Source organism: Anaerobacillus sp. ABR4_321, assembly GCF_056158505.1.
Genome location: NZ_JBSWTK010000001.1, coordinates 2,936,385 through 3,051,436, shown reverse-complemented (window position 1 = coordinate 3,051,436; position 115,052 = coordinate 2,936,385). Strand labels below are relative to the sequence as shown.

Annotated in this window: 123 protein-coding genes and 1 pseudogene (2 of these 124 cut by a window edge); 92 read left to right on the top strand and 32 right to left on the bottom strand. The window is 41.1% G+C overall.

Annotated elements, in window-relative coordinates:
- Together ACXADT_RS15865 and ACXADT_RS15860 are read left to right on the top strand one after the other, a co-directional pair.
- Nucleotides 1-1,361, top strand: partial view of a PAS domain S-box protein gene (locus ACXADT_RS15865; RefSeq protein ID WP_474831858.1) — the 3' portion only. The gene continues 481 nt to the left of window position 1, outside the view; the window shows 1,361 of its 1,842 coding nt (coding positions 482-1,842); the start codon falls outside the window, past its left edge; it ends in the stop codon at nt 1,359-1,361.
- Between the two features lie 13 nt (nt 1,362-1,374).
- Entirely contained in the window at nt 1,375-1,755 is a 381-nt protein-coding gene (locus tag ACXADT_RS15860) for a VOC family protein (protein WP_474831857.1), read from the top strand.
- A gap of 66 nt (nt 1,756-1,821) precedes the next feature.
- Here ACXADT_RS15860 and ACXADT_RS15855 read toward each other — a convergent pair whose 3' ends face one another.
- Nucleotides 1,822-1,965: a hypothetical protein gene (locus tag ACXADT_RS15855; RefSeq protein ID WP_270181693.1), complete on the bottom strand. Its 144-nt coding sequence runs from the start codon at nt 1,963-1,965 to the stop codon at nt 1,822-1,824.
- Between the two features lie 138 nt (nt 1,966-2,103).
- On the opposite strand from ACXADT_RS15855, the gene ACXADT_RS15850 reads away from it, so the two are divergent.
- The 5 genes from ACXADT_RS15850 (at nt 2,104) to ACXADT_RS15830 (ending at nt 6,419) form a co-directional block, all read left to right on the top strand.
- Nucleotides 2,104-2,262 (top strand): hypothetical protein, encoded by a 159-nt coding sequence (locus ACXADT_RS15850; protein ID WP_270181694.1) that lies wholly within the window; start codon nt 2,104-2,106, stop codon nt 2,260-2,262.
- A 175-nt stretch (nt 2,263-2,437) separates the two neighbouring features.
- Nucleotides 2,438-3,484: a magnesium/cobalt transporter CorA gene (gene corA / locus ACXADT_RS15845; RefSeq protein WP_270181695.1), complete on the top strand. Its 1,047-nt coding sequence runs from the start codon at nt 2,438-2,440 to the stop codon at nt 3,482-3,484.
- A gap of 12 nt (nt 3,485-3,496) precedes the next feature.
- Complete coding sequence (locus ACXADT_RS15840; protein ID WP_474831855.1) at nt 3,497-4,228, top strand: SDR family NAD(P)-dependent oxidoreductase; 732 nt, start codon at nt 3,497-3,499, stop codon at nt 4,226-4,228.
- 106 nt (nt 4,229-4,334) lie between these two features.
- Entirely contained in the window at nt 4,335-4,796 is a 462-nt protein-coding gene (cbpB, locus tag ACXADT_RS15835; RefSeq protein ID WP_270181697.1) for a cyclic-di-AMP-binding protein CbpB, read from the top strand.
- Nucleotides 4,797-4,898: 102 nt separating this feature from the next.
- On the top strand, nt 4,899-6,419 hold the full coding sequence (locus tag ACXADT_RS15830; RefSeq protein WP_270181698.1) for an MDR family MFS transporter: 1,521 nt from the start codon (nt 4,899-4,901) through the stop codon (nt 6,417-6,419).
- Here the strand turns inward: ACXADT_RS15830 and ACXADT_RS15825 are convergent.
- Both ACXADT_RS15825 and ACXADT_RS15820 read right to left on the bottom strand, forming a co-directional pair.
- Nucleotides 6,414-6,788, bottom strand: coding sequence for a VOC family protein (locus ACXADT_RS15825; protein ID WP_474812270.1), 375 nt, complete (start codon nt 6,786-6,788; stop codon nt 6,414-6,416). The genes ACXADT_RS15830 and ACXADT_RS15825 overlap by 6 nt on opposite strands.
- Nucleotides 6,789-6,800: 12 nt before the next feature.
- Nucleotides 6,801-7,541, bottom strand: a complete 741-nt coding sequence (locus tag ACXADT_RS15820; RefSeq protein WP_474831853.1) for a sulfite exporter TauE/SafE family protein — start codon at nt 7,539-7,541, stop codon at nt 6,801-6,803.
- Nucleotides 7,542-7,698: 157 nt separating this feature from the next.
- Here ACXADT_RS15820 and ACXADT_RS15815 point away from each other — a divergent pair, with 157 nt between their 5' ends.
- The 3 genes from ACXADT_RS15815 to ACXADT_RS15805 all read left to right on the top strand — a co-directional run bounded on the left by ACXADT_RS15815 (nt 7,699) and on the right by ACXADT_RS15805 (nt 10,495).
- A complete protein-coding gene (locus ACXADT_RS15815; RefSeq protein WP_270181701.1) occupies nt 7,699-8,556 on the top strand; it encodes a LysR family transcriptional regulator in 858 nt (285 codons plus the stop codon).
- 97 nt (nt 8,557-8,653) lie between these two features.
- Nucleotides 8,654-9,373, top strand: coding sequence for a 2,3,4,5-tetrahydropyridine-2,6-dicarboxylate N-acetyltransferase (gene dapD / locus ACXADT_RS15810; protein WP_270181702.1), 720 nt, complete (start codon nt 8,654-8,656; stop codon nt 9,371-9,373).
- A gap of 6 nt (nt 9,374-9,379) precedes the next feature.
- Complete coding sequence (locus ACXADT_RS15805) at nt 9,380-10,495, top strand: N-acetyldiaminopimelate deacetylase (RefSeq protein ID WP_270181703.1); 1,116 nt, start codon at nt 9,380-9,382, stop codon at nt 10,493-10,495.
- 42 nt (nt 10,496-10,537) lie between these two features.
- Here ACXADT_RS15805 and ACXADT_RS15800 read toward each other — a convergent pair whose 3' ends face one another.
- On the bottom strand, nt 10,538-11,314 hold the full coding sequence (locus ACXADT_RS15800; RefSeq protein ID WP_474831851.1) for a sulfotransferase family 2 domain-containing protein: 777 nt from the start codon (nt 11,312-11,314) through the stop codon (nt 10,538-10,540).
- Between the two features lie 230 nt (nt 11,315-11,544).
- Here ACXADT_RS15800 and ACXADT_RS15795 point away from each other — a divergent pair, with 230 nt between their 5' ends.
- On the top strand, nt 11,545-11,790 hold the full coding sequence (locus ACXADT_RS15795; protein WP_270181705.1) for a YkuS family protein: 246 nt from the start codon (nt 11,545-11,547) through the stop codon (nt 11,788-11,790).
- A 35-nt stretch (nt 11,791-11,825) separates the two neighbouring features.
- Here the strand turns inward: ACXADT_RS15795 and ACXADT_RS15790 are convergent, their stop codons facing one another.
- Nucleotides 11,826-12,029, bottom strand: a complete 204-nt coding sequence (locus ACXADT_RS15790) for a ChaB family protein (protein WP_270181706.1) — start codon at nt 12,027-12,029, stop codon at nt 11,826-11,828.
- A 62-nt stretch (nt 12,030-12,091) separates the two neighbouring features.
- The gene (locus tag ACXADT_RS15785; protein WP_270181707.1) at nt 12,092-12,928 is read right to left on the bottom strand and encodes a mechanosensitive ion channel family protein; all 837 of its coding nucleotides are present in this window, start codon (nt 12,926-12,928) and stop codon (nt 12,092-12,094) included.
- A 285-nt stretch (nt 12,929-13,213) separates the two neighbouring features.
- On the opposite strand from ACXADT_RS15785, the gene ACXADT_RS15780 reads away from it, so the two are divergent.
- The 6 genes from ACXADT_RS15780 (at nt 13,214) to ACXADT_RS15755 (ending at nt 20,958) form a co-directional block, all read left to right on the top strand.
- The gene (locus ACXADT_RS15780) at nt 13,214-13,762 is read left to right on the top strand and encodes a peroxiredoxin (protein ID WP_270181708.1); all 549 of its coding nucleotides are present in this window, start codon (nt 13,214-13,216) and stop codon (nt 13,760-13,762) included.
- Between the two features lie 309 nt (nt 13,763-14,071).
- Nucleotides 14,072-15,826: an ABC transporter ATP-binding protein gene (locus tag ACXADT_RS15775; RefSeq protein ID WP_270181709.1), complete on the top strand. Its 1,755-nt coding sequence runs from the start codon at nt 14,072-14,074 to the stop codon at nt 15,824-15,826.
- Nucleotides 15,827-15,845: 19 nt separating this feature from the next.
- A complete protein-coding gene (locus ACXADT_RS15770) occupies nt 15,846-17,648 on the top strand; it encodes an ABC transporter ATP-binding protein (protein ID WP_474831849.1) in 1,803 nt (600 codons plus the stop codon).
- A gap of 182 nt (nt 17,649-17,830) precedes the next feature.
- Entirely contained in the window at nt 17,831-19,159 is a 1,329-nt protein-coding gene (locus tag ACXADT_RS15765) for a cytochrome ubiquinol oxidase subunit I (protein ID WP_270182051.1), read from the top strand.
- A gap of 12 nt (nt 19,160-19,171) precedes the next feature.
- Nucleotides 19,172-20,188 (top strand): cytochrome d ubiquinol oxidase subunit II, encoded by a 1,017-nt coding sequence (locus ACXADT_RS15760; protein ID WP_474831848.1) that lies wholly within the window; start codon nt 19,172-19,174, stop codon nt 20,186-20,188.
- Between the two features lie 104 nt (nt 20,189-20,292).
- On the top strand, nt 20,293-20,958 hold the full coding sequence (locus ACXADT_RS15755; RefSeq protein WP_224881665.1) for a potassium channel family protein: 666 nt from the start codon (nt 20,293-20,295) through the stop codon (nt 20,956-20,958).
- 452 nt (nt 20,959-21,410) lie between these two features.
- On the opposite strand, the gene rnjA is transcribed toward ACXADT_RS15755, so the two are convergent.
- Together rnjA and ACXADT_RS15745 are read right to left on the bottom strand one after the other, a co-directional pair.
- The gene (gene rnjA, locus ACXADT_RS15750; RefSeq protein ID WP_270181712.1) at nt 21,411-23,078 is read right to left on the bottom strand and encodes a ribonuclease J1; all 1,668 of its coding nucleotides are present in this window, start codon (nt 23,076-23,078) and stop codon (nt 21,411-21,413) included.
- 3 nt (nt 23,079-23,081) lie between these two features.
- A complete protein-coding gene (locus tag ACXADT_RS15745) occupies nt 23,082-23,291 on the bottom strand; it encodes a DNA-dependent RNA polymerase subunit epsilon (protein ID WP_270181713.1) in 210 nt (69 codons plus the stop codon).
- A gap of 366 nt (nt 23,292-23,657) precedes the next feature.
- On the opposite strand from ACXADT_RS15745, the gene ACXADT_RS15740 reads away from it, so the two are divergent.
- Both ACXADT_RS15740 and ACXADT_RS15735 read left to right on the top strand, forming a co-directional pair.
- The gene (locus ACXADT_RS15740; RefSeq protein WP_270181714.1) at nt 23,658-24,560 is read left to right on the top strand and encodes a DMT family transporter; all 903 of its coding nucleotides are present in this window, start codon (nt 23,658-23,660) and stop codon (nt 24,558-24,560) included.
- 20 nt (nt 24,561-24,580) lie between these two features.
- Nucleotides 24,581-25,354, top strand: coding sequence for a Cof-type HAD-IIB family hydrolase (locus ACXADT_RS15735; RefSeq protein WP_270182052.1), 774 nt, complete (start codon nt 24,581-24,583; stop codon nt 25,352-25,354).
- A gap of 46 nt (nt 25,355-25,400) precedes the next feature.
- Here ACXADT_RS15735 and def read toward each other — a convergent pair whose 3' ends face one another.
- The gene (gene def, locus ACXADT_RS15730; RefSeq protein ID WP_474831847.1) at nt 25,401-25,940 is read right to left on the bottom strand and encodes a peptide deformylase; all 540 of its coding nucleotides are present in this window, start codon (nt 25,938-25,940) and stop codon (nt 25,401-25,403) included.
- Between the two features lie 271 nt (nt 25,941-26,211).
- On the opposite strand from def, the gene ACXADT_RS15725 reads away from it, so the two are divergent.
- The 6 genes from ACXADT_RS15725 (at nt 26,212) to ACXADT_RS15700 (ending at nt 32,703) form a co-directional block, all read left to right on the top strand.
- Entirely contained in the window at nt 26,212-26,865 is a 654-nt protein-coding gene (locus tag ACXADT_RS15725; protein WP_270182053.1) for a YkyA family protein, read from the top strand.
- Between the two features lie 448 nt (nt 26,866-27,313).
- On the top strand, nt 27,314-28,396 hold the full coding sequence (gene pdhA / locus ACXADT_RS15720) for a pyruvate dehydrogenase (acetyl-transferring) E1 component subunit alpha (RefSeq protein WP_270181716.1): 1,083 nt from the start codon (nt 27,314-27,316) through the stop codon (nt 28,394-28,396).
- 3 nt (nt 28,397-28,399) lie between these two features.
- A complete protein-coding gene (locus ACXADT_RS15715; protein ID WP_270181717.1) occupies nt 28,400-29,377 on the top strand; it encodes an alpha-ketoacid dehydrogenase subunit beta in 978 nt (325 codons plus the stop codon).
- Nucleotides 29,378-29,477: 100 nt separating this feature from the next.
- Nucleotides 29,478-30,797: a dihydrolipoamide acetyltransferase family protein gene (locus ACXADT_RS15710; protein ID WP_270181718.1), complete on the top strand. Its 1,320-nt coding sequence runs from the start codon at nt 29,478-29,480 to the stop codon at nt 30,795-30,797.
- A gap of 4 nt (nt 30,798-30,801) precedes the next feature.
- Nucleotides 30,802-32,211, top strand: a complete 1,410-nt coding sequence (gene lpdA / locus ACXADT_RS15705) for a dihydrolipoyl dehydrogenase (RefSeq protein WP_270181719.1) — start codon at nt 30,802-30,804, stop codon at nt 32,209-32,211.
- A gap of 252 nt (nt 32,212-32,463) precedes the next feature.
- The gene (locus ACXADT_RS15700) at nt 32,464-32,703 is read left to right on the top strand and encodes a hypothetical protein (protein ID WP_270181720.1); all 240 of its coding nucleotides are present in this window, start codon (nt 32,464-32,466) and stop codon (nt 32,701-32,703) included.
- A gap of 128 nt (nt 32,704-32,831) precedes the next feature.
- Here ACXADT_RS15700 and ACXADT_RS15695 read toward each other — a convergent pair whose 3' ends face one another.
- Nucleotides 32,832-34,337: a glycine betaine uptake BCCT transporter gene (locus tag ACXADT_RS15695; protein WP_270181721.1), complete on the bottom strand. Its 1,506-nt coding sequence runs from the start codon at nt 34,335-34,337 to the stop codon at nt 32,832-32,834.
- 364 nt (nt 34,338-34,701) lie between these two features.
- On the opposite strand from ACXADT_RS15695, the gene ACXADT_RS15690 reads away from it, so the two are divergent.
- Nucleotides 34,702-35,562: a polysaccharide deacetylase family protein gene (locus ACXADT_RS15690; RefSeq protein ID WP_270181722.1), complete on the top strand. Its 861-nt coding sequence runs from the start codon at nt 34,702-34,704 to the stop codon at nt 35,560-35,562.
- Nucleotides 35,563-35,597: 35 nt separating this feature from the next.
- Here the strand turns inward: ACXADT_RS15690 and ACXADT_RS15685 are convergent, their stop codons facing one another.
- Nucleotides 35,598-35,972, bottom strand: coding sequence for a DUF1885 family protein (locus ACXADT_RS15685; RefSeq protein ID WP_270181723.1), 375 nt, complete (start codon nt 35,970-35,972; stop codon nt 35,598-35,600).
- A gap of 227 nt (nt 35,973-36,199) precedes the next feature.
- Between ACXADT_RS15685 and ACXADT_RS15680 the strand changes: the two genes are divergently transcribed.
- Nucleotides 36,200-36,313: a GapA-binding peptide SR1P gene (locus ACXADT_RS15680; protein ID WP_270181724.1), complete on the top strand. Its 114-nt coding sequence runs from the start codon at nt 36,200-36,202 to the stop codon at nt 36,311-36,313.
- Nucleotides 36,314-36,350: 37 nt separating this feature from the next.
- Here ACXADT_RS15680 and ACXADT_RS15675 read toward each other — a convergent pair whose 3' ends face one another.
- Nucleotides 36,351-37,826: an aminotransferase class I/II-fold pyridoxal phosphate-dependent enzyme gene (locus ACXADT_RS15675; RefSeq protein WP_474831845.1), complete on the bottom strand. Its 1,476-nt coding sequence runs from the start codon at nt 37,824-37,826 to the stop codon at nt 36,351-36,353.
- A 205-nt stretch (nt 37,827-38,031) separates the two neighbouring features.
- Here ACXADT_RS15675 and ACXADT_RS15670 point away from each other — a divergent pair, with 205 nt between their 5' ends.
- Together ACXADT_RS15670 and ACXADT_RS15665 are read left to right on the top strand one after the other, a co-directional pair.
- Nucleotides 38,032-39,009 carry an NAD(P)H-dependent flavin oxidoreductase gene (locus ACXADT_RS15670; protein WP_474831843.1) on the top strand — a complete coding sequence of 326 codons (978 nt, stop codon included), beginning with the start codon at nt 38,032-38,034 and terminating at the stop codon, nt 39,007-39,009.
- Complete coding sequence (locus ACXADT_RS15665) at nt 39,006-39,278, top strand: UPF0223 family protein (RefSeq protein ID WP_270181727.1); 273 nt, start codon at nt 39,006-39,008, stop codon at nt 39,276-39,278. The genes ACXADT_RS15670 and ACXADT_RS15665 overlap by 4 nt, the downstream gene beginning before the upstream one ends.
- Nucleotides 39,279-39,288: 10 nt before the next feature.
- Here the strand turns inward: ACXADT_RS15665 and ACXADT_RS15660 are convergent, their stop codons facing one another.
- Complete coding sequence (locus tag ACXADT_RS15660) at nt 39,289-39,930, bottom strand: YktB family protein (protein WP_270181728.1); 642 nt, start codon at nt 39,928-39,930, stop codon at nt 39,289-39,291.
- A gap of 266 nt (nt 39,931-40,196) precedes the next feature.
- On the opposite strand from ACXADT_RS15660, the gene ACXADT_RS15655 reads away from it, so the two are divergent.
- The 3 genes from ACXADT_RS15655 (at nt 40,197) to ACXADT_RS15645 (ending at nt 41,764) form a co-directional block, all read left to right on the top strand.
- Entirely contained in the window at nt 40,197-40,385 is a 189-nt protein-coding gene (locus ACXADT_RS15655) for a hypothetical protein (RefSeq protein WP_270181729.1), read from the top strand.
- A gap of 84 nt (nt 40,386-40,469) precedes the next feature.
- Entirely contained in the window at nt 40,470-41,309 is an 840-nt protein-coding gene (locus ACXADT_RS15650; protein WP_474812235.1) for an inositol monophosphatase family protein, read from the top strand.
- Complete coding sequence (locus tag ACXADT_RS15645) at nt 41,309-41,764, top strand: GNAT family N-acetyltransferase (RefSeq protein ID WP_474831841.1); 456 nt, start codon at nt 41,309-41,311, stop codon at nt 41,762-41,764. The genes ACXADT_RS15650 and ACXADT_RS15645 overlap by 1 nt, the downstream gene beginning before the upstream one ends.
- Nucleotides 41,765-41,908: 144 nt before the next feature.
- On the opposite strand, the gene ACXADT_RS15640 is transcribed toward ACXADT_RS15645, so the two are convergent.
- The gene (locus tag ACXADT_RS15640; RefSeq protein ID WP_270181732.1) at nt 41,909-42,082 is read right to left on the bottom strand and encodes a DUF5325 family protein; all 174 of its coding nucleotides are present in this window, start codon (nt 42,080-42,082) and stop codon (nt 41,909-41,911) included.
- Nucleotides 42,083-42,230: 148 nt separating this feature from the next.
- Between ACXADT_RS15640 and typA the strand changes: the two genes are divergently transcribed.
- The 3 genes from typA (at nt 42,231) to ACXADT_RS15625 (ending at nt 44,763) form a co-directional block, all read left to right on the top strand.
- Nucleotides 42,231-44,066, top strand: a complete 1,836-nt coding sequence (gene typA / locus ACXADT_RS15635; RefSeq protein WP_270181733.1) for a translational GTPase TypA — start codon at nt 42,231-42,233, stop codon at nt 44,064-44,066.
- Nucleotides 44,067-44,208: 142 nt separating this feature from the next.
- On the top strand, nt 44,209-44,466 hold the full coding sequence (locus tag ACXADT_RS15630; RefSeq protein ID WP_474814807.1) for a YlaH-like family protein: 258 nt from the start codon (nt 44,209-44,211) through the stop codon (nt 44,464-44,466).
- Between the two features lie 24 nt (nt 44,467-44,490).
- Nucleotides 44,491-44,763 carry a hypothetical protein gene (locus ACXADT_RS15625; RefSeq protein ID WP_474812228.1) on the top strand — a complete coding sequence of 91 codons (273 nt, stop codon included), beginning with the start codon at nt 44,491-44,493 and terminating at the stop codon, nt 44,761-44,763.
- Nucleotides 44,764-44,801: 38 nt separating this feature from the next.
- Here ACXADT_RS15625 and ACXADT_RS15620 read toward each other — a convergent pair whose 3' ends face one another.
- Nucleotides 44,802-45,239: a hypothetical protein gene (locus ACXADT_RS15620; RefSeq protein ID WP_474831840.1), complete on the bottom strand. Its 438-nt coding sequence runs from the start codon at nt 45,237-45,239 to the stop codon at nt 44,802-44,804.
- Nucleotides 45,229-45,429 carry a YlaI family protein gene (locus tag ACXADT_RS15615; protein ID WP_270181736.1) on the bottom strand — a complete coding sequence of 67 codons (201 nt, stop codon included), beginning with the start codon at nt 45,427-45,429 and terminating at the stop codon, nt 45,229-45,231. The genes ACXADT_RS15620 and ACXADT_RS15615 overlap by 11 nt, the downstream gene beginning before the upstream one ends.
- A 95-nt stretch (nt 45,430-45,524) precedes the next feature.
- Between ACXADT_RS15615 and ACXADT_RS15610 the strand changes: the two genes are divergently transcribed.
- The gene (locus ACXADT_RS15610) at nt 45,525-45,989 is read left to right on the top strand and encodes a pyridoxamine 5'-phosphate oxidase family protein (protein WP_270181737.1); all 465 of its coding nucleotides are present in this window, start codon (nt 45,525-45,527) and stop codon (nt 45,987-45,989) included.
- A 22-nt stretch (nt 45,990-46,011) separates the two neighbouring features.
- Here the strand turns inward: ACXADT_RS15610 and ACXADT_RS15605 are convergent, their stop codons facing one another.
- Entirely contained in the window at nt 46,012-46,593 is a 582-nt protein-coding gene (locus ACXADT_RS15605) for a YhcN/YlaJ family sporulation lipoprotein (RefSeq protein WP_474812222.1), read from the bottom strand.
- A 171-nt stretch (nt 46,594-46,764) separates the two neighbouring features.
- On the opposite strand from ACXADT_RS15605, the gene ACXADT_RS15600 reads away from it, so the two are divergent.
- The gene (locus ACXADT_RS15600; RefSeq protein ID WP_270181739.1) at nt 46,765-48,093 is read left to right on the top strand and encodes a PhoH family protein; all 1,329 of its coding nucleotides are present in this window, start codon (nt 46,765-46,767) and stop codon (nt 48,091-48,093) included.
- On the opposite strand, the gene ACXADT_RS15595 is transcribed toward ACXADT_RS15600, so the two are convergent.
- Nucleotides 48,090-48,584: a peptidyl-prolyl cis-trans isomerase gene (locus ACXADT_RS15595; RefSeq protein WP_474831838.1), complete on the bottom strand. Its 495-nt coding sequence runs from the start codon at nt 48,582-48,584 to the stop codon at nt 48,090-48,092. The two genes, ACXADT_RS15600 and ACXADT_RS15595, sit on opposite strands and share 4 nt — an antisense overlap.
- A 120-nt stretch (nt 48,585-48,704) precedes the next feature.
- Between ACXADT_RS15595 and glsA the strand changes: the two genes are divergently transcribed.
- Nucleotides 48,705-49,634 (top strand): glutaminase A, encoded by a 930-nt coding sequence (gene glsA / locus ACXADT_RS15590; RefSeq protein WP_270181741.1) that lies wholly within the window; start codon nt 48,705-48,707, stop codon nt 49,632-49,634.
- Nucleotides 49,635-49,733: 99 nt separating this feature from the next.
- The gene (locus ACXADT_RS15585) at nt 49,734-50,000 is read left to right on the top strand and encodes an Fpa/YlaN family protein (RefSeq protein ID WP_442865187.1); all 267 of its coding nucleotides are present in this window, start codon (nt 49,734-49,736) and stop codon (nt 49,998-50,000) included.
- Nucleotides 50,001-50,111: 111 nt separating this feature from the next.
- Here ACXADT_RS15585 and ACXADT_RS15580 read toward each other — a convergent pair whose 3' ends face one another.
- The gene (locus tag ACXADT_RS15580; protein ID WP_474831836.1) at nt 50,112-51,686 is read right to left on the bottom strand and encodes an IS1182 family transposase; all 1,575 of its coding nucleotides are present in this window, start codon (nt 51,684-51,686) and stop codon (nt 50,112-50,114) included.
- Nucleotides 51,687-51,933: 247 nt separating this feature from the next.
- Here ACXADT_RS15580 and ACXADT_RS15575 point away from each other — a divergent pair, with 247 nt between their 5' ends.
- The 3 genes from ACXADT_RS15575 to pyc all read left to right on the top strand — a co-directional run bounded on the left by ACXADT_RS15575 (nt 51,934) and on the right by pyc (nt 57,113).
- Nucleotides 51,934-52,368, top strand: coding sequence for a site-2 protease family protein (locus ACXADT_RS15575; protein WP_474812219.1), 435 nt, complete (start codon nt 51,934-51,936; stop codon nt 52,366-52,368).
- A 130-nt stretch (nt 52,369-52,498) separates the two neighbouring features.
- Nucleotides 52,499-53,653 (top strand): putative lipid II flippase FtsW, encoded by a 1,155-nt coding sequence (gene ftsW / locus ACXADT_RS15570; protein ID WP_270181743.1) that lies wholly within the window; start codon nt 52,499-52,501, stop codon nt 53,651-53,653.
- Nucleotides 53,654-53,675: 22 nt separating this feature from the next.
- Entirely contained in the window at nt 53,676-57,113 is a 3,438-nt protein-coding gene (gene pyc, locus ACXADT_RS15565; protein ID WP_270181744.1) for a pyruvate carboxylase, read from the top strand.
- Between the two features lie 55 nt (nt 57,114-57,168).
- On the opposite strand, the gene ACXADT_RS15560 is transcribed toward pyc, so the two are convergent.
- The 3 genes from ACXADT_RS15560 to ACXADT_RS15550 all read right to left on the bottom strand — a co-directional run bounded on the left by ACXADT_RS15560 (nt 57,169) and on the right by ACXADT_RS15550 (nt 59,338).
- A complete protein-coding gene (locus ACXADT_RS15560) occupies nt 57,169-58,032 on the bottom strand; it encodes an IS3 family transposase (protein WP_474831834.1) in 864 nt (287 codons plus the stop codon).
- A complete protein-coding gene (locus tag ACXADT_RS15555) occupies nt 58,029-58,349 on the bottom strand; it encodes a transposase (RefSeq protein ID WP_474831833.1) in 321 nt (106 codons plus the stop codon). Before ACXADT_RS15555 ends, ACXADT_RS15560 begins: the two co-directional genes overlap by 4 nt.
- 98 nt (nt 58,350-58,447) lie before the next feature.
- A complete protein-coding gene (locus ACXADT_RS15550) occupies nt 58,448-59,338 on the bottom strand; it encodes a COX15/CtaA family protein (RefSeq protein ID WP_270181745.1) in 891 nt (296 codons plus the stop codon).
- A 380-nt stretch (nt 59,339-59,718) separates the two neighbouring features.
- On the opposite strand from ACXADT_RS15550, the gene cyoE reads away from it, so the two are divergent.
- The 5 genes from cyoE (at nt 59,719) to ACXADT_RS15525 (ending at nt 64,620) form a co-directional block, all read left to right on the top strand.
- Nucleotides 59,719-60,660, top strand: a complete 942-nt coding sequence (cyoE, locus tag ACXADT_RS15545) for a heme o synthase (protein WP_270181746.1) — start codon at nt 59,719-59,721, stop codon at nt 60,658-60,660.
- Nucleotides 60,661-60,769: 109 nt separating this feature from the next.
- Nucleotides 60,770-61,795: a cytochrome c oxidase subunit II gene (gene coxB / locus ACXADT_RS15540; RefSeq protein WP_270181747.1), complete on the top strand. Its 1,026-nt coding sequence runs from the start codon at nt 60,770-60,772 to the stop codon at nt 61,793-61,795.
- A 26-nt stretch (nt 61,796-61,821) separates the two neighbouring features.
- On the top strand, nt 61,822-63,660 hold the full coding sequence (gene ctaD / locus ACXADT_RS15535) for a cytochrome c oxidase subunit I (RefSeq protein WP_270181748.1): 1,839 nt from the start codon (nt 61,822-61,824) through the stop codon (nt 63,658-63,660).
- Nucleotides 63,657-64,271, top strand: coding sequence for a cytochrome c oxidase subunit 3 (locus tag ACXADT_RS15530; protein ID WP_270181749.1), 615 nt, complete (start codon nt 63,657-63,659; stop codon nt 64,269-64,271). Before ctaD ends, ACXADT_RS15530 begins: the two co-directional genes overlap by 4 nt.
- A 4-nt stretch (nt 64,272-64,275) precedes the next feature.
- A complete protein-coding gene (locus ACXADT_RS15525) occupies nt 64,276-64,620 on the top strand; it encodes a cytochrome C oxidase subunit IV family protein (RefSeq protein ID WP_270181750.1) in 345 nt (114 codons plus the stop codon).
- A gap of 77 nt (nt 64,621-64,697) precedes the next feature.
- Here ACXADT_RS15525 and ytvI read toward each other — a convergent pair whose 3' ends face one another.
- On the bottom strand, nt 64,698-65,756 hold the full coding sequence (ytvI, locus tag ACXADT_RS15520) for a sporulation integral membrane protein YtvI (protein ID WP_270181751.1): 1,059 nt from the start codon (nt 65,754-65,756) through the stop codon (nt 64,698-64,700).
- A gap of 154 nt (nt 65,757-65,910) precedes the next feature.
- On the opposite strand from ytvI, the gene ACXADT_RS15515 reads away from it, so the two are divergent.
- The gene (locus ACXADT_RS15515) at nt 65,911-66,267 is read left to right on the top strand and encodes an Asp23/Gls24 family envelope stress response protein (RefSeq protein WP_474831831.1); all 357 of its coding nucleotides are present in this window, start codon (nt 65,911-65,913) and stop codon (nt 66,265-66,267) included.
- Nucleotides 66,268-66,328: 61 nt separating this feature from the next.
- On the opposite strand, the gene safA is transcribed toward ACXADT_RS15515, so the two are convergent.
- Entirely contained in the window at nt 66,329-66,964 is a 636-nt protein-coding gene (gene safA / locus ACXADT_RS15510; protein ID WP_270181753.1) for a SafA/ExsA family spore coat assembly protein, read from the bottom strand.
- Between the two features lie 221 nt (nt 66,965-67,185).
- Between safA and ACXADT_RS15505 the strand changes: the two are divergent.
- From ACXADT_RS15505 to ACXADT_RS15495, 3 genes and pseudogenes are all read left to right on the top strand, one after another.
- Nucleotides 67,186-67,527: pseudogene (locus tag ACXADT_RS15505) on the top strand (YugN family protein); the annotation flags it as partial.
- Nucleotides 67,510-67,905, top strand: coding sequence for a CBS domain-containing protein (locus ACXADT_RS15500; protein WP_474814805.1), 396 nt, complete (start codon nt 67,510-67,512; stop codon nt 67,903-67,905). The pseudogene ACXADT_RS15505 and the gene ACXADT_RS15500, both read left to right, overlap by 18 nt.
- A 115-nt stretch (nt 67,906-68,020) precedes the next feature.
- On the top strand, nt 68,021-69,085 hold the full coding sequence (locus ACXADT_RS15495) for a CAP domain-containing protein (protein ID WP_474831830.1): 1,065 nt from the start codon (nt 68,021-68,023) through the stop codon (nt 69,083-69,085).
- Here the strand turns inward: ACXADT_RS15495 and ACXADT_RS15490 are convergent.
- Nucleotides 69,072-69,572 (bottom strand): PaaI family thioesterase, encoded by a 501-nt coding sequence (locus ACXADT_RS15490; protein ID WP_474831828.1) that lies wholly within the window; start codon nt 69,570-69,572, stop codon nt 69,072-69,074. The two genes, ACXADT_RS15495 and ACXADT_RS15490, sit on opposite strands and share 14 nt — an antisense overlap.
- Nucleotides 69,573-69,712: 140 nt before the next feature.
- On the opposite strand from ACXADT_RS15490, the gene ylbD reads away from it, so the two are divergent.
- The 3 genes from ylbD (at nt 69,713) to ACXADT_RS15475 (ending at nt 70,823) form a co-directional block, all read left to right on the top strand.
- Nucleotides 69,713-70,114, top strand: a complete 402-nt coding sequence (gene ylbD / locus ACXADT_RS15485; RefSeq protein ID WP_474812211.1) for a spore coat protein YlbD — start codon at nt 69,713-69,715, stop codon at nt 70,112-70,114.
- A gap of 11 nt (nt 70,115-70,125) precedes the next feature.
- A complete protein-coding gene (locus ACXADT_RS15480) occupies nt 70,126-70,359 on the top strand; it encodes a YlbE-like family protein (RefSeq protein WP_270181757.1) in 234 nt (77 codons plus the stop codon).
- A gap of 68 nt (nt 70,360-70,427) precedes the next feature.
- A complete protein-coding gene (locus ACXADT_RS15475; protein WP_270181758.1) occupies nt 70,428-70,823 on the top strand; it encodes a hypothetical protein in 396 nt (131 codons plus the stop codon).
- A gap of 24 nt (nt 70,824-70,847) precedes the next feature.
- On the opposite strand, the gene ACXADT_RS15470 is transcribed toward ACXADT_RS15475, so the two are convergent.
- The gene (locus ACXADT_RS15470) at nt 70,848-71,651 is read right to left on the bottom strand and encodes an ATP-grasp domain-containing protein (RefSeq protein WP_474831827.1); all 804 of its coding nucleotides are present in this window, start codon (nt 71,649-71,651) and stop codon (nt 70,848-70,850) included.
- 164 nt (nt 71,652-71,815) lie between these two features.
- Here ACXADT_RS15470 and ACXADT_RS15465 point away from each other — a divergent pair, with 164 nt between their 5' ends.
- Complete coding sequence (locus tag ACXADT_RS15465; protein WP_474812207.1) at nt 71,816-72,259, top strand: YlbF/YmcA family competence regulator; 444 nt, start codon at nt 71,816-71,818, stop codon at nt 72,257-72,259.
- A 22-nt stretch (nt 72,260-72,281) separates the two neighbouring features.
- Here ACXADT_RS15465 and ACXADT_RS15460 read toward each other — a convergent pair whose 3' ends face one another.
- The gene (locus tag ACXADT_RS15460) at nt 72,282-72,602 is read right to left on the bottom strand and encodes a hypothetical protein (RefSeq protein WP_270181761.1); all 321 of its coding nucleotides are present in this window, start codon (nt 72,600-72,602) and stop codon (nt 72,282-72,284) included.
- Between the two features lie 123 nt (nt 72,603-72,725).
- Between ACXADT_RS15460 and ACXADT_RS15455 the strand changes: the two genes are divergently transcribed.
- Nucleotides 72,726-73,001 (top strand): YlbG family protein, encoded by a 276-nt coding sequence (locus tag ACXADT_RS15455; RefSeq protein ID WP_224881816.1) that lies wholly within the window; start codon nt 72,726-72,728, stop codon nt 72,999-73,001.
- A gap of 102 nt (nt 73,002-73,103) precedes the next feature.
- A complete protein-coding gene (locus ACXADT_RS15450) occupies nt 73,104-74,333 on the top strand; it encodes an MFS transporter (RefSeq protein WP_474812203.1) in 1,230 nt (409 codons plus the stop codon).
- Nucleotides 74,334-74,813: 480 nt separating this feature from the next.
- Here the strand turns inward: ACXADT_RS15450 and ACXADT_RS15445 are convergent, their stop codons facing one another.
- The gene (locus tag ACXADT_RS15445; RefSeq protein WP_270181763.1) at nt 74,814-75,200 is read right to left on the bottom strand and encodes a DUF7147 family protein; all 387 of its coding nucleotides are present in this window, start codon (nt 75,198-75,200) and stop codon (nt 74,814-74,816) included.
- Nucleotides 75,201-75,311: 111 nt separating this feature from the next.
- Here ACXADT_RS15445 and ACXADT_RS15440 point away from each other — a divergent pair, with 111 nt between their 5' ends.
- From ACXADT_RS15440 to coaD, 3 genes are all read left to right on the top strand, one after another.
- On the top strand, nt 75,312-75,632 hold the full coding sequence (locus tag ACXADT_RS15440) for a hypothetical protein (protein ID WP_270181764.1): 321 nt from the start codon (nt 75,312-75,314) through the stop codon (nt 75,630-75,632).
- 246 nt (nt 75,633-75,878) lie between these two features.
- A complete protein-coding gene (gene rsmD / locus ACXADT_RS15435; protein WP_474812201.1) occupies nt 75,879-76,466 on the top strand; it encodes a 16S rRNA (guanine(966)-N(2))-methyltransferase RsmD in 588 nt (195 codons plus the stop codon).
- Nucleotides 76,467-76,468: 2 nt separating this feature from the next.
- Nucleotides 76,469-76,963, top strand: coding sequence for a pantetheine-phosphate adenylyltransferase (gene coaD / locus ACXADT_RS15430; RefSeq protein ID WP_270181766.1), 495 nt, complete (start codon nt 76,469-76,471; stop codon nt 76,961-76,963).
- 28 nt (nt 76,964-76,991) lie between these two features.
- Here coaD and ylbJ read toward each other — a convergent pair whose 3' ends face one another.
- Nucleotides 76,992-78,209: a sporulation integral membrane protein YlbJ gene (ylbJ, locus tag ACXADT_RS15425; protein WP_474831825.1), complete on the bottom strand. Its 1,218-nt coding sequence runs from the start codon at nt 78,207-78,209 to the stop codon at nt 76,992-76,994.
- Between the two features lie 142 nt (nt 78,210-78,351).
- Here ylbJ and ACXADT_RS15420 point away from each other — a divergent pair, with 142 nt between their 5' ends.
- Entirely contained in the window at nt 78,352-79,140 is a 789-nt protein-coding gene (locus tag ACXADT_RS15420) for a patatin-like phospholipase family protein (RefSeq protein WP_270182056.1), read from the top strand.
- On the top strand, nt 79,137-80,165 hold the full coding sequence (locus ACXADT_RS15415) for a SepM family pheromone-processing serine protease (RefSeq protein WP_270181768.1): 1,029 nt from the start codon (nt 79,137-79,139) through the stop codon (nt 80,163-80,165). Before ACXADT_RS15420 ends, ACXADT_RS15415 begins: the two co-directional genes overlap by 4 nt.
- 75 nt (nt 80,166-80,240) lie before the next feature.
- On the opposite strand, the gene ACXADT_RS15410 is transcribed toward ACXADT_RS15415, so the two are convergent.
- Nucleotides 80,241-81,455: a nucleotidyltransferase gene (locus tag ACXADT_RS15410; protein WP_474831823.1), complete on the bottom strand. Its 1,215-nt coding sequence runs from the start codon at nt 81,453-81,455 to the stop codon at nt 80,241-80,243.
- Between the two features lie 186 nt (nt 81,456-81,641).
- Between ACXADT_RS15410 and ACXADT_RS15405 the strand changes: the two genes are divergently transcribed.
- From ACXADT_RS15405 to ACXADT_RS15390, 4 genes are all read left to right on the top strand, one after another.
- Nucleotides 81,642-82,175 carry a YceD family protein gene (locus ACXADT_RS15405; RefSeq protein ID WP_270181770.1) on the top strand — a complete coding sequence of 178 codons (534 nt, stop codon included), beginning with the start codon at nt 81,642-81,644 and terminating at the stop codon, nt 82,173-82,175.
- Between the two features lie 49 nt (nt 82,176-82,224).
- Nucleotides 82,225-82,398 carry a 50S ribosomal protein L32 gene (rpmF, locus tag ACXADT_RS15400; RefSeq protein ID WP_048309912.1) on the top strand — a complete coding sequence of 58 codons (174 nt, stop codon included), beginning with the start codon at nt 82,225-82,227 and terminating at the stop codon, nt 82,396-82,398.
- A gap of 78 nt (nt 82,399-82,476) precedes the next feature.
- Complete coding sequence (locus tag ACXADT_RS15395) at nt 82,477-83,235, top strand: enoyl-CoA hydratase/isomerase family protein (RefSeq protein WP_474831821.1); 759 nt, start codon at nt 82,477-82,479, stop codon at nt 83,233-83,235.
- Nucleotides 83,236-83,336: 101 nt separating this feature from the next.
- Complete coding sequence (locus tag ACXADT_RS15390; RefSeq protein WP_474812191.1) at nt 83,337-83,912, top strand: RsfA family transcriptional regulator; 576 nt, start codon at nt 83,337-83,339, stop codon at nt 83,910-83,912.
- Nucleotides 83,913-83,942: 30 nt separating this feature from the next.
- On the opposite strand, the gene ACXADT_RS15385 is transcribed toward ACXADT_RS15390, so the two are convergent.
- The gene (locus ACXADT_RS15385; RefSeq protein WP_270182057.1) at nt 83,943-84,419 is read right to left on the bottom strand and encodes an N-acetyltransferase; all 477 of its coding nucleotides are present in this window, start codon (nt 84,417-84,419) and stop codon (nt 83,943-83,945) included.
- A 219-nt stretch (nt 84,420-84,638) separates the two neighbouring features.
- Between ACXADT_RS15385 and ACXADT_RS15380 the strand changes: the two genes are divergently transcribed.
- Genes ACXADT_RS15380 through ACXADT_RS15370 form a run of 3 tightly spaced genes read left to right on the top strand, consistent with a single transcriptional unit; the run spans nt 84,639 to nt 87,798 of the window.
- Complete coding sequence (locus tag ACXADT_RS15380; protein WP_474812188.1) at nt 84,639-85,979, top strand: acetyl-CoA carboxylase biotin carboxylase subunit; 1,341 nt, start codon at nt 84,639-84,641, stop codon at nt 85,977-85,979.
- A 23-nt stretch (nt 85,980-86,002) separates the two neighbouring features.
- A complete protein-coding gene (locus ACXADT_RS15375; RefSeq protein WP_474812186.1) occupies nt 86,003-86,215 on the top strand; it encodes a biotin/lipoyl-binding carrier protein in 213 nt (70 codons plus the stop codon).
- Between the two features lie 50 nt (nt 86,216-86,265).
- Nucleotides 86,266-87,798 carry an acyl-CoA carboxylase subunit beta gene (locus ACXADT_RS15370; RefSeq protein WP_474831820.1) on the top strand — a complete coding sequence of 511 codons (1,533 nt, stop codon included), beginning with the start codon at nt 86,266-86,268 and terminating at the stop codon, nt 87,796-87,798.
- An 85-nt stretch (nt 87,799-87,883) separates the two neighbouring features.
- Here the strand turns inward: ACXADT_RS15370 and ACXADT_RS15365 are convergent, their stop codons facing one another.
- Nucleotides 87,884-88,390, bottom strand: coding sequence for a hypothetical protein (locus ACXADT_RS15365; RefSeq protein WP_474831819.1), 507 nt, complete (start codon nt 88,388-88,390; stop codon nt 87,884-87,886).
- A gap of 178 nt (nt 88,391-88,568) precedes the next feature.
- Here ACXADT_RS15365 and ACXADT_RS15360 point away from each other — a divergent pair, with 178 nt between their 5' ends.
- The 23 genes from ACXADT_RS15360 to ACXADT_RS15250 all read left to right on the top strand — a co-directional run.
- Nucleotides 88,569-89,459, top strand: coding sequence for a 2-dehydropantoate 2-reductase (locus tag ACXADT_RS15360; protein WP_474831817.1), 891 nt, complete (start codon nt 88,569-88,571; stop codon nt 89,457-89,459).
- A complete protein-coding gene (locus ACXADT_RS15355; protein ID WP_474831816.1) occupies nt 89,459-89,842 on the top strand; it encodes a DUF3397 domain-containing protein in 384 nt (127 codons plus the stop codon). The genes ACXADT_RS15360 and ACXADT_RS15355 overlap by 1 nt, the downstream gene beginning before the upstream one ends.
- A 103-nt stretch (nt 89,843-89,945) precedes the next feature.
- Nucleotides 89,946-91,565 carry a bacillithiol biosynthesis cysteine-adding enzyme BshC gene (gene bshC / locus ACXADT_RS15350; RefSeq protein ID WP_474831814.1) on the top strand — a complete coding sequence of 540 codons (1,620 nt, stop codon included), beginning with the start codon at nt 89,946-89,948 and terminating at the stop codon, nt 91,563-91,565.
- Nucleotides 91,566-91,705: 140 nt separating this feature from the next.
- On the top strand, nt 91,706-92,137 hold the full coding sequence (gene mraZ, locus ACXADT_RS15345) for a division/cell wall cluster transcriptional repressor MraZ (RefSeq protein ID WP_474831812.1): 432 nt from the start codon (nt 91,706-91,708) through the stop codon (nt 92,135-92,137).
- Nucleotides 92,138-92,171: 34 nt separating this feature from the next.
- Nucleotides 92,172-93,101, top strand: a complete 930-nt coding sequence (rsmH, locus tag ACXADT_RS15340; protein ID WP_474831811.1) for a 16S rRNA (cytosine(1402)-N(4))-methyltransferase RsmH — start codon at nt 92,172-92,174, stop codon at nt 93,099-93,101.
- Nucleotides 93,102-93,170: 69 nt separating this feature from the next.
- On the top strand, nt 93,171-93,539 hold the full coding sequence (ftsL, locus tag ACXADT_RS15335) for a cell division protein FtsL (protein WP_270181782.1): 369 nt from the start codon (nt 93,171-93,173) through the stop codon (nt 93,537-93,539).
- Between the two features lie 20 nt (nt 93,540-93,559).
- Nucleotides 93,560-95,761: a penicillin-binding protein gene (locus tag ACXADT_RS15330; protein WP_474831810.1), complete on the top strand. Its 2,202-nt coding sequence runs from the start codon at nt 93,560-93,562 to the stop codon at nt 95,759-95,761.
- A 62-nt stretch (nt 95,762-95,823) separates the two neighbouring features.
- Nucleotides 95,824-97,743: a stage V sporulation protein D gene (locus ACXADT_RS15325; RefSeq protein ID WP_270181784.1), complete on the top strand. Its 1,920-nt coding sequence runs from the start codon at nt 95,824-95,826 to the stop codon at nt 97,741-97,743.
- A gap of 94 nt (nt 97,744-97,837) precedes the next feature.
- Nucleotides 97,838-99,301: a UDP-N-acetylmuramoyl-L-alanyl-D-glutamate--2,6-diaminopimelate ligase gene (locus ACXADT_RS15320; protein ID WP_270181785.1), complete on the top strand. Its 1,464-nt coding sequence runs from the start codon at nt 97,838-97,840 to the stop codon at nt 99,299-99,301.
- Nucleotides 99,298-100,650, top strand: coding sequence for a UDP-N-acetylmuramoyl-tripeptide--D-alanyl-D-alanine ligase (locus ACXADT_RS15315; protein WP_474812171.1), 1,353 nt, complete (start codon nt 99,298-99,300; stop codon nt 100,648-100,650). The genes ACXADT_RS15320 and ACXADT_RS15315 overlap by 4 nt, the downstream gene beginning before the upstream one ends.
- A 20-nt stretch (nt 100,651-100,670) precedes the next feature.
- Nucleotides 100,671-101,645, top strand: a complete 975-nt coding sequence (mraY, locus tag ACXADT_RS15310) for a phospho-N-acetylmuramoyl-pentapeptide-transferase (protein ID WP_474831809.1) — start codon at nt 100,671-100,673, stop codon at nt 101,643-101,645.
- Complete coding sequence (murD, locus tag ACXADT_RS15305) at nt 101,645-102,985, top strand: UDP-N-acetylmuramoyl-L-alanine--D-glutamate ligase (RefSeq protein WP_474812169.1); 1,341 nt, start codon at nt 101,645-101,647, stop codon at nt 102,983-102,985. The genes mraY and murD overlap by 1 nt, the downstream gene beginning before the upstream one ends.
- 63 nt (nt 102,986-103,048) lie before the next feature.
- On the top strand, nt 103,049-104,149 hold the full coding sequence (gene spoVE / locus ACXADT_RS15300; protein WP_270181789.1) for a stage V sporulation protein E: 1,101 nt from the start codon (nt 103,049-103,051) through the stop codon (nt 104,147-104,149).
- 421 nt (nt 104,150-104,570) lie between these two features.
- A complete protein-coding gene (locus ACXADT_RS15295) occupies nt 104,571-105,344 on the top strand; it encodes a cell division protein FtsQ/DivIB (RefSeq protein WP_270181790.1) in 774 nt (257 codons plus the stop codon).
- Between the two features lie 465 nt (nt 105,345-105,809).
- Nucleotides 105,810-107,087 (top strand): cell division protein FtsA, encoded by a 1,278-nt coding sequence (ftsA, locus tag ACXADT_RS15290; RefSeq protein ID WP_270181791.1) that lies wholly within the window; start codon nt 105,810-105,812, stop codon nt 107,085-107,087.
- A gap of 29 nt (nt 107,088-107,116) precedes the next feature.
- Nucleotides 107,117-108,259, top strand: a complete 1,143-nt coding sequence (ftsZ, locus tag ACXADT_RS15285) for a cell division protein FtsZ (protein ID WP_270181792.1) — start codon at nt 107,117-107,119, stop codon at nt 108,257-108,259.
- A 692-nt stretch (nt 108,260-108,951) separates the two neighbouring features.
- Nucleotides 108,952-110,244 (top strand): homoserine dehydrogenase, encoded by a 1,293-nt coding sequence (locus tag ACXADT_RS15280; protein ID WP_270182058.1) that lies wholly within the window; start codon nt 108,952-108,954, stop codon nt 110,242-110,244.
- Nucleotides 110,244-111,302, top strand: a complete 1,059-nt coding sequence (thrC, locus tag ACXADT_RS15275) for a threonine synthase (RefSeq protein ID WP_270181793.1) — start codon at nt 110,244-110,246, stop codon at nt 111,300-111,302. The genes ACXADT_RS15280 and thrC overlap by 1 nt, the downstream gene beginning before the upstream one ends.
- Nucleotides 111,299-112,201, top strand: coding sequence for a homoserine kinase (gene thrB / locus ACXADT_RS15270; protein ID WP_474831807.1), 903 nt, complete (start codon nt 111,299-111,301; stop codon nt 112,199-112,201). Before thrC ends, thrB begins: the two co-directional genes overlap by 4 nt.
- A 164-nt stretch (nt 112,202-112,365) precedes the next feature.
- Entirely contained in the window at nt 112,366-113,280 is a 915-nt protein-coding gene (spoIIGA, locus tag ACXADT_RS15265) for a sigma-E processing peptidase SpoIIGA (RefSeq protein WP_474831806.1), read from the top strand.
- A 35-nt stretch (nt 113,281-113,315) separates the two neighbouring features.
- Nucleotides 113,316-114,035: an RNA polymerase sporulation sigma factor SigE gene (gene sigE, locus ACXADT_RS15260; RefSeq protein ID WP_270181796.1), complete on the top strand. Its 720-nt coding sequence runs from the start codon at nt 113,316-113,318 to the stop codon at nt 114,033-114,035.
- Between the two features lie 83 nt (nt 114,036-114,118).
- On the top strand, nt 114,119-114,898 hold the full coding sequence (gene sigG, locus ACXADT_RS15255; protein ID WP_270181797.1) for an RNA polymerase sporulation sigma factor SigG: 780 nt from the start codon (nt 114,119-114,121) through the stop codon (nt 114,896-114,898).
- A 71-nt stretch (nt 114,899-114,969) separates the two neighbouring features.
- Nucleotides 114,970-115,052, top strand: the beginning of a protein-coding gene (locus ACXADT_RS15250) for a YlmC/YmxH family sporulation protein (protein WP_224881928.1). Its footprint extends 187 nt past the window's final position; 83 of the gene's 270 nt are visible here — the first part of the coding sequence; the start codon lies at nt 114,970-114,972; the stop codon falls past the right edge of the window.

Here is a 115,052-nt window from a genome sequence, read left to right as displayed (position 1 = left end):
CCCTCGATGGCATCTTGATTTGGAATAAAGATCGCATGATCGTTGATGCGAACCCTGCTGCATGCAAGATGTTTAACTTAACGTCTGAAACAATCAGGAAGTACAATATTTTCGATTTCCTAGAAGGTAAAAGCGTATCTACAGGAAAATTGTTTCAACAGGAGCTTGAAGAAAAGGGAGAAATTCGTGCGGAGTTAGAATTTACGATAGCTGGTGGAGAAAAAAAGTTTTTGGAGTTCACCTCAAAGAAAAGTATTCATGGTGACCTTTACATGACTATCTATAGAGATATTACTGAAACGAAAGCAATGATTGTGGAGATTAAGGAAAGTGAAGAACGCTTCCGCAGGCTGTTTGAAGGGGCGATGGACGGCATGGCGATCATCCATCATGGTGGATTGATTAAAGATGTGAATCGCGCTTTTGTAGAAATGGCCAACTTTGAAAAAGATGATGTGGTTGGTTCTCACTATGACGATATAAGAGGTGACTGTGATATTACGTGGGACTATCATGCTGCTAATGGGCGGAATGGCGAAGGCAAGCGATGGAACCCCGTAACAGAAAGTGTCCATACTTATAGCTTCACAGTGAGTTACAATATCTATCCGAACCACCACCTCGTTATCGTGCGCGATGTAACAAAGATTAAACGATCAGAAGAAATTGCGAAAAGGACAGAAACAAGCAATGTCTTGTCAGAACTTGCAGCAGGAGTCGCACATGAAATACGTAATCCCCTTTCGTCGATCAAAGCGTTTTTACAGCTACTTAAAGGGAACGATTCAGTGAATCAAGATCTTCTAAACGTAGTAGGAACTGAGATGAAAGAAGTAGAAGAGTTCGTCAATGAGTTCCTTCTATTATCTAAACGTGAATTGGTTTCATACGAAGAAGTAAATATGGTCGATCTGCTAGATAGCATCATCTCCAGCCTTTCAAATAAGGCAATGGAACATCATGTTGAAATCATCACGAGAACAAATACCAGTATATATTGTGTTTGTATCAAATCACATATAAGACAAGCCCTATACAATATTATTGAAAATGGAATCGAATCCATGGTGAATGGAGGAACATTATTAGTGACGCTCTCCATGGATCAAGACATCATGATTGAAGTTGCTGATGAAGGAACCGGAATTCCACATCAAATCATTCATAAGTTAGGTGAACCATACTATAACACTGCCGAAAAAGGCACGGGGCTAGGTTTGATGGTGAGTTACAAAGTAATAGAAGAGCACGGTGGATCGATCACGGTTACAAGTAAAGATAATATCGGAACTCGATTTGTTATCGGTTTGCCCTTAGACAGCAAACAAGCTCGACAAGAAATAGAAGAACGACGTCAGTAAAAGGAGAGAAACTATGATTGAAGCGGTAACGATTCATCATGTAAGCATTTCTGTTACGAACCTCGAGAAAGCTAACGAGTTTTATAAAGATATATTATGCCTAGAGGAGATTGATCGTCCTGATTTTGGTTTTAAAGGAGCATGGTATACGATAGGAGATCAACAGCTTCACTTAATTGAGTATCCATCTTCGAGTTCTCTCAGACATTCGAGTGAACTCGATTCAAAAGTAGGTCACTTTGCTCTACGGGTTAAAGACTATAGTGCTTGCGTAGAATGGTTGAAGAAGAAAAGTGTACCTTTTTATGAAAATCCTACGAGCAGAAGCGGATTCGCGCAGATTTTTGTTGCAGACCCTGATGGAAATTTAATCGAACTAAATACAGAGCAATAGAAAAAGAGCCCTAGGTTTGGGAGCGATAAGAAGCTACCAAACCTAGGGCTTATTTTTATTGATAAACTATTTTTTAAATTCGCTATGCTCTCGCTGAGGATTAGCTGCTTTTTGGGCTTCTTTTACTACTTTTTTCGCCTCTTCTGCTCGTCGTTGTTCTTCTTTAGCTTTTTCTTCGATCTGTTTAATTTGTTCATTTGAACGATCCAAAATGGAACTCCTCCTCTAAAAATACCTTTCTCGTACCATACCTTAGATTCCAAAAAGAATCAAGTAATTTACAGCCTTTTCTGACATTTCACATGATGGACAAGAATACATTGTGTTATAGGAGAGGAGGAGGATAACGTGTTTGAAACGATTCTTGGACTAGTTGCGATGTTTTTAGGTCTGGGGTTATTTATGGTGATTATTTGGAGAGGAATTAAGGTTGATTCTGCAAAACATGACATGGAGTTTTTATGGGAGGATTATAGAGAAATCATAAAAAAAGAAAAGGCACTGTAGTGACATAGATTATGTAAAAACGTAAAAGTGAAGATTGAGAACTACAAACTCGCAAATGCGGGTTTTTATTTTTGTGCAAAAGGCTAGTTGGTTTCTGTTATTCTTGTTTTGGGTACTTTAGTAAAGAAGTGAGGTGAAGACAGTGGGACTAAGGAGAAGGATCAAACGACCGCGTATGAGGAACAGAACACAAAAAAAAGGGATGCCACCAGGCTCACTTGTGTATGTAGGAGAGGAGCACCAGGAAGAAGTTACTGTTTCAGCGATCGAATTTGATGAACATGAAATAAATGAGCAGCATAACGTTTCGTTAGATGATCTTAAACCAAAAATTGATTCTGAAAAGATTACGTGGGTCAATGTAAATGGGGTACATAATGTAGAAATCATTGATAAAATCAGCAAGATGGTCGGACTCCATCCGTTAACAACAGAAGATATTCTCAACACGGAACACAGGCCAAAAATCGATTTCTTTGAAAACCACCTCCTTGCAATCGTAAAGATGCTAAATCTTGAACAAGATCAACTAGATATAGAGCAAGTTAGCTTTATATTATTGAAGAATACTGTGATCACATTTCAAGAAAAAAAGGGAGATCTCTTCGATCCCGTAAGACTAATGTTAAAAGAAAACAAAGGGAAAATAAGGAAATCGGGTGCTGACTTCTTATTTTATTCTTTGATGGACGTGATTTTCGATCAATATTTAATCATTATGGACGACATGGATGATCGAATCGCACATTTAGAAGGAAATATTATGGAGGACCCTGATAACCATTCGTTACAGGACATCAATGAATATAAAAATACAATTCTACAATTGAAGAAAACAGTGTGGCCTGTAAGAGAAGTTGTTAACAAACTGATAAACAGAAAAGTTCCTTACATCAGTGATTCGATTTCTTTTTATTTACAGGATATTCATGATCACATCGTTCAAGCAAATGATATGGTCGAAACATCCCGTGGACAGCTATATGGATTGTTAGATGTGTATTATTCCACGTTAAGCATGAAGATGAATGAGATCATGAAAGTGCTCACGATCGTGTCGACCATCTTCATTCCATTAACATTCATAGCTGGAATATATGGAATGAACTTTGCGCATATGCCTGAACTAAGTCTTTCTTGGGGTTATCCTGCAGTTTGGATCATCATGATCATCATTACGGGAATTATGGTGATGTATTTCAAAAAGAAAAATTGGTTTTAAGGAGCGTTATAAATGAAAGAAGTCGTCATTGTAACAGGAGCAGGGCATGGAATAGGACGTGGCGTTGCACTTCAGTATGCTAAAAAGGGAAGCATCGTCATTTTAGCTGATAAAGATGTTGAAGGGTGTGAAGAGACGTTAAGAATGATGGAGGGCAATGAAGGGGAAATTATTCGTACAGATGTAAGTGACCCTGCTTCCATCGAAGCTTTGATGAATCACGTCGATCACGTTTATGACAGGCTCGATGTATTGGTCAATAATGCAGGTGTCTCTGTTTTTAAACCGTTAGAGGAACTTGATGTGAGGGAATGGGATATGATTTTGGATACAAACCTTAGGAGTGTATTCCTCTGTTCTCAAGCTGCTTCACGAATCATGAAAAGAAACGAAAAAGCAGCGATTATCAACATCGCATCAACCAGAGCGTCTATGTCTGAACCTGGCAGTGAAGCATATGCTGCTAGTAAAGGAGGAATCGTTGCTCTGACGCATGCCCTGGCGATTTCTCTTGCGAAGCATCACATCACAGTAAATAGTATTAGTCCGGGCTGGATTGAAGTTTCAAATTATGAAGGGCTCAGAGACATCGATCATGATCAGCATCCATCTGGAAGGGTTGGAAAACCATCAGATGTTGCGAGAGCGTGCCTCTATTTATCGCATCCAGATAATGACTTTATAACAGGAGAAAACTTGGTGATCGATGGTGGGATGACTAGAAAAATGATCTATGAACATTAAAGCGTTTGCAGTTAACGGACAATCACGATTCATGTTACTATAAACAAAGACCCTTCATTATAGAAGAAGATTAACAGGGTGAATCATGCTTGAGGGGAAGTTATATATGGCTAAGCATATGGAATTGCCAAATTTGTACGAAACAGGAATACAAGATTTGATTATCTCGGCTGAGAAAGTGGCTCATGTTCAATTAACAAATCCATTGGAACACGCCATGCTCATCTTGATTAAGTCTGGTTATTCTTCCATACCTGTACTCGATACTCAGTTCAGGCTGAAAGGATTAATCAGTCAACCGCTTATTTTGGATTCAATTCTTGGAATTGAAAGAATTGAGTTTGAGAAGTTAAGCGACTATGTTGTAGAAGATGTTATGAATACTGACATTCCTTGTATCAATGAAAACGAAGGTTTTTTCAAAGGCTTAAAGCTTTCGATCGATCATCCCTTTTTATGTGTCGTGGATGATGAGAACATCTTTAAAGGCATCTTAACGCGTAGAGCACTTCTAAAGTTTGTTAACAGGTATCTTCATGAATCTTCATTTAAGCGATCTGAATCATAATAAACGTAAAACCCGGTATGAATATACCGGGCTTTTCTATTTTCAGCTCGAGAGATAACTTGTAAAATGTTAGTAAATGATGTAACTAGTGGGGATGTCTTTATGAAGAGTTTAACGGAGAAAGTTCTAACCAGTGTGAAAAAGAAAGAAACAAATCGTCCTCTCGTACTTTCAGCTATTGTGATCGGAATGTTCATGGCTGCAATAGAAGGAACGATCGTTTCAACAGCGATGCCAGGAATCGTTTCTGATCTTGGTGGCTTTTCTAAGTTTAGCTGGGTATTTTCATCATACTTACTTATGTCCGCCATTACGGTATTATTATTTGGAAAGTTATCAGATCTTTTCGGGCGAAAGCCAATCTACGCTTTCGGAGTCATCGTGTTTTTAATCGGTTCGATACTTTGTGGTTTTGCAGAGACGATGGAAGCACTCATTCTCTTTCGGTTGATTCAGGGAATCGGTGCAGGGGCTGTTCAGCCTATCGCACTTACAATCGTAGGTGACATGTACTCAATGGAAGAAAGAGCAAAGATACAAGGGTATTTAGCTAGTGTATGGGGAATTTCAGCCATTGCGGGACCTGCTCTCGGTGGGCTCTTCGTTACATATATCGATTGGTCATGGGTTTTTTGGATGAACATCCCACTTGGGATATTGTCTCTTATTGGGGTGCTAATGCTTCTACATGAAAATATCAGTAAAGAGAAGAAACCAGTGGATTATCCAGGAGCGCTCGTACTACTAGTTTCAGTTAGTGCTCTTATGGTCTTGCTCATTCAAGGTGGTACGTACTGGGAATGGACTTCTTTGCCAATACTCGGGCTGATCGTTTTGACAATGTTTGGAATAGGGTTGTTCTTTTTTATTGAAACTCGTGCAAAAGAACCAATCATGCCACTTGGAATTTGGAGAGACCCCTTAATTACCCTCGCAAACTCAGTAACATTCACAACGGGTATCATCTTGATCGGTGTCTCGAGCTTCTTGCCAACATTTGTGCAGGGGGTTATGGAGCGATCGCCTATTGTTGCGGGCTTCACACTCACGACGATGTCGATCGGATGGCCGATCGCATCTACGATAGCAGGTAAGCTCGTCATCAAGATCGGATTTCGTATTACATCAGTCTTAGGAGGCATTTCTCTTCTCATTGGCGCAACGATCTACATGATGATGACGCCAGAGCTCGGGCCACTTTTCGCCGGAACAGGTTCCTTTTTTATTGGGGTCGGAATGGGGTTAACATCGACAACCTTCATCGTTGCGATTCAAAGCTCAGTTGCCTGGAAGCAGCGTGGAATCGCAACAGCTTCTAACGTATTCATGCGAACACTTGGAAGCGCAGTAGGTGCAGCACTACTAGGAGGAATCTTGAATAGCCGCCTGAAGCACTATCTTGAAAGTCGTGATGTCGACCTTGATATCAATTCAGCTAATATGCTTCTTGATGAAGAAAAAAGGAATAATCTTGAGGCTGCTACGCTAGCAATCTTGCAAAACGGTTTGACGGTTTCTCTAAAATGGGTTTATTTCGGCATCGGCATACTAGCTCTTGTTAGTTTTGCGGTTGTGATCTTTATGCCAAAGCATTCGAACAAAAGAAATCCGTCTCGATCATGAGACGGATTTCGGTTGAATGAACTCGATTCTATTCTTAAAAGGATCGTAGAAAGTAAACCTATCGAAACCAGCGATTTGCGTTTCTTCCTTTATCTGAACATTAAAGTGTTGTAATCTAGCACGAGCTTCATCAATGTTTCCTACTTCAAAAGCAGGGTGTCGTTTACTTGGATGAACATCTTTTTCGACACCGATATGAATTTCGATGCCTGCACCCTTGAGCCAAAACCCACCGTTTTTCTTCAATGCCTCAGGTTTTTCGATCTCCACAAATCCAAGAACGTCTTTATAAAACATTCTTGCTTCATTCTCCATGCCTACAGGTATACAGATTTGTATGTGATGAACTCTTCGATAGTCGATATTCATATAAAACACTCCTTAAAATTGACTTGTGAATATGCTGTAGCAAACTTGGAAGATTAATAGGATCGTCATCGTTCTTAGAAGCCAGTCGATCTGTGAAAGCGACAGCTTATCGGCTATTCTTACTGAAATTTGAGCCCCAGTAATGGAACCGACGGCTAACGGTATGGCGATCGTCATATCTAGATGACCACTCAAGGAATAAACGATAACAGCGCCTGTACAGCTTAAAAATGTATTAAAACGTGTTAATCCGATTGAAAATAGATACGAAAGCCCGCACTGTCTAAATAAATGCATTTGAAGCGTCGCTTGTCCTGGACCAAATGATCCATCGTACCACCCGATAACTCCGACAAAGGGAAGCGCTCTTTTCGGGACTTGTTTTGACGTTGTACTAGACTGCTTTTTCTTCAAAAATGATAGCCCGAGTGCAGCTACGAGAAGAGAACCTGCGAATAGCTGGAGAGCCTCATCGGAGAGGGAAGAAGCGAACAAGCCACCAAGTATTCCTCCAATTAAAGCAATAGGACCTGTTTTTAATGCCTCTTTCATCGCTAGCTCTTTTCTTCTTAATAAAACGAAAAAGCTTGAAAATGAACTTAACATGTTAGAAAATTTGTTAGCAGAAATAATCGAATGAATCGGTAGCCCTAGTAAGATCATAGCGGGCAAGTTGATCAAGCCGCCGCTACCAGATAATGTTCCAATAAATGTTGCGATGAGTCCGATTCCAAATAACCATAGCCATTCCATAGTGAATCACCCTTTTTCGTTCATATTGGAATCTCCTTCCATAGTATATTATTGTTAGAGTGATAATGAAAATAGATAATAATGATGATAATACATAAGAAAAACTTATGATTACGATCATCAGAAATATGTAGACAAAACGTCGGAGAGTGATGAGATGAGTACAGAATACAAGGTTCTTTCGATTCTTGCTGAAGAGAAGAACATGCGGAGAGCCGCAGAGCGGCTATACGTTTCACAACCAGCACTAAGTCAGCGGCTCCAATCCATCGAAAAAGCCTGGGGTGTACCGATCTTCCTAAGATCTCAAAAAGGCTTGACGGTAACACCTGCAGGAGAGCGAATCATCGATTTTGCCAACGATACGCTCAGAAGAGAAGAAAAAGTATATGAAGCATTAACTTCGCTGAGTTCTGAAGTTCACGGAACGTTAAAACTAGCAGTCGCATCGATTATAGGACAGTACTGGCTTCCTTCTGTATTAAAGAGGTTCGTTGAGAATTATCCTAGTGTGAAGATTTCGCTCGTAACAGGGTGGAGCAGTGAGATTTTAAAATATTTATATGAAGATGATATTCATGTCGGAATCATTCGAGGCAAGCCAGACTGGAGAGGGAGAAGTCATTATCTCTTGTCTGATGAACTATATTTAGTCGACACTGCGATCCGTTCGATCGAAGAGCTTCAGCAAACTGAGAAACCGTTCATACAGTTTAAGAGTGATTCGACTTACTATCAAGAGATTCAGGAATGGTGGCAAACGCAATCGTTTGCTCCACCAAAGAAAACGATCGTTGTGGACCAAATCGAAACGTGCAAACAGATGGCGCTGAACGGCATCGGCTATGCGATCCTCCCATCGATCTCGATTACAGAAGATGTGAGTGAATATCATCGCATCCCTCTTTTAGATAAAGAAGGAAACGCGTTGAAACGAGATACGTGGTTATTAACGAATGATACCGCACTTCAATTAAAACAGGTGGAAAAGTTCATCGAACTCCTCGACGGATAGGAAATCATTAGACTTCACGAAAACAATCATGTACGATAAAATGAAAAGCATGCGGCAAAGCCGTGTAGCTATTTGGAATCAAGGAGGAAGAATAACCATGAAAATGATGGATGCAAACGAAATTATTAGCTTTATTCAAAACAGTGAGAAATCAACTCCTGTCAAAGTACATATTAAAGGGAACTTAGATGGTATCGACTTCGGTAGTAACACGAAGACGTTTATTACTGGCGATACTGGTGTGCTTTTCGGAGAATGGAAAGACATCAAAAACGTCCTTGAAAACGAAGCTTCTAACATCGAAGATTACGTTGTAGAAAACGATCGCAGAAACTCTGCGATTCCAATGCTTGACCTTAAAGGCATTCAAGCACGAATCGAGCCTGGCGCGATCATTCGTGATCAAGTTGAGATCGGAAACAACGCAGTTATCATGATGGGTGCTATGATCAACATCGGTTCTGTTGTTGGCGAAGGCACAATGATCGATATGAACGTTGTTCTTGGAGGACGCGCAACAGTTGGTAAGAATTGTCACATCGGTGCAGGCGCTGTTCTTGCAGGTGTCATTGAGCCACCTTCTGCAACACCAGTTATCATTGAAGATGATGTTGTCGTTGGAGCGAACGCTGTTGTCCTTGAAGGTGTAAAAGTTGGAAAAGGCGCAGTGATTGCAGCTGGATCGATCGTTACAGAAGACGTTCCTGAATACACGCTCGTTGGTGGTACTCCAGCACGAGTACTTAAAGAAATCGATGATCAAACTCGTTCTAAAACAGAGATCAAAAAAGAGCTTCGTCAGCTTAAAGCAGACTGATTTCACATGAATAGAAGAGCAGTAAGACGAGATCTGCATCGTATCCCTGAAATAGGATTTCAGGAATATAAGACACAGCAGTATCTGCTTCAGTTCATCGAACAGCTGCCTCAAGAGCATCTTGAAGTGAAAACTTGGAAAACAGGAATCTTAGTACTCGTAAAAGGAAGTAACCCGACTAAAACGGTCGGTTACCGTACTGACATAGACGGCCTTCCGATACAAGAGCAAACTGGGTACCTGTTTCAATCAGAGCATGAAGGATACATGCATGCTTGTGGTCATGACTTTCATATGACGATCGCGTTAACCCTTCTTGAACACTACGCTGTAAAACGTGTGAAGGATAACCTGCTGTTTATTTTCCAACCAGCAGAAGAGGGACCAGGTGGAGCTCTTCCAATGTTAGCTTCAGAAGAATTTAACGCTTGGAAGCCTGATGAAATGGTTGCTCTTCATATTGCACCAGAATATCCAGTCGGCACGGTCGCAACGAAGCCAGGTTTGCTCTTCGCAAACACTTCAGAGCTATTTATCGACTTGATCGGCAAGGGCGGGCACGCTGCTTATCCTCACCATTCACGCGATATGGTCGTTGCAGGCAGTCATCTTGTTACACAGCTTCAATCGATCGTTGCAAGGAATATTGATCCCCTCGATTCGGCAGTCGTTACGATCGGGAAGATTGAAGGGGGGACGAAGCAAAACATTATTGCTGAAACCTCCCGTCTTGAAGGGACGATCAGATCGCTTTCGGCAGATTCAATGACGCTTGTGAAAAAGCGTGTTGAATCGATCGTCAAAGGGATTGAAGCTTCATTTGAATGTGAAGCGAAAATCGATTATGGCTCGAACTACTATCAAGTGTTCAATGATGCGCAGCTAGTCGAAAGGTTTATGAACGTTACTAGAGAGTTAAGCGATATAACTATGATTGAGTGTCGTGAAGCGATGACGGGCGAAGACTTTGGGTATTTCTTACGAGATATACCAGGGTTCATGTTTTGGCTTGGAGTAGATTCAGAATCAGGACTGCATTCCTCTACTTTGAAGCCAGATGAAGATGCGATTGACGTCGCGTTCGATGTTCTTACAAACTATATCGACAGCACGTTTGGATAATAAGACGCCTCGAGGATCACCTCGAGGCGTTTTTTTTGTGCCTTAAACCGTTTTTAGCGTTTGACTGTATTGATATGTTACAAAATCATGTTTATAAATTTCTTTAACTAATTGCATAGTTTCTTCATTATAAAAGTTTTGATAGTCAGGAACCGGCTTGTTTAAGGAAGATTGTGACATCTTCACTTCAGCAAAGCACCTCTCATCAAATTTCTTCATCTTACCCGTTATGTGATGAGGAGATTTTACGATCGTTTCTATGGGAGAGTGTGGCAGTTTATATTGTTTTTCTATCGTTTTTAACTCATTCATGAAGTTTTCAAGTCGTATATAGTTTTTTATTAGCAACTCTTCTCCATCAGTGTATTGTTGTGCAATATGGAGGTTGATCGCGCCTTTTGTAACACCGATGTTTCTTATAATATACAGAAATTGTTTGAAAGACATACCATCTTTAAGGTGTGGTGCGATGACTCTCATAATGCTTTCATTCGTTATCGTTGCAAAATAAGAGCTCACTGCACGCGTGAACGGGTCTCGAACAAGCTTGTAGACATCTTTTTCATCGTTAGCTAGTGCTTTCAGTATATTCTTCTCATAATGTGGTTGATTTTGAAATTCGTTCATTCTATATGAGTGAATGGACTCGTATTGCGAGGCCGTTTCAAGTAGTCCTATGTGATAAAAATACCATTTAGCAAGTGAAGTACATCCTCCTTTTGGGCTCCAAAAGAATAGGATTGGGAAATTAGAATCGTATAAAGGAAGTGGAGGTGAGACTAACTTGTTGATTACCACTTCTTTTTTAAGATTGCCCAATAGTGCTCAACTCCTTTAAGGCTAGTCCTATTATTGACTATTAATTATAGTATGCAAAGGTAATTGGAAAAGTGAGGTCAATGTCTGTTCTGGTCGCATTATGATTTTATGGGTACGAATATTTCTTTTCGGAAACTAATGATTTATGTTCAAACAATGAATAGTTTAGCGAAAATAGTTCATCCTAATGCTAGTACTCGCAATGCATTAGAGGGGAAGGAGTGAAAAGCATGAAAAGAATCGCTGTAGAAGATACGCTTTCTGACGTAGCACAAGCGCTTCAAGCAAAAGGGTATGAAGTGGTTTCCCTTAAGCAGGAAGCTGATGCAAACGGCTGTGATTGCTGTGTGATCTCAGGTCAGGATCAGAACGTTATGGGAATGCAGGACGCTACTACACAAGGAAGTGTCATCAACGCTGATGGCATGACAGCTGATCAAGTTTGTCAGCAAGTCGACAGCAGATATCAGCAATAAAAAAACCGCCCCCTTCTAGAAGGGGGCGGTTCTCGTTAATCATCTTTTTTTACCCAATTGCCATTATCGTTCTTTTCGTATTTCTCTTCCACTGCACTCCAAGCTACTTTAAAAGCTGTCTTCTCGTTATCGTATTGCTCTGAAGCAGAATTAAAGGCTTCCTTAAAGATATCTTGTGCATGGGATGGAAGATTATCTTTCACCTGATCTGGCAGGTCACTTTTCGAATCATAAGGCAATGACGTCACGCTCCTTTAACGATTTGTCATTACTTTACCCAGCGCTAGTGACACTTAAACGATTACTGCTCTTTCTTCTCAAGGTAAACTTGATGTGGAAAAGGGATTTCGATTCCGTTCGCATCGAAAGCTTCTTTAATCTCTTTACGAAGTTGACGCTCAACGCCCCACTGTTCCATATTCTTTGTTTGACAGAGAACGCGGATGACAACATCAGAATCACCCAGGTTTTGAACACCTAGAACGTTAGGACCTTCAACGATTGAATCGTTCGTTTCGGCAACCTTTTCACACACGTCTTGAAGAACGCGAATCGCTTCGTCAATATTGTCATCATATGAAATGCCAATATCGACAAGGGCGCGCATGTTTCCTCTAGAATGGTTGCTCAGTGAGCTGATCTCACGGTTCGGAACATAGTTAAGTGTTCCGTCAAAAGAACGGATATGAGTTGTGCGGAGGCCAACTTCTTCAACGATTCCACCGAATCCAGCTGCTGTTACATAGTCGCCAACATCCATCTGCTTTTCAAGTAAGATGAAGAATCCTGTCACGACATCACTAACCAGTCCTTGAGCACCAAAACCAACTGCTAGACCGATGATACCAGCACCAGCGATCAATGCTTTAATATCGAATCCAAACGTATCGAACACGACTGCGACAACGATGAAAATCAATACATAAGCGAAAATGCTCATCGTTAAATTCTTTAATGTGTCTGCTCTGCTTTGACTCATATTTTTTTTCGTAGTTACTTCAGTGAAGGACTTTTCAATAAAACGAGTTCCTAATGATTTCACGATCGCATAAACGATAAAGATTGCGATAAGTTGTAGAATGAGTAGTCCAGTATCAACGAGCAATTCTGCCCAGCTGATGTTTTCAATAAAATCCATGTTTCTCCTCCTTTAACCAGATACGGGTATATACCTTACTGACAAAGTATAGCGAAAAATGTCGCTACGGTTCAAGTGAAGTGTTATAGAAGACGTAAGAAAAATATTTCGTTATACTTATCATGTCATGTTTATGAAATAGAATACACGGGCAATATAGGGAAGTACGTTTCCTATTCATTATATTAAATTAATTATTACTTAATATTGACTATAAAAAATGGTTGTACTATAATGACAAACGTGGGCGAAAGCCGCAGGATATTTTCTAGGAGGGATTTACACATGGCAGAACGCATGGTAGGTAAACAAGCACCTCGCTTCGAAATGGAAGCAGTTATGAACAACAAAGAATTCGGTAAAGTAAGTCTTGAAGAGAACATGAAGAACGACAAATGGACAGTTCTTTTCTTCTATCCAATGGACTTCACATTCGTGTGCCCAACTGAAATCACTGCACTAAGTGACCGTTACGATGAGTTCGACGATCTAGATGCAGAAGTAATCGGAGTATCTACTGATACAATCCATACACACCTGGCTTGGATCAACACTGACCGTAACGAAAATGGTCTTGGTGACTTAAACTATCCACTAGCTGCAGATACAAACCATAAAGTATCTAAAGAATACGGCGTATTTATTGAAGATGAAGGTGTAGCACTTCGCGGACTATTCATCATCAGCCCTGAAGGTGAACTTCAGTACGCAGTTGTTAACCATAACAACATTGGCCGTGACGTTGATGAAACACTTCGTGTGCTTCAAGCACTTCAAACTGGTGGACTTTGCCCAGCAAACTGGAAACCAGGTCAAGAAACGCTAAACGTATAATATAGAGTAAACCTAAAACCTCCAGGTGATCCTGGAGGTTTTTTATTTAAACTATCATACTAAAATCGGTCATAAAAAGAAGAGTTTATACGTAATGTAACATGTGCAATGACCTAAGTGTCGTGCTCACTCTGTTTTCGTAGAAAGAACAATTTGTATGCTAGTAGTGGTAAAAAACCTTCAAGAAGAAAATCTTGGAGTTTTTTTTATTTAATAGTCTCAATTGGTGGTTATTTATTTCGAAATCCGATATATTATGTATATTGTCACTAATTTTACAATTCATTTATAGTCAAAGGTGGTGTCGCGTTGGATACGTTTAAGAGATTAAAAGATTTTTATTGGCCGTATAAGAAGTTGTTCTTATGGTCTGTGTTCTCATTGTTTTTTGTAACCGGAATCACGGTGGTATACCCGATGGTCCTGCAATTTACGATCGATGACGTCATTCTGAGTCAGGAGTATCAATGGGTTCCTTATCTCGCATTTGGATTTATAGGCATTATGTTGTTTAAGGGTATCGCTACATTCTTTCATCAGTACTTAGGGGATCTCTTTGGGGTAACAGCTGTCTATCGACTAAGAGAAGAGCTTTACAAAAAGCTTCAGTACTTACCTTTTCGATACTATGATAATGCGAAGACCGGAGATTTAATGTCACGCTTAACTGCTGATGTTGAAGGTTTTCGCTTTTTCCTTTCTTTTGGATTCGCACAAGTGATCAATTTTTTACTACTGATCACATTCAGTTTGATCGTCATGTTCAATTATTCTGTTCCGTTAGCGCTCGTAACGCTAGGAATGCTCCCTTTCCTCAGTATCGCAGTTTATCGCTTTGATAAAAACGTCCACCCAGCATTTAGAGGAATCCGGAAATCGATGGCGAGGTTAAATACGAAGGTACAAGAAAACATTAGCGGGATCAATACTGTCAAATCGCTATCGAGAGAAGACTTCGAGATCGGTAAGTTCGTAAACAGCAATACGGACTATCGCGACAACTACTTAACGACGTCGAATATATGGGCGAAGTTCTTCCCGATGATGGAGTTTATCGGAAATCTCTGTGTGGTGTTCCTACTATCATATGGTGGGTATCTCGTATTCCAAAACCAGCTTCGACCTGGAGAACTCGTTGCTTTCTTTAGTCTTGTTTGGTACATCATCTGGCCGATCATGAACTTAGGATTCGTCATCAACACTTTCTCTCAATCAAAAGCTTCAGGTGAACGACTACTTGAAATTTTAGATGAACCTGAAGATATATCTGATAAAGAAGGTGCCATCGAGGTGAACCGTTTAGAAGGTCATGTTGAGTTTAAACATGTGACGCACAAGTATGCTTCTGAAGATGACGAGGCGTTGAAGGATATTTCTTTTGATGCACCAAAAGGTACAACAATTGGTTTATTAGGTGCAACGGGGTCAGGAAAGACAACGGTTACGCAGTTGATCGCTCGTTTTTATGAACCAGATAGTGGAGAGATCTTGATCGATGGTAAAAAGATCGATGACTATACATTCAAGTCTCTTAGGAGAAATATTGGCGTAGTGCTTCAAGAGACGTTCTTATTTTCATCAACAATTCGCGATAATATTGCCTATGGCGATCCTGATGTTTCGTTCGAGAAAATTCAAGATGCAGCGAAACGTGCACAGGCGCATGAGTTCATTATGGAATTGCCTGAAGGGTATGACACGGTTCTTGGAGAGCGTGGAATGGGGCTTTCAGGAGGACAAAAACAACGAATTGCAATCGCTCGAGCTATTTTGACAGATCCAAGTATTTTGATTCTCGATGATGCTACGAGTGCAGTCGATATGCAAACGGAGTTTAAGATTCAAAAAGCTTTCGAAGAAGTGATGAAGGGAAGAACGACGTTTATCATCGCGCATAGAATTTCTTCATTGAAGCATGCCGATGAAATCCTTGTATTGAATAAAGGAGAAATCGTTGAGCGCGGAAAGCATGATGAACTGATCGAGAACGAAGGATACTACCGAGGTATCTACGATATTCAGTATCAAGATCAAAAAGAGATTATGAGTAGACAGACGGTTTGAAAAGGGGTGAAAAAGAGAAATGAAACAGAATCGTAGACAACGATTTCACTATTCTCAGGATTCAGCTATTGAAAAACAGTTTAACTGGAAGCAGATGACGAGGCTCCTAGGATACATGGAACCATATAAGAAAACCCTTCTCCCAAAAGCAATCATTACGATGCTTATTTCAACAGCTGTAAGGTTGATCGTACCGATCTTTATCGGGGTATTGCTTTTCGATCATGCGATAAAAAATAAAGATGAAACGCTATTGATTCAGCTCATTATTGGTATAGCCGTGCTGTATGTCATTTCATGGATTTCGAACACATACCGTATCAAATGGACGAATCAGCTCGGTCAATACATCATCTATGATATTAGGCAGGGGTTATTTAAGCACATACAAAAGCTATCGCATGGATTCTTTGACAAACGATCAGCAGGTTCAATCTTAGTAAGAATCATAAACGATGTAAATTCGATGCAAGAACTTTTTACAAATGGTGTTATCAACTTGTTAATGGATATCGTTTTATTACTTGGTATCCTCGTGGTCATGTTTATTCTAAGTCCAGAGTTGACGCTAGCGATCATGATCATCCTTCCGCTCATGTTCTTAATCTCGACTAGGCTACGAAGAAGGATTAGGAGATCATGGCAGCAGGTTAGGGTGAAGCAAGCGAAGCTAAACTCTCACTTGAACGAAAGCATTCAAGGTATTCGCGTGACACAGTCTTATACACAGGAAACAGAGAACATGGACTTCTTTGAAGGCGTAAACCATGAAACATACTCAAGTTGGAAGGATGCGACGAAGAAGAGTGCGATGTTCCGACCTTTCGTAGAGATGTCGAATGCAATTGGAACAGCGATTCTGATTTGGTTTGGTGTCTATTTAATCCAAAACGGTCTCGATTATGGTGTCTTCGTAACGTTTGCTTTTTACTTAGGAATGTTCTGGGAACCGATCTCAAGATTAGGTCAAGTATATAACCAGCTACTCGTAGCGATGGCTTCATCAGAGCGTATTTTTGAATTTTTAGATGAAAAGCCAAATGTTCCTGAGAAAAAGGATGCAAGAGAATTTAAAGAAATGAAAGGTGAAATCACGTTCGAAGACGTTGAATTCTCCTATGATAAGAAAAGAAAAGCACTTCATCAGATGAGTTTAAGAATGAAAGCGGGCGAAACAGTTGCACTTGTTGGGCACACTGGTTCTGGTAAATCAACAATCGCCAATCTGATCAGCAGGTTTTATGATCCTACAAAAGGGTCAGTAAAAATCGATGGCGTCGATTTACGAGATGTTAAATTGGATAGTTTGCGCCAAAAAGTGAGTGTCGTGCTTCAAGATACGTTTATCTTTTCTGGAACGATTATGGAAAACATTCGTTTCGGTCGACCTGATGCAACAGATGAAGAAGTACTCGAAGCAGCAGAAGCAGTCGGAGCGGATCAGTTTATCAAGAGGCTAAGCAATGGGTATGAAACGGAAGTTGAAGAGAGGGGTAACGTACTTTCAGTGGGTGAACGTCAGTTGTTATCTTTCGCCCGCGCGTTATTAGCCGATCCGAGAATTTTGATACTCGATGAAGCAACCGCTAGTATCGACACAGAAACTGAGCTCAAGATTCAGAACGCACTAAACGTCGTGCTTGAAGGTAGAACTGCGATTATGATCGCCCATAGGCTGTCAACGATCCGTGGAGCAGACAATATTATCGTGTTAGATCATGGTCGTATATTAGAGCAGGGAGATCATAACGAATTGATGCGTAAAGGTGGAACCTACTACGAATTAGTCCGTTCACAGTTTAATATGATGGATGCAGGATAATAAAGAAGTCCTTTTCGGGCTTCTTTTTTTAATTTAGATTGTGATACTTGTCACAAAGTCCTTGTTCAGTCATAATAGATTTGTAGAAAGCTTCACATGTTTGTTAGTTTTTGTTCAAGTTGATAAGGGAAGATTGTTTACAAGACTTTGAGTTGATCTAAAAGGGGATGAAGTAGGTGGAAATGGATTCAGCGATGCTCAGCAGGCTTTTAACAAGCCTTACACTAGGGTTTCATATAATCTTTGCAACTCTCGGTGTTGGTGTGCCTTTGCTTATAAGTTTAGCAGAATGGATCGGGATCAAGCGCAATGACCCTTACTACACGTTATTAGCAAGACGCTGGTCAAGAGGGTTTGTTGTAACTGTTGCAGTAGGGGTTGTGACAGGAACGGCTATTGGCTTACAGCTTTCTTTACTCTGGCCAAACTTTATGCAGCTTGCCGGTCAGGTAATCAGTTTGCCTTTATTCTTAGAAACGTTTGCGTTTTTCTTTGAAGCAATCTTTCTAGGAATCTATTTATATACATGGGATCGATTTAAAAAGCCAATCTACCACTGGTTGATTTCAATACCAGTCGTAATCGGTTCAACCATGTCGGCAGTCTTTATCTCTACAGTCAATGCGTTTATGAATGCTCCACAAGGTTTTACGATGGTCGATGGTGTATTGACTGATATAGAACCGCTTGCTGCGATGTTTAATCCTGCGACGCCAACTAAAGTAGGTCATGTTGTAATGTCCGCATACCTTACATCGGCAATCGTACTAGCCGCGATCACAGCATTTATGATGCTCAGGGGCAAGACTGGTACGTATTACAAAAAAGCGTTGAAACTGACGATGACAGCAGGTTTTATTTTTGCGATTGGGACCGCGATGGTAGGGGATTTCGCAGGGAAGTTTCTTGCGGAATACCAACCTGAAAAACTAGCTGCTGCAGAATGGCATTTTGAAACAACTGGGAATGCAGGGTTAATTGTTGGAGGTATTCTAGATGAAGAGAATGAAGAAGTTAAATACGGTCTCGTGTTACCTAACTTCTTAAGTATCCTTGCTCACGGTAACCCGAGTGCGGAAGTGATGGGCTTAGATCAAGTACCAGAAGATGAAACACCGCCACTCTTTATCCATTACCTTTTTGATGGCATGGTAGGAATCGGAATGTATTTAGCAGCTCTGACGTTCTTCTATATGCTCGCTTTAAGGGTTAAACGATTCAACCCGGGTAACAGATGGTTACTAAGGCTTATCGTCATTGCAGGACCGCTTTCGATGCTTGCAATTGAATTTGGATGGATTTTCTCAGAAGTGGGGCGTCAGCCTTGGATCCTTTGGGACATTCTCCGAACAGGTCACGCTGCAACAACGTCGGATCACGTAGGCTTGATGCTGATCTTGTTCTTATTGTTATACATCGTCCTCGGGACGCTTTGTGTCATCGTTCTTAGAAAGATGTTCCACTCGAATCCAGCAGAAAATGAGTTAGAGGAAATCGCAAAATCTAGATAGGGGGGTGTCAAATTGGATATTCAGGTTATAGGGATCACGGTGTTATGGGTATTTCTATATGGCTATCTAATCACTGCTTCAATCGATTTCGGAGCCGGCTTCTTTGCATACTATGGAGAATTAACAGGCCGAGATCATATCATCAACCGTATTATCAGTCGGTACTTATCTCCGGTTTGGGAAGTCACGAATGTGTTCTTCGTATTCTTTTTTGTAGGTCTGATCGGTTTCTTTCCAGACACAGCATATTATTTCGGAACAGCGTTGCTTGTGCCTGGAAGTATTGCGATCATTCTCATAGCCATCAGAGGATCATTTTATGCGTTCGGGAACTACGGTGCAAAAAAGAGTAAAGTGTATACCTTCTTGTATGGAGTGACAGGGTTATTGATCCCTGCTTCGCTCTCAACGGCACTCACTTTATCTGAAGGTGGTTTCATAGAAGAAGTGGATGGCAACGTCACGTTTCTCGCAGGTGAACTTTTCACAAGTTTTTATTCTTGGTCAGTCGTGTTACTTGCGATCGTTTCTGTATTGTTCATCAGTGCCGCATTTCTTACATTTTATGCAAGCAGAGCGAATGATACGCCTGCGCTTGAGCTTCTAAGGAAATACGCTCTCTTTTGGAGCGCACCAACCATTTTAGCTAGTATACTCGTCTTCGTAGCGCTGCAGCAACACAACCCTGAGCATTTTGCGAGCACGCTCGACTATGCATGGCTGTTTATTGCATCACTGTTTTGTTTCTTAGTTGCAACATACTTGATCTTTCATAAGAAACGCTATGGAACAGCCTTTATCTATGTTATGCTGCAATTCTTTTTTGCGTTCTTTGGCTACGGGGTGTCACACCTCCCGTGGATTTTATACGACTACGTTACGATTTACTCTGGCTACACGAACGAAACGATGGGGGTTTACCTAGTAATTGCGTTCGTAGCAGGACTATGCTTACTCGTACCTTCTCTAATCTTATTGATGCGACTATTCCTCTTTGATGCTGAGTATGTAAAAGGGAACAAGTCGTAAAGAGATCATATTGACACGGTGGTACAACGTGATAGGATAGAGTTAACAACGTGGCAGCGGATCGCTGTCACGTTTCTTTCCGAGATAAGTAGGAGGAGTGTACGTTGAAAAAACAATTTGCGGTTATTGGACTAGGCCGTTTTGGCGGTAGTATATGCAAATCATTGAGTCAACAGGGAATGGAAGTTCTCGCAATCGATATGGATGAAGACAAAGTTAACGAATTTTCCTCCGTAGCAACGCACGCTGTTATCGCAGATTCAACGGATGAGAGCGTATTAAAAAATCTAGGTATACGAAATTTTGATCACGTGATTGTCGCGATCGGAGATAATATCCAGTCAAGTATCCTTACAACGTTGATCTTGAAAGAGCTAGGTGTAAGTAACATTACGGTAAAAGCTCAAAATGATTATCATGAAAAAGTTCTGAACAAGATCGGTGCTGATAAGATCGTTCACCCAGAGAGAGATATGGGGATGAGGATTGCTCATAATATCATATCGAATAGTGTACTCGACTATTTAGAGCTTTCAGATGAACATAGTATCGTCGAACTTATCGCAAACTCAAGAATGGATAATAAAACGATTATCGAGCTCGATATCCGAGCAAAGTACGGTGCCAACATCGTTGCAATTAAGAATGGTGATGACATCATCGTTTCTCCTCAAGCGGACCAGAAGATCTACAAGGGAGATATTTTGATCGTGATCGGCTCAGATCAAGACATCAACCGTTTAGAGCGCCAGCTGCTTAATAGAGATTAATCAAAAAACCGCCTGTCATTGCGACCGGCGGTTTTTTCAGTTTAAATGATGACTTCGTTCTAGTAGTGTCTATACCGCAGAAAAACAGATTGTTTAAAGAGAATCAAGTTTTTTTCTTGATGCAAGACGTGTACATTCTAATTAAATTTAGGAAAGGAAATATTTCATATCCTGAGCTCTAATGAAGAAGCGTTCTACTGTTTTTAAATCAATTCTTTTAGGTTTTAGAATACATTTAACGCAGATTGGAGCGGAAGGATACTTGACTCCTGCGGGATATGCGGGACAGGTAAGACCCCGCAGGAACGAGGAGGCTTACCGCCCGCCCCGCGGAAAGCAAGTATCCTGGAGCGCAAATCCCACCAGCCATAATGGATCGTTACCTATTAACGTTACTCGACAATCTAAAAAAAACCGCCTATCGAAGTGACAGGCGGTCTTTAATGATATTTTTAGATCTCCATGATGATCGGTAGGATCATTGGACGACGCTTTGTTTTCTCGTATAAGAATGGTGCAAGCGTATCAGTGATTTCGTTCTTGATCTCAGACCACTGACTCGTACGTTTCTCCATGACGCCATTAAGATGCTTCGATAGAAGATCTTGTGCATCATTGATAAGATCTCCAGATTCTCTCATGTATACAAAGCCGCGAGAGATGATGTCTGGGCCAGAAAGGATCTTGAATTCTTTCATGTTGATGCTGACAACAACGATAACGAGACCTTCTTCAGAAAGAATCTTACGGTCACGAAGAACGATGTTACCAATGTCTCCGATTCCTTTTCCATCAACGTAAACAGAACCTGATGGAATTTTACCGCTGATCGATGCTTCATTTTCGCTTAGAGCTAGCACTTCACCATTGTCCATGATGAATGAGTGGTCTTGTGGAATGCCACAGTCCTGAGCGAGCTTCGTATGCATCTTAAGCATTCTGTATTCACCGTGGATCGGCATGAAGAACTTTGGCTTGATCAGGCGAAGCATCAATTTCTGTTCATCTTGCCCACCGTGTCCGGAAGTATGGATATCACTTAGTTTGTGATGGATAACTTCAGCTCCAGCACGAGACAGCTGGTTAATAATTCTCGAAACGCTTACCTGGTTACCAGGGATCGGCGAAGAGGAGAATACAACTGTATCACCAGGGATGATTTGAATTTGACGGTGCGTACCGTTAGCGATACGAGATAGCGCAGCCATCGGCTCTCCTTGACTTCCTGTACAAAGGATCGTTACTTGATTTTCTGGAAGTCTGTTGATTTGATGCGCATCGATGAACGTATCTTTCGGCGCACGAATGTATCCGAGTTCTTGTCCAATCGTAATGTTCGCTTCCATACTACGTCCAAATACCGCGACCTTACGTCCGTTTTCAACCGCAGCTTCAACAACTTGCTGAAGACGGTGGATGTTTGATGCGAACGTTGCGAAAATAACGCGGCCATCTACTTTTCTAAAAATGTCCTGAATCGTCTCACCGACGCGACTCTCAGACATCGTAAAGCCAGGAACTTCACTGTTTGTTGAGTCAGATAGAAGTGCTAATACGCCTTCTTTCCCGATCTCGGCCATCTTAGTAAGGTTAGCTGGCTCACCTACTGGAGTGAAGTCAAACTTGAAGTCACCTGTATGAACGATGTTTCCAGGTGGTGTCTTAACGACTACTCCAAAGGAATCTGGAATACTGTGTGTTGTTCTGAAGAACGCAACAGATGTTTTTCTAAACTTGATGATGTCATCTTCTGTAATTTCGTTAAGAGACGCTCCTCTTAGAAGACCGTGTTCTTCAAGTTTGTTTCGGATGAATCCTAGCGCAAGTTTCCCACCAAAGATTGGGACATTAATTTCGCGAAGTAAGTATGGAATACCTCCGATGTGGTCTTCGTGACCATGTGTGATGAAAAGTCCTTTAATCTTATCCTGGTTTTTCACTAGGTAAGAATAATCAGGAATTACGTAATCAATTCCTAGTAACTCTTCTTCAGGGAACTTAACCCCTGCATCGACCAGGATAATTTCATCCTGGAACTGAATACCGTACATGTTTTTGCCGATTTCTCCTAGTCCACCGAGTGCAAAAACGGCTGTTTGATGATTTTTAACAAATTTCATAGTTTATACATTCTCCAATTCAAAGTGCTCTGATTTTTGCTCGAATTCTAGAAATTCATCTTCTACTGTTTGAATGAATTCGATATTGTAGTTGCGTTCCTTTAATTTATAGCGAACTTCCCGTTCAGAATTAGCCTCAACGTACAGGCTGTTTGTTCGCTCTCTTACAGGAACCTCCTTTTTTGTTTCTTGATAGTAAACCTTATAAATCATTCTAAATCTCTCCTTAACCAAGACAATTTGTGTGCATCTCCGTTTATTATATAGGAAATTGGTTTCTTTTTCATGTTTCAAATAGATTTTCCATTATAAAAATAGAGATTTACCGCGCCATGAAAGGAAAAATTCTTATTCTTGTACTGTTGGAGAGTGAGGGAAAAAGAAGGTTTTTAATGATTTTTTGATTTTTCGTTTCATTTTCGTATACATCTGATCCATTCCTTTCCTATTGTTATAGTGTTGTTATTATTCGTTAATAGTCAAAAAAATAGTTAGGAAACAGATGGAAATGAATCAAGAGACAAGAAGACCCTGTTCATGTAAGATAGAATGATACGAAATGCATGAGGAGGGGAATCCATGAGACTGTTACTTGCCCTGTTATCACTTAGCTTAATCTGGGGGATGTCATTTATGTTTATCAAAATACTCGTTCCAGTGGTTGGACCGATGGGCGTCGTATTTTACAGATGTTTGTTCGGTGCATTGGCGATTTTTATATATCTCATTGTAAAAGGGCGAGTTAGCTACCTATTTAAAAGGCTCCCGTGGGGAAGCTTGATTTTAGTGGGTTTGTTGAACGCACTTATACCTTGGGGGTTGATCGCATTCAGTGAAGAGCGCATCTCTAGCAGTTTAGCAGCTGCATTAAATGCTACGACTCCTTTATTTACCGGGATTCTAGGAGCATTGTTCTTTTCGAGAGTTCTCAAGCTGAGACAGTGGTCAGGGGTTATTATCGGATTTATCGGTATATTATTTCTTATCGAATTCAATCTCGGTTCATTTTTTAAAGAAGATTGGATCGGGGTCGTACCGATGCTCATTGCAACAGCTTGCTATGGCTTTGCATCACAATTCACTAAGAAAAACCTTTCAGATGTTCCTGTCGATATCTTGGCGATCATGACGCTAGCAGTTGGAACACTAGGTGGATTCATCATGATGTTTGTTTCAGGAGATGTACAATTATTTACGCCGATCATCGAACGTGATATCCTTATATCGCTAATAGGACTTGGGGTGTTTGGATCAGGCATCGCCTATCTTCTCTTCTTTTATATGATTCAAAAGGGGAGTGCAGAGTATGCGACGCTAGTGACATACTTGGTTCCAGTCACGGCGTTGTTTTGGGGTAGTGCATACCTTGATGAGGCGGTTACAGTTACAATGGTCGTTGGACTATTGTTTATCTTTACAGGCGTATATTTATCAGGACGTACAACAAAAGCAGAGAAAAGACTTTTACAAAAGTCTGCATAGAAGGATAGGTGAGAGAAATGATGAATGATAAGATTGTTTTCTTCGATATAGATGGTACATTGTTAGATCATGATAAAAAAGTTCCAGCTTCGACGAGAGAGGCTCTAAAAGAATTGACAGAGAAAGGTGTAACGGTTGCGATTGCGACAGGAAGAGCACCTTTCATGTTTGCAGATCTTAGAGAAGAGTTAGCTGTCGATTCGTTTATCAGCTTTAATGGACAGTATGTAAAACACAAAGAAGATATCGTTCAAACAAATCCTTTAAGTAGGGAAGAAATCGTTTCGCTTGAGAAAGTAGCGAAAGAAAACGGTCATCCTATGGTGTTTCTAGACCATGAAGCCATGATGAGTAATCACGACAAGCATCCTCATATTATGAAGAGTATGGATGATCTAAAAATGCACTACCCGGGCTTTAATCCTACGTATTACCACGATCGTGATATCTATCAAGCTCTCCTTTTCTGTCAAAGTGAAGAAGAAGCGAACTACCGCGAAACATACGGTAACTTTGATTTTATTCGTTGGCACGACTTTTCGATGGACGTTATTCCTCCAGGAGGTTCAAAAGCAAGAGGAATTGAAGCGATGATTTCACACTTAGGGTTTAAGCGTGAAAACACATTTGCCTTCGGTGATGCTTTGAATGATATCGAAATGCTCAAATACGCAGGAACTGGTATTGCGATGGGTAATGGTTATCAAGAAGCGAAAGAAGCTGCTGACTTCGTGACGGATCCAGTCGATGAAGATGGAATCCGAAATGGATTGATAAAAGCAGGACTGTTGTAACGATGAAATAAAAAAGGAATCGCGCACTTGCGCGATTCCTTTTTTATTACCGAAGAGGTGACAGCTCCTGTGCTTCTTCTTCATTTATTCTATCGTAAAACATGATACCATCCAGGTGATCGATTTCGTGTTGCGCGACAATAGCAGGGAGTCCCTTAAGTCTTAATTTAAGTGGGTTGCCATCTGTATCAATTCCTTTTAGGGTTATTCTCGCATACCGAGGTACAGCTCCCGGAATATCTCGATCAACAGAAAGGCATCCTTCACCGCCTTCTAAATAAGTTTTTTCTACAGAATGACTGATGATCTTAGGATTCATAATTCCATAGCTGTATAACGTTCCTCTATGATCTGTAACATGGATGGCGAACATCCTTTTGCTAATGCCGATTTGAGGGGCGGCAATCCCGATACCTGATCGAAGCTCATATTCTAAAGCTGTTTCTGGATCCTGGCTATTGATTAAAAATTGAAGCATATCTTGAAGCGTTTGTTTTTCTGCTTCAGTGGCGGGGAGTTCGATTTCTTCTGCTACTTGTGTAAGGATCGGATCTCCCTCTCTACGTACGTCTTTCATTGTTAACATAAACATTTTCACTCCTATCTTCACGGACTCTCACGTTATAAGTATATTGAAGACACTTACTTATGGGTACCTAGATCATCTAACTATCAGTTTAGCACACCATTCAACGCGATAAAATAAATCGTAACGTTTACGGAATGACCAATAATCTCTTCAGCTTAAATTTGTGATAAAACGACTGTTCTATTGCCTGATAGAATATGGTATAGTAATCAAAGATATGAAATCATTGGTATTAATTGGAGATGTGGGGGGACTATTGTTGTCAAGAGTGAACCGAGTAGGAATCATTTCTCTTTTTTTCTGTTTTCTCATCCTTGTTGGATGTCAGTTCGGTGAGAGTACAGAGGAAAAGATGTATAACCATTTAGAAGAAGCAGTAGCGTTAGAAGATCAATTTAGAGAACAGCAAGAACCATTAGCTAAGGCTGAGAAGAAAGAGCAAGGGCTTTATGATGAAATCGTTGCACTTAGCATGGATGAGTTCGATAAGATCAAATCTCTTTCAGAAGAAGCGGAAGCGCTAACGGAAAAGAGACTAGAATACTTAAACAACGAGAAAGAAAGTATCGATAAGGCTTATGAAGAATTCGAGAATACGAAAGAATTAAGTGAAGACTTAGAAGGTGAAGTTCAAAAAAGCGCAAACACGCTCATCGAAAAGATGGATAAGCGCTACGAAGCGTACCAAACGCTTTATAAAGAATACAAAGCAGCGATCGAATTAGACAAAAAGCTTTATAGTATGCTGCAAGATAAAGAACTTACGCTAGAGCAACTTCAAGAGCAAATCAAAAGCGTGAACGACCAATATACGAAAGTCTCTGAACAGAAAGAAAAGTTTAATACGTACACAACAGAGTTTAATGAAGCAAAGAAAGCTTTCTATAAAGCTGCAGAATTAAATGTTAACTATGGAGAATAATACTAAACCGCTCAAATAATTGAGCGGTTTTTTATTTAATTGTATTAGTAAACAAAATCCCTTTGTATTGATACAGTTTCATATTCATAGTTATAACAGGTTTTCATATAGGAGAGAAAGCTTATTTTTGAAACCTAATAATTGACTATATAGACACTGTATTGTAAACTGAAAAACGAACTTACTCATGAAGAGAAACACTCCCTTATTTTTACTGATACAGTTCACAAAACGCAGTAGTACATAGTACTAGGGATTATTTCTCCAGAAATAAGGGTATGAAATTGAGTGTTGTCTTTAGTGGCACAAATTTTATCGAGACAAACTGTCATTTAATAAAGGCTAAATGGACATGCTAGATATGTCTGAAAACTGAACGACCCACTCACAATTGCATTTGCAATTAAATAATTTATCTCTTTATGAATGAAAGGATGAGGTGAAAGGTATGGGGACAAAAACCCTCGAAAACATTGAAGGCCAATTCGAAATGTTCCAGATCTTAAATGAAAACGGCGAGATCATTAATGAAGAGGCTATGCCAGAACTAACTGATGAGCAGCTTCAAGAACTTATGCGCCGCATGGTTTATACACGTATTCTTGATCAGCGTTCAATTTCTTTGAACCGTCAAGGACGTCTAGGATTCTACGCTCCAACAGCAGGACAAGAAGCTTCTCAGCTTGGAAGCCAATTTGCACTTGATAAAGAGGACTGGATTCTTCCAGGATACCGTGATGTTCCACAGTTAATTTGGCACGGACTTCCTCTATATAAAGCATTCTTATTCTCTCGTGGACACTTTGTAGGAAACCAGGCTGATGGCCTGAACATGCTGAGCCCGCAAATTATTATCGGAGCTCAAATCACTCAGACTGCTGGTGTTGCACTTGGACTTAAGAAAAAAGGCAAGAAAAACGTAGCAATCACTTACACAGGTGACGGCGGTGCGTCTCAAGGTGACTTCTATGAAGGAATGAACTTTGCTGGTGCTTATGGCGCTCCTGCTATCTTTGTTGTTCAAAACAACCGCTTCGCAATTTCAGTACCAGTTGAAAAGCAATCAGCTGCAAAGACGATTGCTCAGAAAGCTGTCGGTGTTGGAATTCATGGCGTACAGGTAGATGGAATGGACGTTCTAGCTGTTTACAAAGCAGTGACTGACGCTCGTGAGCGTGCGATCAACGGTGAAGGTCCAACTCTTATCGAGACAATGACGTACCGTTATGGTCCACATACAATGGCTGGTGATGATCCAACTCGTTACCGTTCAGAAGATCTTGATAGCGAGTGGGAAAAGAAAGATCCAATCGTGCGTTTCCGTAAGTATCTAGAAAGCAAAGATCTATGGAACGAAGAGAAAGAAAATGAAGTTGTTGAGAAAGCGAAGGAAGAAATCAAAGCTGCCATCAAGCAAGCAGACAAAACTCCGAAGCAAAAAGTAACAGATCTTATCGAAATCATGTACGAAGAGCTTCCTCATAACCTTCGCGAGCAATATGAAGAATATAGTGCAAAGGAGTCGAAGTAAGCTATGGCGCAAATGACAATGATTCAAGCAATCACTGATGCGATGCGTATCGAATTAAAGAATGACGAGAACGTACTCGTATTTGGTGAAGACGTAGGTCAAAACGGCGGCGTATTCCGTGCGACAGAAGGACTTCAAAAAGAATTTGGTGAGGATCGTGTATTCGATACTCCACTAGCAGAATCAGGTATTGGCGGTATGTCGATCGGACTTGCACTTACTGGTTTCAGACCTGTACCAGAAATTCAATTCTTCGGTTTCGTTTACGAAGTAATGGATGCAATTTCTGGACAAATGGCTCGTCTACGCTACCGTTCTGGAGGTTCATTCCATGCTCCAATCACTGTTCGTTCTCCATTTGGTGGCGGAGTTAAAACACCTGAACTTCACGCAGATAGCCTTGAAGGACTAATGGCTCAACAGCCTGGTCTTAAAGTTGTTATCCCTTCAAACCCTTACGATGCAAAAGGACTTCTAATTTCTGCGATCCGTGATAACGATCCGGTTATTTTCCTTGAGCATATGAAATTGTATCGTTCTTTCCGTCAAGAAGTACCTGAGGAAGAATATACAATTGAAATTGGTAAGGCTGATGTGAAACGTGAAGGTTCTGATATCACGATCGTAACGTACGGTGCGATGGTACAGGCTTCTCTTAAAGCTGCAGAAGAGCTTGAAAAAGAAGGCATCAACGCTGAAGTAATCGATCTTCGTACAGTTAGCCCGCTAGACATCGACACGATTATCGCATCTGTAGAGAAAACAAACCGTGCGATCGTCGTACAAGAAGCACAAAAACAAGCTGGTATCGCTGCAAATGTCGTGGCTGAAATTAACGACCGCGCGATCCTTAGCCTAGAGGCTCCTGTACTTCGTGTTGCAGCACCTGATACAGTGTTTGCGTTCTCTGCTGCAGAGGATGTATGGCTTCCAGATCATTCAGATATCATTGAAAAAGCAAAACAAGTCGTTAACTTCTAATTTAAGTTAACTTTGATAGAAAATAATGAAGTGAAGTGCATCCGCACTTCGCTTCACACCTTATATAAGCAAATTTTTTACAAATAGGAGGCGAAGTCCTGTGGCATATGAATTCAAAATGCCGGATATCGGTGAAGGTATCCATGAAGGTGAGATCGTAAAGTGGTTCGTTAAAAAAGGTGACGAAGTAAAAGAAGACGATATCCTTGCAGAAGTACAAAATGACAAGGCTGTTGTTGAAATTCCTTCTCCTGTAGACGGAACTGTTAAAGACGTTCACGCTGAAGAAGGAGCAACAGTAGTCGTTGGAGATGTAGTAATCACATTCGATGCAGAAGGCTATGAGGATGATTCCGAAGAAGAAGCTGCTGAAGAGCCTAAAGCTGAAGAAAAAGAAGAGCCTAAAGAAGAAGCTCCGAAAAATGAAAGTTCTGAAGCGAAATCAACACCTTCTGAAGATACAGAAGAAGACGCTGACCCTACTAAGCGTGTGATCGCAATGCCAGCTGTACGTAAGTATGCTCGCGAAAACGGTGTGAAGATTTCTAAAGTATCTGGTTCTGGTAAGAACGGCCGAGTTCTTAAAGAAGATATCGATAACCACCTAAGTGGCGGCGGTCAAGAAGCTGCAGCTCCAGAAGCGAAAGAAGAAACAACAGAAGCGAAGGGTCAAGAGCAAGAGGCAGCAGCAACAACTTCTGCACCTGCAGCATCAGCTCAGCCTGAAACTCGTGAGAAGATGAAAGGTATGCGTAAAGCGATCGCTAAAGCGATGGTAAACTCTAAGCACACTGCTCCTCACGTAACGCATATGGACGAAGTCGTTGTTAGCGATCTTGTAGCTCACCGTAAGAAGTTTAAGCAGTACGCTGCAGACAAAGATGTTAAGTTGACGTATCTTCCATACGTTGTAAAAGCACTTGTTTCAGCTCTTCGTGAGTTCCCAATGCTAAATGCTTCAATTGATGATTCCACTGATGAAATCGTACACAAGCATTACTACAACATCGGAATCGCTGCAAACACAGACGCTGGACTCGTTGTTCCTGTCGTGAAAGATGCAGATCGTAAACCACTCCTTAATGTTTCTGCGGAAATTAATGAGTTGGCTAAAAAAGCTCGTGATGGTAAACTATCAGGGGACGATATGAAAGGTAGCACGTGCACAATTTCTAACTTGGGTTCTGCTGGTGGACAATGGTTCACGCCAATTATCAACAACCCTGACGCTGCTATTCTTGGAATCGGTCGTATTGAAGAGAAGCCAGTTGTTATCGATGGTGAAATCGTTGCAGCTCCAGTACTTGCTCTATCAATCAGTTACGACCACAGATTGATCGATGGTGTTACTGCTCAATTGGCACTTAACCACATCAAACGTCTGTTGAACGATCCACAACTCTTAATGATGGAGGCGTAAAATTATGGTAGTAGGAGATTTTCCAATCGAACTAGACACACTTGTAGTAGGAGCCGGACCTGGAGGCTATGTTGCAGCAATTCGTGCTGCACAGCTTGGTCAAAAAGTTGCAATCGCAGACAAGGGTACTCTTGGTGGCGTTTGCCTAAACGTTGGATGTATTCCTTCAAAGGCGCTAATCAATGCTTCACACAAATACGAAGATGCTAAGCATTCCGAAGATATCGGAATCACTTCTGAAAACGTAAAAGTAGACATGAAGAAAGTACAAGAGTGGAAAACTTCAGTTGTTAACAAGCTTACTGGTGGCGTTGAAGGCTTGATGAAAGCGAACAAAGTAGACGTAATCAGTGGAGAAGTTTACTTCGTAGATAAGAACACTGTTCGTATTATGGATGATAAGAACTCTCAAACATACACGTTCAACAACTGTATTATTGCTACAGGTTCTCGTCCGATCGAACTTCCAAGCTTCAAATGGAGCAAACGCGTCATTTCATCAACTGGTGCTCTAGCACTTGATGAAGTACCTAAGAAGATGGTAGTGATCGGTGGAGGTTATATCGGAATCGAACTTGGTTCTGTGTATGCGAACTTCGGTACAGAAGTAACGATCCTTGAAGGTTCTAAGCAAATCCTTCCTACATTCGAAAAGCAGATGAGCACACTTGTTTCTCGTCGCCTTAAGAAGAAAGGTAATGTAGACATCATTACTGAAGCAATGGCTCAAGGCGTTGAAGAAACGGATGAAGGTGTTACAGTTACAGCAGAAATCAAAGGCGAAACGAAGACATTCGATGCTGACTACGTTCTTGTAACTGTTGGGCGTAAGCCGAACACTGAAGAAATTGGTCTTGAAGAGCTCGGAATCGAAATGACTGAAAAAGGTCTTGTTAAGATCGACAAGCAGTGCCGTACAAACTTCGATAATATCTACGCAATCGGTGATATTGTTGAAGGTCCAGCACTTGCACACAAAGCTTCTTACGAAGGTAAAGTTGCTGCTGAAGCAATTAGTGGCGAAGCTGCTGAAATCGACTACCTTGCAATTCCTGAAGTTGTATTCTGTGAACCAGAACTAGCTTCAGTTGGTTACAAAGAGCAAGAAGCAAAAGATGAAGGCTTCGATGTGAAAGCATCTAAGTTCCCATTCGGCGCTAACGGCCGTGCACTATCTCTAAACGATAGTGAAGGCTTCATGAAGCTTATCACTCGTAAAGAAGATGGTCTTGTAATCGGTGCACAAATTGCTGGTCCTAATGCTTCTGACATGATTGCAGAGCTTGGCCTTGCAATCGAAGCTGGAATGACAGCTGAAGATATCGCTCTTACAATCCATGCTCACCCAACTCTTGGTGAAATTACGATGGAAGCTGCTGAGGTAGCGATTGGTACACCAATTCACATCGCATAATAGATAGAACATAAACCCTGGTGAGTTCACCAGGGTTTTTAATTCGTTTCAAATTGATTTATCCTTAAAATAAGCATCCTGGAACGGAAATCTCACTGTTCCATTAGTAGATAGCTATAAACGCTTTCTTGATTATTTCAAAAGCCCTAGTGAATTCGCAGGGCTTTTTTGTAGTAAATATAAGAGTACTGTGTGTACTATAAGAATACCGCTTGTACGAAGGGCATATAGCTAAAGTGGAGGTGAGTGGACTTGGGAAGAATGTTGTTTGTTCTATTATTTCACGTAGCTTCTTGGAGTGCTTTAGTCGTCATTCTGCACCTATCATCCCAAGATCGACTTTTCTTTAAAGGGATCATGGTCCTCATGTTTTTATATTTTATCATTACATATACAGTTAGAATGATTCCCGAAGTGAAAACGGTAGCTCTCATCACGCTCGCCTCAACATTGTTGTTTGCCATTATGGAAATGGTTTATCACACCGTCTAGTTTTTCAACCCTAGCATGATAATGATTGGAGAATCTCTAAATCATACTATCTCTAAACATCGTTTTTAGTATAAAAAAAGAGTACGGATCCTTCTAGGATCCGTACTCTTTTACGTTTTTAGATGATGTTATTCATCTTTTTTTGGTGCGCGAGCTGGAAGTTTTTCTTCCTTAAATGCTTTCAATAGCGATATGATCATCCCGATAATGATGATAGCAAATGGGAATGCAGCAATGATGGATGCTGTTTGAAGAGCACCTAGTCCACCTGACCACAGCAATACTGCCGCAGCGGACGACTGGATGACACCCCATGTAAGCTTAACACCAGTTGAAGGGTTTAAGCTGCCGTTTGTTGTTTGCATACCAAGAACGAACGTAGCAGAGTCTGCAGATGTAATGAAGAACGTACTGATAAGCAAAATAGCGATGATCGACATAAATGTACCGAGTGGGAACTGCTCAAGGACAGCGAATAATGCAACTTCCATACCCTGATCACTAATAATGTCGTAAACGCCTGTTCCTGCCATATCCAGTGAGATGGCAGAACCGCCGAATACTGAGAACCAAAGGCCACCGAAAATCGTCGGTACAAGAAGTACACCTAATACAAATTCACGAATGGTTCTACCTTTGGAAACACGTGCAATAAACGTACCAACAAATGGTGCCCATGCAATCCACCATGCCCAATAGAAGATCGTCCAGCTTTGAATCCAAGAAGATCCTTCAAATGGACGCATGCGCAAGCTCATACTTGGTAGGTTTTGAATATAGGAACCTAACGTTGAAGTGAACAAGTCCATAATAAAGTTTGTTGGTCCTGCAAATAGCAAAAAGAACATTAGCAGTATGGCAAGGACAATGTTCGTATTACTCAAATATTTAATGCCTCGAGATATACCAGTTGTTGCCGAAATCATATAAAGCACTGTGACGATTAGAATAATCATCAATTGCGTCATAAATGAGTTCTCAATGTCGGTTAAATATGAAATTCCTCCGCCAATTTGAGATGCCCCGAAACCTAATGACGTCGCTACACCAAATACTGTAGCGAAAACTGCGATTACATCGATTAGCTTTCCAAGCGGACCGTATACACGGTCACCGAGTAATGGATGGAATACAGCACTTACAACCCCTGGTGCTCCTCTTCTGAACTTAAAGTAGGCAAGAGCAAGAGCAACTACTGTGTAAATCCCCCATGGGTGTAAGCCCCAGTGGAAGAAGCTATATTGGAATGCAAGTCTTGCTGCTTCATCAGACTCAGGTGATGCGCCAGCTGGCGGTGTATAGTAGTGAAACATTGGTTCAGCTACACCCCAGAATACTAGACCAATACCCATTCCTGCAGAGAACAACATGGCGAACCATGTAATCGTACTGTACTCTGGTCGGTCAGTATCTTTACCTAGACGAATTCTACCGAATTTAGAAAAGATAAGATAGATCGCAAAGATAAGAAATGCAGAAGCTGCTAGTAGATAGAACCATCCAAACTTCACCTGTAGAAAGGTTTGAAGTGAGGATGTAGAAGAATCGAGAGACTCTGGAGCGAACGTACCCCATATAATGAAGATAAGGGTCAAAGCTGCAGAGATCATAAATACTCTCGTAAGCTTACTCATTGTAAATCACACCTTTCAATCAACACTTTTAAATTGTTATTCAAACATGGAAATCTACCGGGTAATGTAAAAGAAAATAAAAACTATGTGTACTAAATGTTGCCCCCGGGATGAAAAAAATATTCGAACGTTAGCCACGACACCTGATTTTGCCTCGCCAATTTACCGTACAGAAAAAGGCACGTTCTCTAGTATATGGGTTGATTTTTTGCTTGTAAAGTATTTTGGCATGGCAGAAAATTAGTCAGAATAATGATTGAATTAGCAAAAAGGAACGATTGGTTAAATGTGACATTCTTCTCTTTCTACTTCCTATACATTCGTTTATGATAGATAAAGACTAGGTGAAGGGGAGAGGGAGAGAATGAGGAAAGCTATTCAAATCTTATCGGTTCTTGTGTTGGTTCTTCTTGCTGCATGTTCCACCGATGCAAATTCTAATGCTGAGGAGACTGCAGAAAATAAAGACAAAGAAGTTGCAACCGAGGAAGATGCAAAACAAACAGAAGGAAATGAAGTAGAAGAAGATAAAGACGAAAAAAATGAAGAAGCAAAAGAAGATGAGCCCGTTGTAGAGGAGGAAGTTGTAAAGAAGTATAAATTAAACACAGCTTTCTGGGGCTTTGAACCAATTAATGATGCGCCATCAGAAGCTGTTCTTCTAACGATCGACGATGCACCTGACAAGCATGCACTCGACATGGCAAAGACGTTGAAGGAACTCGAGGCACCTGCTATCTTTTTTGTGAATGGTCATTTTATGGATACTGAAGAAGAAAAGGCGATCGTAAAAGAAATTCATGAAATGGGATTTGAAATTGGAAATCACACGATGAGTCATGCAGATTTAAAGTCATTATCAGAAGAAAAACAGCGTGAGGAAATTGTGAAACTTAGTGATATGATCGAAGAAGTAATCGGAGAGCGTCCAACGTTTTTCAGAGCACCATTCGGTTCCAACACGGACTTTTCAAAAGCATTAGTGAAGGAAGAGGGAATGCTCTTGATGAACTGGACATATGGATATGATTGGAATAAAGAATATCAAAATAAAGAAGGTATTACAGATATCATGGTAAATACGCCTCTTCTTCAAGACGGCGCTAACCTGTTGATGCACGATCGTGAGTGGACTGCTGCAGGTCTAGCTGATATCGTAAAAGGATTAAGAGACAAAGGGTATAGCATGATCGATCCAGAAACCATCGATATTGAACTAAACTAAATAGAGCATAAAAAATAACCAGCCACTCCGGCTGGTTATTTTTTTGTGGTATACATCGTCCTGCCATTAAATAACGTCAGGTCACCGTTCATTTTTTTTGCGAGGAATTTACATAGTTCGTTTGCTTTAGCTTTATCTCCATGTGTCGCATAGTCTGGTAGAACGATCTGAAGGGCGTCTTCTGTTAAACCGATAACGATTCCACGGTATTCTTCCGATGTACCTTTTAAATAAAACCAATTCTCATCATGACCCATTATGTTATACGGAAATGCGGAAGTTCCATAATCCCAAGAAAGCTGTTTCCCTGTTTTTTCGGTGATCTCCTTATAATAGATTAGAAACGATTTCACTACATTTAAGTCAAGATCCTCCTTAGATTTAGGAGCAACATAGGCACTTTGCGGCAAACGTAATTCCTCCTCTCATATAAATATAGTGTACCTGCCAAATCGTTTTCTGACAATTATTACATAGCTAACATATGTAAATTGTATGCGCCTAATATCACTAAAAATTGGAACAAACTTTCTTAATGTGATATACAATATAGTATTGACAAAACAATTGTGACACACTATTATGGAGATAAGCAAAACGGAAGCGTTTTCAAAACTTACTTTGAGGGGTGTTAGATATGGGAATTATCATATGCCAAACGTGTGAAAAAACAATCGATCATGTAATTGAAGATAAAGTGAGTACTTTGTATAGCAGATGTCCAGAATGCAATAAGAAAGACCGCAAATAAGAAATAAAAGAAGAGGTGGCATTCGCCACCTCTTCTTTTATTTGATTGCTTTGTATTCTTTTATCACTCGTAATGTTTTTAATTCATCATCTTCAGGGCCTTGAACTGGTAAGCCAGCTTCAATATTTTCTTCTATATACGTTAGATTTTCTTCAGTAATAATTTCCCCCGGAATGTAGATTGGAATGCCAGGGGGATACACCATAATAAATTCAGCGATGACCCTGCCTGCTGATTCTTTGATCGGGACGACCTCTGTGTCAGCGTAGAACGCATCACGAGGGGATACGGCTAATACTGGTATATCAGGAACATGAACGGCAACTACCTCAGGATTAGAGCCTATTGCTTCTTGAAATGCTTCCACCATATCTTTTAAAGCATAAACAAGTGCAGAAGTTGTTTCTTCGTTGTCTCCTGGGGTAACGATACACAGTATGTTGTATAGGTCAGAGAGTTCTACTTCAAGGTTCGCTTCTTTTCGTAACCAGATTTCAGCTTCGTACCCAGTGATTCCAAGGTCATGGACAGAGATGATCAGCTTAGTCGGGTCGTAATCATACGTTGCATTCGTCCCGATGATCTCTTTTCCAACACAGTAAAGCGGTGTGATTTCATTGATCTGCTTACGCGTTTTTTCAGCCAGTTCAATTGCTTGATCGATGAGCTCATACCCATCAGTAACTAATCGCTTACGTGCAACGTCGAGTGATGCGAGTAGGAGGTAAGATGTTGAAGTAGTCGTAAGCATGCTGATGATCGTCTGCACACGCTTAGCTGATACTAATCCCTCTTTTACGTTTAACACAGAGCTTTGCGTCATAGATCCGCCTAACTTATGGACACTAGTGGCTGCCATGTCTGCACCAGCTTGCATTGCAGATAAAGGCAGGCGATCATGGAAGTGAATGTGTACCCCGTGCGCTTCATCCACAAGGACAGGTACGTCATAGCTGTGTGCGATCGAAACGATCTCCTCAAGGTTCGCAGAAATACCAAAGTAGGTAGGATTTATAACCAGCACACCTTTTGCATCCGGATGCTGAGCCAATGCTTTTTTTACAGCGTCAGGAGTAATGCCATGGGAGATCCCTAACTTAGGATCGATTTCCGGATGGATAAACACTGGTGTAGCTCCAGAAAAAATAATTGCTGACATAACGGATTTATGCACGTTTCTTGGGACGATAATTTTCTCACCTGGTGAACAAACAGACATGACCATCGTCATGATCGCGCCGCTCGTTCCTTGAACAGAAAAGAATGTAGCGTGCGCACCGAATGCTTCAGCAGCAAGCTCTTGAGCTTCTTTAATCATACCGTGCGGGTGATGGAGATCATCTAAAGGACCGATGTTGATCAAATCGATCGAAAGCGCGTTATCTCCAATAAACGATCTGAATTCAGGGTCCATTCCGGTTCCTTTTTTATGGCCGGGTATGTGAAATTGAATTGGGTTTTTTTGCGCGTGTTTTAATAAACCAGTAAATAATGGTGTTTCGTTTTGTTGCAAAGCAAGCACCTCTTTATCTATACTCTATAAGGAATCCTTGAGAAAAACAGACAAGGATTTCTAACTAATAATGCCATAAACAAACTGAGTATAATCACATCACTCGATATTTGCAAGTTTTATTTTAAGTAGGTATCCTCCCTCTCTAGTAATTAAAGGGTTTTAAGCTACATTCTAGAACAATGTAGAAAAGGAGGAGATCATCATGAAGTGGAATACTCGTATAACGAATTTACTAGGAATTGAAAGACCGATCGTTCAGGGAGGTCTTGCGTATTTAGCGTATCATGAACTTGCTTCAGCAGTAAGTAATGCGGGTGGTCTTGGACAGCTTACCGCGATGTCCATGGATACTCCGGAATTATTAAGGAAGGAAATCAACCTCACGAAACGAAAAACCGCAAAGCCATTCGGCGTTAATTTTGCGATCGGACAGCATGGTAGACCGTTTGAACATATGGTTGAGGCTGCACTTGATGAAGGTGTCGATATCATTTCGGTTACGGGAGGGAATCCTAAACCAGTGTTCGATATGGTCAGAGGAACGAATACGAAGGTCCTCGTATTGACAGCTGGTAAAAGGCAAGCTGTAAAAGCTGAAGAATTGGGTGCAGATGCTGTTATGGTAGTTGGACAAGAAGGTGGAGGTCATCTAGGAAAAGACGATACCAGCACGATGGTTCTTGTTCCTCAGGTTGTAGAGGCTTTAACGATTCCCGTGATTGCTTCAGGAGGAATTGGAGATGGAAGGGGACTGATGGCCGCGCTGTCTTTAGGTGCAGAAGGCATCGAGATGGGAACGAGATTTATTGCAACAAAAGAATGTACACATGCGCATAAAGCATATAAGGATAGAATCATATCGAGTAAAGAAACAGATACTGTTATTATTAAGAGAAGCCTCGGAGCGCCTGCAAGAGTGATTAGGAATCAATTTGCAGATCGAATCCAAGAAATCGAGACAAGGCAAGAAGGCTATGAAAGTTTGAAAGATTACATAAGCGGTGAAGCGAATAAGCGTTTTATTTATGAAGGTAAAGACGAAGATGGATTTGCCTGGGCAGGGCAAGTAATCGGATCGATTCACGATGTGCCGACAGTTGCTGAGCTATTTGATCGATTTGACGAAGAGGCGAGTAAAGTGGTTGAAAAATGGAGTGAACAGAAAGGGGTCATCACATGAACGTAGAATATCCGATTTCAATCGATTGGAGTAAAGAGGAAGTCATCAAGGTCGTACAATTTTTTCAAACCATTGAGAAAGCATACGAGAGGGGAGTTAGTAAAGGAGAGGTACTCAGTACCTATTCAGATTTTAAGGAAGTTGTTCCTTCTAAATCTGAAGAGAAGCAGATGTTTAAGCAGTTTGATAAGGATACAGGTTATTCAACATACCATACCGTTAAGGAAGCAAGAGAAACTGAGCGGGAGAAGGTCATGATGAATAAGTAAAGGAGGGGGATCACCCCTCCTTTGTTATTTCTTCTTTCATCGAAAGGTGGTAGATCGGCACGAGTGTCTCGAACGTGTTTTTAACGGTCTCAATGAACGTTTCACCATCTTGTAGAAGGGGATCATCACTCTTAAAGTGTCTTCCTACTAAGAATTCACCTTTCTTCACGTCTCTAAATCGAGTTAGCACCTCTTCAAGGTCTACTTCTTGAATAGACTTGCTAGCGGATTTCTTCGTATGATCCGTCGATACCATATAAGAAGATGGAATCGTCTCTTTCAATCGGTCAATGTTCGAAAGCATCATAGATGCCATGTCTTTTTTGCCAGGAAGCTCATAAATATAAGCTAACCACACAAATACATGGTCGTCGAAAAGGCCGATTTGAAAGTGTGGGTGTTTCTTATAGCCACGGTTGTTATGAGCGAAAGCCATCCAAGTGTCAGCCGGTGGATTTTTTGTTCTTCTTAAGTGTCTGGCAATATGCAGATACATTTCATTTCCTACAAGTGCTTCAAGGTCACGTTTCACTTCTTTACTAATTTCCTCGAATTTAGGCTGAATGCGTTGTTGGATCGCTTCCATCCGCGGTTCGAGACCTTCGATATCAAACGTTTTAAAATCAGTTGATGTAAAACCGTTAAATGACATAATTTCCTCCAATAAGTCAATTTTTTATGAAAATAGTGTACCATAAAACGACAAAGTGTATGAAGTTTGACGAACGATGCGCACTTAAAGGTTTGAAAGATAGGTGAAAGAGGAAAAATACTAGTAAATAAAGAGGTTGCATACTTAGCCTTCGAGGCATAAGATAAAGTAAGCTGAAAGCAGAAAAGTCAGAATATTCAGTCTTGTACCCTTGAGAGCCACAGACTACTGCTTTGATGAAAACTATGAGAGGGGTGTAGGTTACCATGAAACAAGTGATTCAGTCTTTGCAGAGAAACGAGGCAGAGAAGCGCATTCCGGTTTTGAAAATGGAAATTGATTATGAGTTGGCAACACTACACGATGCGATGATTGCAAGTGACAAGGACGGAATTCTCAAGTGCAAAGTAAAGCTAGAAGAATTGAGGAAAGAAATGATTCGACTCGAGGCATAAGGAGGCGAACCTTGCAAAAAGGTTCGTTTTTTCTTTTTTTCCTGTCATAATAAGAAGTAGACAAAGCTAAAAGGAGTTCGAGTCATGACAAAGCAGACTAACATGGAGAACATTTATCAAGATGCAAAGAAATGGATTCGTGAAGCTGGTCGAGAAATTGTTGCTTCTTTTAAGACTTCCTTCAACATTCATACAAAAAGCAACCCGAACGACCTGGTTACGGATATCGATAAACAAACAGAAAAATTTTTTATAGAAAAAATCAACAACCACTATCCTGATCATCGCATTATGGGAGAAGAAGGCTTTGGGGATGAGATTGAAGATGTAAAAGGAGTGATATGGTTCCTTGATCCCATCGACGGTACGATGAATTTCGTTCACCAACAAACCAACTTTGCAATATCGATTGGAATTTATGAGGACGGAATAGGAAAGGTAGCATTAATATACGATGTGACGAAGGACGAGCTCTATCATTGTAAAAAAGGAGAAGGGTTGTTTATTAATGATCAGAAGCAAAGTCCCCTTAAGCCAGTGAACTTATCTGAGTCTCTTCTCGCAATTAATGCAACATGGGTGACTGAGAACCATCGAATCGATCCGAGAACGTTCTCACCTCTCTTAAAGAAGATCAGAGGAACGAGATCGTATGGAAGCGCAGCGATCGAAATGGCTTATGTAGCGGCAGGCAGATTGGATGGGTATGTTTCATTAAGGCTGGCTCCTTGGGATTTTGCTGCAGGAAAAATCCTTATTGAAGAAGTTGGTGGCATCTGCACGACAGTCGATAACCAACCGATCGATATCCTTAAGAAAACCACGCTTTTCGTCGGGAACGAATCATTTCATCGACAGGTTCAAGAACACTATATTCAGCCTGCTATCGATCAAAACTATTATTTAAAGAAACCTTCAACATAATGTTGACGAAGCAAGTATTTGACGATGGACAGGCAGCGCTGCTTCATCATTGGACAAAGGATGATACGTCATGGTTGGTAACTGAAATAGGGAGGCAACCTACAAAGGAAGAGTTAGTTTCTTACATTCAAACATATGTAGGTATCGGCTGTGAATGGACGAAATGGATGCACAACGATGAGCCTGTAGCGATAAGCTGTGTACACCCGAGTGCTAGTTCAAACATGAAACCTTGGATTGGAACGATTGTGGTTAAGCCAGGCTGCAGAAAACAAGGGTTTGGAAGAGAAGTAATCGAAGCCCATAGGAAAACGATGCAAAAAGTAATCTTTGCTGGTCTTCCATATGAGCACATCGAATGGAGTCTCTTTCTTTCAAAATGCGGATTTGAACAATATGGGATAGAAGAAGAGGACGGAAAGAAGTACTTGATTATGGTTCTTCCTGATTCATAGGAAAAAGAAATGTAACTGGGCGTTCGAGGCTCGGGCATTCGTCCGCAGGAAAGCTAGAGGGATTCAAACTTCTGAGGCATAGGGATCACGATAGGTTTGTTTTTCACCAAACTAAAAGAGTTGTCGAAGTGACAACTCTTTTTTCTATTGCTCCGCTTTTCGTTTGATACGGAAGCCCATTCCCATAAAAAATCCTACACCTACAAAAGACAGCAGTATTCCGATCACGCTTTGTTCTGCTATTGAAACGCCAATTGCGCACATGCTAATCACGGCTAAAATGGCCATTAATAGTAATAGAAAGTTATGCTTATTCATTCGGACGCCTCCTTAATACTTATAGTGTACAATAAAGAGTAGATTCCTGAAAGGACATAAATTTCTCCTAACGCCATTACTGTGTTATAATGGACTAGTTATTGAGATTATCGTCATGGATAGGACGAGAATACGAGGAGAGAGTTTAATGCAAATTAGAGAAGATATTCGTAACATCGCGATTATCGCTCACGTTGACCACGGTAAAACGACACTAGTTGATCAAATGTTACATCAATCTGGTACATTTCGTGACAATGAGCAAGTAAATGAGCGTGCGATGGACTCGAATGACCTTGAAAGAGAACGCGGGATTACAATCCTAGCTAAAAATACTGCAATCAATTATGAAGATAAGCGAATCAACATCATGGATACTCCTGGACACGCAGACTTCGGTGGTGAAGTAGAGCGTATCATGAAGATGGTAGATGGTGTTCTACTCGTTGTTGATGCTTATGAAGGCTGTATGCCTCAAACACGTTTCGTGCTTAAGAAAGCACTCGAGCAAAAACTTACGCCAATCGTTGTGTTGAACAAGATCGACCGCCCAGCTGCTAGACCAGAAGAGGTTGTTGATGAAGTGATCGACCTATTTATCGATCTTGGCGCAGATGAAGATCAGCTTGATTTCCCTGTTGTATATGCTTCTGCAATCAACGGAACAGCAAGTTTAGATGCTGATAAGCAAGATGACAACATGAAAGTTCTAATGGATACAATCATTGATAACATCCCAGGACCTGTCGACAATAGTGACGAACCTCTTCAGTTCCAAATCACTTTGCTTGATTACAACGACTACCTTGGTCGTATTGGTATCGGTCGTATCTTCAGAGGAACGATGAAAGTTGGACAGCAGGTCGCATTGATGAAGATCGATGGAACTGTGAAACAATTCCGTGTAACCAAGCTATTTGGTTTCATTGGACTGAAGCGAGTAGAAATTGAAGAAGCAAAAGCTGGAGACCTTGTGGCGGTTTCAGGAATGGAAGAGATCAACGTAGGTGAAACGGTTTGTCCATATGACCACCAAGATCAACTTCCTATTCTTCGTATTGACGAGCCTACTCTTCAAATGACGTTCCTTGTAAACAACAGTCCTTTCGCTGGTAAAGAAGGTAAGTATATTACAAGTCGTAAAATCGAAGAGCGTCTGAGAGCACAGCTAGAAACAGACGTAAGTCTTCGTGTTGAAAATACAGATTCTCCAGATGAGTGGATCGTGTCAGGGCGCGGTGAGCTTCACCTTTCGATTTTGATTGAAAACATGCGTCGTGAAGGGTACGAGCTACAGGTTTCTAAGCCAGAAGTAATTGTTCGTGAAGTCGATGGTGTTCCAAGTGAGCCAGTTGAACGCGTTCAAATCGACGTTCCTGAGGACTACACTGGAGCTGTCATGGAGTCTCTTGGTGAGCGTAAAGGTGAAATGGTTAACATGGTGAACAACGGAGCAGGCCAAGTCCGTCTAGAATTCATGGTACCTGCTCGTGGACTGATCGGTTATACAACTGAATTCCTTACGCAAACTCGCGGTTATGGGATTTTGAACCACACGTTTGAATCTTATATGCCTCTTATTAGCGGCCGTGTTGGTGGACGCCGTCAGGGTGTTCTCGTATCGATGGAAAAAGGAAAAGCTTCTGAATACGGAATTATGGGTGTAGAAGATCGTGGTACGATTTTCGTTGAACCTGGTACTGAAGTTTATGAAGGTATGATTGTTGGTGAGCACACTCGTGAGAACGACATCACTGTAAACATCGTAAAGGTAAAACAGATGACAAACATGCGTTCAGCAAACAAAGACCAAACGGTATCAATGAAGAAGCCTCGTGTATTGACTCTTGAAGAAGCTCTTGAGTATCTAAATGAGGATGAGTATTGCGAGATCACACCAGATTCTATCCGTCTTCGTAAAAAGATCCTTGATAAGAATGAACGCGAAAGAGTAGCTAAAAAGAAAAAATTAGCCCAACAATAAGGGTGTCTAGTGCGATTCAAAAGGGGCATCCCTTTTGAATCGTTTTTTTATGGAGATGTTGGAGGTGTAAAATGTGAACAATGAAGTGGTTCCATCAGGTGATTTATCATTCTTCGCAAAGTTAGTTGGAATAGAAGAGAACATGACATTAGGTTTTTATTTGCTGTATGCGATCATTGTTATTCTTTCGATCGTTGTATATCGACTAGGATTCGCGAAGAAATTACCCGTACTTAAGAATGCTGTTATTTACATTCTGCTAATTGTCGGTTGTTTCCCTCTTACCTTTTTTGGAATTGGGCTTCCTGTAGCGGAAGGATTAGTAGCTGCTGCTGTCGTATTAATCATATATAAGGTTCGTCTCAATCAATCGAAGAAAAACGAAAACGAGGCGGGCTAACGTCAGAACAAGCGGGGGGAAGCAGTGAACCTTCAGGATGCAATGTATAATTGGCTAAGCATAAAAAAAGTAGCCGATGAGAGAGAAAGCGATCATGCTGCCCAGGATACAAGAGCTTTTTTTGAGGAAATATTGATAGAGGATCACGGTGTATCGGAATTGGATATTGAAATTGAAGAACCCTATTATATCGTTCATTTTGTAAAAGAAAATGACAATAGGAATATGAAATTTCCAATTGAATTGATCGATGCGTTGTTACGTTCGATTCAAAATGAACCTAAATATAACCAATAAACAAAAGACGTGCTCAGAGCACGTCTTTCTTACAACGATCATTTTTCGTTAAACCGATAAACAGCGAAAAGCGCAGCCGCATACACAGCATGTCCCAAAGTCCAATACGATATCGCTTCGATATCATTCAAAGGAGGAGTTGGCTTCTCAGCTAAATAGGTCAAAGGAAAGTATAGGAATACAGTTGGAAGCGTAAGAAGGTAGGAAAAGAGTAATTGCGCTACCTTACGTTTATAGAAGTATCGATAGCTTCCGATTGTGTATACGATACCGATGATTAGTGAGATGATCAGGTGGAAAATAAATTCAATCATTTCAGGCCACTGAATATCTCCCATTACCGGTATGAAGTCGATATTTAGTAGTAGGGTATACACAAGGACACCCGTTTTGTACTGAATTGCTTTCAGTAATAATCCTAGTATGATGCCAGATAGTGTACCTGCGATCAGTCCTTCTTTTACTTTACCACTCATCATCAGTTTCTTCTTTGTGGTAAAGTTTAAAATCGCCGCTTTCTTTCCTCTCTTTTGTGCGGCTTTCGATCCGATCATAGCACGGGTCGCACATATAAGTGTGAATAGGTCTGTTGCGAAGTTTTTTGGCGAGTGGACTGCCGCTATCAATAGATTCGATCTTATCACATAGAACACATTTTACACGCACGTTTAACACCTCTCATTCATGTAGTTAGTATAGCATGAAAGAGGAGAGGTTTTGCAGTACAATGCAGTTAGAACTTTATTTATGGAGGGATGAGAATGCCAAATAAGGTAGAGAATACCCTTTCAGGTGAACTACTCACATTACTCAAGAAGGAACAATACGTTCTCCTATCGACCATTGATCATGAGACGAAAGGTCCGAATGTGAGCGCGATTTCGTGGCTTTACGCTGTAGACAATAGCACTGTTGTCTTTGCGGTGGATTTAAAATCGAGAATCGTTAAGAATCTTAGGGAGAATAACCAAGTTTCCATCACGTTGATTGGAAATGAAAGTACCTATTCCATTTCAGGGACTGCTACCATTGATGAAGAACCAATGAATTCAGTACCACTGAAGCTTGCAAAGGTAACGCTATCGATCAAAGAAGTACGGGATATCATGTTTTATGGTGCGAAAATGTCTGTTGAACCTGCTTATGAAAAAACATACGATCCTGAAGCCGCTGCAAAACTAGACCGTTCTGTTATGGCTGAATTGAAGAAAACAGGTGTAACGTGATAAAACCGGCTGAAAGCCGGTTTTACTTGTCTAAATCTTGTTTTTCTTGCTGTTCTTTCAGCTGCTGCTTCTCATTAGCAGGAAGCTGTTTATCGTTCGCTCTAGTTGGTTCACGCTCAGATTTGTTAATGTCACCTGGAACTTCAGGGACAAGTCGACCGACGATATCAGCTAGCTCTTCCATGATTCCACCTACCGGGTGTCCTCTTCTAATTTCGGATGCCATTCTCCTTAAACGATAGGTCGTATCGGCATCGGCGGTGACGATGGCATTTGCACCAAAAGGATCTTTTTGTAGAGCTTCAGCCACCGTATATTTGATCGAGCTTACGCGAGATCTGTCAAGCTTTTCATTCACATCGATTCCAACGACCGCGTATTTTCCAGTTACAACTGCAGTAGCATCCTCAACATCCGGAACTTGTTTTGCAATCGTCACAAGGTGTTTTGCAATTTCCGTTGCAGATCGCTCTTCGTTCTCAGGCGTCCGGACAGACTGCTTCACATATTCAACTTTTTCTTGCTTTTCAGCGACTGGTTCATCATTTGACTGACATGCTGCAAGAAGGATGAACCCTACCATTAACCATTTGCTACTTCTCATAATAATTCCTCCGAGTATGTGATCGATTCTTTCATTCACTTCTTTTGCTAATTATTTTCTGAATAACCGTCTAACTTTATTCACCGGGTCATAGATTATACAAAACGTAGATAGTCCAAACTGTCATTTGCTACCAGTCACACCAACTATAATCACTCGGGAGGCGAAACGTTGGATAAGGTTTACGTCCTGGATACCAATGTCTTATTACAGGATCCAAATGCCATCTATTCATTTGAAACGAATGAAATTGTAATTCCAGCGGTTGTTTTGGAGGAAGTCGATTCAAAAAAACGGTATATGGATGAAATAGGAAGGAATGCAAGACACATCTCACGCATGATCGATGGATTCAGAGAGAGAGGGAAGCTCCACTCATCTATTCCTTTAGAAAATGGAGGGACTCTCAGAATTGAACTCAATCATCGGTCGTTTCAATATTTTCAAGATAAATTTGTTGAAAAAACGAATGATAACCGAATTTTGGCGGTGGCACTCAACCTGTTTTTGGAAGAAGGCAAACAGAAATCTGGCCGATCCGTCATACTTGTAAGTAAAGATGCACTGGTCAGGGTGAAGGCAGATGCGCTAGGCATTCAAGCAGAAGATTTTTTGAGTGATCGCGTAGTCGAATTTAACCAAATCTACACAGGCTATGAAGAACGATATATAGAGAGTGAACTCTTGAACAGTTTCTTTGAGAGACACTATATCGATATGAAATCTTTAAAAGGAAGACACCTGTATCCAAATCAATATGTCATTCTGAAAGATCCTGCTAACCCCTCATCTTCTGGAATTGGTAAAGTCGATAAGAAAGGGAAGCGGATTGAGAAAACAGCTATGGAAACAGAGTATATGTGGGGAATTGGACCAAGGAATGTTCAGCAAAGGATGGCACTTGACTTACTTGTTAGAAAGGACATCCCTCTTGTGACGCTAGTTGGAAAGGCGGGTACTGGTAAAACCCTCCTTACGATTGCAGCTGGGTTAATGCAGACAGAGGATTTGAATCAATACAAAAAGCTGTTTATCGCGAGACCGATCGTTCCAGTCGGCAAAGATATCGGGTTTCTCCCTGGTGAAAAAGATGAAAAACTGAAGCCATGGATGCAACCGATCTATGATAATCTAGAGTATTTATTTAATGTTAAGAAAACCGGTGAATTGGAGAAGATCCTGGCAGGTATCGGATCTATACAAGTAGAGGCGCTCACGTATATACGTGGTAGGAGTTTACCAGATCAATACATTATTATCGATGAAGCGCAAAATCTTACGAAGCATGAAGTGAAAACGATCTTAACAAGGGTAGGGGAAGGGAGTAAGATTGTACTCCTTGGAGATCCTCAGCAAATTGATCATCCGTATTTAGATGAGTATACGAACGGGCTGACTTACGTTGTAGAGAAATTTAAAGACCAGCCGCTAAGTGGACACGTAAAGCTTGAGAAAGGTGAACGTTCTCAGTTAGCCCAGCTTGCGGCCGATCTTCTTTAAATAATTGTAATGGCACAAACGTTTTTGAATGGTTCTGCGGCGTTTGCGCCGTCACCATGATAAAAGTGAACCGGACCATCGTCCTTGAGCGGCTTTCCGTTTATTGCAAATCCAAGAAAGCCGTTCAATGCTTCATCTATAGATAGGACGATGTGTTCGTCATCAGTCGTTTCTAGCTGAACGTGATTTCCTTCCGTTAATGGCTCAGCGTTAGAAAGAAACGGCTCGAGGGGAATCACATAGCTACCATTCAATATTTTTTCCTTCTCAAAGCGTTTAATGCTTTGATTGATAGGTGGTTTAATACCTGTGCGTTCTTGTTCCCATCGCTCAGATTGAGCTTTGATGTAATCGTTCTCATTTTCATCAGAACTGCTGTTGAATTTCAAAAATTCTTCGAGTTCGATCTTTCTGTCATCAAAAATCCACACGCTTGCATCAAGCGTGATCGGATAAGTGACCTTCCCTTTGATTGGAATAATCGTTTCCATATCCTGCACCCCGCAATCTATATCTTTTGCAAAACAAGTATACCGGTTATGCTTGCTTTTGTCACATTTGGGGAATAGTATGGTGACATAATTTATTCTTCAAAGCGGGGTGGCGGAAAAATGAAATGTACTACAGAACAAGAACTAGTCGAACTCGTCAGGCGCAGTAAGCCTTTTACTAAAGATGGGAAGGTAGCTGATTATATACCTGCCCTTGAAAAAGCAGATCCCGATAAACTGTCGATCGCTGTCTTCTCCAAAGAAGATGGTTGTTTATCAGCTGGAGACGTTGGCGAAGCGTTCACCCTCCAGAGTATCTCGAAAATTCTTACGTTAGCTCTTGCAATCATGGATGCTGGAGAACATAACGTTTTCTCACGTGTCGGTAAAGAACCGACTGGAGACCCTTTCAATTCGATTGCAAAGCTTGAGTCACAGGTTCCTTCAAAGCCTTTAAACCCAATGATCAATGCGGGTGCCCTCGTAGTAACAGATTTAATCCACGGTGAGACTTCGCATGAGAAGGTAGGGCGCATCCTGCAACTCATACATGACATGACAAACAATTCAAGTATCGGTATCAACTATGAAGTGGCCGATTCAGAGTTTGAATCGGCCCACCTTAACAGAGCTCTATGTTACTTTATGAAGCAGCATGGCTTGATCGATAATGATGTGGAAATGCTTCTCGAAGCGTATACAAAGCAATGTGCCATCGAAGTAAATTGTAAAGACCTCGCAAGAATCGGAATGGTCCTTGCAAATGAAGGGCGCGATCCGGAAACAGAACGTAAGATCATCCCGAAGTATATCGCACGTATCGTAAAAACGTTTATGGTCACATGCGGGATGTATAATGCTTCTGGTGAATTTGCGATTAACGTTGCTATACCGGCAAAGAGTGGCGTGTCGGGCGGGATTCTAAGTCTAGTACCTAATCAGATGGGAATCGGCGTGTATAGCCCTCCGTTAGACGCGAAAGGAAATAGTATCGCTGGAATAAAGCTGCTTGAAAACTTTTCATCTCAATATGAATTGAGCATTTTCTAGGACACAATATACTGGTTTTTCTTGCAATTTACCGTGTAAGCTTTTATGATTATAAGAGGAATGGGAAAGGGAACGGAGGGATCAGTTTTGTCAACTGGGATGGCAACAGGACATCGTGAAAAAGCATACGAGCTGTTGAAGGCCGATGCGCACAAGATCCTAAAACTCATTGAAGTTCAGATGGAAAATTTAACAATGCCTCAATGTCCTCTTTATGAAGAGGTTCTTGATACTCAAATGTTTGGTTTATCACGTGAAATAGACTTCGCTGTTCGACTAGGGCTAGTGAACGAAGACGATGGCAAAGAATTGCTTGAGTCTCTCGAACGTCAGCTCTCAGCTTTACACGAAGCTAGCATTAAGTAATAGCCAAAAGAGGCTGGGACATAACTAGCCTGGAATAACGAAAAAAGGTTCCGTTCATCGTTTTTTGATGAACGGAACCTTTTTTCTTTGGTCCTCCCCAAGATTATTGAGTCATTCTGCACTCACGGTAGTGTACTTTCTTAAGTTTACCGCCATGAGCGCAAACCCCAGTTCATTTTTGACCTTGTCATTGCCTCTTACAGACATACGATTGAAACCCAAAATAGCCTTCAGAAATCCAAAAACTGGCTCTACATCGATTTTCCGTTGACCGTAGATTTCACCTGTTTTTTCATCCGAAAGCAGCTGTCGAATCATATTCTTTTGTTCTTCCCATTTGGCGTTATAGAAGATCTTTCGATTGGCTCCGTCCTTTGCTTTTGTACATTGAGAACGGAACGGGCAACCGGTACAGTTTTCACTTTCATATACTTTAAATTCACGGGTGAAGCCACCTCTGTCAGTACGATGAGAAACGAATCGGAAAGGCAACTGTTTTCCGTTCGGGCATATGAATGAATCTCCTTTTTCACTGTAATCCCAGTTGGATACGTGAAACGCATCCTTCTTAAAGCTTTTCTTTTTCTCTTTTCGATAAGTGTTATAGGTGATGAGAGGCGTACGCTTGCGATTTTCCAGGATATCTCTGTAATTTTCTTCGCTTCCATAACCGGCATCTGCGACGATGTAGGTTGGAAGTTTAAAGAAATCCTTTTCTACGCGATCTAGAAACGGAAGAAATGTTCGAGTATCTGTTGGGTTAGGAAAGAGATCGTAAGCGAGTGTATATTGTCCTTCCGTCGCAATCTGTAGATTGTACCCGGCTTTGAGTTGCCCATTTTTCATATAGTCATCTTTCATGCGCATGAAGGTGGCATCGTGATCGGTCTTTGAATAACTGTTCCGTTCTTTGAAGATGGCCTTATCATTTTCATATTTTGTTTTGCGCAACACAAAATCCTGTACCTGTTTGAGGAACTGTTTTGGCATTTTTCGCTCTGAACGAAGCCGTTTTCGTTCGGCTACATCCTTACTGTCGTTAATCTTCTCAGTATACTCCTCTACTTTTTCTTCTAGCTTTTCTTCTATTTTAGTAAGTTCTTTAGTGGAAAGGTGTTCTGGACTTTCTCGTTCTATTTCGGGGATTACTTCTTTTTCAATCAACTCATCGTACATCGCATTCGACTTTTCGATCAGACTCTGGCTGTACCTTTCAACAGCCTTACGCCACACAAACGTAAACTTATTGGCATTCGCTTCAATTTTCGTGCCATCAATAAAGATCGCTTCATTATCAATAAGGTCTTTTTGAACGAGCTGACAACGAAACTGCACGAAACCCTGACGCAGAAGTTCTTTGACTTCGGGATGCACCCGGAACCGGTTTATGGTCCGATAACTCGGTTCATATCCTTGCGCCAACCACATCATCCGTACGCTATCTTTGAGGAGACCTTCAATCTTTCTTCCTGAAAAAGCAGATTGTGTGTACGCACATAAAATAACTTTCATCATCATACGTGGGTGATAAGCTGGGCATCCCGTATCACGTAGGAACGCGGAAAAAGCCTCATCCGGAATCTGTTCGACCAACTCATGGACGGCATAAGCGATATCATTTTCTTGTAATTTCATTTCTAAATCGAGGGGCAAAATCACTTGATTCATGTTATAATCTTTAAACATAAGGACACCTCCGATGGTTATTGTGTGGTAACTCTAATTTTATCAGAGGCTGTCCTTATTTTATTGTTAAAAAAGATAAAAAAATAGAAAGAGTGGCCTTGCGAACAAATTCTTGTCCGCAGGGCCACTCTTATTTTAATTTACTGGGTTTTGTCCCAGCCTCTTTTTCTTTTGCTTTAAGAACGTAAGATAAAAATATGATAGAATACGAGTGTAAGGCTAGATTAGACAATAGGAGTAGATAAGAATGTATGATTTGCTCATGGTGATTCTAGTTATTTCCCCTCTTAGTTTACTCGTTCATGAGGCAGGTCATACCCTTGCAGCAAACGTATTAACGTCTTCGAGTGTAAAGCTTCACCTTGGCGTTGGACCAAGATTATTTACCTGGAAACATGCAAGAGGAGAATTAGCTGTTAACGCCTTCTATTTTGCTGGAGGTATGACGATTAGTAGTCAGCCTGACCATGCGCGCGGAAAAGTCATCATCGCTCTAAGTGGGCCGCTATTCAATTTGTGTGCGGCACTCCTCACACTGGCTCTTCCATTGCCCCTTCACATCCTAGCCTGGACACTATTTTTCAATCTTTGGCTCTGTTTTACTAACTTGATTCCTTTTAAGTTGTTTGGAAAAGAGTCGGATGGATGGACGATCTTAAAAGTACTTCGAGAAAAGCCTTAATTTCTTTCGGACAGGCAGGTTTCGCTGAAAACTCATCGAATGCTATACATACTTCAATCGCATTGCAGTCAGCTGTTTCAATTTGTGCGGTTCTTCAATCCAGAGTAAATAAATAGGTAGGATGACGTCTATGATTAAAAAACTATTTAAGCATTACGATTATTCTCTCATCATCAGTGTGCTTCTATTATGTGGCTTCGGCCTTGTAATGGTGTACAGCGCAAGCATGGTCTGGGCTGTGATGAGACATGAAACCAACAGCGCTTATTTCTTTAACAGACAAATCATCTGGTTAGCAGTGTCATTTTTTGTGTTATTAGGAACGATGCTGTTCCCTTACAAAGCTTATCGAAAGTTCATTATTCCAATATTGGGAGGATCTGTACTCGGGTTACTGCTTGTTAAAATAATAGGCTCGACGACCAACAATGCGCAGAGTTGGATCTATATAGGACCAATCGGATTCCAACCTTCTGAATTTGTTAAGTTGGGATTGATTATTTACCTAGCTGCTATTTACTCGAAAAAACAAGCCTATATTTCAAACTTCTTACGTGGAGCTTTACCTCCCATCATGGTGATCGGCGTGATCTTCGCGCTAGTAGCTTCGCAGCCAGATCTCGGTACTGCGATGATCATCGCGTTAACTTCAGGAATCGTAATCGTATGTTCTGGAATGAAGTGGCAACATTTATTTAGTTTAATAGCAGTAGGCGTAGTCCTTTTTGCAGGAGCTTGGCTGACTCTATCAGAAGAGCAGTTATCCAGATTCACTGGAGCATATAACCCATTTTCGGATCCAACCGATAGTGGATTTCATTTGATCAACTCTTATATCGCGATTGCTTCTGGTGGAATCACTGGTCAAGGCTTTGGACAAAGTATCCAGAAATATGGATTCTTGCCAGAACCTCATACAGACTTCATTATGGCGATCGTTGCAGAAGAATTAGGTCTCTTTGGCGTTGTATTCGTCATCGGACTCCTTGGGTATATCGTATTTAAAGGGTTCGTCATAGGCATACGATGCAAAGATACGTTCGGAAGCTTATTAGCGATAGGTATAGCAGGTATGATCGGGGTACAAACCGCGGTGAACCTGGGAGCCATTACAGGTTGGCTCCCAGTAACAGGTGTCCCTCTACCATTTATTAGTTATGGAGGCTCATCATTGATTTTATTAATGATGTCAGTTGGTATCTTGATCAATGTATCAGCCTTCGTTAATATCCGTAAATCAAAGAAAACAGACTTTTATCGAAATGATAAATCCGTTTCAATGTAATTAAGCCGGAGGAGGAACGAACTTGAAAGCAATCAATAAAATACTCGTCGCAAACAGAGGCGAAATTGCAATTCGTATTTTTCGTGCATGTACAGAACTAGATATTCGTACTGTCGCGATTTATTCCAAAGAAGATAGTGGTGCGTATCATCGATACAAAGCTGATGAAGCGTACCTTGTAGGCGAGGATAAGAAGCCGATCGATGCGTACCTCGATATTGAAGGCATTATCGAAATTGCGAAAACAAATCACATCGATGCAATACACCCAGGGTATGGCTTTTTATCTGAGAACACTCATTTCGCAGAACGTTGTCAGGAAGAAGGCATCATCTTTATCGGGCCTGAACTTGAGCATCTTGGAATGTTTGGAGACAAAGTAGAAGCTAGGAAGCAAGCTGTGTTAGCCGATCTTCCAGTTATCCCTGGGTCTGATGGTCCTGTTGAAGGCTTGGATGAAGTGAGGCAATTTGCAGAAGAACACGGGTATCCATTGATGATCAAAGCTGCTCTTGGCGGTGGTGGACGAGGAATGAGGATCGTCCGCACTGAACAAGCTCTTGCTGATTCTTACGAAAGAGCCAAATCAGAAGCTAAAGCTGCTTTTGGACGCGATGAAATATACGTAGAAAAGTTTGTTGAGAATCCGAAACATATCGAAGTTCAAATATTGAGTGACAAACATGGGAACACGGTTCATCTCTATGAACGAGATTGCTCTGTGCAAAGGCGTCATCAGAAAGTCGTCGAAGTAGCACCTAGTGTTTCACTCGATGAGAAAACCCGTACTGACATTTGTGAAGCAGCTGTTCGATTGATGGAAAACGTCAAGTATGTGAATGCAGGAACTGTAGAGTTTCTAGTCGATCAACAGGGTAACTTTTACTTTATCGAGGTAAACCCTAGAGTACAGGTTGAACATACGATTACTGAGATGATAACAGGCATCGATATCGTTCAATCCCAAATCATGATTGCTCAAGGGGAAGAGCTTCACGGAAGCCGTCTCGGTATTCCACTTCAAAACGAAATCGACTGTCACGGTGTGGCGATTCAATGCCGCGTAACGACTGAAGATCCTGAGAATAACTTCATGCCTGATACAGGGAAGCTGATGGCTTATCGATCAGGTGGTGGCTTTGGAGTTCGACTCGATGCAGGAAACGCATATCAGGGAGCAGTCATAACACCTTACTACGACTCTTTACTCGTAAAGCTTTCTACGTGGGCATTAAGCTTCGAACATGCATCCGCCAAGATGGTTAGGAATTTAAAAGAGTTCCGTATAAGAGGAATAAAAACAAACATCGCATTTCTTGAAAATGTGATCAAGCACGAGAATTTCAAGTCTGGGGTTTATGATACGTCATTTATCGATACGACTCCTGAACTTTTTGTTTTTCCTAAGCGTAAAGACAGAGGAACAAAAATGCTTTCGTATATCGGTACGATCACGGTTAACGGCTTTCCTGGTCTTGATAAAAAGAAGAAGCCAGCTTATCCCAAACGTAGAGTTCCTCACTTAACCTATAGTGAAGAGACGTTGAAAGGGACGAAACAAATTCTGGATGAACATGGACCAGAAGGCGTTGTAAACTGGGTGAAGGATCAGAAAAAACCATTACTTACAGATACGACGTTCAGGGACGGTCATCAATCGCTGCTTGCAACTCGAGTGCGTACTTCTGACCTATTACATATTGCTGAACCGACTTCAAGAATGCTACCTGAACTTTTTTCGATGGAGATGTGGGGCGGAGCTACGTTTGACGTATCTCTACGATTCTTAAAAGAAGATCCATGGGATCGATTGATCAAACTTAGAGAAAAAGTTCCAAACGTCATGTTTCAGATGTTGCTTAGAGCGTCTAATGCCGTTGGATATAAGAACTACCCAGATAACTTGATCAATGAGTTTGTAGAGAAGTCTGCAGACGCAGGAATCGATGTGTTTCGAATCTTTGATAGCTTGAACTGGGTCGAAGGTATGACAAAAGCGATCGAAGCCGTTCGAAAAACAAACAAAATCGCTGAAGCTGCGATCTGCTATACAGGAGACATTCTTGATCCAACGAAAACCAAATACGACTTAGCCTATTACAAGCAATTAGCGAAAGAGCTTGAAGATGCTGGTGCCCATATTCTAGGTATCAAAGACATGGCAGGTCTATTAAAACCTCAAGCGGCTTATGAGCTAATTACGAGCTTGAAAGAAACAGTATCCATTCCCATCCACCTTCATACACACGATACGAGTGGGAACGGCGTCTATACGTATGCCAAGGCAATTGAAGCCGGCGTAGATATTGTAGACGTTGCGGTCAGCTCAATGGCAGGTCTGACTTCACAGCCTAGTGCGAACTCTCTCTACTACGCGATGGAAGGGTCAGATCGTCAGCCTGACATCAATATCAACGCGTTAGAAGAGCTATCACACTATTGGGAAGATACAAGAAAGTACTACAGCGGATTTGAAAGTGGGATGTCTGCTCCGCATACTGAGGTCTATCAGCATGAAATGCCAGGCGGTCAGTATAGTAATCTTCAGCAACAGGCTAAAGGAGTAGGTCTTGGAGAACGCTGGGACGAAGTTAAGGAAATGTATAGTAGAGTTAACAAACTGTTTGGTGACATAGTAAAAGTAACCCCATCATCAAAAGTTGTAGGCGATATGGCTCTTTATATGGTCCAGAACGATTTGAATGAAGATGATATATATGAAAAAGGAGAGTCCCTTGATTTTCCAGATTCAGTAGTCGAATTGTTCCAAGGCTATCTGGGCCAACCGTATCAAGGCTTCCCGAAAGAACTTCAGCAAATCATCCTGAAGGGAAGAGAACCAGTTACGGCACGACCAGGTGGGCTATTAGAACCAGTAAACTTTACAGATCTCAAAGAAACGCTCTATCACAAATTAAATAGACAAGTCACTAGTCATGATTTAATTTCGTATGCCCTTTATCCTAAAGTATTTCTTGAATATGAGGATGTGAAGGACATGTTCGGGGATGTATCAGTTTTGGATACACCGACATTCCTTTATGGCATGAGATTAGGAGAGTCCATCGAAGTTGAGATCGAACAAGGGAAAACACTCATCGTTAAACTCGTGTCGATTGGCGAGGCAAACCTCGAAGGGAAGCGAACGATTTATTTCGAACTGAACGGTCAACCTCGTGAAGTGGTAATTAAAGATGAAAACATCAAAACTTCGATTGCCGCAAAACCGAAAGTAGATAAGGACAACCCTGAACATATCGGTGCAACGATGCCAGGGACAGTAATAAAGGTCCTTGTAGAAAATGGGGAAAAGGTCAACAAAGGGGATCACCTCATGATTACTGAAGCGATGAAAATGGAGACTACTGTACAAGCTCCAAGAAGTGGTGTAGTTAAACACATTCACGTTTCAAACGGTGAAGGAATCGAATCAGGGGATCTGTTGATCGAATTACAATAAACTAAAAAGCTGCGCGATATGGAATTACCCCTGTCAAGTAGACAGTATAAAAAAACTACGCTGCCAACGCGTGTCGATATTCAATCGGCGCGCGTTGCTTTAATTTCTTCTGAAATCGCCTGTAGTTATAGTGGTAGATGTAATCCTCAATTGCTTGTCTGATTTCTTTTTCTGATTTACACTTATTTATATACAACTTCTCTGTTTTGAGATGCGAAAAGAAGGATTCAATGCAGGCATTATCTAGGCAGGTTCCTTTGCGAGAGTGGCTGCCCTTAATGTCATATTCTTTTATTCGTGTGTTGTATGCCTTAGACGTATACTGAAAGCCTTGATCCGAATGGAGCACGGCTTCAGTTACGTCTTTTTTCTTGGTCCATTGGCCTACAGTATCCAAAACAAGTTCCAAATCATTTCTTTTAGAAAGCTTCCAGCTTACAATCTCGTTGTTAAATAAATCTTGAATCACCGATAAGTAATAGAATCGTTTTCCATCTGATACATAAGTAATGTCCGTAACCATTTTTTGGTTAGGTCCATATGCTTTAAACTTTCGTTTTAATCTGTTTGGATAGATGACAGACGGCGTGTACCCATGTCTTTTTCTCTTTTTACGAATGACCGATTGAATGCCCATTTCCGTCATCATCCGATAAACTTTTTTATGGTTAATCTGGTAACCACTTTCTTTAAGTAAACGGGTCATGGTAGGATAACCTGTTTCAGGATGCAGAAAATGAATGCCCATCATATGCATTTTGATGTCATGATCTTGATTGTCCCGTTCTTCTCGCTTTGCTTTACTGGCTCTCCATTTGTAGTAGCTTGATGGCTGTAGGGAAGCAATCTCTAATAACCAGCTAACAGGAGTTTCTTCCCTTAATTCTTCGACGGCTTCATATTTTATTAATTGTGTCACTTCCCCTCCTTTTCCAGATTTTGATATTGCTTTTTTAAATAGTCCACCTGCGCCTTCAGGTAATCTCTTTCTTCTTCAATTGTTTTAAAGTTTGTTCTTGGCCTGCCTTTCATAGGAGTTGTCCCACCTTGACTTCGGGAATCAAACGCATCACCGTTCTTCCACTTCTTAACCCAGACTTTAAGCTGTGTACAACTTCTTAATCCAATTTCTTCAGCTAGTGCTTCATAACTTTTAGTACCGTTTACATGTTTCATCACGGCATTATGTTTAAACTCGTCTGTGTACTTCTGAAACCTCTGTCCTTTTTTAGCCATAGAAAATCCCCTCTAAGTATCATTCTTACCTCCACAATATCATGAAGGCTTTTTTGAATGTCTACTTAAAGGGGATAATATCAATATGCGCAGCTTTTTTAATTTCTAGCCCCTCTGAGCGAGAGCATAACGAGATAGAGGAGAACCGTAAACAATCCTGATATGAATAACCCGTGGAACAAAGCGAGGAAAAGATTAAGCTTTGTGACAACCACGAGGATACCACTTAGTGCCTGTAAGCAGACAAAGACGAATGAGAGGATAAGGCCTCTCCTCATCGTTTTTTCATTCTTCATTTCTTTTAATCCGATGATCATAATGTAAAGAATCCAAACAAAGATCAACATCGCAGCAGTACGGTGTAACATCTGAATGCCAGGTTGTCCTGAAAAAGCAAGGAGTTGACCGTCATTACAGAAAGGTACGTTTGCGCATGCCATACTCGATCCCGTGTGGCGTACTAGAGCTCCCGTATACACCACGATGTAAGAATAGATCGTAACTGCATAGAGATGAATTCGGATCTTCTTTGGAACAACAGGAACTTTTGTTGAACCTGCTTCGAAAACGAGCAGAGTGAGAAGGACGACACTCGCAAAGCTTGCAAGTGAAAAACCGAAGTGAGAAGCAAGGACGATATCAGATTGTCCCCACACAACTGCAGCAGCTCCTAGTAGACCTTGAAAAACAATGAGGAACACGGAAGCGATCGCAAGAACCTTTGTTTCTTTCATATAGCCGATCTTTCGCCAGCACCATACAGCAAGTATGATAACGAGTAGTCCTAAAATAGCTGAAACAAATCGATGGCTTAATTCTATGATCGTTTCGAGTTCTGGTGCTTCAGGTAATACTTTTCCATAGCACAGTGGCCATGAATTTCCGCAACCATCCCCAGAACCTGTTTTGGTAACGACAGCCCCCATCAAAAGGACGAGCAGCATACCAAGTGACGTGATGATCCCGAACAATTTCAACAATTTATTCACAAATACCACCTTCTTATCAAATTGGCTCTAAAACATAGTACAATGAATGTGAGAAGAGCAGCGGGCACTTATCTACCTACAAAATAAAGCATTTTTAACTAATTTTAAACAACGTATACAAAACAAGTAGATTCGTTTATAATGGATAAGGATTGCGGGTACTGCTTCCTCTCACAAAACCAACATTATCTTACCATAGCTGTTGAAGTGTTATCATAATAACTTGTGAAAATTGCTTAACACTTTTTGAACAGCAGGTAATTCTGGGGGAGTAGACGTGAAGACTAACAACACAATGAGATTATACGATCTCAATTTGGGATTGTTTAACATTAATGATGCACAGGCTGTTATGGCCGAACGTAAAGGAGGTGTATCGTATGAGTAAGACTAGAACTGCTTACGAGGCATCAAGCCGAGTGATGGAGCCAGGTCCTCTTTCTGAGGCTAATCCTTCTGGAACATGGAAAGACTTCTTAACACTTACAAAGCTTGGAATTGTTTTTGATAATTTAATTACAGCATTTACAGGGTTGTGGGTTGCTTCTGTGGCTACAGGTTTTGACCTGTTCGCAAACCCAATGGTATTGATTTTAACGATGTTAGGTACAGCGTTTGTTGTAGCCGGGGGAACATCTTTAAATAACTATATTGACCGTGATATCGACCAAGTAATGGCAAGAACGAATACGCGTCCATCCGTAACAGGGAAGATTCCTGCGAATCAGGTTCTATTTGTAGGACTTGGACTATCCATCGTAGGTTCGATCATGCTTCTCATCATAGAACCGATGGCGGCTCTACTAGGGCTTCTCGGACTCGTTATCTATGTTGTCCTTTATACAATGTGGACAAAGAGAACAACTTCTCTAAATACGGTTGTAGGATCGTTCTCAGGTGCTTTACCACCTCTTATCGGTTGGGCAGCAGTCGATCCTAACTTAAGCCCCATAGCATGGGGAATGTTCCTAATCATGTTTATTTGGCAGCCACCGCACTTCTTAGCACTAGCTATGAAACGTGTTGACGATTATCGTGATGCTGGAATTCCAATGCTTCCTGTTGTTGCAGGATTCAAAATGACAAAGCGTCAAATCGTCCTGTACACTGCTGCACTTGTACCGGTATCGCTATTACTATATAGCTTCGGTCCGGTTTACATCACAGTAGCATCGATCCTTGGATTTGGATGGTTCGCTATTGGAGTAGCAGGCTTTTTCATGAAAGATGATATCAAATGGGCACGAATCATGTTTGTATACTCACTAAATTATATTACGATTCTGTTTATCGTAATGATTGCAGTGAATATTAACAAATAAGGTACTGGTTTAAGTATGGTCAGGCGAAGCGAGAAAGTAGTTTCTCGCCTCGCCTTCCTATAATTCAATTTGAGTAAAAGCTATTAAGAAAGTGAGGTTTAAGGTGCAAATGAAACGTTGGAAAAATGTTTGGCGTTTTTTACCACTCTTATCGGTAATTGCGTTAACGCTTACTGGTTGCGGTAATGAGCAACTAACTGCTTTGCTTCCTAAAGGGGAAGGGGCGGAAATGCAATTTAATCTCATGATGTTGAGTCTTTACATCATGATTGGGGTTTTCGTTGTAGTAGCACTTATTTATACGATTGTGCTTTTACGCTTCAGAAGACGTGGTGAAGATGACAATGAGATTCCAGAGCAAACAGAAGGTAATGTAGTTCTTGAAATTTTATGGACAACTGTCCCAATTATTTTACTTTTAATCCTTGCTGTTCCAACAGTTATGGCTACGTTTGCATTAGATGAAGGAACGGATAACCCTCCTGAAGATGCACTTGTCATCAAAGTTACAGCACACCAATACTGGTGGGAATTCGAGTATCCTGATCTTGAAATCAAAACATCACAAGATCTATACATGCCTACTGGTGAAAGAGTCTATTTTGAACTCGCTTCCAAAGACGTTCTCCATTCGTTCTGGGTACCGACACTCGGAGGTAAAATGGATACGAACACAGCTACTGTGAACAAAATGTGGCTCAATGCTAACGAACCAGGTACATATTATGGAAAGTGTGCTGAGCTATGTGGACCATCACATGCGTTGATGGACTTTAAAGTTATCGCTCAAGAAAGAGAAGACTTTGATGCTTGGGCAGAGAAAATGCAGAACGCTTCATCTCAAGCTGCTACTGATCAAGCTCAACAAGGTGAAGAACTATTTGCAAATAGCTGTATCGGCTGTCACGCAGTCGGTGGTGAAGGTGGTAACACTGGACCAAGCTTAACAAACTTTGGCGATCGCGAAATGGTCGCGGGTATTCTTGAACATACAGACGAGAACATCAAGGCGTGGATTGCTGAACCTGGCGAGTACAAGCCTGGTAACAATATGCCAGCATTTGGCGATCAGCTGAATGATGAAGAACTCGACGCACTTGTTGCATATCTCAATGGTTTAAAGGTTGAAGAATAGTCAACGGAAATAAGGAGGTTTAATTCGTGTCAGCACATGCTTATAAAAAGAAAAATCCTATTTGGGATTGGCTTACTACCGTTGACCACAAAAAAATCGGGATTCTCTATCTCGTTTCCGGGGCATTCTTCTTTCTCCTCGGTGGTCTAGAAGCAATCCTATTAAGGGTGCAGTTGCTTTATCCTGAATTTGACTTCGTAGGCGCTGCAACATTTAATCAGCTTCTTACGATGCACGGTACAACAATGATTTTCTTGGCGGCCATGCCGCTGATCTTCGGGTTTATGAATGCGATCATTCCACTCCAAATCGGGGCGAGGGATGTTGCGTTTCCATTCGTAAACTCACTTGGTTTTTGGCTGTTTTCTGCCGGAGGAATTCTACTTAACCTTGGTTGGTTTATGGGTGGCGCTCCTGACGCGGGTTGGACAGGATATGCCCCATTGTCAACAACGAGTCCTGGTAATGGAGTAGACTTCTATGTATTAGGACTACAGATTTCTGGTATCGGTACATTGATCGGTGGTATCAACTTCCTTGTAACCATCATCAACATGCGTGCGCCAGGAATGACATTTATGCGTATGCCGCTATTTACATGGTCAAGCTTTATTACTTCTGGTCTTATTCTATTTGCTTTCCCTGCACTTACAATCGGTCTTGCTCTTCTTATGTTCGATCGTTTGTTTGGTACTCAGTTCTTCGCGGCTGAAGCAGGCGGTAACCCGATTATTTATGAACATCTTTTCTGGATCTTCGGACACCCAGAAGTTTATATTCTAGTACTACCGGTATTCGGTATGTTCTCTGAAATTATTGCTACTTTTGCTCGCAAACGTCTTTTCGGTTATTCCGCGATGGTATTTGCGACAGCATTGATCGGTTTCTTAGGATTCATGGTTTGGGTTCACCACATGTTCACGGTAGGACTTGGACCGATCGCTAACTCAATCTTTGCGGTTGCTACGATGTTAATCGCAGTTCCAACCGGTGTTAAGATCTTTAACTGGTTGTTCACGATGTGGGGAGGAAAAGTAAGCTTCCCAACAGCAAACCTATTCGCAGTTGGATTTATTCCTTCATTCGTACTCGGTGGTATGACAGGGGTAATGTTGAGTGTTCCACCTGCTGACTACCAGTATCATGATAGCTACTTTGTAGTTGCTCACTTCCACTACGTAATCGTAGGGGGCGTAGTCTTTGGTCTATTTGCTGGATTCTACTACTGGTGGCCGAAGATTTTCGGAACAATGTTGAATGAATTCCTAGGAAAGCTTCATTTCTGGTTATTCTTTATCGGATTCCATTTAACATTCTTCCCAATGCACTTCTTAGGTCTAATGGGTATGCCACGTCGAGTTTACACATACTTATCAGGACAAAGTCTTGATGAAGCAAACTTCGCGGCGTCCATCGGAGCATTTTTGATGGGTATTGCAACGATTATAATGGTTTGGAATATCATCCAAACTGCTATTAAAGGTAAAAAAGCAGGAAACGATCCATGGGATGGAAGAACGCTAGAGTGGGCTATTTCTTCTCCAGCTCCTGAATACAACTTTGCTCAAACACCATTGATTCGCGGTCTTGACGCTTGGTGGCTTGAAAAGCGTGCTGGAAATAAAGGAATGGTTCCTGCAGAACCACTAGATGATATTCATATGCCTGATGCATCGATACTTCCATTCATCATGTCACTTGGATTGTTCATCGCAGGTTTAGCTGCAATCTATTCCATGTGGGTAATTGCGATCGGTGGACTTGTACTTACGGTTGTTGGTATGGTTATACGTTCCGTCATCGATTACCATGGATATCATATTCACAAAGAAGATCTGCCTGCTGAAGGGGGGAAAGGCAAATGAGAGCTGAAGAAATGAGCAAATTGCCTGCCAATCCAGAACGGGCGACACTTGATGGTAAAAACAAATTTCTTGGCTTCTGGTTTTTCCTTGGAGGCGAAACTGTGCTTTTCGCCTCGCTTTTTGGGGTATACTTAGGACTAAGGAATGCAACAAACGGTGGAGTAACATCAAATGAACTATTTGAACTTCCGCTCGTTTTTATTGCCACAATGCTACTTCTAACGAGTAGTTTAACGTCCGTATTTGCAACGATGGCATTGAAAACAAATCATTTTAAGCGTATGATTGGTTGGTTTGTCGTAACTGCTTTACTTGGCTTAGCGTTCCTAGGTCTTGAAATTTATGAATTTAACCACTATGTACACGAGTATGGGCACACTATGCAAAGTAGTGCTTGGGGATCTGCGTTCTATACATTAGTAGGAACTCACGGAGCCCACGTTACTGCTGGTATCATATGGATTGCTCTTTTGATCTTCCGTAATATGCGTCGTGGAATGGACCTATACACTGCACCTAAGTTTTATCTATTCGCATTGTATTGGCACTTTATCGACGTTGTGTGGATCTTTATCTTTACAGTCGTTTACTTAATGGGAAAGGTGGGTTAACTCAATGAGTACTCATGAGAGCACTGAACACGTTTCAGAACACGATCAGAGTCACCTTGATATTCACCATAAGATTGCACATGAAAAGGAATTTAAACAGCAAATCGTCTCTTTCATCATGATGATTTTCATCACGATGCTTGCATTTGTTGCAGTTGCAAGTGATGCGATTTCAGATTCATTTACGGTTATCTTTATCATGATCCTTGCAGGAATCCAATTGGTATTCCAGCTTTATATGTTCATGCACTTAAGCCACAAAGGGCACCAATACCCAGCATGGGGAATATTCTTTGGAGTATTCGTTGCAGGTACGTGTGTTGTAGCGCTTATGGGAATGATCTGGTAAATGTAATACTAAGAAGCTGCTCATTTAATGAGCAGCTTCTTTTTATACAAAAAAAGAAACGCGAACGAAGCGCGTTTCTATAATTTAAAATTGATTTTTATCAAGCCAGCTTCTCTTGCTGAATTAAATGCGATGAGAATGATCGGCCCGATTATAAAGCCCATGATTCCTAAAAGTTTAAGCCCGATATACATCGAAATTAAAGTGGATAATGGAGACAAGCCGATGTGTTGTCCCATTACTTTAGGTTCCACTGTACGTCTTATTACGAGGAGAACGATGGCGAGAATAGCTAATTGACTACCCATCGTAATATCGCCTGATATAAAGTAGTACAGTGCCCAAGGACCAAGAATAACGATCGATCCGATTATTGGAATGAAATCGATCACCCAAATGATGAATGCCATCAACAGAGCTACCTTTGGCGCGATCATCAATAGACCGATTAAACTGACGACAAAAATGATTATACTTACTAAAAATTGAGCTTTGAAAAAGCCAAAGATGACATATGACAAACGACCCGTCATAAATTGAACCTTTTCAGCTGTCTGCTCGGAAAGGTATGAATAAGCTTGTTTTTTTAATTTAGGTAGTTCCATTAAGAATAAAAATAGCGCGATAAGATAAACAAGAATACTGACTAGGTAATTAGGGATGCCAGTTACAAACACTGTAATGATTTTAAGGTAATCGATACTACTAATTTTCACTTTTAAATTTTCAAGAAATTGTTCGATTTGAAAAGTGAATTCCTGAACAAATTCAGGCGGAAAATTCTTAGATACGCTATACATATTTGCTTCTACGCTCTCCCACATTTGAGTAATGTTTTGTATGTACATGGGAGAATTTTCAACAATATCAATGCCTTCAGTAACGACTTTGGTCACTAAAAAGTAACTGATTAGTGAAATCATTATTACGAAGAGAGTAAATACGATCGTAACAGGGAGGGCCCTTTTTAATTTGGTTCGTTTCTTAAGTAAACGAACGGCTGGATCTAAAGCAAGTGCTGTAATGAATGCTAGTATTAAGGGAATCGATACTGGCAAGATCCAGAATGTAATCAATGCAAGGATTACGATAAATAATACGATTAATAAGAAGCGTTTTGAGAGGAACTTTGGCAATCTTGTTCTCCTTTCTAGACCTACCATCTTCTTTTATTATAGTACGGAAGGGGATCGTTTACCAGTAAGAGAGATGAATTTTCATAGAGCATAATTTGTTTTATCACCCACATATAATTAAGAAGAGACTTACGAAAAGGGGGAAGTTTTCATCATGAAGAAACCTGGAGTATACGGAACCCTGTCTATTTCTGAAACGGTTATCGATGTTATCATCGGTGTAGTTGTAGCTGAGACAGATGGTGTTGAGCAAATTCAGTCTAATGTAAAGCGAACCTTGAGGCGAATCGTAGGAAAGCGTAAGTCGTATACAGACGAGACGACGGATGAAAATGAGGGACTTTCGCTAAGTGTTGAAATAGGGATAAAGTTTGGTGAGTGCATACCTCTAGTTTGTTTTTCGCTTCAAGAAAGGATTAAACAAGAAGTAGAACAGATGACAGGTTTTCAAGTCAATGACATCAACATCGTCGTGTCATCATTGATTATGGAAGATGATAAAGAAATATAAAAAAGCCCCTCACAAATACTGAGCATTGATGCTAGTATCTGATGAGGGGGTTTTGTTTTATTTATTTCGAGATAAACATTTGTGTCCAATAGTGACCGTAAGATCCGCCGGACACATAACCTACTCCGATGTGAGTATAACCCTTGTTCAAAATGTTTTTACGGTGGCCTTCACTATTCATCCAGGCAGTTACAACTTCTTGTGGTGTGGATTGACCAGCAGCGATATTTTCACCGGCACTACGATAAGAAACACCGAAATTTTTCAACATTTGAAAAGGTGATCCATAAGTCGGAGATGTATGAGAAAAATAATTCTTGTCTCTCATATCCGCAGACTTATACCTCGCTACACGTGCAACTTCCCAGTCCCACTTAAGTGGAGCTAATCCGTATTTGGAGCGCTCCTGGTTCGTTAAATCCATGACCTGTTGTCCTACGTCCTTTGATTCATTGATCGAAGGGTTACCTGTAGGGATGTTTACTCTGTCTCCAGGGTAAATCAAATCCGGGTTTTCAAATTGAGGATTCGCGCTGATGATTTCACTTAGTCCGATTCGATAACGTACAGAAATCTTCCAAAGCGTATCTCCGGATTTTACGGTGTATGTAGTTTGACCAAAGGCTGTATCCGGGGTGAAGATTCCAGCAGTTAAGAAGAGTGCGAGGAACATCGCAACTGATAAATATCTCTTCATCGTTTCATCTCCTTTCAATAGGTAGTGTGACCAGAAAGGTGAAAAATACCACGATTTTCTATCAAATTTTTGAAAAAAGTATTAAATGTTTAAATAGTGTGGAGAGACTAATAAAGAATCTGGTATAATGCTTAGAGCTAAGTAAACGTTGCAACCACGCAGTCCGTTATACTATTATTAAGTGTGGAAGGGTTGCGAACTATTAAAGGAGGCAAACATTAATGAAATTCGATAAGACAGGACTTGAGTCCACAATTGTTCAATTTTCTATATTGGACCACATCATGCATGAAAACGATTTAGTACTAGCAGGACAGTGGGATTATGAGCGAGTTACATATGATTATAAATTTGAAGATATGACAAATGGTGATGTTTACTATCTAAGAGTACCTGGCGTTGCGATCGAGGGCGAAGTAGAGTCTGCACATGCTGTCATTAAGCTTGGTAAGCCTTATCTTGGAAAGCATTACTATCCACATGGTGTTGAGTACGACGAAGAGTTCCCTAAAAACATTTTGAACACGTGCTATAAGAAGCTTGATATGCTTCGAGATGAGCTTGGAGCTGCTTTACAGAAAAGCATGGTCTCAGTTGCAGAGGTTGCAAAAAACGTTACACCTTGTAAGAAAGAAGATAGCACGAGTAACGCAGCTAAAATTATGAAAGACGAGCACGTTACGATGGTACCTGTCGTCGATGAGAGCAGTCGTTTAGTTGGAATCGTGACTGATCGTGCGATCGCAGTGAGTGGAGAGCCTGGATCTAAGGTTGAAGATGTGATGGAGAATCCTCCGATGACACTATCTCCTAATATGAAGCCGGAAGAAGCAGCTAGAATTATGAACGAACATCGTCTAACTGAACTTCCAATCGTAGAAGAAGAAAAGTTTGTCGGACTAGTATCATACTTTAATCTGAAAGAACATATAAACGCATAACATTAGAAGAGCCTATATGGCTCTTCTTTTCTATTTCAGACGACCACAAATCAATAAGATTGCGGAAGAGGTACCGTTTGAGGCATAATGATTACAATAAATTGGAGGCGGTACGATGATAAAAAATGGTGTTCGCATCGTATTATTGATCGTTTTAGTTGTGGTCACGATTGATGCTTACAATAAGATTGAATGGGATCGTGTTCTTCCAAAAGTTGATCAATTTATTACCGAAGAAAAATTTGTTTTAGAAGAAACAGTGCCTGATAAACCTGTAAACGAAGAGCCAATCGAGCTTAAAGGGGTCGAAACGTGGATGGGTGAAGGTGTTTCCTCCCTTAAACAAGAGCTTGGAGAGCCGGATCGAATCGACCCTAGCTCTTATGGATATGATTGGTGGATTTATGAACAATCGAATGCAGCTTACCTTCAAGTAGGTATACAAGAAGAGAAGGTCGTAACGGTCTTTTTTATGGGAGATATTCAAGCAGGAGAACATTATCCAATCGGTGAGCAAAAAGAGACGGTATTTACAGACCGTTCTCCAACAGAGGAAGTTTCAATGAACGTAAAGGGAAGCGTCTATCGCTTTCAATTAACGAGTGAAGAACAATCATTAAAACCCCTAATAAAAATCAACGATGAGCTGTACGCTCAATATTATTTTGATAAGTTTAATGGAAAACTTGTAGCTGTAAGACTCGCGAACCCACAAGTGTTAGCTGTTCATAGGCCGTACGCTGTATCTTATAGAGGGCAGCTGTTAGAAGCTGCTGATCTATCAGAAGAACAGTGGGTACAAGTACAGGATGCGAGAGAAAAGCAAGTGTATGCCATGACCAACGTCATTCGTCATCAGTTCGAGGTAGCATCACTCGCATACAATGATGATGTTTCGACAGTCGCATTAGGTCATAGTAAGGACATGCATGACAACGGTTATTTTTCTCACACATCACCTTCGAATGGTGAATTATCAGATCGACTCAAAAAGGGAGACGTTCTCTATAGCTATGCAGGAGAAAATATCGCTGCTCGCTATCCTGACGCAGGTGCAGCGATGATCGGATGGTTAAATAGTAAGGGGCACAGAGAAGCCCTGTTAAATAAAGAGTTCACAGAAATAGGTGTCGGCGTATTCAGGGAGTACTATACCCAAAACTTCATCAAGCCTTTTTAGAGACGATGATGAAAGTACCTGTGGCCACCGCAACGATCTTTTGGTCGCCTTTATAAACATTCGCCTTCACTACCCACCTCGTATCACTCTTGAAAATAGCATGTGCTTGGCATCTGAGTTCATTTCCTGTTCCACTAGACAGGAAATGAATTTTCATCTCTGATGTAACTGCTGCTTGTTCTGGTGGCAGAGATTGATGCACTAAAGACCCCATAGCAATATCCATAAGAGAAGCCGTTATTCCTCCATGTGTAATGTTGAGCGGATTATGAACGAGTTTTCGGTTAGGAATGATGCTTTCATATGTATCCTCATCGATCAATCGACTGCTGATTCCCATAAAAGCAGCCAAATATGTTTTGTATCGACCTTCATGTTTTCGTTGAACATCTTCTAATAAAGAGATCAAAGCTTCTTTTGATTCTTTATCAGAATGCTGAATCATCGCATTTATTTGTGATTGAAGTTGTTGATCTAATTTGTCCATTCGGCATCCCTTCCTATTTTGATATGAAGTACTTATTTATCTTATCAATAATAGAGCAACTGACCAATAAAATAGGCGCACATTTATGAAAAGTCTAATTATGATGTAGTAAGGTCGTGTAAGAAAGGGAGGGGACGAATATGCCTGAAGCAAAAAAGCTGCCAAACCCAAAAGTTCAGGAATTTAAATCGTTCGTCAAAGCGCATCCTCACGTCATTAAAAAGGTTAAAAGTGGTGAGAAAACATTACAGGATCTTTTTGAGGAATGGGCATTGTTCGGTGAAGACGACGAGATGTGGCTAGATACAGAAAGCGATGAAAAAAACGAGTCAGAAGAAAAGGCTACATCAAAAACTGAAGGTACGATTGGAAATGTTCTCAACATGATCAAAGGGCTGAAATTTGATGAGGTACAGAGGAATATCGAGCAATTTAGCGGTGCTGTCTATTCGATACAGGAAGTCCTTTCTCAATTTCAATCAAAGCCTAAGCCACCGCCGTACATTCATCACCAATCTCCGTTTCCATTCCGCCATGATTAGGAGGAGCGTACATGCGTGAAGAAGTGCAAGCATATCTGTCGACAAGACCCGATCTGCTTTTTTTCATCCGCAATCAGCCAGTTTGGTATCGCAGACTTAGTAGAGAACCGTATGCGTTAAAAGAATGTGAGGTTGCTTCAAAACAATTTTTTGGTCAAACGTTTCCACAAAAAGTAGATCGGTTTCAAAACCAATTAAATATGGTTAACACGATGTTAGCCTTAATGACCCAGCAAAATCAGTAGGGTCGTTTTTTTTATTATCATGAAAAGCCTAAACTTGGGCACACTCTAAACAAAGGAGTGTGTTTCGATTGAATTTTGTTGTGCACTATGGGAAACATGGACTTTTTATAGTACTAATGGTACTTTGCTGTATACCAGTCGTTGGTTTCGGTCAGTCGTATCAACAACCTTCTCAAAACCACCAAGAGTCGGAAACGGTTGTGGTGCATCATAAAGTGAAAGGTTCAAATGTATTTGTAGAATGCTTGATCCCTAATTTTACGTTTGATGATCGGAAAGAGACTAGTGAGCATAAAGGTTATATTGACGTGTATTTGAACGGAAAGAAATATCAAACGGAACATAAAGCAGCATTTATCGTACAGGGCTTACCAGAAGGGAAACACATGCTGAGATTAGACATCATGAGACCTGATGGAGGGCGTTACTTGTCTTTGAAAGAACTGAAAGTAACAATAAAATAAGCCTCGTAAAGAGGCTTATGATTGTTAAGATATTTGTTTGAACGGGTTTGTTGGTGGGACAACCGGATTGAATTGACTCTTCACATAATCATAAATAATGTTCTCTACTCGAATCCCCTGCTGGTTGAGTGCATGGTTTCCAAATAAACAGTTGAATTCTAAGAAATAAAACTTACCATTCGCCTGAACTAAGTCGAATCCAGCATGATTGATTCCTAGCGCTTTAGCTGTTTTCTCTACAAGTTCGATCGCTTCAGATGGTATGCTATGGAAAGAAAGTTTTCCTCCTTGAGCAACATTATTATGAAATGAATTATCCCCTATCCGCCAATAAGCGGATATGACTGAATCTCCTACATAAACCACTCTTAAGTCTTTTTGGATCGGTAAATATTCCTGAACATATAATACTTCATTTTTTTCACAGTAAGTGAGAAAGTCTTTTTCATTTTGTATTAAAAATACACCTTTCCCCATCGAGCTACGAGCTTCTTTCGCAACGAATGGAAAAGGAAACGTATCTAATATGAGTTGTATCGATTCCTTAGAACGACCTCTGATTTCTGTATATGGTGTAAGGTCTTGTGAGAGTGACCAAAAAGCTCTAGTCATTTCTATTTTATCAAAGCCTAGTTGGATGGATTGGATGGAAGGGAAAATATTCTTTTGTAATCCATAGACGAGAGAGTTGACTTGCCAGTTTTCAGGAAAAAGCAAAACATCTGAAGCCCTGATGTCTTGAATTCTTTTAAACATATGATCTGGTTTAATATAAGAAACTCCTGGGATCCCTAACGTGCGGAAAGGGTTAAATGTAAGAAGGTTCACTTGTTCTTTATCTTCCTTTCTAAGATGAAAAAACATAAATCTAGAAAATTATAGATTTTAATACAGGTTAAGTCAATACCTAATTTTAGGAAACTTTGAAGGGATTTGTATGACAACACTGGTCATGAGCTTCACATAGGTGGTAGAATGAAAGCGGAGGTGTAATGATGATTGCTACTCTCGATAGTGTAATGATTTTAGACAAGGCAGAAGACCTTGGTTTATCGATAAAAGATTCAGAAGTTGCTCATGAGTATAATGAAGCTCGTAGAGCACTTCAAAAAGATAGAGAGGCACAGCGCTTGATCAAGCATTTTTCTGAGATGAAGGATCTTTACGACGAAGTTCAGCGTTTCGGTAGATATCATCCAGATTATATGACGATTACTGTGAAGGTTAGAGAAGCAAAGCGGGACATGGATCTTCATGATACGGTTGCTGAGTTTAAGAAAGCAGAAACAAACCTTGAGAACTTACTCGTCGAAGTGTGTACGCTACTAGCTGGTGAGGTGTCTCCTTCCATTAAAGTACCATCAGGGAATCCTTTCTTCGATAATCAATCATGTGGCGGCGGCTGCGGTTCAGGCGGTAGCTGCGGTTGCGGCTGACCAGAGCATTTGCTCTGGTTTTTCAATTTCTAAATCGAATACAGTCAGGGCACAAGTTCCCACAGCAAAACATCTTTTCTTGAGGAACGAGAAAGCGAACCCGATAGACGAGTAAGGTGTCATCACTACGTACGAACGAATATTCCATCTGAAGTCGTTTACCACGCATAACCTTTGCAGCTAATAGTTTGATCGATTCTTCAATCGTACCTTTGCTCACAGAATGGTTTGTTGTAATATAAAGGAAAGGTATGCCTGTGATGGTTGCTTTATAAACGTACGTGATACTTTCTTCATTCGATAAGAGATCTAAAAATGAATTCCATGTTTCATTAAGGTTCACATGATCGCATCCTTTCTATAGTGATAGAGTATCCAACCTAGCATCAAAATGTCCAATCTTGCGGATGGAACTCATCCATGCTAGATTTATAACAAGAATTTATAAGCAAAGGGGAAGCACGTTATGTTTGTAGAACGAGTTGGCTTAGCAGTGTATATTCAATCGCTAAAGCACGCGAAGCAGTTAAGAAGGTTTGGAAATGTTCACTACGTTTCTTCAAAACAGAAGTATGTCGTGCTATACATAAACTACGATCAGCTCGAAAGCACGAAGGAGCGGTTGCAATCTCTTCACTTCGTCAAGCGTGTTGAACCTTCTAAACGACCTGAAGTACGCACCGAATATCAAAATGCAAAGCCTGATAAGGCAAAACAATACGATTATAAAATGGGTCTGTAGAAAGTCATCCTATGGGTGACTTTTTTATTTTGACAAAATGCAGATGTATTGATTGTTTCGGGTGTCGAAGTTTATAATGGTCAAGTCAAAGGATGTGTAACCATGAATAACTGGAAACGAAACGTTTGGATATTGTTCATTTGTCAATTCCTAGTCCTTGGCGCTATGACGATGATTATGCCTTTTCTTCCTCTTTATCTCCAAGAACTTGGAGTTGAAGGTGAGAAGCAAATTAGCATATGGTCAGGTGTCATCTTCGGTGCTAACTTTTTAACTGCTTTTTTATTTTCCCCATTCTGGGGACGTGTGGCAGATCGACACGGACGAAAGCTTATGGTGCTTCGTTCAGGATTCGGTATGGCTGTCGTCATTATATTGACCGGGTTTGCCACAGGTCCCTTTGAATTGCTTGGATTACGATTACTAAATGGAGTTGTTTCAGGATTTATTCCTGCATCGATCGCGTTAGTCGCTACGAACACACCAAAACAACACGTTGGTTATGCTCTTGGTACACTTAATTCAGGTGCAGTTGCAGGTGCAATATGCGGCCCGCTTTTTGGTGGACTTATGGCAGAAGCGTTTGGGTTCAGAATGATCTTTAACTTAACAGGAATATGTATCTTATTTGCCGCTGTAGTTGTATTGTTCCTTGTTAAGGAAGAGACCAAACCAGATCCTGAAGCGAAAGTTGAAAGAAGTAATGCGATAAAAGATTTTAAGAGAGTTACGATTCACTCTCCGATGCTCTCATTATTCATCGTAGGGTTTCTCGTGCAATTTGCTCTACTCGGCATGAATCCGTTGATTCCATTGTTTGTTCAAAAGCTCGCTTCAGGTGAGAACGTTGCTTTGTTTGCTGGAATCGCAACATCTGTCATGGGTATCGCAAACATGGTAGCTTCTCCAAAGCTTGGAAAGATGGGAGATAAGAAAGGATCGCAATATGTACTTTATTATTCGCTCATCGGAGCAGCGATCTTCTCGATTCCACAGGCATTCGTGCAAGAACTATGGCAATTGATCGCGTTGAGATTCCTTTTAGGTCTTTGCATTGGAGGGCTATTGCCATCGGTCAACTCTCTTGTAAAACGGTTATCACCTGCTGGGATGGAGAGCCGAACGTACAGCTTTTCAAATAGTGCCATTTATCTTGGTAACCTTCTTGGTCCGATTACAGGTGGGTGGATCGTTGCTGGTTTTGGTACGAGAGGACTCTTTATATTTGCTGGGATCATATTATTAATAAGCGTGGTCTATGTGAAGCGTAGAGTACTACCGATCTTAAACCGAAAGCAAACCGTCTATCAAACGAATGAAGTTCCTTCATAAAAAGCAGAAACCTTTTATGGTTTCTGCTAAATTTGTTGAAAAACTATAAAATTTAGCTCCCTATAACGTAGGAGTTTGAATACCTCTTGCTTTCCTGTGGACGAACGCCTGGGTTAGGACAAAAACCGTCGGAGCCTCGATCGACCGTTTGACGACGGGAGGCAAGTGGTATTCACTCCTACTAGAGTACATAGAAACCAAGTGAAACTTTCCGACCTATTATCCTAACAAATCTTTATTGTCGTCATTTGTTTTAATTGAAAATTCTCAAGATAACGCGGATTGGAGCGGAAGGATGCTCGACTCCTGCGGGATCAGCGGGACAGGTGAGATCCCACAGGAGCGTAAGCGACGAGGAAGCTCACCGCCCGCCCCGCGGAAAGCGAGCATCCTGGAGCGGAAATCACTACTATTCCGTCACAGATAGCTCCTAAGACAACATCAACACCTAGAGCAGAAATCTTTTCAGGTTTCTGCTTTTTACTGCATAGGTGGAATCAGATTGTTCATGCGAAGAATTCCGATAATGTGATTATAGTAGATCTCCACTTCGTTAAACTCATCCGATGGCTTGACCTCAAGAGGGACGATCGGGAGTGAGAGTTCTTCGCTAAGTTCTTCAAACATCTTAAGGCGTTGAACAGAGGGCTCTTTGGCAGGTATGCCTTCACGACATATATAAAGAGGCTGTAGATTTCCTTCTCCTGCAGACTTTAATACGACGACGGGAGAGACGACCTTTCGCTCATGTTTCGTTGTATGTAGTAACAAAAGACGGTGAACTCTGTGGGAATTTGTTCTTGCAAGTTCAACTAACTCATAAATATCAGAATAACCTTCTCCAAGTTCTATGAAACGTTGTATCATGTTTGTTGCTCCTTTCCTTGTCTTAGAAATCCTCTCATAATGTAGCATGAAATTTAAATGATGGAAAGGATGAAGCGTTTCCATTAAAATGAGAAGAAAGGAGGTTTTTCCATGGGATCGATTCTGCTCTTTGCGACTGTAATAGGGATACTGCTCTATTTGTACTGGAAAGGTAGAAACGCTAAAGAAGAAACCATCGATAAAAACCTCATCCAAGGAATCATCATTGCTGATATTTTAGCAGCTCTGGTCATTCATGGTGTGATAACGAGTGCAGAAGCTGACTTTTTATCTAACTCGTCGTTATCAGAAGTAGAAGAGTATGTGATTCAAAATACGAATTTAACAAAAGATGAGTTTGGTGAATGGATTCATCACGATTGGGATGGGATCCAAGCGATCGATTTACCGCTAGATTTAGATCCGGGGTGACACAAAAATACCCGCAGGAAATCATTCCTGCGGGTGCCTTAAACCTAATGGTTAAGGCAAATGGGAGAGGAGAAACCGGAGGAAGAACTTATGGGGAAACGTAAGTCTTCTCCGCGGTTGACAGCATCATTAAACTGGTAAGATGCTGCTATAGTTAGTATCGCCATCCACTATGCGTTTATACATTAATTTTAGCTTTCACTTTTTTTATGGTAGGATAGGTAGGAATATGGAAACGATAAGGTTGTGAACGAGATGAGAATTATAGCAGGAACATGTAAAGGTAGGCACATAAAGCCCGTTCCAGGCATGAATACTAGACCTACAACTGATAAAGTAAGAGAAGCCATCTACAATATGGTGGGTCCTTTTTTTGAAGGTGGACTTGCGCTCGATCTATATGGTGGAAGTGGGGCTTTAGGAATTGAAGCCTTGAGCCGAGGAGTAGAAAAATGCATCTTCGTTGATCGTGACAGTAAAGCGATCGAAACGATCAAGTGGAACCTTGATCAAACAGGATTTACAGAATCAGCTGAAGTGTTTCGTAACGATTCAAAAAGAGCTTTGAAAGCACTCTTGAAGAGAGAAGTAACGTTCTCCCTCGTATTGCTAGATCCTCCATATCATAAGGAGAAGATCGTGGAAGACCTTGATAAGTTATCGTCTTATGGGCTACTTGAAGAGAATGCGACGATTGTTGTTGAGCATCTTAAAGAAGTAGATCTTCCTGAAGAACTTGCAGATTTAACGCTTACTAGAAAAGAAACATACAGTGGAAAAACAACCATTTCAATCTATACATATAACCAGTCGGATGTTGAGAGGGAGGAATAGTCATGGGTAAGATCGCAGTATGTCCAGGTAGTTTTGACCCCGTTACGTTTGGACACCTTGATATCATCAAGAGAGGTGCAAGAGTTTTTGACAATATCAAAGTCGTCGTTCTTAACAATCAAAGTAAATCAACTTTGTTTTCTGTAGAAGAGCGGGTAGAATTGATTAAGGAAGTAACAAAAGATATCGAGAATGTAACAGTTGATTCGTATCAAGGCTTATTGATCGATTATGCAAAACAAGTTGGTGCTTCTACAATCCTTCGTGGTCTGCGTGCCGTATCAGATTTTGAATATGAAATGAAGATCGCTTCAATCAATCGAAAGCTAGAAGACGAGATCGAAACATTCTTTATGATGACGAACAATCAATATTCCTTCTTGAGTTCGAGCATCGTAAAAGAGATAGCAAAATACCATGCACCTGTCTCCGATCTTGTACCTGAGATCGTTCAGGATGCGTTAAGAGAAAAATATGCAGGATCCCCGTTAGAATAACGGGGCTTTTTTCTACTGAAGGAGTATATTACTGTATTTGAATTCTCATACGGCGAATGGATAAGATGACAAAGGTAATGAGAGCAAACAATGTGAGCCATGAACCCGTTCGTTCGAAAAAAACGTATAGTATATCGATGATTGAGCTTGAGTTTTCTGTGTGAAAAACCGGCAATGTTTTAGTGCCTTCTGATAACCAGTCTATGTAGATTGGCTTCCAGAGTAAAAGGGTCAGCCCCATCGCAAATACGCCGTGCAGTAACCTAGCAAAGAAAAACGGTTTGAAGCGAATGTCAGTATCTGCAAGAATACTAGCGACCTGGGCTTGAACAGAGAAGCCATTGAAGGCAAGAACAAAACTCGCGATCATCGTTTGCTGCATTAAGTGAGCATTACTTTCGCTAATCAACCTACTGCCAAGCGTTATCTCAAATAAGCCTGATAAAAGCGGAGTAGCAAGGGCTGGAGATATGTGTAGCGTTATCAGAATAACGTTCACAATGCTTGCAACCAATGAAGTAAACCCGATGACGCTTAGCAGTTCATTGATCACAGAAAATAATATGATGAACCCACCTACCATCAATAATGTTTTGATCGATGAATGAACGGCGTCTCCCATCATTTTTCCAAATGGTCTGTCGTCGTATAAGCGTGTTTCATGTAACGCTTTAAATGCTCTCGGGAGCCTTCCTAAAGGGGAACGTTCATAGCTTTTCGTGAATCGATCCTCTGATCTATGGAAACGCATGACGAGTCCGACAAGGATATTTCCGATGTAATGTGCAGCTGCTAGTAGAATTCCAAGCGATGGATTATGGAAGAAACCAACAGCTACAGCTGCAAAGATAAACAATGGGTTCGAACAATTCGTAAACGAAACGAGTCTTTCTCCTTCGATCGCTGTAATGTCATTATTGTGTCTAAGGTGGGCTGTATATTTCGCTCCGGCCGGAAATCCTGAAGCAATCCCCATTGCCCACACAAAAGCACCTGAACCTGGGACGCGAAAGAGAGGACGCATCAATGGCTCTAATAATACGCCGATAAACCGTACGACTCCGATCCCTATCAGTAGTTCAGATATGATGAAAAAGGGTAATAATGAAGGAAAGACAATGTTCCACCACATGGAAAGACCACTTTTCGAAGCGTTGAGCGTATGTTCCGGCAGGAGGATGATCGAAAGTGCAATGATGGTCATCGAAGAAGCGAGAACTATTGTTTTAAGCACTTGTGCGTTCACTAAAGCATCCCCCCAGTACTGGCCATCGAGACAGTATTGTATGTATGAATGTGTAAGAAAACATGTCCGCTAGTTAAAATATACGTATTTGTGGAACAATTAGACCATATGATTAAGCAGGTATAGACGGGAGGATCTCATGATGGACCGTCCTAAGGTTGGGTTAGCTCTAGGCTCAGGAGGAGCAAGAGGCTTTGCACATTTAGGTGTTATTAAAGTACTTGTTGAACAAGGTGTTCCAATTGACTATATCGCAGGAAGCAGTATGGGATCACTCGTTGGGGCTATCTATGGATCTGGCCATAAGGTAGAGACGATGGTGAAGATGGCATCCCTTTTCAAACGCAAATACTATCTCGATTTTACCGTGCCAAAAATGGGGTTTATTACAGGGAACAAAGTGAAGAATTTAATTCGAACACTTACGCATGGTAAACAGCTTGAAGATTTAGACCCTCCTCTCGCTGTCGTAACAACGGACTTAATTAAAGGGGAGAAGGTTGTCTATCGGACTGGATCAATTGCTGATGCCGTTCGTGCAAGTATCGCGATCCCAGGAATTTTCACACCTGAAAAAATTGGAGATCGATTGCTTGTTGATGGTGGTGTCATTGACCGTGTTCCTGTTTCAGTGGCAAGAGAGATGGGAGCAGATCTCGTTATTGCAGTAGACGTTTCCGATGTGAAAAAGGAATCGGACGTCACCTCGATCTTTGATGTGATCATGCAGAGCATCGACATCATGCAAAACGAAATGGTACGACTTCACGAGATCAACGCGGATGTGATGATTAAACCACGACTTGAATCGTTTCATTCACGGTCGTTCACGAATTTACAGGACATCATAAAAATTGGAGAGGAAGAAGCTTTTCGCCACCTCGATGCTTATCATGCCGCGGTGGAAGAGTGGAAGGAGAAAAATAAATGAACCGGACTACCAAGAGATTTAGCATCGTATGGGCTGTGATCATCATTTTGGTCGCAGCGTTTACGTTTATTGATTTGCCGTACTATGTCACTACACCTGGGGAAGCTAGAGAGCTCGATGATGTGATCAAAGTGGACGGAGGCTCTGCTGATGAAGGGGAGTTTATGCTCACGACTGTACGGGTTGGAGAAGCCAATATCATTCAGTACATCTGGGCACAGTTCAACCAGTATCATGAATTGATCTCTGAAGATATGATTAAGCGTGAAGGCGAGTCAGATGAGGAATATCATGAACGTCAGCTTGAAGTGATGGCTGGTTCTCAAACGAACGCAACGATCGTAGCGTATCAAGCAGCGGATCGTTCAATCACGATCAACAATCAAGGTGTTCTCGTAACAGGTGTTGTTGAAGGGATGCCGGCTGATGGAAAGCTAGAGCCTGGAGACCTCATTACAGGTGTAGATGGTGAGAAGATAGAAAAGACGAAACAACTTTTAGATATGCTTTCGGAATACAGCGAATCTGATACCGTCGTCATCACATTCAAACGTGATGAAGAAGAGCGTGATGTCGAAGTAGGGTTTGATACATTTCCTGAACGATTTAATACCGAGGATGGAAAAGTGGGGATAGGAATCACAGGCCCCGTCACAGCGAAAACGATTAAAACGGACCCAACGATCGACATTAACACAGATCAAATTGGAGGTCCATCTGCTGGACTGATGTTCTCGCTTGAAATCTATAACCAACTTACAGAAACAGATTGGACAAAAGGACATAAAATCGCTGGAACAGGGACGATTACAGAAGATGGAGAAGTAGGCCCGATCGGGGGCATAAAGCAAAAGGTGGTTGCGGCTGATGGTTCAGGAGCCGATATATTCTTCGCACCTGTGGCACATTCAAATTATGAAGATGCGTTAGAAGCAGCAGAGGATATTAAAACAAAGATGAAGATCGTACCTGTTGAAACATTTAAGGATGCTTCTGATTATTTAAAACAATTAGAAAAGAAGTAATTTTTAAATTGTATAAAAACCTGTCGAGAAAAGGAAATTCTCGACAGGTTTTTTTGCTTCTTATGTGAGCGTGATCTAGATCATTATAGGTGATGAGGTAAATTCTTTTTTTAGGAACGCTTCTTGATCACTTCCATCGAAACCTAGCGCGTACACTTCGCTCACCTTTTTTTCAATATCTAAAAAAGGATGATCGAATTGGTTGATGTTTGCAACTAACGGAATTGTTAGTGATGACTTCACTTTATTTAAATACATGCGACCAGCACTAGACATCCCGAGCAACCTAAGGTAGGGTGCATCTGTGTGCAGAGCAGGCTTCATGTCGTCCTTAACGGTATTCGTTAAAATATGTAGTGCAAATCGCTGTAGTCGAGTCCACGTGTAGCGTTTTGTTTTAACGGCTTCCATGAACGCCATAAAATCTGCAGATGCCTTCGCTGCAGAAACAAGGCGGTTCTCAAGGCCTTCCTCAGCTTCGTAAATCATCTTAAGTTCTTTCTGTGAGCTCGTTAAGAGTTTGTATCGAAGAAATGGATAAAGTCGGTGCCAGCCATGATACTTGTTATGCGATCGATAGAACCGATCCAGTTCATGGTATGTAGGTTCAGGGACAAAAGTTTTAACATTTTGGGGTCCGAGATCTTCAGATAGTAGCTCTTTTCGTATAGCAGTAGCACTCGCGATCTTTTTATCTGTAAACGACTCTTCATGGTAACCTGCTTTTGTTCGTAAGATGGTCTGAGCTTGAATATGCGACTTTTGCTCGTCGATCGCTTTCACGTATTGATAGCCAAGGATATTATTTGGTAATGATAAGTCTAGAACTGTCTCATGGTCTTTTAATGATTGAAAGGCAAGAGAAGCTGCTTTTGGGTAGCTATTTCCTTCGCTCATGAACAGCTGTATTTTTTCATTGTAGTCTTTGTCGTTTTCTTTTATGAAGGACATCGTTTTCTCAAAGTCTTGAATAAGCCCAGCTTCGCTTCCAAAGCATAGTTCATCTACTCCGATAGCGGTTAACAGAGAAACGGCACCTTTTGCGAAAACTTCCGCTTTTTGGGTAGAGTATACATAGGGGAGTTCGATCACAAGATCGATTCCGTTCTCTAGTGCCATCTTCGTTCTACTCCATTTATCAACTAGTGCAGGTTCACCTCTTTGAAGAAACGATCCACTCATCACTGCTATGACGATGTCGGCACCCGTTGTTTTCTTCGTTTCTTCCAAATGGTAGAGGTGGCCATTATGGAAGGGATTGTACTCAACGATAACGCCAGCTGTTTTCATCATAAAGCTCCTTTCATCTATTAGTGGAAAGGCGGTCCATATGTAAGAGTTGAACTCAAGGTTTTTTCTCTGGTATGATAAACATTATACCAGATTTGGATTCTCACAAAGTGGTGTAAAGAAAAAATATTGACATTTGCTTATTTTGTAGCTATAATACTTTTGTTGCCTTGAGGTGATAGACAGATGAAATGGTCAGTAGATCAGTTGAAGTCCTTCAAACAGAAAGGACTTACAATTGACGAGTTAGTTAATGTAGAGGAACTTAAGAATGAAGAAACACAGATTCGAGAAATTACGCCCGTGCACGTTACCGGCGAGACTTCGTTTCACGGTAATAAAGTTACCTTTCATCTTACCCTAAAAGGCAAGATGGTACTACCATGTGCGAATACGCTCGAAGATGTTGATTTCCCTTTCGTACTTCATCCATTAGAAACGTTCGTGCTCGAACCGAACACATCTGGGATGGATTACGAAGAAGATGATGAAGAAATTCATCAAGTTTCGGGAAATACGGTTGACTTAGTTCCGTATATTAAGGAAAATATACTTTTGGAGATTCCTATTCGTGTTGTAAAACATAGTTCGGAATCCGATGAAATGCAAAACAAATCCGGCAAAGGATGGGAAGTTGTAACACACGAGGAAACGGAAGAGAAGATCGATCCTCGTTTGGCCGGTTTAGCTGATCTCTTTAATGAAAAGAACGATAAATAGACCGGACAACTTTCAAGAGATTATTTAACTTTTTAAGGAGGTGGAAACGATGGCAGTACCAGCTAGAAGAACTTCTAAAACACGTAAAAACAAGCGTCGTACTCATTATAAACTTGAAGTACCAGGAATGGTGAAATGCCCTAACTGTGGCGAATTCAAACTTTCTCACCGTGTATGTAAAGAGTGTGGAAATTACAAAGGTGAAAACGTTGTGAGCAAGTAAGCTTACAACACGTTTGAAACAGAGAGAGAAATCTCTCTGTTTTTTTTTATACCTTATTTTAGAAGTAGGGGTGACACTTTGAGTCTATTAGTTGAAAAAGTTAACCGTGCAGCCGTTCTAACGATCAATCGACCGAATCAACGAAATGCAATCAATTATCAAGTCATGGACGAGTTAAGAGATGCGATTCGTGATGCTGAATCGGACCAATCGGTTTCATATATTGTCATTACAGGCACAGGAGATCGAGCATTTTGTGGTGGAGGAGATGTCGCTTCATTTGTCTCCCTTCGTACGAAAGAAGATGCGTACCCAATGCTGCGAAAGATGGGGGACGTTCTTGACGAGTTGTTTTTCTGTAAGAAGCCAACTGTTGCACTATTGAATGGTCATGCAGTAGGCGGAGGGTGTGAACTAGCGGTTGCGTGTGATTATCGCATTGCTCGTAGCGGTGTCACGATTGGGTTTATACAAGGATCGATCGGAATAACGACTGGCTGGGGTGGATCCGTATATGCGATGGAAAGATTGAATTCAACTGTCGCTATGGAAATGTTGATGAGTGGAAAACGTTACTCACCTGAAGAAGCCAAGGAGCTAGGTTTTCTAACTTACATAATGAAAGAAGAGAATTGGAAAGTGGAAGCTCAAGGAGTGATTGAAAATCTCTTACCTCATTCCTCGCAAATATTGGAAACGTATAAACAGCATTGGTTAAACTCATTGGATCGAAAGTCTATCACAAGCCGGATCGAAAAGGAAATTCTTGCATGCGCCACTCTATGGGAGTCTGAAGAACATCACCTCGCAGTAGAAAAATTTCTAAATAAAAGATAGCGCTTTCTAAGAAATCTGAAAAATTATAGCTTCTAAAATTCTACTACTTCTATCAGACGCATAAGATGACTGTAAAAAGTTTATTTTAGGGGGGATTGCGTTTGGTACCCATTCGTCAGGATGCTTGGTCTAAGGATGAAGATGTATTACTAGCTGAAGTCGTCTTAAGGCATATCCGAGAAGCGAGTACACAGCTTGCTGCGTTTGAGGAAGTAGGGAAGAAACTATCAAGGACGCCTGCAGCTTGTGGTTTCAGGTGGAATTCGCTTATTCGGAAACAATATGAATCGGCTATCGTTCTTGCCAAAAAGCACCGTAAGGAACAGAAAAGAAGTGGTCTTTACAACGAGCCAAAAAAAGAATCAGAAGGAAATCATGATCAAGATAGCATTGCTATGATTGATGAAGCGATTAGAATCCTTGTCCAAACAAAGTCTTGCATTACTAGTGTGAGCGGGTTAGAAGAATCTTATAAAGAGATATTAATGGAAAATGAACAGCTAAAACAACAGCTCTTACAAATCGAAAAAGAATATGTCATGGTTCAAGAGGACTATCAATCTTTATTGGAGATTATGGAGCGAGCAAGGAAAATGGTTGTTTTTAAAGATGAGGATCAGGGAAACATACGGTTTCAAATGGATTCTAATGGCAATCTAGAGAAAGTAAAGAAATAGGAACAGCCCACGATGGGCTGTTCCTATTTTTTATACATCCTGCTCTGTAACACCTTCAGGATACCAAACATACGGGTTCTCTCCGCGGTCACGTTCTGGATTGTACGTAACGGCTTCAAAGCCCATCTTCTCCCAAAACTGACTAGAACCTTGTCTTGCGTTTGTTTTTACTGGTAGGTTAAATGTTTTTGCGAAATTTACGAGTGTTGATCCATAATCCCGATCATGGTATTGAGGGAGTACCTCTAGCTTCCAGAGCTCCAAGTAATCTTGAGGTGGATCGAAGTATCTGTCATACTTCGCATCGATTCGATATAAGCTCATTCTAGCAACTAGCTTGTCGCCAAAATAGATGCCGTAGAACGGTGATTCACTATCATTTTCGATGATGTTGTCTTGTAAGTCTTCCATCATCGATAGTTCTTGGATTCCATACTCTTTAAATTTCTTGAACTCTTCTAGAGTTTTGTAATTGATCACAAGTGGTCTTACTGTTAAATCTACCATCATGGTGCCCCCTCCGTCGTAGTTACAAATTCCTCTCTTTTTCTAAAAGAAAAGGTTCTTTCCTCAATTATAACCGAAAACACGAAACTTTTCTTCATTTCGAAAAACAAAATATAAAAGGAATTATTTGAATATTTGTTGAAACGTGACGGTGAATTAATGATATGATTAATGTAAGGGTTTTCAACCTGTATATTGTGCTGGGAAGGGAGAGGTATTGTGAAAAAGATACTAATAGCAAATCGCGGTGAAATTGCAGATCGCATTATTCGAACATGCAGCAGGCTAGGAATCGAAACGGTCGCTGTGTACTCTAGTGCTGATAAGGATATGCCATATGTAAGAAATGCGACACATGCGCATGAAATAGGAGATCCTCCAGCTGCAAAGTCATATTTAAATCAAGATGAAATTATTCGAGTTGCTGAAGAAGAGAAAGTAGATGCCATTCACCCAGGGTATGGATTTTTATCCGAAAATGCCTCATTCGCAAGAAGAATAGAGGAAAAAGGAATCACGTTCATTGGACCATCAGCTGACGTTGTGGAAGCGATGGGTGACAAGATCACGGCAAGGAAAACGATGATCGATGCAGGTGTACCAGTTGTACCTGGGAGCACGGAAATCGAAGACGCAGAAAAGGCAATCGCTTATGCGAATGAAGTAGGCTATCCCGTCATGCTTAAGGCTGCCGCTGGCGGCGGTGGAATCGGGATGCAGCGGTGTGAGAATGACGGTGACTTAGAAAAAGCATTCTCCTCGAGTCAGAATCGTGCCAAGGCTTATTTCGGCAACGGTGCGATGTTTGTAGAGAAGTTTATCGATGAAGCACGTCACATCGAAGTCCAAATCGTTGGTGATCACCACGGAAACATCGTACATCTTTATGAAAGAGATTGCTCGATTCAAAGAAGGAACCAAAAAGTTGTTGAGGAAACGCCTTCTCCATTTATATCACCTGAAACGCGTAATAAGATCGGAGAAGCGGCGGTCAATGCGGCTAAACAAGTTAACTATACGAATGCGGGTACAGTCGAGTTTGTCATGGACGGAGAAGAGAACTTCTATTTCCTTGAGATGAATACGAGATTACAAGTTGAACATCCGATAACGGAAGAAACAAACGGCGTCGATCTTGTTGAATGGCAGCTATTGATCGCTGAAGGTAGAGCTTTACCTCTAGCACAAGAAGAGATTTCTCCAAGCGGTCATAGTATCGAGTTCCGTTTATATGCTGAAGATCCGAACACGTTCATGCCTTCACCAGGTAAGATCGAGTCGCTCGAATTTCCGGAAGTAGATGGAATCAGAATTGACGGTGGCTACGAAAGTGGATCGACGGTATCACCTTTTTATGATCCGATGATCGCAAAGATCATTGCGAGCGGCGAGAATCGTAAGGAAGCTTTGGAGATTGCTAGAACATTTTTTAGCAAATTCCAACTTAAAGGGATTAAGCATAATGGACCTTTGTTTGAGAATCTACTGCAAGAATCTGATTTTCAGAATGGTCACTACACAACAGCATACTTATCTAAAAAACTAGCTCACAAAAAATAACTAACAAAAGGGGTATGACAACAATGAACGAAATTAAATCATCAATGGCAGGTACAGTTTTAAACGTAATGGTATCTGAGGGAGACTCTGTTACGTCTGGACAAGAACTTGTAATGTTGGAGTCCATGAAGATGGAGATTCCTGTTGAAGGTTCTGAAGATGGAACTGTGGCAGAAGTAAAAGTAACGATCGGTGATTTTGTAAACGAAGGCGATGTACTCGTTACAATTAAGTAGGTCAAATTGCTGAACGAGCGCTCAATCTAATGAAATGAAGGAGGTTCATCATGAATCATCTTGAAGAGTTTCTAGAAAATAAATCTAAAGAAATAGAATCTGGTGGTGCAGAGAAGTACCACCAGAAACTGAAAGAAACGAACAAAATGTTCGTACGTGACAGGTTGAATTTACTGTTCGATAATGGTGAGTACACGGAAGACGGTAAATTTGCAAACAATCTTGCGAGCGACCTTCCTGCAGACGGCGTTGTTACCGCGATCGGGAAAGTAAACGGTGAAAAAGTATGTGTGATGGCGAACGACTCTACCGTTAAAGCAGGGTCCTGGGGAGCGAGAACAGTAGAGAAGATCATTCGCATTCAAGAAACAGCGATGAATCTCAAAGTGCCGATCTTGTATCTTGTTGATTCAGCCGGTGCAAGAATTACTGATCAGCTAGAAATGTTTCCTAACCGAAGAGGAGCAGGAAGAATCTTTCACAATCAAGTAAAGATGTCTGGCATGGTTCCGCAAATCTGCTTGTTGTTTGGACCGTCAGCTGCTGGTGGGGCTTACATACCTGCTTTTTGTGACATCGTGGTGATGGTAGATAAAAATGCGTCTATGTACCTTGGCTCACCACGTATGGCTGAAAAGGTAATCGGTGAAAAAGTATCGCTCGAAGAAATGGGTGGTGCGAAAATGCACTGCAGCAAGAGCGGATGTGGAGATGTTCTCGCAGATAATGAAGAGCATGCGATCCAACTTGGTCGTCAGTACTTAAGCTACTTTCCGGGCAACTTTCATAAAAGAACGCCTGAACTAGAAGGGAAGCTGCCTTCATTAGAAAAATCGATTACAGATATTGTTCCAGAAAACCAAAATGCACCTTTTAATATGTATGATTTAATCGATGCACTAGTAGATGGAGATAGTTTTTTCGAAATGAAGAAATTGTTCGCACCTGAATTGATCACTGGTTTCGCTCGAATCGATGGAAAAGTTGTTGGTCTCATCGCGAATCAGCCAAAAGTAAAGGGTGGGGTTTTATTCGTAGATTCAGCTGATAAAGGCGCTAAGTTTATTCAGCTCTGCGATGCGTACCACATTCCGCTCGTTTTCCTTGCAGATGTACCAGGATTTATGATCGGTACAAAAGTAGAGAGTGCTGGTATCATAAGGCATGGTGCAAAACTAATCGCCGCAATGAGTTCTGCAACGGTACCGAAAATTTCTGTTGTGGTTCGAAAAGCATACGGAGCAGGACTTTATGCGATGGCAGGACCTGCTTTCGAGCCGGACTGCTGTATCGCATTGCCGACTGCTCAAATTGCAGTGATGGGACCTGAAGCAGCTGTGAACGCGGTTTATGCTAATAAAATAAATGCGATTGAAGATCCAAAAGAACGTATCGAATATGTGAAAGAAAAGCATCAGGAATATAAGGAACACATTGATATTTACCGACTTGCGTCTGAATTGATCGTTGACGATATCGTTCCTGGTAATGAACTAAGAGAAGTGCTCGTCGATCGATTATCTTACTACGAGTCAAAAGAGATGAGTGCGCCTGATAAGAAACACCCTGTTTATCCAGTGTAATAGAAGAAAAAGATCCCTTAACGTTTCCGTTAAGGGATTTTCGGATGTAGAACGCTCTCGGTATTTAGAGCAGTAAGCGGTACACTTATTTATCTAATGTTGTCCGGATATCTTCTATATTGAGGTAGTGGATACTCGTGATCTTACCGTCTTCATTTGTATGAGCTGTACCTTCAACACTTAATGGTTTACTTTCGGAATTAGTAGTCGTAGTTACGTTTACTGTAAAATCAAAAGCGTCTTTATCTTCATTTTCTTTAATCGTTAATTCTCTAACTTTCAGTACATGATTAGGATGCGCCATGCGTAAGAACATCAATGAGCCGTTGTTTTTCACTATATAATTTTCATAATATCGTTCACTCATATAGGGCTTGAAATGTTCTTTATTGTATTCGGACAGTATAGTGGCGTACGTTTCTAAATCTCCATCGTAGGAGGTTATAAGCTCTTCCTGTTCTTCATCAGGTCCATTAAACTGCTTTAGTAACACGGTTCGAACGTTTTGCTCACTAGCGTTTTCTTTTAAGTTGTCTCCTCCAATAGTGGAGCACCCTATAGTGAACACTAAGACTGCTAACAAGAAAAACACAAAACACTTCCTAATGGATCGCAATCATTTTCCACCCCTTCAACAGTTTCTTACCAATACATACGAAATACCCCACTTGGCTGAACAGCACATCGTTTTTTTTGATTAAAAAGGATGGAAAACTATGCTAAACTAGCCGTAGTGCATTCGGCCTATTAGAATGGAGAGGTGTATCCAATTGAACATCACGATTATCGGAGCTGGGGCAGTTGGTCTTCTTGTTGGTGCTTCATTTTCCTTATCTGGGCATATGGTAACGATGGTCACACGACGAGAAGAGCAAGCTGATCTGCTCCTTGAAAAAGGGATTTGTTATAGAAGTGAAGGTGTAGAAGCAGTTTATCAGGTGCGAGCTTCAACTTCTTTACCTGATAATCCAGATATTGTCGTCGTTGCTGTAAAGTCTTATCAAGTTGAAGAAGTGATCAACATGATCAATCATACATATCAAAAAGGTTCAAAGCCTGATCTCTTATTCATTCAAAATGGAATGGGGCACGTTCGCTTTCTTGAGACCCTACACAAGAACGTTGCTGTAGGTACGCTTGACCATGGAGCGAAAAAAATTGATGATATTTCAGTTATCCATACAGGTAAAGGCAGTTTGAAAATCTGCAGCTATTCTGGAGAATGGTCACTATTAAGCACGTTGTGCGATGAAACCCTATCGATTCAGCATGTAGAGAATTGGTACAAGTTATTATCTGAGAAGCTTGTCATAAACTGTGGAATTAATCCGCTGACAGCCATCTTCAAAATTTTAAACGGTGAATTGATGACAAACCCTAGGTATTTTGCGATCTTGAGAGAATTAATAAAAGAGTCCAGTACCGTTTTGAATCTTGAATTTGAAGAATCTTTGAACAGAGTGCAAGGTGTGTGTCAACTTACAGCAGCCAATACTTCCTCGATGCTAGCAGATCTTAAAGCTGGACGAAGAACAGAGATCGATGCAATTTCAGGGTTTGTGTTAAGAGAAGCTTCATTAAAAGGGATCGATGTTCCGTACACAAGGTTTGTGTTTGATGCGGTCAAAGGGATGGAATTGAAATTGGGGGAGAGGTTGTAATGGGAGATGTTCTGATTGGCATCGTTGCAACTGCTGTGACGGTACCGCTTCTAGCCTGGTACATCGTCTATATTTTTACTGTAAAAGTAACGAAGAAGAAGAAACATTCTATCCGGCTCGCAACAGATCTATCCACGTTGTTTTTTATTCTAAGCGTCCATTTCATATGCGTAGAGCTCTTTCAACGCTCTTTTTTATGGGTAATCTTTATTCTTATGATTATGATTGCGGTTGGTTTCACTGTTCTTCATTGGAAAACAAAGGGAGATATCAGTATTAAAAGAGTGATGAAAGGAGCATGGCGCTTCAATTTTCTCGTATTTTCAACTGGATATGTTCTACTATTGCTTATTGGGTTAGCACACCGTATTGCTACGGTGTAACTCATAAGCTTTTTTTTTGGTAGCAGTGGGGTCAGTTTGATATACTAACTAAGGATTATGCAGGCGGAATACCGTATTTGTGTCGAGAAAGGAAGAAATAGCAATGAAACTCACCGAAAATTTCCTTCCGGGAACAAATGTAATTGCTACCGATTACATCGCGAGGAACAAAAGCATCTCAGCTTTTTTTGACTATACATATCAAACGAATGAGTCTTATGAAGAGCGCTACCAGGAACTGATGGAGCGTGATTTTGAACGTGCAGCTTTAGCAGACCACCTCGAGGCGTTTAATCGAGTTTATCATCCAGATGAGAAGGCATTGAAAAACATCGAGAGACTGAAAAGAAAAGATGCTGTGACCGTAGTTGGCGGTCAACAGGCTGGTGTACTGACCGGTCCGCTTTACACGATTAACAAGGCAATATCCGTAATTAAACTTGCTGAAGAAAAAGAAAAACTACTTGGCGTTCCGGTTATCCCGGTATTTTGGATAGCAGGTGAGGATCATGATTTTCATGAAGTAAACCACGTGTATACGTTCAGTGAGAAAGAAACGAAAGTAGCGGTCCCTCAAAAGCAATATCGAAAACAGGCGCTTTCAGATATTGAGCTCGATCAAGCAGCGATCAAAGAATGGACGGACCACGTTCTTCATGAGTTTGGTGAAACGGATTACACAAACGACATTCTAAACTGGTTAGAAAACATCACAGATCGTTCTACTACGTTCGTCGATCACTTTTGTCATATGATCACAGCCCTTTTCTCGAAGTACGGTCTTGTCTTGGTCGACTCAGGGAATGAGGCATTTCGGAGTATTCAATCAAGTGTGTTTAAAACCATAATTAAAGACAATGAACGCATTAATAAGAGCGTCCTTGACCAAGCTGCCTCACTACATGAGTGTAACTACCCGGTAGAAGTTGATCTTGATGAAAATCAGGCGAACTTATTTGTGAAAGTGAAAGGTGAACGTGTTTTACTCGAACGAGAAGGGTCGCTGTTCAGAGGGAAAGCTGGTGAAGTAGAATACACAGAAGAAGAATTACTTCAGCTAGCAGAGGAAAAGCCGGATAAGCTGAGTAATAATGTCGTGACGAGGCCGATTATGCAAGATGCGATGTTTCCTGTTCTCGCCTTCGTTGGTGGACCTGGGGAACTTGCATATTGGGCATTATTGAAGTCAGCATTTCGGGTGTTTGATTATAAAATGCCGGTTATTGTTCCGAGAATGACGTTTACGTTTGTAGAACGACATATTCAAAAATATGCATCAGAGCTCTCACTATCAATAGATGACATTGTAAAAGAAGGTGTCATGTCTTACCGAAATCGCTATATTGAAAACCTCGATCACTATGGATTAGAAGAAACGTTCTCGAGTGCCGGGGAGAAGATAGAAGCTATCCATGACGATTTGAGGCAGTTAACGACTAATGTCGATAAAGGTTTAGAGCGATATTCCAACAAAAATGGGGAATTTATTCAAAGGCAGCTAGATCTTCTTAAAGAAAAACTGCAGGCAACGATTTTAGAGCGACATGAACATACGCTTATAAAATATGATGAGATCGGACTTGCATTAAAACCGAATGGTGCTCCACAGGAAAGAAAATGGAACATTGTATATTACTTGAACTGGCATGGTCCTGATTTTATCGAACGTCTCATGAACTTAGAGCTGTCACTAAACGAAAAACACAAAGTTGTGTATTTGTAAAAAAACAATGAAATTTTCTTAAAAAATCCTGCTGATCACAGCAGGATTTTTATTTTGGTGCACGAATACATTTTCTAGTGGTGAAAAGTGGGGAGTTGTGGTAACTTAAAGGTAGAAAGTGGGGAAGGTGGGGAAAGCCAATGTTCATGGGGGAATATCAGCACACTGTTGATGAAAAAGGCAGAATGATCATTCCCGCAAAGTTCCGTGATGAACTTGGTGAAACATTTGTCCTCACTCGTGGGCTTGATAAATGTATTTTTGGTTATCCTATGAAAGAATGGGAAGCCCTTGAAGAAAAAATGAAAACACTCCCTTTTACAAAGAAAGATGCTCGTGCTTTCACCAGATTCTTTTTCTCAGGTGCGACGGAATGTCAATTGGACAAGCAAGGCAGAGTAAACATTGCTGGGACGCTTAGACAATATGCTGAACTAGAGAAGGAATGCGTTGTGATTGGAGTTTCAAACAGGTTAGAGATTTGGAGTAAACCGGTTTGGGAAGACTACTTCAATGCCTCAGAAGAATCTTTTTCTGAGATTGCAGAAAGCATGATGGATTTTGATATGTAAAAGGTTAATATGCAGTGAAGGTTAAGGTGTAAACATGTTTGAACATATTACAGTATTAAAAGAAGAAGCAGTCGATGCACTAAACATTAAAGAAGATGGCATTTACGTAGACTGTACACTTGGTGGCGGAGGTCACTCTAAAGCGATACTCGACCAGTTGAGTACAGGGCATCTTTATGCATTTGACCAGGATCAATGGGCGATCGATAATGCGAAAACGGTGTTGGCTGGCTATGAAGATAAGCTCACGGTTGTAGAACGTAATTTCAGTTATATAAAAGAAGCCCTTTTAGATCTTGGAGTAGAAAAAGTAGACGGCATTCTTTTTGATCTAGGTGTTTCATCTCCACAGCTTGATAAAGGAGAACGGGGGTTCAGCTATCAGTTCGATGCAAAGCTCGATATGAGGATGGATCAATCTTCTGATCTAACGGCGTACGAAGTGGTGAATGAGTGGGAATATGAACGTCTCGTATCCATATTTTTTAAATTTGGAGAAGAAAAATTCTCGAAACAAATCGCTCGAAAGATTGAAAAAGCCAGAGAGCAAAATCCAATCGAGACGACGTTCGAACTCGTGGAAATTATTAAGGATGCGATTCCTGCTCCTGCGAGAAGGAAAGGGGGACACCCTGCTAAGCGAATATTTCAAGCGATCAGAATCGCTGTGAACGATGAGCTTAAGGTGTTTGAGAAAGCTTTGATCGATGGGATGTCGATCTTAAACCCAGGTGGACGGATCAGTGTGATCACCTTCCATTCACTCGAAGACAGGATATGCAAGACCACGATGAAAGAAGCGGCTTCAGGGCCAGAGTTACCTCCAGGCATGCCGATCATTCCGGATGAGTACCAACCTGAAATGAAGCTGATTACAAGAAAGCCGATCATTCCTTCTGAAGAAGAGCAGGAAGGGAATCGACGTGCACGCTCAGCCAAGCTTAGAATTGCAGAGAAAATATAGATTAAAAAAGATAAATAAAAGATAAATAAAAGATAAATAAAACTTACAGAAAGTGTTAGGGGGAAAAGAATGAGTAACCTGGCGTATAAGTATCAACAGCAGCATTCACAAAAAGAACAAGTTGAAGTACAAAAGAAAGCAGTTTATATTCAACGTGGTAGAATCACGAAAGGAGAAAAGCTGCTCTGGATGATGCTTAGTATTGCAGTTGTAGCAGCTTCGATCATCATGATTTCCAATTATGCTTCTATCTATAATATCAATACGAGTATTCAACAGATTGAAGCGAAGCAGCAGGCTCAAATGAAACAAAATGAAGAGCTTCAGGTGAAAGTGACAGAATTAAGTGCACCAGATCGAATTATTGATATTGCTGAAGAAAAACTCGGCATGCAACTGAATGATCAAAACGTAGAAGTGATCAACAGAGGATCATAAATTCGGAGGTTTGCACTGAAATGAAGGAAACAAATAAGAACCCACATATTAATCGAGGAGCAGGGATACTGATGGCACTTTTCGTCCTGCTCTTTTTTGCTTTTATTGGACGATTTTTCTATATTGAATGGACTCAAGCGGTATCTGGAGAAAATGGTGAAAAGGTCGACTTAACTGAACTCGGGAAAGAAAAATGGACAAAAAGTAAAATTCTTCACGCTGATCGCGGAACGATCTATGATCGGACTGGTGAGAAAGCACTCGCGATGGATATTCCCTCATTCACACTTCGAGCAATCTTAAGTGAAGGCTATGAAGAACACGTGGAAGATGTTGATAAAACAGCGAAAGAACTTGCTGGGGTCCTCGATATGAGTGAAAGTGAGATTAAAGAGAGACTATCGAAAGAAGGGCTCTTTCAAGTCGAGTTCGGATCAGAGGGAAAAGACCTTAGTTTGTCCGAGAAAGAACAAATCGAAGAGCTTGATCTTCCAGGCATCGGGTTTATCCCATCAAAAACAAGGTTATATCCAAATGATGAGTTCGCATCTCATGTATTAGGGTTCACGAATGAAAATGATGATGGCACTCAAGAGGGTCTGCTCGGTCTTGAGAAACAATTAAACAAGTATCTTCTACCTCAAGAAGGAAAAGAGACGTATCAAACGGATCGAAAAGGGTACAAGCTTCCGTATGGGAACGACCACATTTCTCCTTCAAAAAGAGGCAACGATGTTTATTTAACGATTGACGAAAAAATCCAATTGTTTGTTGAAAGAGCGATGGATGATGTGCAAGAAAACTATAATCCTGAACGTATGACCGCGATTGTAGCAGATCCAGACACTGGTAAGATACTTGCCTTAGGAACGAGACCTACGTTTGATCCTAACCTAAAGAATATAAAAGATTATACGAATATGGCTATTTCGCCATTCGAACCTGGGTCCACGATGAAAGTATTCACTCTTGCAGCAGCGATTGAGGAAGGCGTCTACAATGGAGATGAACTCTATCAATCTGGTAGATACGCAGTTCCTGGAGGTACGGTTCCCGACCACAACTATGGTAAAGGTTGGGGTAAGATTAGTTTTGATGAAGGTGTTCAGAAATCATCAAACGTTGCCATGTCCATTCTCGTAAAGGAGAAACTTGGATATGATACGTACAGAGACTACCTTTCAAAATTTGCTTTTGATAAGAAAACGGGAGTAGATCTACCTGGAGAAGGGTCTTCAAGAATCATCTATGGTGGGGACTTAGAAAGAATTTCGACAGGTTTTGGTCAGGGTTCAACGATAACACCGATCCAACAGATTCAAGCTGCCACAGCAGTTGCTAACGGCGGGAAGATGATGAAGCCATATGTAATCGAAAAAATCGTAGATCCTGACTCGAAGGACGTTAAACTTAATCACGAACCAGAAGTAGCGGGTGAGCCGATTTCTAGTGAAACAGCAAAGAAAACAAGAGACATCCTTCGCACGGTCGTAACGGAGGGTACAGGTACTCCTTATGACATCGAAGGGTATTCGATCGCTGGTAAAACAGGTACTGCTCAAATCTCGCAAGGTGCAAAAGGGTATATGAGTGGATATGGAAACAATATCTTCTCATTTCTAGGAATGGCTCCTGCTGAGGATCCTGAACTTCTCGTGTACGTAGCAGTCGATCGACCAGATCTTGAATATCCTGAATTAGGGAGCGACCCAGTTGCGACAGTGTTTAATACAGTGATGAAGAATAGTCTTCAGTATTTAAACATCGATCCGTTAGAAGAAGAAGCTGAAGGACAAGGGTCTGAAGAATCGGATGATGTTAGGAAAATCGAAGACTTCACTGGAGAAGATAGTGAGAAAGTTGAAAAAGACCTTAAAGCGCAAGGCTTCAACGTTACCGTACTCGGAGGTTCAGGGAAGGTCGTAAAACAATCTCCTCATCCTGAATCAGAAGTTCTTGAAGGTGAGCGAATCCTGTTACGTACGGATGGAAAAGTAACGATGCCAGATATAACCGGGTGGTCACTAACAGATGTGATGAAACTTGTTGAGCTTATGGAACTTAAACCGAACATTATGGGTGCTGGCTACGTAGCAAAGCAAGGAATAGCGAAAGGAGCTGCGGTTAAAGAAGGTGATTATCTCGTTGCTGAGCTTAAGAAACCATCACCTCCTCCTGAAGGTGAAGAAGAGGAAGAGCCAGAGGAAGAGATAACGGACTAGCAGGTCTATTAGACTAATCAATGACATATAGTGAAACGAGCATAATCAGGGAGGATGAGCTTATGCGCGTTTCCAATGTCACTGTACGTAGAAGGTTAGTAGTCGCACTACTCGTAGGTTTGTTTATATTTGCTGTGATCGTAACAAGACTCGGCTACGTTCAACTGGTCATGGGCAGCTGGCTCAGTGAAAAAGCGAAAGACTCTTGGAGCAGAAACATCCCGTTCGAGCCGAATAGAGGAGAAATACTCGACCGAAACGGTGTTCCATTAGCTACGAATATAAGTGCGCCGTCCGTGCTGATCGTGCCGAGGCAGGTGCAAAATCCGGCTTCCACTGCGGAAGCAATCGCAGCATCATTGAATACGAGTAAAGAGAAAGTGTACGAAACGATTACTCAAAAACAATCGATGGTATGGATTCGACCAGAAGGCAAGAAGATGACGAATGAAAAGGCGAATGAGATTCGTAAGATGAACTTACCTGGTGTTTATATTGCTGAAGACAATAAGAGACATTATCCCAACGGTGCTTTTTTATCACACGTACTTGGGTTTAGTGGTATTGATAATCAGGGACTTACAGGAATTGAACTCTACTATGATGAAGAATTGAGTGGTCAGCAGGGGCAGGTCGAATACTATGCGGATGCCAAAGGTAAGAGAATGCCTTCGCTTGCTGATGACTACACAAAGCCGATCGATGGATTGGATTTGCGTTTGACGATCGATTCTAAAGTGCAAACAATCATTGAACGAGAACTAGATATCGCCGAGGCAACCTATAATCCTGATGGTGCTGTTGCAATCGCGATGAATCCGAACACAGGTGAAATTCTTGGGATGTCCTCAAGGCCGGACTTCGACCCGGAAAATTTTCAAGATTTCTCACCAGACATATGGAACCAGAACAAACCTGTTTGGAGCACATATGAACCCGGATCAACGTTTAAGATCATCACACTTGCAGCCGCGTTAGAAGAGGGCAAGGTCGATCTAGAGAAGGATCATTTTCATGATCCAGGCAGTATTGAAGTAGCGGGTCGAAAGCTAAAGTGCTGGAAAAGTGGGGGACACGGAAGTCAAACGTTTTTAGAAGGTGTGCAGAACTCTTGTAACCCAGGTTTCGTGATGCTTGGAGAACGACTTGGTAAAGAAAAACTATTTTCATATATTCACAAGTTTGGATTCGGTGAGAAAACAGGGATCGATTTACAAGGTGAAGCAAGTGGAATCCTTTTTGACGTAGAAAATGTAGGCCCATTAGAACTTGCGACGACTGCTTTTGGTCAAGGAGTTTCGGTTACACCTATTCAACAGGTAACAGCAGTGTCAGCAGCAGTTAATGGGGGAACATTATACGAACCCTATATCGCAAAAGAATGGATCGATCCTGATACTGGTGCTGTAATCAGTAAGAATACGCCACAGGTCAAGCGTCAGGTAATCTCAGAAGAAACATCTAAAGAAGTAAGGCACGCTCTTGAAACCGTAGTAGCTCTTGGAACAGGTAAGAACGCATTTGTGGAAGGATATAGGGTGGGTGGAAAAACCGGTACGGCTCAGAAGGCTAAAAATGGTGCATATTTAAAAAACAACCACATCGTATCGTTTATCGGAATTGCCCCAGCTGATGATCCACAAATCGTCGTCTATACAGCGATCGATAATCCAAAAGATACACTTCAATTCGGTGGGGTAGTAGCCGCACCAATTGTTGGAAATATCATAAATGATAGTTTGACGGTTATGGATGTTCCGAAAAGGGAAGATCAAATTGAGAAAGAGAAAACGTGGTTAGACGAAGAGACGATCGAGATGCCAAATCTTGTAGGGATGACTTCTGAAGAAATCAGGGAAGCAATGTACAATTTGAAGATTGAAGCGAGTGGTGAGGGAGACACGGTTATTGCACAAGCACCTGATCCAGGTGTAAAATTACCTGCAGGCTCTGAAATCAGACTTTATATGGGTGACAAATAGCCACTCTGTGAGTACAATAAGTATGAAACAAGCCAAGGCATATGCTCTTGGCTTGTTTTCTGAAAAAGTCAGCAAACTAGAAAGGTGATCAAAGATGAGATTAGATGATCTACTTCATGCACTATTTACATATAAAAAGCTCGGAAGTGAAAATCCTGAAATTACGTCTGTAGAAAGCGACAATCGTACGGTGACTGAAGGAAGTCTCTTCGTATGTATTCCTGGATATACGGTAGATGGTCATGATTTTGCAGAAGATGCTGTAAAGAAGGGGGCAGCTGCCATTGTCGCGCAAAAAGAAATGAAGCTTTCTGTCCCTGTAATCGTAGTAAAGGACACACATCGCGCATTAGCAGAACTAGCTAATCATTACTATCAAAATCCTACTCAAGCATTTAACTTGATCGGAGTAACAGGAACGAATGGAAAAACGACCGTTTCACATTTAATCGAGAAGGTTCATCGTGATCAGAATCAAAAAACAGGATTGATCGGTACGATTAATATTAAAATTGGTGATGAAGAGTTTGAAACAAAAAACACGACTCCAGAACCCCTTCTTTTGCAAAAGCAATTTGCTAACATGAGAGATCATGGAGTCAAGACAGCTGTGATGGAGGTATCCTCTCATGCGTTGACGCTTGGAAGAGTTCGTGGCTGCGACTATGATATTGCTGTGTTCACAAACTTAACGCAAGATCACTTAGATTATCATGGGACGATGGAGGAATATCGCCAGGCGAAGGGTCTTTTATTCTCTCAATTAGGCAATACATATGATACGGGTAAAAAGAAAGTAGCCATATTGAATGCCGATGATCCTGCTAGCCTAGAATATGAAAAAATGACGTCTGCTCATATCTTTACTTACGGTATCGATCAAGAAGCAGATGTTAAAGCGGTGGATATTTCATTCTCAGCAACAGGGACTGAATTTCAACTCATCACGCATGAAGGAGTTAAAGAAGTTAATATAAAACTTACAGGCAAGTTTAGTGTGTATAATGCGCTAGCTGCGATTGCTGCTTGTCATGCTGCTGGTATTTCGTTAGATGATACCTTGAAGAGTCTAGGTGAAATTCAAGGAGTTCCAGGTCGCTTCGAGTTGGTAGATGAAGGTCAGAACTTCCCAGTGATCGTAGATTATGCTCACACACCTGATAGTCTAGAAAATGTACTAACGACAGTTAAGGAAATGGCGAAAGGAAACGTCTATGCTGTTGTTGGGTGTGGAGGGGATAGAGATCGAACAAAACGCCCTCTCATGGCTAAGATTGCGACAAAGGTTGCTGACACAACCGTTCTGACTTCTGATAACCCAAGAAGTGAAGATCCAGAACGAATATTAGACGATATGGTCGACGGTGTAGATGGACACTACGTAAGAATAACTGACAGGGCAGAAGCGATCGCTTATGCAATCGATCATGCAACCGAAGGAGACGTTGTATTGATCGCTGGAAAAGGTCATGAAACGTATCAAATTATTGGAGAGCATGTTTATGATTTTGATGATCGTGAAGTAGCACGTCAGGCAATAAAGGGGAAGAAAGCATGAAATTTCGTTCAACGTTATTAAGCGATTTTGCAAGAGCATCGCTCGATAAAGAGCTACAGTTTGACGGTATTGCAACAGATACTCGAAAGGATTGCACGAACAAACTGTTTGTCCCGATTGTAGGAGAAGTATACGATGGACATCGCTTCATCGATAAAGCAATCGAGAGCGGTGCTACAGGGACGCTATGGGATGACTCTAAGCCATTTCCAAAAGATTTAGAGAATCAGATCGTTGTCTACTATGTGAGCGACACCACTGAAGGGTTACAAAACTTAGCAAAAGCTGTATTGAATGCTCACAAACCCTATGTGGTAGGAGTAACCGGCAGCAATGGTAAAACAACTGTTAAGGATATGTTAGAAGCGGTTCTTAGCCCAAACTATAAAACATATAAAACGCAGGGGAATTTAAATAACCACTGGGGACTTCCTATGACGATCCTTTCGATGCCTGAAGATACTGATGTACTTATTTTAGAAATGGGTATGAGTTCAAGAGGGGAAATCTCACTTTTATCTTCAATCGCACGCCCTGATGTGGCCGTTATCACCAACATTGGTGAGTCACATCTTCTTCAACTTGGAAGTCGAGAAAACATCGCGAAAGCTAAGATGGAAATCGTCGATGGATTAAAAGAAAACGGCTCTCTTATCATCGATGGAGATGAACCATTATTAGCTCCTGTTAAAAGCCGTGCAATTTCTTGTGGGTATGAAGACGGTAACGATTTTCAGATAAGTGAAGTCTCTCAACTTGATAAAGGCTTTGCGTTTTGCCTTTTGGAAGAAGATAAACCGTTCGAAATACGTTTGTTAGGGAAGCATAATATAAAGAATGCGCTCTTTAGTATTGCTGCTGCAAGAAAGCTAGGTGTAGAGGACGACGCGATCAGGTCATCGCTTTCCAACTTGAAACTAACAGGCATGAGGCTCGAGACGTATGAAACTAGCAACGGAGCATTGGTTATTAATGATGCTTATAACGCAAGTCCAACGTCTATGAAAGCTGCGGTCAATACACTAATCGAGTTAGAAGGCTATAAAAAGAAGATTGCGGTATTAGGAGACATGTATGAGCTAGGTAATCAAGAAGAACAGCTCCATCGAGACATCGCAACTGCGATAAAAAATCCGATAACAGAAGTCGTTACTGTTGGTGAAAAAGGTAAATGGATCTATGAAGAGATGAAAACGAATGAAGCAGTAAGTGTTCCTGCTGTTTCCTTTGCCACGAAAGAAGAGGCTTCATCATATTTAAAGGACCGCCTTGATAAAGAGACAGCAGTTCTATTAAAAGCTTCGAGAGGCCTCGGGCTTGAAACGATTATAAAGGCAAAAGGGAAGTAATTTTTTAAGGAGGCAGGACATTGATTGAACGTTTATTAATTTTTAGTTTATTAACATCATTTATCATTGCAGTACTGGTCTCTCCAGTATTCATTCCATTCTTAAGGAGACTGAAATTCGGTCAGAGTATACGAGACGAAGGGCCGAAGTCTCACCAGAAAAAGTCAGGTACCCCAACGATGGGCGGACTTATTATCATTCTTGCAATCATTATTGGTACACTAGCGATCGCGTTGAAGTACGATGAGATCTCTATGGAGATCTGGCTGTTGCTCTTCGTGACCGTCGGATATGCTTTGATTGGATTCTTAGATGACTTTATCAAGGTTGTTAAGAAACGAAACCTTGGTTTAACTTCAAAACAAAAGCTGCTTGGTCAAGTTTTCATCGCGATTCTTGTTTATTTTGGATTACGTACGATTGGATTTGACACAGCTATCCACGTTCCAGGAACAGAGTTGAGCTTTGACCTTGGCATCGGTTATGTTGTACTTCTTTTCGTTATGCTAGTCGGTGCTTCGAATGCCGTAAACTTAACAGACGGTCTAGATGGACTCGTTGCAGGAACATCAGCCATTGCGTTTGGAGCATTCGCGATTCTAGCGGCAGCTACATATATGTACGATGTAGCGATCTTCTCTGTAAGTGTTGTCGGTGCGGTACTTGGATTTCTAGTCTTCAATGCACATCCGGCAAAAGTGTTCATGGGTGATACTGGGTCTCTAGCATTAGGTGGTGCGCTAGCAGCTGTTGCGATTATGACGAAGCTCGAGTTACTTTTAGTTGTAATCGGTGGGGTATTCGTAATCGAGACCTTATCGGTCATCATTCAGGTAGCTTCATTTAAAACGACCGGTAACCGTGTGTTTAAGATGAGTCCTCTTCATCATCACTACGAACTTTCTGGTTGGACAGAATGGCGCGTAGTTGCAACATTCTGGACTGTTGGATTAATTTGTGCAGCGTTAGGAATTTATCTAGAGGTGTGGTTGTAATGAAGAACAAAGATTTTTACAATGGTCGTTCAGTATTAGTGATGGGGATTGCGAAAAGTGGGTTTGCTGCAGCAAAACTACTTCGCTCCCTTGGCGCTAATGTAGTGGTAAATGATCGAGAAGAAGTATCAAAAAACCCACAAGCACTGGAACTTAGTGAGGATGGGTTTAACGTAGTTGGAGGAGGACATCCGCTTTCATTGCTTGATGGCACTGAATTAATCGTAAAAAACCCTGGGATTCCATATCATAACCCACTTTTGCAGGAAGCTGAAAAACAAGGCATTCCAATCATTACTGAGGTAGAGGTGGCTGGAAAGATCTCTGAAGCACCTTTCATCGCAATAACGGGTTCGAACGGGAAAACGACGACGACGACGTTGATCGGTGAGTTGCTCAGTGGGACGAGCTCAAATCCAATCGTTGCTGGTAATATTGGGACAGTTGTCTGCGAAGTTGCAGCGAAAGCAACGCCAGATCAAACGCTCGTAACAGAGCTTTCTAGTTTCCAGCTTCAAGGTACGGAGGAATTTCATCCACACATCTCAGTTCTCCTGAATATTTATGAAGCTCATCTTGATTACCATGGTTCTAAAGAAGCCTATGCAAATGCAAAAGCTCGTATATTTGCTAATCAGAAAGAAGAAGATTACGCCGTATACAATGCTGACGATCCTCTCGTAACAGAATTTGCTCGCGCTTCAAATGCTACGTTAATTCCGTTTTCTGCAACTAAGCAGGTCGACGGTGTTACGATCGTCGATGGTTTTATCATGTTTAAAGGTGAGAAAGTAATCGAGATCGCTGATCTTTCAATGAAACAAAATATAGAAAATACGCTAGCTGCGATTGCAGTTGCAAAACTATCTGGGGTTTCGAATGAAAAGATTTATGAAGAACTTACGAATTTTCATGGCGTTAAACACCGTTTACAGTTCGTTGGAGAAGTAAAAGGTCGAAAGTTCTTCAACGATTCTAAAGCAACGAACTCCATCGCAACAAAAAAAGCACTGGATTCGTTCCAACAACCGGTAGTCTTGTTAGCGGGGGGACTCGATAGAGGAAATGATTTCGATGATCTTATTCCATATTTTCAAGAAAAAGTGAAACATCTCATAACTTTTGGCGAAACAGCACCAAAACTTCAAGATACTGCAAACAAAGCAGGATTGAAGAACGTAACAGTTGTCGATAATGTAGAAAAAGCTGTTCCTACAGCTTTCAATCTTTCAACAGATGGTGAAGTGATTTTATTGTCACCTGCATGTGCAAGTTGGGATCAATATAAAACGTTTGAAGAGCGTGGAGACATTTTTATTGACGCAATGCATAAACTCTAATGAAAGGTTGTCATGCTTATCCGAGAAGGGTGGGTAAATCGACGATAACGGGGTGTGGACTCATTGCCGAAAACAAAATCAACGCCAGACCTGATCTTTTTAACTGTGACACTTGCTCTGTTAGCAATCGGATTGGTAATGGTCTATAGTGCGAGTGCAGTATGGGCTTCTTATAAATTCGATGACGCCTTCTTCTTCGCAAAAAGACAGCTTCTTTTTGCAGGGGTTGGAGTCATTGCAATGTTCTTCGTAATGAATGTGGAATATTGGACGTGGAGAACGTGGTCGAAGTTAGGAATTATCATCTGCTTCTTTCTTTTAATACTTGTCCTGATCCCAGGGGTGGGATTAGTAAGAGGTGGAGCGAGAAGCTGGTTGGGTGTTGGTGCGTTTTCGATCCAACCCTCAGAGTTTACAAAGTTAGCGATGATTGCGTTTCTAGCGAAATACCTTTCAGAAAATCAGAAACGCATCACATCATTTAAAAAAGGACTCGTGCCATCACTAGGTCTTGTACTAGTAGCATTTGCGATGATCATGCTTCAGCCTGATCTCGGTACAGGTGCCGTTATGGTCGGTACCTGTGTCGTCATGATCTTCATTTCAGGTGCGAAGATTTCACATTTTGCATGGTTAGGGGTACTCGGGATAGCCGGCTTCATAGGGTTGATTCTCTCAGCACCTTATCGAATCGCTCGTATCACCTCTTACCTCGACCCGTGGAGTGATCCGCTCGGTAGCGGATTTCAAATTATTCAATCCCTCTATGCGATCGGACCAGGAGGATTGATGGGTCTTGGTCTAGGGCAAAGTAGACAAAAGTTTTATTATTTACCGGAACCTCAAACAGATTTCATATTTGCTATTCTGTCAGAGGAGCTTGGTTTTATTGGTGGAAGCTTCGTGATCTTATTGTTTGCGCTTCTCCTTTGGAGAGGGATCCGAATTGCACTTAGAGCACCTGACTTGTTTGGTAGCCTACTCGCTGTTGGGATTATCGGGATGGTGGCAATTCAAGTGATGATCAACATCGGAGTAGTAACTGGCTTAATGCCTGTTACGGGAATCACGCTTCCTTTTCTAAGCTATGGTGGATCCTCATTGACGCTTATGTTAGTAGCGATGGGAGTCTTGTTGAATATCAGCCGGTATGCAAAGTTTTAGATGTTAAAACAAGTTGAAATGACGCATAGAAGGTTTTCCTTAATCGTTCGGAAAGTTTTACTTCATATATACTAGTAGGAGTGAATCCCTGCTTGACTCCAGTGGTTCAAAGGGCGTTCGCCGACAGGAGCAAGAGGGATTCAAACTTCTTCGGCGTAGGTATTGCAAAAGTTTATGTTTTTCAATTAGCTAAGACGCTCCAATTGATGGAGCGTTTTTATATTGAAATTCTTTTTTTACTTAACAAAAGGCTAATTTAGTCGATATTTGACTTAGAAAACATTTTTCATGACTGAATAAAAAGCCCTAAAAATATGCTATAATGGTGAAAATAAGCAGTATTTCTTTATCATGCCGTGCGGTTGCCATGATATGAAATTGAGCACTTTGAAGAATTACATTTCAAGACGGGGGCAAAAGGATGGAAGATCGTAAAGTAGTAACGATAGAAGATCGGATTCCGACATTAAAAGCGCAGCGTAAACAGCGTGCAAACAGAAGACTGATCGTCTATTTATCAATCTTCTTCTTTTTAATTTTGTTGATTATTTACTTCCAATCTTCTCTGAGCCATATTCGTACGATACAAGTTTCAGGTAATCATTTTATCGCTACGAAAGAGATTGAGAAGTTGAGTGGTCTTGATCAAAGTGTTAGCTTTTGGAACATCAACAAAAAAGAAGTAGCATCCCAAATCGAAAGTTCAAAAGAAATAGCAAATGCAGACGTTACAAGACAATTTCCTGCTACGGTTAACATTGAAGTAACTGAGAATGAACGAGTAGCCTATCTGAAAAAAGGCACTAACTATTTTCCGATACTTCAGACCGGAACGATCCTCGATGCTTTAGGAAAGGGAGATACCCCTGTCAATGCACCGATTCTACTTCAATGGGATGAAAGTACAGAGCTGTCAGAGATGGCAGGAGAGTTAACAAAAGTAAAAATGAGTGTGATCAACCGAATTTCAGAGATTCACTACGAACCAAAAGAAAATAATGCATTCAACCTCACGTTATTTATGAGTGATGGGTATGAAGTTCGGACGAGCATCAGAAGTTTTGCAGAACGAATAAACAATTACCCATTGATCGTTAAGGAACTTAAGGACAAACCAAAAGGCGTTCTATTTTTAAATGAAGGAAGCTGGCTTGAACCTTATGAAACAGTCGTTGAAGAAAAATCCGAATCATAAGCGAGAAATTACCTATGAGTATCTTCCTAATGGACAAGGATGAGCTTTTTTGTACGAACCTTTATGATTCAGAGAATTTTACTTCTCTAGTATCCTAGAAAAGGCGAATTGAACCTTTTTGTATGGAGCTCAATCCTTGTCTTTTCTACATGTTCTACTTGGTGTAGACTTATACGTATGTTCTTTCTGTAAAGTAACAAAAGACTTAGAAACTACCAAATTTATTTTTTGAGTAAAACGACTAAAAAAACTTATAAAATATTGGTCAAAAGAAGGGAAATTAACGGTTTTGTGGAATAGTGTCCTTATATCGCATTCTTATGGCGATCAGTACCTTTCTGTTAAAAAGAGGTTTACTAACAGAAAAAAATGTGAATATAAAGGTGTTGGAGGTTTATTCGACCCTATTATAGAGAATTTACAAATACCTGAAATAGGTAGCAATTCGAAGGAGGTGCCAGGAGAATGAACAGCAACGAAGTATATGTGAGTCTAGACATCGGTACATCCAATGTGAAAGTGATCATTGGCCAGATGACAAACGATTCATTGAATATCCTTGGAGTAGGTAGTGCACCATCCGATGGAATTCGTAAAGGATCGATTGTGGATATAGATGAAACTGTTCGTTCAATTAAACAGGCAGTAGAAAATGCAGAAAGAATGGTAGGTTTATCGATTCGCTCCGTTATCGTTGGAATTAATGGAAATCATGTTCAGCTTCAGCCATGTCATGGAGTAGTGGCTGTTTCAAGTGAGGACCGTGAGATTCATGACGAAGACGTCGCGAGAGTAATTGATGCAGCACAGGTAGTCTCTATACCTCCTGAGCGTGAGATCATCGATGTGATCCCAGGTCAATTTGTGGTGGATGGGTTAGATGGCATCACAGATCCTAGAGGGATGATCGGTGTTCGTCTTGAAATGGAAGGCACGATTATTACAGGTTCTAAAACCGTATTACATAATTTATTGAGATGTGTTGAGAAAGCAGGCCTTGAAATTGCTGATATTTGTCTTCAGCCGCTAGCATGTGGTGCGATGGCTCTCTCTAAGGACGAAAAAAACCTAGGGGTGGCACTTGTGAACATGGGAGCAGGTTCGACGACAATTTCTATATTTGAAGAGGGTTCTCTCAAAGCGACTTCCGTTCTTCCTATCGGTGGAGATAACGTAACGAAAGACATTTCGATTGGTTTAAGAACAACGACTGAAGAAGCTGAACGGATCAAGATCAAGCATGGTAATGCCTTTGTTGATCTTGCTTCTGAAGAAGAGGCATTTACAGTGTCTACGATTGGAAGTTCAGCAGAACAAGAATTTAATCAGTTCGAATTGGCACATATTATAGAACCTCGTATTGAAGAGATGTTAGAATTGATAGAAGACGAGATTAGGCGTTTGGGAATACGCGAATTGCCTGGTGGATTTGTTCTTACCGGAGGAATGGTAGGAATGGATGGTATACTCGAGCTTGCAAGAGACGTACTCCAACATAATGTACGCGTTGCAGTTCCTGACTATATTGGAGTTCGTGAACCTCAATATACAACTGGCATTGGTCTAATCCAATTTACGTACAAAAACGTAAAGATTCAGGGCAAAGAAGTTGCAGCTTCGTTAAACCCTGAGGATGAAGTGAAGCCCAAGCGTAAAAGCAAACCTGAACCTCAGTCGGGGGAAAAGTCTTCTCCAGGAATGAAAGAAAAAGTTAAGAACTTCTTTAATTTATTTGTTGAATAAAGGGCATTACAAGATTAGGAGGACCTGAGATGTTAGAGTTTGATATGAATATGGAACAATTAGCACAAATAAAAGTAATCGGTGTCGGCGGTGGCGGAAGCAATGCTGTTAACCGAATGATTGAAAATGGAGTTCAAGGTGTAGAATTCATTGCTGTCAATACGGATGCACAGGCATTGAACCTTGCGAAAGCAGAAGTGAAAATGCAGATTGGTGGCAAATTGACTAGAGGTCTTGGTGCAGGTGCCAATCCTGAGATCGGTAAAAAAGCAGCTGAAGAAAGCAAAGAGCAGATCGAAGAAGCACTTCGTGGAGCAGATATGGTCTTCGTAACAGCTGGTATGGGAGGCGGAACTGGAACTGGAGCAGCTCCGGTCATTGCTGAGATCGCTAAAGAACTCGGCGCTCTAACTGTTGGGGTCGTTACGCGTCCATTTACATTTGAAGGCCGAAAGCGTTCAACTCAAGCGGTATCTGGAATTGCGATGCTAAAAGAAAAGGTCGATACGTTGATCGTTATTCCTAACGACCGTCTACTTGAAATCGTTGACAAAAACACACCGATGCTAGAAGCGTTCCGTGAAGCGGATAACGTACTTCGCCAAGGTGTACAAGGTATTTCAGACTTAATCGCTGTACCAGGTCTTATTAACCTTGACTTTGCAGACGTGAAAACGATCATGACTGAAAGAGGATCTGCATTGATGGGAATCGGAATCGCAACAGGTGAGAACCGTGCTTCTGAAGCTGCGAAAAAAGCGATTTCTAGTCCGTTGCTTGAAACGTCAATCGATGGCGCTAAAGGTGTTCTTATGAACATTACAGGTGGATCTAACCTGAGTCTTTATGAAGTAAACGAAGCAGCTGATATCGTTTCTTCAGCTTCAGATGAAAATGTGAACATGATTTTCGGTTCAGTAATTAACGAAGAACTTAAAGACGAAATCCTTGTAACAGTGATCGCGACTGGATTCGACGAGAACGAAAACAAGAAAAAATCTGTTCCTCGCCCTTCTACTCAGTCTAAACAGGGTGCACCAATTCAGCAGCCGAAACAAGAAGAGGAAGAAGTACAGCAACCAGAACCTTCAAAGTTTGGTTCTCGCGTAGAGGAATCTAACGATACACTAGATATTCCTACTTTCTTGCGTAACCGTAAGCGCAGAAGATAATTGTTTTAAAACCAGCTCATACTTGAGCTGGTTTTTTTATTGGTTTTGAAAGCGGTTTAATATTCCGTTTCTAAACGCGAAACTTCGCTTTTCGGATGTCCAGCTCCAAAAGCCAGGCTCTCGATCGCTTCACCTTTTCGAATGAACACAAAAAGCGTGTTCCTTCGAAAAGCTTCCAGCGCTTGTCGAGCCTAATCGGCTTTTTCCGCTTTTCGCAATGTCCAGCTACGTTTCGCAGACACTACGTCATTTCGCTCTTTCAAATGAACACAAAAAGCGTGTTCACATGAAAGCGCTCCAATGACTCCGTGTCTAAACGCGAAACTTCGCTTTTCGTGATGTCCAGCTGCGTTTCGCAGACACTACAAGATTTCGCTCTTTCAATTGAACACAAAGAACGTGTTCTATTGAAAGCGCTCCAATCTTTCCGTTTCTAAACGCGAAACTTCGCTTTTCGGATGTCCAGCTGGGACTCGCAGAAACTACGAAATTTCGCTCTTTCAAATGAACACAAAAAGCGTGTTCATATGAAAGCGCTCCAATTTCTCCGTTTCTAAACGGTCGTCTACGCTTTTCTTTAAATATTTCAAATTTTTCTGTAAAGGTGGTTGTGTTTGTGAAGGATGACACGTATAATGTCCCTTATATAAAAACAAACGTCCTTTTCAGGAGGACATAAGGGAGTGGAGAATATGAAGGAGAGCGTATCTGTAGGACTGTTAGGACTTGGGACTGTTGGTAGTGGAGTGGTACATATGATTGAATCCCATCAGGAGGAGCTTCAACAGCGCGTTGGTTGTGTGGTGAAGGTAGGAAAGGTTCTCGTTCGAGATATTGAGAAAAACAGAGGGGTCGATGTTAACGAGGAGTTGTTAACACAGGATCCAGATGAAGTGATCAATAATCCTGAAGTAGATGTAGTGATCGAAGTAATGGGTGGTATCGACCAAGCGAAAGAGTATATCCTTGCTTCGTTAAAAAATAAAAAACATGTTGTAACAGCCAACAAGGATTTAATGGCTTTACATGGAAGAGAGTTATTAACGGCTGCGGTTGAAAATGAAAGTGACCTCTTCTATGAAGCTAGTGTTGCGGGTGGTATTCCAATTCTTAGAAGTTTAGTAGAAGGTCTATCCTCTGATCGAATCACAAAGCTGATGGGGATTGTGAACGGCACGACAAACTATATCCTCACAAAAATGACTAAAAACAATGTGCCGTATGAAAGTGTATTAAAAGAAGCACAGGATCTAGGCTTTGCTGAGGCTGACCCAACTGCTGACGTGGAAGGGCTAGATGCAGCTCGGAAAGTCGTCATCCTCGGAACACTCGGGTTTTCGATGAAAGTAGGATTAGATGACGTCAAGATTAAAGGGATCACTGAAGTTGATGCTGAAGATATTTCTTATAGTAAAAAACTAGGGTATACTATCAAACTACTATCGATTGCAAGTTCAGAAAACGGATCGATCGAACTTTCTGTTCAGCCAACTCTATTGCCATCGCGCCATCCGCTTGCTTCTGTAAATGATGAGTACAATGCTGTTTATGTGTATGGAGAGGCAGTCGGAGAAACGATGTTCTATGGTCCTGGTGCAGGTCAACTACCAACAGCTACAGCGGTTGTATCTGACCTAGTCGCCGTTATCAAAAACATGCGTCTTGGAGTAAATGGTAAGAGTGTCATTCTTCCTCAACATGAACGTAAGCTGAAGAAAGATGATGAAATTAAGAGCAAATACTTCATCAGATTGTTTGTAAAAGATGAAGCTGGAGCATTTTCAAAGATTTCGCACTTATTTAAGGATCATGGAATCAGTCTTGAAAAGTTAATCCAAGAACCAGTGATTAATAATGGAACTGCAGAGCTCGTCATCATCACTCATGAAACGAATCATCAAGCATTCGAAGACGTTCATAGTCAACTCAATGATTTAGATGTGGTGGTCGAGGTGAAAAGCAGGTATCGAGTGGAGGGAATGTGATGTCAGTCTGGAACGGGTTGTTAAAACACTATGAGAATTTTTTACCGATTACTGAAGATACTCCCGCACTAAGTTTAAATGAGGGGAATACCCCTCTACTTAAATTAAATACGCTGTCAGAAGAGCTTGGAATTTCTCTACACGTAAAGATTGAAGGAGCGAACCCTACAGGATCGTTTAAAGATAGAGGTATGGTAATGGCAGTAGCAAAAGCGAAGGAAGAAGGTAGCGATGCAATCATTTGTGCTTCGACGGGGAATACTGCAGCAGCTGCAGCTGCGTATGGAGCAAGAGCTGGCTTACGTTGCATCATCGTTATTCCTAAAGGAAAGGTCGCATTAGGAAAATTAGCGCAGGCTATGATTTACGGTGCAGAAATCTTTGAAATCGATGGGAATTTTGATGAAGCGCTTCGTATGGTTCGTTCGATTGCAGAGACTGAACCGATCACTCTCGTTAATTCAGTGAATCCATATCGTTTGGAAGGGCAAAAGACAGCCGCTTTTGAAGTATGTGATCAACTTGGAAAATCCCCTGATGTGCTAGCGATTCCAGTAGGAAACGCTGGGAACATCTCAGCTTATTGGAAAGGGTTTAAAGAATATCTTTCAGATGAGAAAAAGCCTCAGATGAGAGGATTTGAAGCAGAGGGTTCTGCAGCCATCGTCAAAAAGAAAATCATACAAAACCCAGAAACAATCGCTACTGCGATCAGGATTGGAAACCCAGCCAGCTGGCAGTTAGCGGAAGACGCTGTCGTAGAATCCGGTGGTAAAATCGACAGCGTTACAGATGAAGAGATCTTAAATGCTTATCAGCTTCTTGCAAAAAAAGAAGGAGTGTTTGCAGAACCAGCATCATGTGCTTCAATCGCCGGAGTTTTGAAACAAGTGGCTTCAAATGAAATACAAGAAGGAAGCACAGTCGTTGCTGTTTTAACAGGAAATGGTCTAAAAGATCCGTCAACAGCTATGGATACTGTTCTCGTCAAGCCGCGGGTGGTTGCTGCTGATAAAGGAAGTTTTCTCGAGGAGCTAAAGGGATGTGTTAGTCATTGAAACAACCTGTCTCATTAAAAATTCCAGGAAGTACTTCAAATCTTGGCCCGGGGTTTGATTCGATCGGTCTTGCGATAAATCGTTATCTTCATGTAAAGTTCGAACCTTCGTCTGAGTGGGCTTTTTACTACATCGGTTTTCAAGAAACGTTTCCTCAAGGTAAGGAAAACTTGGTTTACAAAGTGATCGAATCGATCGCAGTGTCGGTACAGAAAACCCCTGAACCGCAACGCGTAACGATGACGAGTGAATTACCCCTTGAACGAGGACTTGGAAGTAGCGCGGCAGCAATCGTTGCTGGTGTGGAAATTGCAGACATCACGATGGGGCTTGCGCTTTCTTCTAAGGAAAAAGTAAGGTATGCTGCTGAGTTTGAAGGGCATGCGGATAATGTCGCTGCTTCCATATATGGAGGGCTTGTCATCGCATCAGGACTTGGTGACCTTGATTCTGTCGTTCAAAACGTTGAAAATGTTGAATTCGTTGCCTTAATACCAGAACGAAAATTAAAAACAACTGACTCACGCTCTGTTCTTCCAAAGAGTCTGACCTTTGAAGAAGCAGTCAAAGCAAGTAGTGTTGCAAATGTCTTTACAGCAGCTGCAGTGAGCAATAATTGGCAACAAGCAGGAGCTTTGATGAACGAAGATTTATTTCATCAACCATACAGAAAACATTTTGTCCCAGATCTTGAACGTGTTCAGCGTTTAGCTGTCGATTGGGGAGCTTATGGTGCAGCCTTGAGTGGCGCGGGTCCAACTTTGTTAATCTTTACACCAATAGGGACAGCTAAGAAACTAAAAGCAGTAATGGAAGCGAATTTAACGGGATATGATTGCGTAGAGCTTTTCCCTACGAACACAGGGGTACAGCGAATGAATGATGTTTTGCAACGGTGATCGTACTTTAGTCGTCCAGTAATGGACGGCTTTTTTTGCGCTAAGGGTGACAAAAATAGTGATAATTATGCAAAATAACCTCGGTATTCGCGGCACGATTTGACAGTCTTTCAATCCAAACTAGTCTATACTAGAATTCAAATTCGATAGGGAGGAGCCAGCAGGTGGCTGTATATCTGGACGTAATATGGCTGTTGAACGTTTGCTTTGACTACATGCTATTGATGCTTACCAGTTTGCTGCTTAAGCGTCATGTTCGTAAAAGACGACTTGCTGCTGGCGCTCTATTCGCTTCGTTATATGTCATTTTTCTTTTTATTCCTGGGTTGGAGTTTATGGTCCATCCGATTGTGAAATTATTTTATTCGTTTATCATCGTAAGCATAACGTTTGGGTTTACAAGGTTTCGAAGCTTCATTCAAAGTTGGCTGCTGTTCTATTTTGTCACGTTTATGATCGGTGGAGGCATGCTTGGTGCGCACTATTTTTTAAAACAGGAAGTAGGTGTTTATAACGGAGCGATCGCTACACAGGGGAGTGGATTTGGAGATCCTGTCAGCTGGGTGTTTGTGCTCGTTGGTTTTCCATCCGTATGGTTTTTTTCTAAGAAAAGGTTAGGTGATATCGAGACGAAAAAAATTCACTATGACCAAATAGCCAGCGTTAAAATCATGATCGATGATGTGATCGTGACTGCACCAGCACTTATCGACAGTGGGAATCAACTAAAGGATCCATTATCAGGAGCTCCCGTCATGATTCTCGATATGACCATCCATGCAAACCATTTTTCAGAGAACTTTCTTAAAAAAGCAAAAAATGTAACTGACTTTCAAAGTGAGGGAGAGGTGGACAGGTGGGAGCATCGGCTTAGAATCGTTCCATTTCGAGCCGTCGGACAAGATCATCAATTTTTATGTGCGATAAAGCCTGACGCAGTGGAAATTTCAACGAAAGAAGAAACGATCGTTGTCAAAAAAGTACTAGTAGGGCTCAGTTTCCAGTCATTATCAGGGGAGAAAGAGTACAGTTGCATCCTTCATCCCAAAATGCTAGCTGAAAAGGCAAATGCTTCTTAAAGATAAGAAACAAACAGATTGAGGAGGTTTACTGCATGGGCAAATTAAAGATAAAAGTTGTACTCTGGTGGCAGAGAATCTTAATCAAACTCGGAATTAAACCTGACGAAATCTATTACATAGGAGGAAGTGAAGCACTTCCGCCTCCTTTGACGAAAGAAGAAGAAGCCCATCTTTTGATTAAATTGCCTGGTGGTGATAAGGCTGCACGATCGATTTTAATCGAAAGAAACTTGCGCCTCGTTGTTTATATCGCACGTAAGTTTGAAAACACAGGGATTAATATTGAAGACTTGATCAGTATCGGAACGATCGGGCTGATCAAAGCTGTCAACACATTCAATCCTGAAAAGAAAATCAAGCTAGCAACATATGCTTCTAGGTGTATTGAAAATGAGATCTTGATGTTTCTGCGTCGTAATAACAAAATTCGTTCGGAGGTTTCATTCGATGAACCTCTTAATGTCGATTGGGATGGAAACGAACTGCTCTTATCTGATGTATTGGGAACTGATGAAGATATCATCACGAAAGGAATCGACGCACGAGTAGACCGGAAATTGCTTGTTAAAGCTCTTGAAACATTGAACCCTCGAGAAAAGCAGATCATGGAACTAAGGTTCGGTCTTGCAGGCGATGAAGAGAAAACACAGAAAGATGTTGCTGATCTTCTCGGTATTTCTCAATCTTACATCTCCAGGCTAGAAAAGCGTATCATCAAAAGGCTTCGAAAAGAATTCAACAAGATGGTCTAACATTCTTAAAATGATAAATGCATAATTTTCCCACTCTCGGAGATACTTTACTTTGACAGCATCTCCGATGAGGAGGGAAAGAGTTGACACGAAACAAAGTCGAGATTTGTGGAGTAGATACATCCAAACTTCCGGTTCTGAAAAATGAAAAGATGAGAGTTCTTTTCAAACAGATGCAGGAAGGTGATATTTCTGCAAGAGAAGAGCTAGTAAATGGAAATTTACGTCTCGTTTTGAGCGTCATTCAACGGTTTAACAATCGTGGTGAATACGTTGATGATCTCTTTCAGGTCGGATGTATTGGTCTTATGAAATCCATTGATAACTTCGATTTATCGCAAAACGTGAAATTCTCAACTTACGCAGTGCCGATGATTATCGGTGAAATACGACGATATCTCAGGGACAACAACCCGATCAGGGTTTCAAGATCGCTTCGAGATATTGCCTATAAATCCCTCCAGATCAGGGACAAATTGATGACGAAAAACTCCAAAGAGCCGAATCCAACTGAGATTGCAAAGGAACTCGGTGTAACGAAGGAAGAGGTTGTCTTCGCTCTTGATGCCATTCAAGACCCTGTCTCGTTATTTGAGCCGATTTACAATGATGGTGGAGATCCTATTTTCGTAATGGATCAAATTAGCGATGATAAGCAGAAGGACTTTCATTGGCTTGAAGACATCGCATTAAAAGAAGCAATGATGAGACTGAATCAACGGGAGAACATGATTCTTCAAATGCGTTTCTTTCAAGGGAAGACGCAGATGGAAGTAGCAGATGAGATCGGAATTTCTCAAGCTCAAGTATCACGGCTTGAAAAGGCAGCAATCCAGCAAATGAATAAAAATATACAAAGTTAGAACGAGACCTGTTAAACAGGTCTTTTCTATTGCCCACTTTTCATATAATAAAATGGAAAGGTGGAGGTGTGATGATAAAAATCTCTGAATTTCAAGTTAAGGATGTTGTAAATGTATCGAACGGAAAAAAACTTGGACATATAGCCGATCTAGA

What these genes read in the sequence shown, in the direction of transcription:
- ACXADT_RS15575 (WP_474812219.1), top strand. Translation starts at nt 51,934, where the DNA reads ATGTATGATTTGCTCATGGTGATTCTAGTTATTTCCCCTCTTAGTTTA.
- glsA (WP_270181741.1), top strand. Translation starts at nt 48,705, where the DNA reads ATGAAATGTACTACAGAACAAGAACTAGTCGAACTCGTCAGGCGCAGT.
- ACXADT_RS15515 (WP_474831831.1), top strand. Translation starts at nt 65,911, where the DNA reads ATGAAGAAACCTGGAGTATACGGAACCCTGTCTATTTCTGAAACGGTT.
- ACXADT_RS15525 (WP_270181750.1), top strand. Translation starts at nt 64,276, where the DNA reads ATGAGTACTCATGAGAGCACTGAACACGTTTCAGAACACGATCAGAGT.
- ACXADT_RS15450 (WP_474812203.1), top strand. Translation starts at nt 73,104, where the DNA reads ATGAATAACTGGAAACGAAACGTTTGGATATTGTTCATTTGTCAATTC.
- corA (WP_270181695.1), top strand. Translation starts at nt 2,438, where the DNA reads ATGAGGAACAGAACACAAAAAAAAGGGATGCCACCAGGCTCACTTGTG.
- ylbD (WP_474812211.1), top strand. Translation starts at nt 69,713, where the DNA reads ATGCCTGAAGCAAAAAAGCTGCCAAACCCAAAAGTTCAGGAATTTAAA.
- ACXADT_RS15655 (WP_270181729.1), top strand. Translation starts at nt 40,197, where the DNA reads ATGAAACAAGTGATTCAGTCTTTGCAGAGAAACGAGGCAGAGAAGCGC.
- ACXADT_RS15500 (WP_474814805.1), top strand. Translation starts at nt 67,510, where the DNA reads ATGCTTCGAGATGAGCTTGGAGCTGCTTTACAGAAAAGCATGGTCTCA.
- ACXADT_RS15320 (WP_270181785.1), top strand. Translation starts at nt 97,838, where the DNA reads ATGAGATTAGATGATCTACTTCATGCACTATTTACATATAAAAAGCTC.
- ACXADT_RS15840 (WP_474831855.1), top strand. Translation starts at nt 3,497, where the DNA reads ATGAAAGAAGTCGTCATTGTAACAGGAGCAGGGCATGGAATAGGACGT.
- ACXADT_RS15690 (WP_270181722.1), top strand. Translation starts at nt 34,702, where the DNA reads ATGAGGAAAGCTATTCAAATCTTATCGGTTCTTGTGTTGGTTCTTCTT.
- ACXADT_RS15715 (WP_270181717.1), top strand. Translation starts at nt 28,400, where the DNA reads ATGGCGCAAATGACAATGATTCAAGCAATCACTGATGCGATGCGTATC.
- ACXADT_RS15860 (WP_474831857.1), top strand. Translation starts at nt 1,375, where the DNA reads ATGATTGAAGCGGTAACGATTCATCATGTAAGCATTTCTGTTACGAAC.
- bshC (WP_474831814.1), top strand. Translation starts at nt 89,946, where the DNA reads ATGAAACTCACCGAAAATTTCCTTCCGGGAACAAATGTAATTGCTACC.
- lpdA (WP_270181719.1), top strand. Translation starts at nt 30,802, where the DNA reads ATGGTAGTAGGAGATTTTCCAATCGAACTAGACACACTTGTAGTAGGA.
- pdhA (WP_270181716.1), top strand. Translation starts at nt 27,314, where the DNA reads ATGGGGACAAAAACCCTCGAAAACATTGAAGGCCAATTCGAAATGTTC.
- sigE (WP_270181796.1), top strand. Translation starts at nt 113,316, where the DNA reads ATGGGCAAATTAAAGATAAAAGTTGTACTCTGGTGGCAGAGAATCTTA.
- coaD (WP_270181766.1), top strand. Translation starts at nt 76,469, where the DNA reads ATGGGTAAGATCGCAGTATGTCCAGGTAGTTTTGACCCCGTTACGTTT.
- cbpB (WP_270181697.1), top strand. Translation starts at nt 4,335, where the DNA reads ATGGCTAAGCATATGGAATTGCCAAATTTGTACGAAACAGGAATACAA.
- ACXADT_RS15465 (WP_474812207.1), top strand. Translation starts at nt 71,816, where the DNA reads ATGATGATTGCTACTCTCGATAGTGTAATGATTTTAGACAAGGCAGAA.
- ACXADT_RS15765 (WP_270182051.1), top strand. Translation starts at nt 17,831, where the DNA reads ATGGATTCAGCGATGCTCAGCAGGCTTTTAACAAGCCTTACACTAGGG.
- ACXADT_RS15645 (WP_474831841.1), top strand. Translation starts at nt 41,309, where the DNA reads ATGTTGACGAAGCAAGTATTTGACGATGGACAGGCAGCGCTGCTTCAT.
- ACXADT_RS15640 (WP_270181732.1), bottom strand. Translation starts at nt 42,082, where the DNA reads ATGAATAAGCATAACTTTCTATTACTATTAATGGCCATTTTAGCCGTG.
- dapD (WP_270181702.1), top strand. Translation starts at nt 8,654, where the DNA reads ATGAAAATGATGGATGCAAACGAAATTATTAGCTTTATTCAAAACAGT.
- ACXADT_RS15370 (WP_474831820.1), top strand. Translation starts at nt 86,266, where the DNA reads ATGAATCATCTTGAAGAGTTTCTAGAAAATAAATCTAAAGAAATAGAA.
- ACXADT_RS15650 (WP_474812235.1), top strand. Translation starts at nt 40,470, where the DNA reads ATGACAAAGCAGACTAACATGGAGAACATTTATCAAGATGCAAAGAAA.
- ACXADT_RS15585 (WP_442865187.1), top strand. Translation starts at nt 49,734, where the DNA reads ATGGCAACAGGACATCGTGAAAAAGCATACGAGCTGTTGAAGGCCGAT.
- ACXADT_RS15555 (WP_474831833.1), bottom strand. Translation starts at nt 58,349, where the DNA reads ATGGCTAAAAAAGGACAGAGGTTTCAGAAGTACACAGACGAGTTTAAA.
- ACXADT_RS15295 (WP_270181790.1), top strand. Translation starts at nt 104,571, where the DNA reads ATGGAAGATCGTAAAGTAGTAACGATAGAAGATCGGATTCCGACATTA.
- ACXADT_RS15490 (WP_474831828.1), bottom strand. Translation starts at nt 69,572, where the DNA reads ATGGACAAATTAGATCAACAACTTCAATCACAAATAAATGCGATGATT.
- murD (WP_474812169.1), top strand. Translation starts at nt 101,645, where the DNA reads ATGAAGAACAAAGATTTTTACAATGGTCGTTCAGTATTAGTGATGGGG.
- ftsW (WP_270181743.1), top strand. Translation starts at nt 52,499, where the DNA reads ATGATTAAAAAACTATTTAAGCATTACGATTATTCTCTCATCATCAGT.
- ACXADT_RS15595 (WP_474831838.1), bottom strand. Translation starts at nt 48,584, where the DNA reads ATGGAAACGATTATTCCAATCAAAGGGAAGGTCACTTATCCGATCACG.
- def (WP_474831847.1), bottom strand. Translation starts at nt 25,940, where the DNA reads ATGTTAACAATGAAAGACGTACGTAGAGAGGGAGATCCGATCCTTACA.
- ACXADT_RS15770 (WP_474831849.1), top strand. Translation starts at nt 15,846, where the DNA reads ATGAAACAGAATCGTAGACAACGATTTCACTATTCTCAGGATTCAGCT.
- ACXADT_RS15325 (WP_270181784.1), top strand. Translation starts at nt 95,824, where the DNA reads ATGCGCGTTTCCAATGTCACTGTACGTAGAAGGTTAGTAGTCGCACTA.
- ACXADT_RS15375 (WP_474812186.1), top strand. Translation starts at nt 86,003, where the DNA reads ATGAACGAAATTAAATCATCAATGGCAGGTACAGTTTTAAACGTAATG.
- ACXADT_RS15330 (WP_474831810.1), top strand. Translation starts at nt 93,560, where the DNA reads ATGAAGGAAACAAATAAGAACCCACATATTAATCGAGGAGCAGGGATA.
- ACXADT_RS15620 (WP_474831840.1), bottom strand. Translation starts at nt 45,239, where the DNA reads ATGAGTGGTAAAGTAAAAGAAGGACTGATCGCAGGTACACTATCTGGC.
- ACXADT_RS15445 (WP_270181763.1), bottom strand. Translation starts at nt 75,200, where the DNA reads ATGATACAACGTTTCATAGAACTTGGAGAAGGTTATTCTGATATTTAT.
- ACXADT_RS15780 (WP_270181708.1), top strand. Translation starts at nt 13,214, where the DNA reads ATGGCAGAACGCATGGTAGGTAAACAAGCACCTCGCTTCGAAATGGAA.
- rsmH (WP_474831811.1), top strand. Translation starts at nt 92,172, where the DNA reads ATGTTTGAACATATTACAGTATTAAAAGAAGAAGCAGTCGATGCACTA.
- ACXADT_RS15735 (WP_270182052.1), top strand. Translation starts at nt 24,581, where the DNA reads ATGAATGATAAGATTGTTTTCTTCGATATAGATGGTACATTGTTAGAT.
- cyoE (WP_270181746.1), top strand. Translation starts at nt 59,719, where the DNA reads ATGAGTAAGACTAGAACTGCTTACGAGGCATCAAGCCGAGTGATGGAG.
- thrC (WP_270181793.1), top strand. Translation starts at nt 110,244, where the DNA reads ATGTCAGTCTGGAACGGGTTGTTAAAACACTATGAGAATTTTTTACCG.
- typA (WP_270181733.1), top strand. Translation starts at nt 42,231, where the DNA reads ATGCAAATTAGAGAAGATATTCGTAACATCGCGATTATCGCTCACGTT.
- ACXADT_RS15785 (WP_270181707.1), bottom strand. Translation starts at nt 12,928, where the DNA reads ATGGATTTTATTGAAAACATCAGCTGGGCAGAATTGCTCGTTGATACT.
- ACXADT_RS15405 (WP_270181770.1), top strand. Translation starts at nt 81,642, where the DNA reads ATGAAATGGTCAGTAGATCAGTTGAAGTCCTTCAAACAGAAAGGACTT.
- ACXADT_RS15830 (WP_270181698.1), top strand. Translation starts at nt 4,899, where the DNA reads ATGAAGAGTTTAACGGAGAAAGTTCTAACCAGTGTGAAAAAGAAAGAA.
- ACXADT_RS15440 (WP_270181764.1), top strand. Translation starts at nt 75,312, where the DNA reads ATGGGATCGATTCTGCTCTTTGCGACTGTAATAGGGATACTGCTCTAT.
- ACXADT_RS15610 (WP_270181737.1), top strand. Translation starts at nt 45,525, where the DNA reads ATGCCAAATAAGGTAGAGAATACCCTTTCAGGTGAACTACTCACATTA.
- ACXADT_RS15680 (WP_270181724.1), top strand. Translation starts at nt 36,200, where the DNA reads ATGGGAATTATCATATGCCAAACGTGTGAAAAAACAATCGATCATGTA.
- ACXADT_RS15805 (WP_270181703.1), top strand. Translation starts at nt 9,380, where the DNA reads ATGAATAGAAGAGCAGTAAGACGAGATCTGCATCGTATCCCTGAAATA.
- ACXADT_RS15410 (WP_474831823.1), bottom strand. Translation starts at nt 81,455, where the DNA reads ATGAAAACAGCTGGCGTTATCGTTGAGTACAATCCCTTCCATAATGGC.
- ACXADT_RS15420 (WP_270182056.1), top strand. Translation starts at nt 78,352, where the DNA reads ATGGACCGTCCTAAGGTTGGGTTAGCTCTAGGCTCAGGAGGAGCAAGA.
- ACXADT_RS15665 (WP_270181727.1), top strand. Translation starts at nt 39,006, where the DNA reads ATGAACGTAGAATATCCGATTTCAATCGATTGGAGTAAAGAGGAAGTC.
- ACXADT_RS15355 (WP_474831816.1), top strand. Translation starts at nt 89,459, where the DNA reads ATGGGAGATGTTCTGATTGGCATCGTTGCAACTGCTGTGACGGTACCG.
- rpmF (WP_048309912.1), top strand. Translation starts at nt 82,225, where the DNA reads ATGGCAGTACCAGCTAGAAGAACTTCTAAAACACGTAAAAACAAGCGT.
- ACXADT_RS15315 (WP_474812171.1), top strand. Translation starts at nt 99,298, where the DNA reads ATGAAATTTCGTTCAACGTTATTAAGCGATTTTGCAAGAGCATCGCTC.
- ACXADT_RS15530 (WP_270181749.1), top strand. Translation starts at nt 63,657, where the DNA reads ATGAGAGCTGAAGAAATGAGCAAATTGCCTGCCAATCCAGAACGGGCG.
- ACXADT_RS15795 (WP_270181705.1), top strand. Translation starts at nt 11,545, where the DNA reads ATGAAAAGAATCGCTGTAGAAGATACGCTTTCTGACGTAGCACAAGCG.
- ACXADT_RS15385 (WP_270182057.1), bottom strand. Translation starts at nt 84,419, where the DNA reads ATGGTAGATTTAACAGTAAGACCACTTGTGATCAATTACAAAACTCTA.
- mraZ (WP_474831812.1), top strand. Translation starts at nt 91,706, where the DNA reads ATGTTCATGGGGGAATATCAGCACACTGTTGATGAAAAAGGCAGAATG.
- ACXADT_RS15580 (WP_474831836.1), bottom strand. Translation starts at nt 51,686, where the DNA reads ATGTTTAAAGATTATAACATGAATCAAGTGATTTTGCCCCTCGATTTA.
- coxB (WP_270181747.1), top strand. Translation starts at nt 60,770, where the DNA reads ATGAAACGTTGGAAAAATGTTTGGCGTTTTTTACCACTCTTATCGGTA.
- ACXADT_RS15815 (WP_270181701.1), top strand. Translation starts at nt 7,699, where the DNA reads ATGAGTACAGAATACAAGGTTCTTTCGATTCTTGCTGAAGAGAAGAAC.
- rnjA (WP_270181712.1), bottom strand. Translation starts at nt 23,078, where the DNA reads ATGAAATTTGTTAAAAATCATCAAACAGCCGTTTTTGCACTCGGTGGA.
- ACXADT_RS15630 (WP_474814807.1), top strand. Translation starts at nt 44,209, where the DNA reads ATGACATTAGGTTTTTATTTGCTGTATGCGATCATTGTTATTCTTTCG.
- safA (WP_270181753.1), bottom strand. Translation starts at nt 66,964, where the DNA reads ATGAAGAGATATTTATCAGTTGCGATGTTCCTCGCACTCTTCTTAACT.
- ACXADT_RS15455 (WP_224881816.1), top strand. Translation starts at nt 72,726, where the DNA reads ATGTTTGTAGAACGAGTTGGCTTAGCAGTGTATATTCAATCGCTAAAG.
- ACXADT_RS15480 (WP_270181757.1), top strand. Translation starts at nt 70,126, where the DNA reads ATGCGTGAAGAAGTGCAAGCATATCTGTCGACAAGACCCGATCTGCTT.
- ftsZ (WP_270181792.1), top strand. Translation starts at nt 107,117, where the DNA reads ATGTTAGAGTTTGATATGAATATGGAACAATTAGCACAAATAAAAGTA.
- ACXADT_RS15670 (WP_474831843.1), top strand. Translation starts at nt 38,032, where the DNA reads ATGAAGTGGAATACTCGTATAACGAATTTACTAGGAATTGAAAGACCG.
- ACXADT_RS15745 (WP_270181713.1), bottom strand. Translation starts at nt 23,291, where the DNA reads ATGATTTATAAGGTTTACTATCAAGAAACAAAAAAGGAGGTTCCTGTA.
- ftsL (WP_270181782.1), top strand. Translation starts at nt 93,171, where the DNA reads ATGAGTAACCTGGCGTATAAGTATCAACAGCAGCATTCACAAAAAGAA.
- ACXADT_RS15660 (WP_270181728.1), bottom strand. Translation starts at nt 39,930, where the DNA reads ATGTCATTTAACGGTTTTACATCAACTGATTTTAAAACGTTTGATATC.
- ACXADT_RS15280 (WP_270182058.1), top strand. Translation starts at nt 108,952, where the DNA reads ATGAAGGAGAGCGTATCTGTAGGACTGTTAGGACTTGGGACTGTTGGT.
- ACXADT_RS15605 (WP_474812222.1), bottom strand. Translation starts at nt 46,593, where the DNA reads ATGAGAAGTAGCAAATGGTTAATGGTAGGGTTCATCCTTCTTGCAGCA.
- ACXADT_RS15495 (WP_474831830.1), top strand. Translation starts at nt 68,021, where the DNA reads ATGATAAAAAATGGTGTTCGCATCGTATTATTGATCGTTTTAGTTGTG.
- ACXADT_RS15825 (WP_474812270.1), bottom strand. Translation starts at nt 6,788, where the DNA reads ATGAATATCGACTATCGAAGAGTTCATCACATACAAATCTGTATACCT.
- ACXADT_RS15415 (WP_270181768.1), top strand. Translation starts at nt 79,137, where the DNA reads ATGAACCGGACTACCAAGAGATTTAGCATCGTATGGGCTGTGATCATC.
- ACXADT_RS15740 (WP_270181714.1), top strand. Translation starts at nt 23,658, where the DNA reads ATGAGACTGTTACTTGCCCTGTTATCACTTAGCTTAATCTGGGGGATG.
- ACXADT_RS15820 (WP_474831853.1), bottom strand. Translation starts at nt 7,541, where the DNA reads ATGGAATGGCTATGGTTATTTGGAATCGGACTCATCGCAACATTTATT.
- ftsA (WP_270181791.1), top strand. Translation starts at nt 105,810, where the DNA reads ATGAACAGCAACGAAGTATATGTGAGTCTAGACATCGGTACATCCAAT.
- ACXADT_RS15695 (WP_270181721.1), bottom strand. Translation starts at nt 34,337, where the DNA reads ATGAGTAAGCTTACGAGAGTATTTATGATCTCTGCAGCTTTGACCCTT.